Origin of the sequence: Kosakonia sp. CCTCC M2018092 (assembly GCF_003864115.1) — a bacterium.
GTDB lineage: Bacteria > Pseudomonadota > Gammaproteobacteria > Enterobacterales > Enterobacteriaceae > Kosakonia > Kosakonia cowanii.
Map to the genome: position 1 here is coordinate 1,490,612 of NZ_CP034225.1, position 115,343 is coordinate 1,605,954.

The 115,343-nt window shown below is 57.2% G+C and carries 98 protein-coding genes and 1 tRNA gene (2 of these 99 running past the window's edge); 60 read left to right on the forward strand and 39 right to left on the reverse strand.

Annotation, left to right across the window (positions count from 1 at the left end):
• The 4 genes from EH164_RS07055 to yfcG all read right to left on the reverse strand — a co-directional run.
• Positions 1-368: the 5' portion of a GNAT family N-acetyltransferase gene (locus tag EH164_RS07055; RefSeq protein ID WP_124967750.1), read on the reverse strand. The gene continues 130 nt to the left of window position 1, outside the view; the window shows 368 of its 498 coding nt (coding positions 1-368); the start codon lies at positions 366-368; its stop codon lies beyond the left edge, outside the window.
• Between the two features lie 68 nt (positions 369-436).
• Entirely contained in the window at positions 437-1,009 is a 573-nt protein-coding gene (locus tag EH164_RS07060) for a hypothetical protein (protein ID WP_124967751.1), read from the reverse strand.
• Positions 1,010-1,074: 65 nt separating this feature from the next.
• Entirely contained in the window at positions 1,075-1,971 is an 897-nt protein-coding gene (locus EH164_RS07065) for a TIGR01777 family oxidoreductase (protein WP_124967752.1), read from the reverse strand.
• Positions 1,972-2,010: 39 nt separating this feature from the next.
• Positions 2,011-2,640 (reverse strand): GSH-dependent disulfide bond oxidoreductase, encoded by a 630-nt coding sequence (gene yfcG, locus EH164_RS07070; RefSeq protein ID WP_023479771.1) that lies wholly within the window; start codon positions 2,638-2,640, stop codon positions 2,011-2,013.
• A gap of 134 nt (positions 2,641-2,774) precedes the next feature.
• On the opposite strand from yfcG, the gene yfcF reads away from it, so the two are divergent.
• The 3 genes from yfcF to yfcD are packed head-to-tail and all read left to right on the forward strand — an operon-like array spanning position 2,775 to position 4,628.
• Positions 2,775-3,419, forward strand: coding sequence for a glutathione transferase (yfcF, locus tag EH164_RS07075; protein ID WP_124967753.1), 645 nt, complete (start codon positions 2,775-2,777; stop codon positions 3,417-3,419).
• A gap of 54 nt (positions 3,420-3,473) precedes the next feature.
• Positions 3,474-4,025 (forward strand): phosphodiesterase, encoded by a 552-nt coding sequence (gene yfcE / locus EH164_RS07080; protein WP_124967754.1) that lies wholly within the window; start codon positions 3,474-3,476, stop codon positions 4,023-4,025.
• A 54-nt stretch (positions 4,026-4,079) separates the two neighbouring features.
• On the forward strand, positions 4,080-4,628 hold the full coding sequence (gene yfcD, locus EH164_RS07085) for an NUDIX hydrolase YfcD (protein ID WP_023479717.1): 549 nt from the start codon (positions 4,080-4,082) through the stop codon (positions 4,626-4,628).
• A 216-nt stretch (positions 4,629-4,844) separates the two neighbouring features.
• Here the strand turns inward: yfcD and pta are convergent, their stop codons facing one another.
• Together pta and ackA are read right to left on the reverse strand one after the other, a co-directional pair.
• Positions 4,845-6,986 (reverse strand): phosphate acetyltransferase, encoded by a 2,142-nt coding sequence (pta, locus tag EH164_RS07090; RefSeq protein WP_023479804.1) that lies wholly within the window; start codon positions 6,984-6,986, stop codon positions 4,845-4,847.
• 82 nt (positions 6,987-7,068) lie between these two features.
• Complete coding sequence (gene ackA, locus EH164_RS07095) at positions 7,069-8,271, reverse strand: acetate kinase (protein WP_124967755.1); 1,203 nt, start codon at positions 8,269-8,271, stop codon at positions 7,069-7,071.
• 336 nt (positions 8,272-8,607) lie between these two features.
• On the opposite strand from ackA, the gene yfbV reads away from it, so the two are divergent.
• The 4 genes from yfbV (at position 8,608) to EH164_RS07115 (ending at position 12,293) form a co-directional block, all read left to right on the forward strand.
• Positions 8,608-9,063: a terminus macrodomain insulation protein YfbV gene (yfbV, locus tag EH164_RS07100; RefSeq protein WP_124967756.1), complete on the forward strand. Its 456-nt coding sequence runs from the start codon at positions 8,608-8,610 to the stop codon at positions 9,061-9,063.
• Between the two features lie 156 nt (positions 9,064-9,219).
• A complete protein-coding gene (locus EH164_RS07105) occupies positions 9,220-9,714 on the forward strand; it encodes a YfbU family protein (protein ID WP_124967757.1) in 495 nt (164 codons plus the stop codon).
• Entirely contained in the window at positions 9,695-10,384 is a 690-nt protein-coding gene (locus EH164_RS07110; RefSeq protein WP_304999912.1) for a sugar phosphatase, read from the forward strand. Before EH164_RS07105 ends, EH164_RS07110 begins: the two co-directional genes overlap by 20 nt.
• A gap of 76 nt (positions 10,385-10,460) precedes the next feature.
• The gene (locus EH164_RS07115) at positions 10,461-12,293 is read left to right on the forward strand and encodes an SLC13 family permease (protein ID WP_124967759.1); all 1,833 of its coding nucleotides are present in this window, start codon (positions 10,461-10,463) and stop codon (positions 12,291-12,293) included.
• A 19-nt stretch (positions 12,294-12,312) separates the two neighbouring features.
• On the opposite strand, the gene yfbR is transcribed toward EH164_RS07115, so the two are convergent.
• A complete protein-coding gene (yfbR, locus tag EH164_RS07120; protein WP_124967760.1) occupies positions 12,313-12,912 on the reverse strand; it encodes a 5'-deoxynucleotidase in 600 nt (199 codons plus the stop codon).
• Between the two features lie 79 nt (positions 12,913-12,991).
• Positions 12,992-14,206, reverse strand: coding sequence for a pyridoxal phosphate-dependent aminotransferase (locus EH164_RS07125; protein ID WP_124967761.1), 1,215 nt, complete (start codon positions 14,204-14,206; stop codon positions 12,992-12,994).
• Between the two features lie 940 nt (positions 14,207-15,146).
• Here EH164_RS07125 and lrhA point away from each other — a divergent pair.
• The 14 genes from lrhA (at position 15,147) to nuoN (ending at position 31,779) form a co-directional block, all read left to right on the forward strand.
• On the forward strand, positions 15,147-16,082 hold the full coding sequence (gene lrhA, locus EH164_RS07130) for a transcriptional regulator LrhA (protein WP_023479801.1): 936 nt from the start codon (positions 15,147-15,149) through the stop codon (positions 16,080-16,082).
• A gap of 630 nt (positions 16,083-16,712) precedes the next feature.
• Positions 16,713-17,156: an NADH-quinone oxidoreductase subunit NuoA gene (nuoA, locus tag EH164_RS07135; protein ID WP_034812950.1), complete on the forward strand. Its 444-nt coding sequence runs from the start codon at positions 16,713-16,715 to the stop codon at positions 17,154-17,156.
• A 15-nt stretch (positions 17,157-17,171) separates the two neighbouring features.
• Positions 17,172-17,846: an NADH-quinone oxidoreductase subunit NuoB gene (gene nuoB, locus EH164_RS07140; RefSeq protein ID WP_023479723.1), complete on the forward strand. Its 675-nt coding sequence runs from the start codon at positions 17,172-17,174 to the stop codon at positions 17,844-17,846.
• Positions 17,847-17,936: 90 nt separating this feature from the next.
• A complete protein-coding gene (nuoC, locus tag EH164_RS07145) occupies positions 17,937-19,739 on the forward strand; it encodes an NADH-quinone oxidoreductase subunit C/D (RefSeq protein ID WP_094193183.1) in 1,803 nt (600 codons plus the stop codon).
• Positions 19,740-19,741: 2 nt separating this feature from the next.
• On the forward strand, positions 19,742-20,242 hold the full coding sequence (nuoE, locus tag EH164_RS07150; protein ID WP_023479890.1) for an NADH-quinone oxidoreductase subunit NuoE: 501 nt from the start codon (positions 19,742-19,744) through the stop codon (positions 20,240-20,242).
• Positions 20,242-21,579 carry an NADH-quinone oxidoreductase subunit NuoF gene (gene nuoF, locus EH164_RS07155; protein WP_023479635.1) on the forward strand — a complete coding sequence of 446 codons (1,338 nt, stop codon included), beginning with the start codon at positions 20,242-20,244 and terminating at the stop codon, positions 21,577-21,579. The genes nuoE and nuoF overlap by 1 nt, the downstream gene beginning before the upstream one ends.
• Before the next feature lie 89 nt (positions 21,580-21,668).
• The gene (nuoG, locus tag EH164_RS07160) at positions 21,669-24,395 is read left to right on the forward strand and encodes an NADH-quinone oxidoreductase subunit NuoG (RefSeq protein WP_124967762.1); all 2,727 of its coding nucleotides are present in this window, start codon (positions 21,669-21,671) and stop codon (positions 24,393-24,395) included.
• Positions 24,392-25,366, forward strand: coding sequence for an NADH-quinone oxidoreductase subunit NuoH (gene nuoH / locus EH164_RS07165; protein WP_023479664.1), 975 nt, complete (start codon positions 24,392-24,394; stop codon positions 25,364-25,366). Before nuoG ends, nuoH begins: the two co-directional genes overlap by 4 nt.
• A 14-nt stretch (positions 25,367-25,380) precedes the next feature.
• Entirely contained in the window at positions 25,381-25,923 is a 543-nt protein-coding gene (gene nuoI / locus EH164_RS07170) for an NADH-quinone oxidoreductase subunit NuoI (RefSeq protein ID WP_023479728.1), read from the forward strand.
• A gap of 11 nt (positions 25,924-25,934) precedes the next feature.
• The gene (gene nuoJ, locus EH164_RS07175; RefSeq protein WP_023479675.1) at positions 25,935-26,489 is read left to right on the forward strand and encodes an NADH-quinone oxidoreductase subunit J; all 555 of its coding nucleotides are present in this window, start codon (positions 25,935-25,937) and stop codon (positions 26,487-26,489) included.
• Positions 26,486-26,788, forward strand: a complete 303-nt coding sequence (nuoK, locus tag EH164_RS07180) for an NADH-quinone oxidoreductase subunit NuoK (RefSeq protein ID WP_023479838.1) — start codon at positions 26,486-26,488, stop codon at positions 26,786-26,788. Before nuoJ ends, nuoK begins: the two co-directional genes overlap by 4 nt.
• Positions 26,785-28,626, forward strand: coding sequence for an NADH-quinone oxidoreductase subunit L (gene nuoL / locus EH164_RS07185; RefSeq protein ID WP_124967763.1), 1,842 nt, complete (start codon positions 26,785-26,787; stop codon positions 28,624-28,626). Before nuoK ends, nuoL begins: the two co-directional genes overlap by 4 nt.
• Before the next feature lie 162 nt (positions 28,627-28,788).
• Positions 28,789-30,315, forward strand: a complete 1,527-nt coding sequence (gene nuoM / locus EH164_RS07190) for an NADH-quinone oxidoreductase subunit M (protein ID WP_124967764.1) — start codon at positions 28,789-28,791, stop codon at positions 30,313-30,315.
• Positions 30,316-30,321: 6 nt separating this feature from the next.
• On the forward strand, positions 30,322-31,779 hold the full coding sequence (gene nuoN, locus EH164_RS07195) for an NADH-quinone oxidoreductase subunit NuoN (protein WP_023479817.1): 1,458 nt from the start codon (positions 30,322-30,324) through the stop codon (positions 31,777-31,779).
• A 657-nt stretch (positions 31,780-32,436) separates the two neighbouring features.
• Here the strand turns inward: nuoN and EH164_RS07200 are convergent.
• Positions 32,437-33,462: a chemotaxis protein gene (locus tag EH164_RS07200; protein ID WP_023479862.1), complete on the reverse strand. Its 1,026-nt coding sequence runs from the start codon at positions 33,460-33,462 to the stop codon at positions 32,437-32,439.
• Positions 33,463-33,540: 78 nt separating this feature from the next.
• Complete coding sequence (gene rbn, locus EH164_RS07205) at positions 33,541-34,458, reverse strand: ribonuclease BN (protein ID WP_124967765.1); 918 nt, start codon at positions 34,456-34,458, stop codon at positions 33,541-33,543.
• Between the two features lie 62 nt (positions 34,459-34,520).
• On the opposite strand from rbn, the gene EH164_RS07210 reads away from it, so the two are divergent.
• The 11 genes from EH164_RS07210 (at position 34,521) to EH164_RS07260 (ending at position 44,701) form a co-directional block, all read left to right on the forward strand.
• Positions 34,521-34,982, forward strand: a complete 462-nt coding sequence (locus EH164_RS07210; RefSeq protein WP_124967766.1) for a GNAT family N-acetyltransferase — start codon at positions 34,521-34,523, stop codon at positions 34,980-34,982.
• 53 nt (positions 34,983-35,035) lie between these two features.
• On the forward strand, positions 35,036-35,338 hold the full coding sequence (gene elaB / locus EH164_RS07215; RefSeq protein ID WP_023479917.1) for a stress response protein ElaB: 303 nt from the start codon (positions 35,036-35,038) through the stop codon (positions 35,336-35,338).
• A 101-nt stretch (positions 35,339-35,439) separates the two neighbouring features.
• Positions 35,440-36,735, forward strand: coding sequence for an isochorismate synthase MenF (gene menF, locus EH164_RS07220; RefSeq protein ID WP_124967767.1), 1,296 nt, complete (start codon positions 35,440-35,442; stop codon positions 36,733-36,735).
• A 71-nt stretch (positions 36,736-36,806) separates the two neighbouring features.
• On the forward strand, positions 36,807-38,477 hold the full coding sequence (menD, locus tag EH164_RS07225) for a 2-succinyl-5-enolpyruvyl-6-hydroxy-3-cyclohexene-1-carboxylic-acid synthase (protein ID WP_124967768.1): 1,671 nt from the start codon (positions 36,807-36,809) through the stop codon (positions 38,475-38,477).
• On the forward strand, positions 38,474-39,250 hold the full coding sequence (gene menH, locus EH164_RS07230; RefSeq protein ID WP_124967769.1) for a 2-succinyl-6-hydroxy-2,4-cyclohexadiene-1-carboxylate synthase: 777 nt from the start codon (positions 38,474-38,476) through the stop codon (positions 39,248-39,250). Before menD ends, menH begins: the two co-directional genes overlap by 4 nt.
• Positions 39,247-40,104 carry a 1,4-dihydroxy-2-naphthoyl-CoA synthase gene (gene menB, locus EH164_RS07235; protein WP_042714289.1) on the forward strand — a complete coding sequence of 286 codons (858 nt, stop codon included), beginning with the start codon at positions 39,247-39,249 and terminating at the stop codon, positions 40,102-40,104. Before menH ends, menB begins: the two co-directional genes overlap by 4 nt.
• Positions 40,104-41,069 (forward strand): o-succinylbenzoate synthase, encoded by a 966-nt coding sequence (gene menC, locus EH164_RS07240; protein ID WP_124967770.1) that lies wholly within the window; start codon positions 40,104-40,106, stop codon positions 41,067-41,069. Before menB ends, menC begins: the two co-directional genes overlap by 1 nt.
• Positions 41,066-42,430, forward strand: a complete 1,365-nt coding sequence (gene menE / locus EH164_RS07245) for an o-succinylbenzoate--CoA ligase (protein ID WP_124967771.1) — start codon at positions 41,066-41,068, stop codon at positions 42,428-42,430. Before menC ends, menE begins: the two co-directional genes overlap by 4 nt.
• 120 nt (positions 42,431-42,550) lie before the next feature.
• The gene (locus tag EH164_RS07250; RefSeq protein ID WP_206430697.1) at positions 42,551-42,724 is read left to right on the forward strand and encodes a hypothetical protein; all 174 of its coding nucleotides are present in this window, start codon (positions 42,551-42,553) and stop codon (positions 42,722-42,724) included.
• Positions 42,725-42,868: 144 nt separating this feature from the next.
• Positions 42,869-43,411 carry a YfaZ family outer membrane protein gene (locus EH164_RS07255; protein ID WP_124967772.1) on the forward strand — a complete coding sequence of 181 codons (543 nt, stop codon included), beginning with the start codon at positions 42,869-42,871 and terminating at the stop codon, positions 43,409-43,411.
• A 90-nt stretch (positions 43,412-43,501) separates the two neighbouring features.
• Positions 43,502-44,701 carry a nicotinamide mononucleotide deamidase-related protein YfaY gene (locus EH164_RS07260; RefSeq protein WP_124967773.1) on the forward strand — a complete coding sequence of 400 codons (1,200 nt, stop codon included), beginning with the start codon at positions 43,502-43,504 and terminating at the stop codon, positions 44,699-44,701.
• A gap of 20 nt (positions 44,702-44,721) precedes the next feature.
• Here EH164_RS07260 and glpC read toward each other — a convergent pair whose 3' ends face one another.
• The 3 genes from glpC to glpA are packed head-to-tail and all read right to left on the reverse strand — an operon-like array spanning position 44,722 to position 48,780.
• A complete protein-coding gene (gene glpC, locus EH164_RS07265; RefSeq protein ID WP_124967774.1) occupies positions 44,722-45,912 on the reverse strand; it encodes an anaerobic glycerol-3-phosphate dehydrogenase subunit GlpC in 1,191 nt (396 codons plus the stop codon).
• Positions 45,912-47,168 (reverse strand): glycerol-3-phosphate dehydrogenase subunit GlpB, encoded by a 1,257-nt coding sequence (glpB, locus tag EH164_RS07270; protein WP_124971335.1) that lies wholly within the window; start codon positions 47,166-47,168, stop codon positions 45,912-45,914. The genes glpC and glpB overlap by 1 nt, the downstream gene beginning before the upstream one ends.
• Positions 47,158-48,780 carry an anaerobic glycerol-3-phosphate dehydrogenase subunit A gene (gene glpA / locus EH164_RS07275; protein WP_124967775.1) on the reverse strand — a complete coding sequence of 541 codons (1,623 nt, stop codon included), beginning with the start codon at positions 48,778-48,780 and terminating at the stop codon, positions 47,158-47,160. The genes glpB and glpA overlap by 11 nt, the downstream gene beginning before the upstream one ends.
• 277 nt (positions 48,781-49,057) lie before the next feature.
• Between glpA and glpT the strand changes: the two genes are divergently transcribed.
• Both glpT and glpQ read left to right on the forward strand, forming a co-directional pair.
• Complete coding sequence (glpT, locus tag EH164_RS07280; protein ID WP_023479895.1) at positions 49,058-50,410, forward strand: glycerol-3-phosphate transporter; 1,353 nt, start codon at positions 49,058-49,060, stop codon at positions 50,408-50,410.
• 11 nt (positions 50,411-50,421) lie between these two features.
• The gene (glpQ, locus tag EH164_RS07285; RefSeq protein ID WP_124967776.1) at positions 50,422-51,486 is read left to right on the forward strand and encodes a glycerophosphodiester phosphodiesterase; all 1,065 of its coding nucleotides are present in this window, start codon (positions 50,422-50,424) and stop codon (positions 51,484-51,486) included.
• Between the two features lie 238 nt (positions 51,487-51,724).
• Here the strand turns inward: glpQ and yfaE are convergent, their stop codons facing one another.
• From yfaE to ubiG, 4 genes are all read right to left on the reverse strand, one after another.
• Entirely contained in the window at positions 51,725-51,979 is a 255-nt protein-coding gene (gene yfaE, locus EH164_RS07290) for a class I ribonucleotide reductase maintenance protein YfaE (protein WP_124971338.1), read from the reverse strand.
• Complete coding sequence (gene nrdB, locus EH164_RS07295) at positions 51,979-53,109, reverse strand: class Ia ribonucleoside-diphosphate reductase subunit beta (RefSeq protein ID WP_124967777.1); 1,131 nt, start codon at positions 53,107-53,109, stop codon at positions 51,979-51,981. Before nrdB ends, yfaE begins: the two co-directional genes overlap by 1 nt.
• A 51-nt stretch (positions 53,110-53,160) precedes the next feature.
• The gene (nrdA, locus tag EH164_RS07300) at positions 53,161-55,446 is read right to left on the reverse strand and encodes a class 1a ribonucleoside-diphosphate reductase subunit alpha (RefSeq protein WP_023479851.1); all 2,286 of its coding nucleotides are present in this window, start codon (positions 55,444-55,446) and stop codon (positions 53,161-53,163) included.
• Between the two features lie 343 nt (positions 55,447-55,789).
• The gene (gene ubiG, locus EH164_RS07310) at positions 55,790-56,518 is read right to left on the reverse strand and encodes a bifunctional 2-polyprenyl-6-hydroxyphenol methylase/3-demethylubiquinol 3-O-methyltransferase UbiG (protein ID WP_124967778.1); all 729 of its coding nucleotides are present in this window, start codon (positions 56,516-56,518) and stop codon (positions 55,790-55,792) included.
• Positions 56,519-56,676: 158 nt separating this feature from the next.
• Between ubiG and gyrA the strand changes: the two genes are divergently transcribed.
• Both gyrA and rcsC read left to right on the forward strand, forming a co-directional pair.
• Entirely contained in the window at positions 56,677-59,316 is a 2,640-nt protein-coding gene (gene gyrA / locus EH164_RS07315; RefSeq protein WP_124967779.1) for a DNA topoisomerase (ATP-hydrolyzing) subunit A, read from the forward strand.
• A gap of 114 nt (positions 59,317-59,430) precedes the next feature.
• The gene (rcsC, locus tag EH164_RS07320; protein ID WP_124967780.1) at positions 59,431-62,277 is read left to right on the forward strand and encodes a two-component system sensor histidine kinase RcsC; all 2,847 of its coding nucleotides are present in this window, start codon (positions 59,431-59,433) and stop codon (positions 62,275-62,277) included.
• Between the two features lie 43 nt (positions 62,278-62,320).
• Here rcsC and rcsB read toward each other — a convergent pair whose 3' ends face one another.
• Entirely contained in the window at positions 62,321-62,971 is a 651-nt protein-coding gene (gene rcsB / locus EH164_RS07325; RefSeq protein ID WP_007371125.1) for a response regulator transcription factor RcsB, read from the reverse strand.
• Positions 62,972-62,987: 16 nt separating this feature from the next.
• On the reverse strand, positions 62,988-65,654 hold the full coding sequence (gene rcsD / locus EH164_RS07330; protein ID WP_124967781.1) for a phosphotransferase RcsD: 2,667 nt from the start codon (positions 65,652-65,654) through the stop codon (positions 62,988-62,990).
• Between the two features lie 838 nt (positions 65,655-66,492).
• Between rcsD and EH164_RS07335 the strand changes: the two genes are divergently transcribed.
• From EH164_RS07335 to mgtE, 6 genes are all read left to right on the forward strand, one after another.
• Positions 66,493-67,632: a porin OmpC gene (locus EH164_RS07335; protein WP_124967782.1), complete on the forward strand. Its 1,140-nt coding sequence runs from the start codon at positions 66,493-66,495 to the stop codon at positions 67,630-67,632.
• Between the two features lie 107 nt (positions 67,633-67,739).
• Positions 67,740-68,777, forward strand: coding sequence for an FAD:protein FMN transferase ApbE (gene apbE / locus EH164_RS07340; RefSeq protein WP_124967783.1), 1,038 nt, complete (start codon positions 67,740-67,742; stop codon positions 68,775-68,777).
• A gap of 72 nt (positions 68,778-68,849) precedes the next feature.
• Positions 68,850-69,911, forward strand: coding sequence for a bifunctional DNA-binding transcriptional regulator/O6-methylguanine-DNA methyltransferase Ada (gene ada, locus EH164_RS07345; RefSeq protein WP_124967784.1), 1,062 nt, complete (start codon positions 68,850-68,852; stop codon positions 69,909-69,911).
• Entirely contained in the window at positions 69,911-70,567 is a 657-nt protein-coding gene (gene alkB, locus EH164_RS07350) for a DNA oxidative demethylase AlkB (protein WP_124967785.1), read from the forward strand. Before ada ends, alkB begins: the two co-directional genes overlap by 1 nt.
• A 67-nt stretch (positions 70,568-70,634) precedes the next feature.
• Entirely contained in the window at positions 70,635-72,278 is a 1,644-nt protein-coding gene (locus EH164_RS07355; RefSeq protein ID WP_124967786.1) for a multidrug ABC transporter permease/ATP-binding protein, read from the forward strand.
• A 141-nt stretch (positions 72,279-72,419) separates the two neighbouring features.
• On the forward strand, positions 72,420-73,856 hold the full coding sequence (gene mgtE / locus EH164_RS07360) for a magnesium transporter (RefSeq protein WP_094421197.1): 1,437 nt from the start codon (positions 72,420-72,422) through the stop codon (positions 73,854-73,856).
• Here mgtE and EH164_RS07365 read toward each other — a convergent pair.
• Positions 73,819-75,054: a SulP family inorganic anion transporter gene (locus tag EH164_RS07365; protein ID WP_124967787.1), complete on the reverse strand. Its 1,236-nt coding sequence runs from the start codon at positions 75,052-75,054 to the stop codon at positions 73,819-73,821. The genes mgtE and EH164_RS07365 overlap by 38 nt on opposite strands.
• A gap of 276 nt (positions 75,055-75,330) precedes the next feature.
• On the opposite strand from EH164_RS07365, the gene mqo reads away from it, so the two are divergent.
• Entirely contained in the window at positions 75,331-76,986 is a 1,656-nt protein-coding gene (gene mqo / locus EH164_RS07370) for a malate dehydrogenase (quinone) (RefSeq protein WP_124967788.1), read from the forward strand.
• Between the two features lie 39 nt (positions 76,987-77,025).
• On the opposite strand, the gene EH164_RS07375 is transcribed toward mqo, so the two are convergent.
• The 4 genes from EH164_RS07375 to EH164_RS07390 all read right to left on the reverse strand — a co-directional run bounded on the left by EH164_RS07375 (position 77,026) and on the right by EH164_RS07390 (position 80,022).
• Positions 77,026-77,682, reverse strand: coding sequence for an epoxyqueuosine reductase QueH (locus EH164_RS07375; protein ID WP_124967789.1), 657 nt, complete (start codon positions 77,680-77,682; stop codon positions 77,026-77,028).
• Between the two features lie 180 nt (positions 77,683-77,862).
• A tRNA-Pro gene (locus EH164_RS07380) sits at positions 77,863-77,939 on the reverse strand.
• Positions 77,940-78,015: 76 nt separating this feature from the next.
• The gene (gene yejM, locus EH164_RS07385) at positions 78,016-79,776 is read right to left on the reverse strand and encodes an LPS biosynthesis-modulating metalloenzyme YejM (RefSeq protein WP_124967790.1); all 1,761 of its coding nucleotides are present in this window, start codon (positions 79,774-79,776) and stop codon (positions 78,016-78,018) included.
• Positions 79,777-79,794: 18 nt separating this feature from the next.
• Positions 79,795-80,022 (reverse strand): YejL family protein, encoded by a 228-nt coding sequence (locus tag EH164_RS07390; protein WP_124967791.1) that lies wholly within the window; start codon positions 80,020-80,022, stop codon positions 79,795-79,797.
• A 133-nt stretch (positions 80,023-80,155) separates the two neighbouring features.
• Here EH164_RS07390 and yejK point away from each other — a divergent pair, with 133 nt between their 5' ends.
• Entirely contained in the window at positions 80,156-81,163 is a 1,008-nt protein-coding gene (gene yejK / locus EH164_RS07395) for a nucleoid-associated protein YejK (protein ID WP_076770174.1), read from the forward strand.
• Positions 81,164-81,214: 51 nt separating this feature from the next.
• On the opposite strand, the gene rplY is transcribed toward yejK, so the two are convergent.
• The gene (gene rplY / locus EH164_RS07400; RefSeq protein ID WP_023479850.1) at positions 81,215-81,499 is read right to left on the reverse strand and encodes a 50S ribosomal protein L25; all 285 of its coding nucleotides are present in this window, start codon (positions 81,497-81,499) and stop codon (positions 81,215-81,217) included.
• 124 nt (positions 81,500-81,623) lie between these two features.
• Positions 81,624-83,384: a DEAD/DEAH box helicase gene (locus tag EH164_RS07405; RefSeq protein ID WP_124971341.1), complete on the reverse strand. Its 1,761-nt coding sequence runs from the start codon at positions 83,382-83,384 to the stop codon at positions 81,624-81,626.
• A gap of 147 nt (positions 83,385-83,531) precedes the next feature.
• Here EH164_RS07405 and rsuA point away from each other — a divergent pair, with 147 nt between their 5' ends.
• From rsuA to EH164_RS07420, 3 genes are all read left to right on the forward strand, one after another.
• On the forward strand, positions 83,532-84,239 hold the full coding sequence (gene rsuA / locus EH164_RS07410) for a 16S rRNA pseudouridine(516) synthase RsuA (protein WP_124967792.1): 708 nt from the start codon (positions 83,532-83,534) through the stop codon (positions 84,237-84,239).
• An 18-nt stretch (positions 84,240-84,257) separates the two neighbouring features.
• Positions 84,258-85,451, forward strand: a complete 1,194-nt coding sequence (locus tag EH164_RS07415; RefSeq protein ID WP_023479854.1) for a Bcr/CflA family multidrug efflux MFS transporter — start codon at positions 84,258-84,260, stop codon at positions 85,449-85,451.
• A gap of 338 nt (positions 85,452-85,789) precedes the next feature.
• Positions 85,790-86,134: a YejG family protein gene (locus EH164_RS07420; protein ID WP_023479706.1), complete on the forward strand. Its 345-nt coding sequence runs from the start codon at positions 85,790-85,792 to the stop codon at positions 86,132-86,134.
• Between the two features lie 3 nt (positions 86,135-86,137).
• On the opposite strand, the gene yejF is transcribed toward EH164_RS07420, so the two are convergent.
• The 9 genes from yejF to EH164_RS07465 form a co-directional block, all read right to left on the reverse strand.
• Positions 86,138-87,727, reverse strand: coding sequence for a microcin C ABC transporter ATP-binding protein YejF (gene yejF, locus EH164_RS07425; RefSeq protein WP_124967793.1), 1,590 nt, complete (start codon positions 87,725-87,727; stop codon positions 86,138-86,140).
• Positions 87,728-88,753, reverse strand: coding sequence for a microcin C ABC transporter permease (locus tag EH164_RS07430; RefSeq protein WP_124967794.1), 1,026 nt, complete (start codon positions 88,751-88,753; stop codon positions 87,728-87,730).
• A complete protein-coding gene (gene yejB / locus EH164_RS07435; protein WP_124967795.1) occupies positions 88,753-89,853 on the reverse strand; it encodes a microcin C ABC transporter permease YejB in 1,101 nt (366 codons plus the stop codon). The genes EH164_RS07430 and yejB overlap by 1 nt, the downstream gene beginning before the upstream one ends.
• Before the next feature lie 9 nt (positions 89,854-89,862).
• Complete coding sequence (locus tag EH164_RS07440; protein ID WP_124967796.1) at positions 89,863-91,671, reverse strand: extracellular solute-binding protein; 1,809 nt, start codon at positions 91,669-91,671, stop codon at positions 89,863-89,865.
• Positions 91,672-91,763: 92 nt separating this feature from the next.
• The gene (locus EH164_RS07445) at positions 91,764-93,320 is read right to left on the reverse strand and encodes a cyclic di-GMP phosphodiesterase (protein ID WP_124967797.1); all 1,557 of its coding nucleotides are present in this window, start codon (positions 93,318-93,320) and stop codon (positions 91,764-91,766) included.
• 167 nt (positions 93,321-93,487) lie between these two features.
• On the reverse strand, positions 93,488-94,051 hold the full coding sequence (mepS, locus tag EH164_RS07450; protein ID WP_023479708.1) for a bifunctional murein DD-endopeptidase/murein LD-carboxypeptidase: 564 nt from the start codon (positions 94,049-94,051) through the stop codon (positions 93,488-93,490).
• 422 nt (positions 94,052-94,473) lie between these two features.
• Complete coding sequence (locus EH164_RS07455) at positions 94,474-95,175, reverse strand: phosphatase PAP2 family protein (protein WP_023479792.1); 702 nt, start codon at positions 95,173-95,175, stop codon at positions 94,474-94,476.
• 43 nt (positions 95,176-95,218) lie between these two features.
• Positions 95,219-96,196 carry a GTP-binding protein gene (locus EH164_RS07460; RefSeq protein WP_124967798.1) on the reverse strand — a complete coding sequence of 326 codons (978 nt, stop codon included), beginning with the start codon at positions 96,194-96,196 and terminating at the stop codon, positions 95,219-95,221.
• Positions 96,197-96,310: 114 nt separating this feature from the next.
• Complete coding sequence (locus EH164_RS07465) at positions 96,311-97,777, reverse strand: mannitol dehydrogenase family protein (RefSeq protein WP_124967799.1); 1,467 nt, start codon at positions 97,775-97,777, stop codon at positions 96,311-96,313.
• A gap of 205 nt (positions 97,778-97,982) precedes the next feature.
• Between EH164_RS07465 and uxuA the strand changes: the two genes are divergently transcribed.
• The gene (uxuA, locus tag EH164_RS07470) at positions 97,983-99,173 is read left to right on the forward strand and encodes a mannonate dehydratase (RefSeq protein WP_124967800.1); all 1,191 of its coding nucleotides are present in this window, start codon (positions 97,983-97,985) and stop codon (positions 99,171-99,173) included.
• A 68-nt stretch (positions 99,174-99,241) separates the two neighbouring features.
• Here the strand turns inward: uxuA and yeiP are convergent, their stop codons facing one another.
• Complete coding sequence (gene yeiP / locus EH164_RS07475; protein ID WP_023479652.1) at positions 99,242-99,814, reverse strand: elongation factor P-like protein YeiP; 573 nt, start codon at positions 99,812-99,814, stop codon at positions 99,242-99,244.
• A gap of 167 nt (positions 99,815-99,981) precedes the next feature.
• Between yeiP and EH164_RS07480 the strand changes: the two genes are divergently transcribed.
• From EH164_RS07480 to fruA, 4 genes are all read left to right on the forward strand, one after another.
• Entirely contained in the window at positions 99,982-100,236 is a 255-nt protein-coding gene (locus EH164_RS07480; RefSeq protein WP_124971343.1) for a YkgJ family cysteine cluster protein, read from the forward strand.
• 259 nt (positions 100,237-100,495) lie between these two features.
• The gene (fruB, locus tag EH164_RS07485; RefSeq protein WP_124967801.1) at positions 100,496-101,626 is read left to right on the forward strand and encodes a fused PTS fructose transporter subunit IIA/HPr protein; all 1,131 of its coding nucleotides are present in this window, start codon (positions 100,496-100,498) and stop codon (positions 101,624-101,626) included.
• Complete coding sequence (gene fruK, locus EH164_RS07490; RefSeq protein WP_023479738.1) at positions 101,627-102,565, forward strand: 1-phosphofructokinase; 939 nt, start codon at positions 101,627-101,629, stop codon at positions 102,563-102,565.
• A gap of 16 nt (positions 102,566-102,581) precedes the next feature.
• Positions 102,582-104,276 carry a PTS fructose transporter subunit IIBC gene (gene fruA / locus EH164_RS07495; protein WP_124967802.1) on the forward strand — a complete coding sequence of 565 codons (1,695 nt, stop codon included), beginning with the start codon at positions 102,582-102,584 and terminating at the stop codon, positions 104,274-104,276.
• Positions 104,277-104,432: 156 nt separating this feature from the next.
• Here fruA and nfo read toward each other — a convergent pair whose 3' ends face one another.
• On the reverse strand, positions 104,433-105,293 hold the full coding sequence (nfo, locus tag EH164_RS07500; RefSeq protein WP_124967803.1) for a deoxyribonuclease IV: 861 nt from the start codon (positions 105,291-105,293) through the stop codon (positions 104,433-104,435).
• A 72-nt stretch (positions 105,294-105,365) separates the two neighbouring features.
• Positions 105,366-106,415, reverse strand: coding sequence for a YeiH family putative sulfate export transporter (locus tag EH164_RS07505; RefSeq protein ID WP_124967804.1), 1,050 nt, complete (start codon positions 106,413-106,415; stop codon positions 105,366-105,368).
• Between the two features lie 102 nt (positions 106,416-106,517).
• Between EH164_RS07505 and yieE the strand changes: the two genes are divergently transcribed.
• The 7 genes from yieE to cirA all read left to right on the forward strand — a co-directional run bounded on the left by yieE (position 106,518) and on the right by cirA (position 114,246).
• Complete coding sequence (yieE, locus tag EH164_RS07510) at positions 106,518-107,384, forward strand: DNA-binding transcriptional regulator YeiE (RefSeq protein ID WP_124967805.1); 867 nt, start codon at positions 106,518-106,520, stop codon at positions 107,382-107,384.
• A gap of 154 nt (positions 107,385-107,538) precedes the next feature.
• Positions 107,539-108,324 (forward strand): transporter substrate-binding domain-containing protein, encoded by a 786-nt coding sequence (locus EH164_RS07515; RefSeq protein ID WP_124967806.1) that lies wholly within the window; start codon positions 107,539-107,541, stop codon positions 108,322-108,324.
• A 3-nt stretch (positions 108,325-108,327) separates the two neighbouring features.
• On the forward strand, positions 108,328-108,993 hold the full coding sequence (locus EH164_RS07520) for an amino acid ABC transporter permease (RefSeq protein WP_124967807.1): 666 nt from the start codon (positions 108,328-108,330) through the stop codon (positions 108,991-108,993).
• Positions 108,993-109,649 carry an amino acid ABC transporter permease gene (locus EH164_RS07525; RefSeq protein WP_023479714.1) on the forward strand — a complete coding sequence of 219 codons (657 nt, stop codon included), beginning with the start codon at positions 108,993-108,995 and terminating at the stop codon, positions 109,647-109,649. The genes EH164_RS07520 and EH164_RS07525 overlap by 1 nt, the downstream gene beginning before the upstream one ends.
• Positions 109,630-110,367 (forward strand): amino acid ABC transporter ATP-binding protein, encoded by a 738-nt coding sequence (locus EH164_RS07530; RefSeq protein WP_124967808.1) that lies wholly within the window; start codon positions 109,630-109,632, stop codon positions 110,365-110,367. Before EH164_RS07525 ends, EH164_RS07530 begins: the two co-directional genes overlap by 20 nt.
• Before the next feature lie 156 nt (positions 110,368-110,523).
• Entirely contained in the window at positions 110,524-111,993 is a 1,470-nt protein-coding gene (locus tag EH164_RS07535) for an amino acid permease (protein WP_124967809.1), read from the forward strand.
• 270 nt (positions 111,994-112,263) lie between these two features.
• Positions 112,264-114,246, forward strand: a complete 1,983-nt coding sequence (cirA, locus tag EH164_RS07540) for a catecholate siderophore receptor CirA (RefSeq protein WP_124967810.1) — start codon at positions 112,264-112,266, stop codon at positions 114,244-114,246.
• A 35-nt stretch (positions 114,247-114,281) separates the two neighbouring features.
• On the opposite strand, the gene fghA is transcribed toward cirA, so the two are convergent.
• The gene (gene fghA, locus EH164_RS07545; protein ID WP_042717580.1) at positions 114,282-115,118 is read right to left on the reverse strand and encodes an S-formylglutathione hydrolase; all 837 of its coding nucleotides are present in this window, start codon (positions 115,116-115,118) and stop codon (positions 114,282-114,284) included.
• 149 nt (positions 115,119-115,267) lie between these two features.
• Between fghA and EH164_RS07550 the strand changes: the two genes are divergently transcribed.
• A protein-coding gene (locus tag EH164_RS07550) for a YbfB/YjiJ family MFS transporter (protein ID WP_124967811.1) crosses the window boundary here: on the forward strand, positions 115,268-115,343 show its beginning. The gene runs 1,073 nt beyond the window's last position; the window shows 76 of its 1,149 coding nt (coding positions 1-76); it begins with the start codon at positions 115,268-115,270; the stop codon falls past the right edge of the window.

The following is a 115,343-nucleotide window of genomic DNA, read 5'->3' on the forward strand; positions in this document are numbered from 1 at the left end:
AGCACCCAGGCATTAAGGGCGTGAATATCGCGCTGGGTAAAGGCGAAGTTGCACAGGGCGGCAACGACTTCTGACGCCACGCCCTGGCCCTGCGCTTCAGGCAGGATCGAGTAGCCGAGATCCGCTTCCTGAAGAAGATGCGGACTCGGGCGCAGGCCGACATCACCGATTGCACGGCCTTGCTCATCGCGGATCACAAAGGCATTCGGATCGTTAAGCCGGTCTTCAAACAGGGTGCGGATCTGGCTTTCAGAGGCGATCTCCGCCATATAGCGCATCACGCTTTTATCTTGCCGTATCTGCAAAAAGAAGGGCCAGTCAGACGCCTGAAATGGCGTCAGGGTAAAACGGGGGGTCTGCAACGTCATTACGCGTCCTTGTGAGAATCAAACGAAGAAGCTTAGCACTGCAAAGGCGCGCGCGAGCGCCACAAATATTAGGGGGTAGCGGGCTGCCAGGCGTAGGTTTTGCCATTCTCAGCGATAAAGCGGTAGCGGGTAAACCAGGCACCGCGTGCAGCGGTGCGTTTTTCGACCTGCACCGAACTGGCGTCGCGCGGCACGCTCTCTGTGTGAGTGCAGAGGGTCACCAACCGCCCGAGCCACGCATCATCAATGCGCAGACCCGCTTCGCAGTGGCTTTTGCGCCCGAGAGAAGGGCCGGGGTAGGTGAGGCGAAAGGTCACGTCGCTCCGTACCGTTTCGCCTGCCGTCAGACGCACCCAGCCTTCCGGGACATTGAGCAGCGTGACGCCAACGAAGGCCGAAACGCAGAGAAAAATCTGCCACGGCGCTAATGCCTTAAATGCGCTCGCCTCGCCGCGTACTGCCCTGCGCCAGCCACACCAGAGTCCAGTCAGCAGGGCAACCGCCAGCAGAACTGGCGTATCGGGCGCATCGTCACGCATAAAGACCATTACGCCCAGCCGATCGCTCTCCCACATCCAGAGTGCCCAGAGCAGCACCAGCAGACAGAGTGCGGAGAGGCGGATTCTTTGCGACCTGGTCAATGGCAGCCCTTTTGCTTCAAAAGGCGTAGCTTACCACCATCGCCCCTGGCTCAACGCGACAAAATTTATGCGTTCACCACATCCGTCAGCGCCTCTTCGAGATCGTGCCAGCGAAAGGCAAACCCGGCCTCTTCAAGGCGTTTAGGCAGCGCGCGCTGGCCGCCGAGCACCAGCACCGAGGATTCCCCCATCATCAGGCGTACAGCCGTGGCGGGCGCACGCATAAACGCCGGGCGATGCAGGGCATGGCCGAGCGCGTGAGCGAACTGCTCATTACGCACCGGGTAAGGGGCGACCATATTAAACGGCCCGCGCAGATCGTTATCCAGCAGCCAGAGAATGGCGTTGACCATATCGTCGATATGGATCCACGCCATATATTGTCGGCCGGTGCCAATCGGCCCGCCGAGGCCAAGGCGGAACAGCGGCAGCAGTTTGCCGAGAATGCCGCCTTTAGGCGTCAACACCACGCCGGTGCGCAGCAGGCAGACGCGGGTGCGGTCGCTCTGTGCTTCACAGGCGATCTGCTCCCAGCGCGCGCAGAGCTTATGGGTAAACTCGTTATGCGGCGGCTCCTCTTCTGTCACCACCACTTCGCCGAGATCGCCGTAGTAGCCGCAGGCGGAACCGGAGATCAGCACCTGCGGCGGGTTGTCGCTGGCTTTGATCAAGTCCGCCAGTTGCTGCGTGATTTGCCAGCGGCTGTTGCATAAACGCTGTTTTTGCTCCTCCGTCCAGCGCTTATCTGCAATCGGCTCGCCCGCAAGATTGATCACCGCATCGAAGTTGTTGAGATCCGTAAGATCGTTAAGCCCCTTCAGCAGGCTGACGCGGGCATCAAGCTTTTGCTGCGCTTTGGCCGGATTTCGCGTGACCACCGTTACGCTGTTGTGTAACTCCAGCAGACGGGGGATCAGATGGTGGCCAATCAGGCCGGTACCGCCAGTAACGAGTATCTTCATGCTTCCCTCCGAAGCGTGATTATCCTTAAAACGCGCAGCTTATGGCAGCTGCGCTTTCTGCAATGCACTCTCAGTGGCCGGGCGCGTGCGGATGCGCTCAAACCAGTTAAAGACCGCCGGGTAATCCTCAAGCGAAATACGCTGGCGCGCATGGGCGTTGATCCATGGCCAGGCGGCGATATCCGCAATGCTGTAGTGCTGGCCCGCCAGCCACGGCACCTGCTCAAGACGTTTATTCATCACCTGGTAGAGCCGCTGCGTCTCCACCTGGTAGCGCTCAATGGCATAGGGCACCGGTTGCGGCGCGAAGTGGTTGAAGTGGTGATTCTGCCCGAGCATCGGCCCAAGCCCTGCCACCTGCCAGAATAGCCACTGCAAAGTGACATGACGCTCGCGCAACTCACCGCTCAGGAGCTGGCCGGACTTCTCCGCCAGATAGAGCAAGATCTCACCCGACTCGAACAGGCTAAGCGGCGCGCCGCCGTCGGCAGGTTCATGATCGACAATCGCTGGGATCTTATTATTTGGTGAGATATCTAAAAATTCCGGGCGAAACTGCTCGCCTTTACTAATATCTACGCGGATCAGACGATACGGCAGCCCGGCCTCTTCGAGAAACAGCGTGATCTTATGGCCGTTCGGTGTCGGGGCGAAATAGAGGTCTATCATCGAAACTCCTGTGAGCGGAATGGGCGTCGCCTGTTAAGTATAGGTGTTCCCCGTAATGACAGAGTTTTCCGCAAGTGACAGAAGGCAGAAGAGGCTATATTTTGGTCGAAACCTACACGCTAAACGAGGATGTTATGAGCGAACCGGCAATCACGTTGTGGTCTGACAAAGAGTACTTCTCCCCGTATGTGCTGTCGGCGTACGTTGCCCTGCATGAAAAGGCGCTGCCGTTCACGCTGAAAACCGTCGATCTGGCGAGCGGCGCGCAGCATGGTGCGGGCTGGCCCGGCTTTCGTCTGACGCAGCGCGTTCCCTCCTTAGAGATTGATGGCTTTGTGCTGAGCGAGTCCTCGGCGATTGCCGAATATCTCGATGAGCGTTTTGCGCCGCCGGAGTGGGAGCGTCTCTATCCTCACGACCGCGAGAACCGCGCCCGCGCGCGGCAGGTGCAGGCCTGGCTGCGCAGCGACTTGCTGCCGATCCGCGAAGCGCGCTCAACGGATGTTGTCTTTGCCGGGGCGAAAAAAGCGCCGCTCAGCGAAGCAGGCCAGGCGAGTGCCGATAAGCTGTTTACCATCGCGGGTGAATTGCTGGCGCACGGTAAGCCGAACCTGTTTGGCGAGTGGTGTATTGCCGATGTCGATCTCGCCCTGATGCTTAACCGGCTGGTGATGCATGGCGATCCGGTGCCGGAGCGCTTAGCGGAGTACGCCACCTTCCAGTGGCAGCGCTCCTCGGTTCAGCGCTATGTTGCACTTTCCGCTAAGCGAGTGGGCTGATAAGCGGTTCGCGTTCCGGTATCATATGGGCGTTTTTTTCAAAGAGGTGCAGTGATGAAACTGATGTTTGCATCGGATATTCACGGGTCGTTGCCCGCGACGGAACGCATACTGGAACGGTTCGCGCAAAGCGGCGCCCGCTGGCTGGTTCTGCTTGGCGATGTACTCAATCATGGGCCGCGTAACGCGCTGCCGGAGGGGTATAATCCGGCGCAGGTGGCAGAACGGCTCAATACCCAGGCGAGCAAGATTATCGCCGTGCGCGGCAATTGCGACAGCGAAGTGGATCAGATGCTGCTGCGCTTTCCCATTACCGCGCCCTGGCAGCAGGTTTTACTACCTGCGTGCCGCCTGTTTTTGACCCACGGTCATCTCTTCGGCGCGGAGAATATTCCGCCGCTGGAAGCAGGCGATGTGCTGGTGTACGGGCATACCCATATTCCGGTTGCCGAGAAGCGTGATGAGATTGTGCACTTCAACCCCGGTTCGGTCTCTATTCCGAAAGGTGGATTTGCCGCCAGCTACGGCATGCTGGAAGAGAATATGTTACGTGTTATCGCACTTAATGATCAGCGGGTTATTGCGCAGGTTGCGATTAATCCGTAATTTACCCGTCAACCGAAACGCGCCGTAAGAGCGCCATAAAGAGAAGATGTCCCGATGGTGGAACAGAGTCATTTTGCAGGCATGGAATGGGTAGATATTGTCAACGAAGACAATGAGGTGATCGCACAGGCCAGCCGGGAGCAAATGCGCGCGCAGTGCCTGCGTCATCGCGCAACCTATATTGTGGTGCATGATGGGATGGGTAATATTCTGGTGCAGCGTCGTACCGAGCTAAAAGACTTTATGCCCGGTAAGCTGGACGCCACCGCGGGCGGCGTGGTGCAGGCGGGTGAAAACCTGCTGGAGTCCGCGCGCCGTGAAGCGGAAGAGGAGCTGGGCATTGCCGGTGTACCGTTTGCCGAACATGGTCAGTTCTACTTTGAAGATGAGCATTGTCGGGTGTGGGGCGGGCTGTTTAGCTGCGTCTCCCACGGGCCGTTTGCCCTGCAGGAAGAGGAGGTGAGTGAAGTCTTCTGGATGACGCCGGAAGAGATCACCGCCCGCTGCGATGAGTTTACCGACGATTCGCTGAAAGCGCTGGCGCTATGGATGAGCCGTAACGCCAGCAATGATGTGGAAAAGCGCGAGCAGGAGACGGAGTAACTTCTCTTGCTTTGCAGAAAAAAGCGACCTTGAGGGTCGCTTTTTTATTGCCGGTTTGCGGTTGCGGAGGGTGTTTTTTTGCCGGATGGCGCTGCGCTTATCCGGCCTACATTTCTCAGTATAAAAAAAGCGACCCGAAGGTCGCCTTTTTTTGTCTGGTGGCGGAGAAGCTTATCAAACCGTAGGTCGGATAAGGCGCAGCCGCCATCCGACACCTTACTGCTGCTGGGACGCCTGAATCGCGGTCAGTGCGATGGTGTAAACAATATCGTCCACCAGCGCGCCACGAGAGAGGTCGTTCACCGGCTTGCGCATACCCTGCAACATCGGCCCGATGGAGATCAGGTCGGCAGAGCGCTGTACCGCTTTGTAGGTGGTGTTACCGGTGTTCAGATCCGGGAAGATGAACACGGTAGCGCGACCGGCAACCGGCGAGTTCGGCGCTTTGGATTTCGCTACATCCGCCATGACCGCGGCGTCATACTGCAGCGGACCGTCGATAACCAGGTCAGGACGTTTTTCCTGCGCCAGGCGAGTCGCTTCACGCACTTTCTCAACGTCGCTACCCGCGCCGGAGTTGCCGGTGGAGTAGGAGAGCATCGCCACGCGCGGCTCGATGCCGAACGCGGTTGCAGAATCAGCGGACTGAATCGCGATCTCTGCCAGCTGCTCAGCGGTCGGATCCGGGTTGATTGCACAGTCACCGTAAACATAAACCTGTTCCGGCAGCAGCATAAAGAATACGGAGGAGACCAGCGAGCTGCCAGGCGCAGTTTTAATCAGCTGCAGCGGCGGACGAATGGTGTTCGCAGTAGTGTGAACCGCACCGGAAACCAGGCCGTCAACTTCATCCTGCTCCAGCATCAGCGTGCCGAGCACCACGTTATCTTCCAGCTGTTCGCGCGCCACGGCTTCGGTCATGCCTTTGCTCTTACGCAGCTCAACCAGACGAGCAACGTAGCTTTCACGCACCACGTCCGGATCGACGATTTCGATCCCGGCGCCCAGTTCAACACCCTGTGCTGCCGCAACGCGGTTGATCTCATCCGGGTTGCCCAGCAGGATACAGGTCGCGATACCGCGCTCAGCACAGATAGCGGCCGCTTTCACGGTACGCGGCTCGTCGCCTTCCGGCAGTACGACGCGTTTGCCCGCTTTACGCGCCAGCTCGGTCAGCTGGTAACGGAAGGCTGGCGGTGAGAGGCGACGGCTGCGCTCGGAGGTAGCGGTCAGGGAGTCGATCCACTGCGCGTTGATGTAACGGGCAACGTACTCCTGCACGTTTTCAATACGCTCGTTATCGTCAACCGGCACTTCCAGGTTGAAGCTCTGCAGGCTCAGGGAGGTCTGCCAGGTGTTGGTGTTCACCATAAATACCGGCAGGCCGGTGGCAAACGCGCGCTCGCACAGCTTGCGCACGCTCTCTTCCATCTCGTAGCCGCCGGTCAGCAGCACGGCACCAATCTCAACGCCGTTCATCGCTGCCAGGCAGGCCGCAACCAGCACGTCAGGACGATCGGCAGAGGTTACCAGCAGTGAGCCCGGACGGAAGTGTTCCAGCATGTGCGGAATGCTGCGCGCACAGAAGGTGACGGACTTCACGCGGCGGGTTTTGATATCGCCTTCATTGATGATGGTCGCATTCAGGTGGCGCGCCATATCGATCGCACGGGTGGCGATCAGATCGAAGCTCCACGGCACCGCGCCCAGCACGGGCAGAGAGCTGGTCTCTTGCAGCTGCGCCGGATCGATATGCACCACTTTTGCTTTTGAGGAGTCATCAAAGATCTCAGAGAGATCCGGGCGCGTACGGCCCTGCTCATCAACCGGGGCGTTCAGTTTGTTAACGATAACGCCGGTGATGTTGCTGTTTTTCACGCCGCCGAAGCTGTTGCGCGTCAGCTCGATGCGCTCTTTCAACTGCTCCTGCGTGTCAGTGCCCTGGGACATGACGAAGACGATTTCCGCGTTCAGCGTTTTCGCGATTTCGAAGTTCAGGGACTGAGCGAACTGGTGTTTGCGGGTCGGGACCAGGCCTTCAACCAGCACCACTTCAGCGTCTTTGCTGCTTTCGTGGTAGCGGGCGATGATCTCTTCCATCAGCACATCTTTTTGATTGCTGGAGAGCAGCGACTCGACGTGGCTCATTTTCAGCGGTTCAGCCGCCGGCAGCCCGGAGTTAGCGCGCACGATGGTGGTGGTCTGGTCAGGCGCATCGCCGCCCGCACGTGGCTGAGCGATCGGTTTAAAGACGCTCAGACGAACGCCTTTGCGTTCCATAGCACGGATCACGCCAAGGCTGACGCTGGTCAGGCCGACGCTGGTTCCGGTAGGGATCAGCATAATAATACGGGACACGGTTAATCCTCTTTCGTTACCGTCGAAGCGGACGGGTTACAAAACAGCACCGCCAGCGTTGGCTGGCGGTGTGGGTAAGCTATCAGGCAGTCAGGCGGCTTGCGTCTTGCGCAATCACCAGCTCTTCGTTAGTCGGGATAACGATCGCCGGGCGGGTGCCTTCTTTGTTGATAAAACCAGACTTGCCGAAACGGGCAGCCAGGTTGCGTTCGTGGTCAACTTCGAAGCCGAGCACGCCCAGTTTGCCCAGGGAGAGCTCGCGTACCATCGCCGCGTTTTCACCGATACCGCCGGTGAAGATAACCGCGTCCAGACGACCATCCATCAGCGCAGTGTAGGAGCCGATGTATTTCGCCAGGCGATGGCAGTAAACGTCCATCGCACGCTTCGCGTCTTCTTTGGTTTCGTAGTTATCTTCTACATAACGGCAGTCGCTGGTGACTTCGGTCAGGCCCAGCAGGCCGGACTCTTTGGTCAGCATTTTGTTGATTGCTTCAACGCTCATGCCCAGGGTGTCATGCAGATGGAAAATGATCGCCGGGTCGATATCACCAGAACGGGTACCCATTACCAGGCCTTCCAGCGGGGTCAGACCCATGGAAGTATCAACGCACTCGCCGTTACGGATAGCGGAAACAGAGCCGCCGTTGCCGAGGTGGCAGGTGATGATGTTCAGTTCAGAAACCGGTTTGTTCAGCACTTTTGCCGCTTCCTGAGTCACATAGAAGTGGCTGGTGCCGTGCGCGCCATAGCGACGAACGCCGTGATCTTTGTACAGTTTGTACGGCAGGGCGTAGAGGTAGGACTCTTCCGGCATGGTGGTGTGGAACGCGGTGTCAAACACGGCAACGTTCTTCTCTTTCAGGCTCGGGAAGGATTTCAGCGCTTCAGCGATACCGATCAGGTGAGCCGGGTTGTGCAGCGGGGCGAAAGAGGCCGCGTCTTTAATACCCTGGATCACAGACTCATCGATCACTACGGAACGGGTGTATTTTTCACCGCCGTGGACGATACGGTGACCGATTGCGGTCAGCTGAGCAGACAGTTCTGGTTTTTGTGCCAGAATAGTGTTAACGATAAAGTTAAGCGCTTCACTGTGAGCGGCACCTGCACCTAAAGCCGCTTCTTGTTTACCGCCATCCATTTTCCACTTGATGCGTGCTTCAGGAAGGTGGAAACATTCGGCTAAACCAGAGAGGTACTCTTCACCGTTTACAGCATCGATAATTGCGAATTTCAGTGAGGAGCTACCGCAGTTCAGAACCAGTACTAACTTACTCGACATGGAAGTACCTATTTATGATACGTGGCTAAAAAAGGTCAGTGAGTCGCACAGCGTAGCGCAGGTTGACGCTGACATTTATGATTAACATCATGTCGAGAGAACTTTCTGACACGATGAAAGAATAGTTAAAATTTTAAGCTATTTTGCGCAATTTTCAGACAGTGGCATAATGAGCTTATTATTTGACGAACCAAACCTATTCGTCTAAGGCCTGGTAAAGGCCGCCACAGAATACCCGATAGCAGGTGGGATTGACAAAAAATTTTAACGTTGTCATTCACAGTTGTTGTTTTGCATAATTTTTTTAATTTTTATACGTGAAGTTGAGGTGAAGCCATGTCAAATCCTGAGATTCGACCCGTCAGTTTCTTCAGTTTATTTCGCCGGGGTCAGCACTATGCGAAGACCTGGCCTATGGAAAAACGCCTCGCTCCCATGTTTGTAGAGAACCGCACCATTCGCGCGACACGCTATGCGATTCGCTTTATGCCGCCAGTGGCGGTCTTCACCCTTTGCTGGCAGATCGCCCTCGGTGGGCAGCTCGGCCCGGCTGTTGCCACCGCGCTGTTTGCGCTGAGCCTGCCGATGCAGGGACTATGGTGGCTGGGCAAGCGCTCGGTCACGCCGCTGCCGCCCTCGATTCTGAACTGGTTCTATGAAGTGCGCGGTAAGTTGCAGGAGGCGGGCCAGGCGCTGGCACCTGTGGAAGGCAAGCCCGATTATCAGGCGCTGGCGGATACCCTTAAGCGCGCCTTTAAGCAGCTGGATAAAACCTTTCTCGATGAGCTGTAAAAGTTGTGCGTGATTGATAAGAAGAGAGCATCCCCGGATGCTTTCTTTTTTGGTAGATACGCGTAACACCCCCGGCAAATCAAGAAAGCGCCTTTTACTCACAGGTAGACTTAGGCCAACTTATTTTACTGCGCCGAAGTGCCACAGGAGTCGAAGATGGAAATGACCAATGCCCAACGTCTGATCTTATCCAATCAATACAAGATGATGACCATGATGGACCCGGCCAATGCGGAGCGTTATCGCCGTTTGCAAACCATTGTTGAACGGGGATATGGTTTGCAGATGCGCGAGCTGGATCGCGAGTTTGGCGAGCTGAAAGAGGAAACGTGCCGCAACATCATCGATATCATGGAGATGTACCACGCACTCCATGTCTCCTGGACCAATATGAAAGATAACGCCGCCATTGACGAGCGCCGCGTCACTTTCCTCGGCTTCGACGCCGCGACCGAAGCGCGCTACCTCGGCTATGTCCGCTTTATGGTCAATATTGAAGGGCGCTATACTCATTTTGATGCCGGTACCCACGGCTTTAATGCCCAAACGCCGATGTGGGATAAATACCAGCGCATGCTGAGCGTGTGGCACGCCTGCCCGCGCCAGTACCACTTGAGCAGTAACGAAATTAATCAAATTCTCAACGCCTGAGGAGGTGAACGTGCAGTGCAAAGGCTTTCTGTTTGATCTGGATGGAACCCTGGTGAATTCACTCCCCGCCGTTGAGCGAGCCTGGTGCAGCTGGGCCGATCGCTTTGGCATCAGCCATGACGAGGTGCTCAATTTTATTCACGGCAAACAGGCCATCACTTCACTGCGTCACTTTATGGCGGGTGCTTCAGAAGCGGAGATTGCGGCTGAGTTTACCCGCCTTGAGGAGATTGAAGCGTCAGACACGGACGGCATTACGCCGCTGCCCGGCGCGATTGAACTGCTTCAGCATCTTGATGAGTCCGGTATTCCGTGGGCCATTGTCACCTCCGGCTCGGTGCCGGTCGCCCATGCGCGCCATCGCGCAACCGGTCTGCCGATGCCGAAAGTTTTCGTCACCGCTGAACAGGTTAAGCATGGCAAACCTGAACCGGATGCCTACCTGCTCGGTGCCGAGCTGTTAGGGCTGGCACCGGAAACCTGCGTGGTGGTGGAGGATGCGGCTGCGGGCGTGCTCTCCGGCCTCGCCGCCGGGTGTCATGTGATTGCGGTCAATGTGCCGCCGGGTTCACCGGGGCTTGAGAAGGTCGACTTCTCGCTGACCAGCCTCGAGGCGATACGCGTCACAAAACAGCATGACGGCATTGTCAGCGTCGATCTAAAAGCCTGATTCAATGATGTAACCCCACCCCGGTGGGGTTTTTTTATGGCACTCTTTTACCACCCTCAACAAACAAGGACAGGTTGTGAACGGTGAATTGATTTGGGTTCTCTCTCTGCTGGGCATTGCGGTGGTGCTCTTTGCAACGAGCAAAGTGCGCATGGATGCGGTGGCGCTGTTTGTCATTGTCGCTTTTGTGCTGAGCGGCACGCTGACACTCCCCGAAGCGCTCTCCGGTTTTAGCGATCCAAACGTTATTTTGATTGCCGCGCTGTTTATTATCGGCGACGGGCTGGTGCGCACCGGCGTGGCGGCCAATATGGGCGCGTGGCTGGTGACGATGGCGGGCAGCAGCGAAACCAAAATGCTGATCCTGCTGATGATCACCGTCGCCGGGCTGGGCGCCTTTATGAGTTCGACCGGCGTGGTAGCGATTTTTATTCCGGTGGTGCTTAGCGTCTCGCTGCGCATGCAGGTCTCGCCGTCGCGGTTAATGATGCCGCTCAGCTTTGCCGGGCTCATTAGCGGGATGATGACGCTGGTGGCGACGCCGCCCAACCTGGTGGTGAACAGCGAACTGCTGCGCGAAGGGTTGGAAGGGTTTGGCTTTTTCAGCGTTACGCCGCTTGGCCTGGTTATCCTGCTGCTTGGCATCGTCTATATGCTGTTAATGCGCTTTATGCTGAATGCGGAGGGGAGCGAAGCTCAGCGCGAGAGCTGGAAGCGGCGCTCATTTCGCGATCTGATCCGCGAGTATCACCTTGCGGGCCGCGCGCGGCGGTTAGCGATTCGCCCCGGCTCGCCGATGATTGGTCAGCGCCTCGACGATCTGCAACTGCGTGAGCGCTATGGTGCTAACGTTATCGGCGTTGAGCGCTGGCGGCGTTTTCGCCGGGTGATTGTAAACGTCAATGGCGTCTCGGAGTTTCGCGCCCGTGACGTGCTGCTGATTGATATGTCCTCCGCGGATGTCGACCTGCGTCAGTTCTGCGTCGAGCAGCAACTGGAGCCGATGATCCTGCGCGGAGAGTACTTCTCCGACCAGGCGCTGGATGTCGGCATGGCTGAAGTCTCGCTGATCCCTGATTCCGAACTGCTGGGCAAAACGGTGCGCGAAATCGGTTTTCGTACCCGCTACGGTCTGAACGTAGTTGGCCTGAAGCGCAACGGCGTAGCGCTGGAAGGGGCGGTGACTGACGAGCCGCTGCAACTGGGTGATATTTTCCTCGTGGTCGGCAACTGGAAGTTAATCAGCCAGCTTGCCGGACACGCCCGCGACTTTGTGGTGCTGAACCTGCCTGTTGAAGAGAGTGCCGCTTCGCCAGCACATAGCCAGGCACCACATGCGATTTTCTGCCTGGTATTGATGGTCGCGCTGATGCTGACCGACGATATTCCCAATCCGATTGCCGCCATTATCGCCTGCATGCTGATGGGGAAATTCCGCTGCATCGACGCCGAGAGTGCCTATAAAGCGATCCACTGGCCGAGCATCATTCTGATTGTTGGCATGATGCCTTTTGCGCTGGCGCTGCAAAAAACCGGCGGCGTCGATCTGGTGGTCAAAGGATTAATGGAGTTGGGCGGGGGTTATGGCCCGCACCTGATGCTGATCTGTCTGTTTGTGATGTGCGCGGCGATTGGGCTGTTTATCTCCAATACCGCCACGGCTGTCTTAATGGCACCCATTGCGCTGGCGGCGGCGAAATCGATGGGCGTCTCGCCTTATCCCTTTGCCATGATGGTGGCGATGGCCGCCTCTGCCGCCTTTATGACGCCGGTCTCATCGCCAGTGAACACGCTGGTATTAGGGCCGGGCAACTACCGGTTCAGCGACTTTATCAAACTCGGCGTGCCCTTTACGCTGCTGGTGATGATGGTGTGCGTGGTGATGATCCCGATGCTCTTTCCCTTTTAACCGGGCGTGATCGCCCTTGTTATAAGGGCGAATCCTGGCTGATCTCATCCAGCGACAGCTGGAAGCTCGGCACAAACACCTGCATAAAGTAGTCCATCTCCGGGCTGCGACGGGCATCGAGGGTTTTCTCCAGCCGCGATTTGGCGAGCAGAAACTCATTATTGCCGGCGGAAAGCTCCTCGAGGCACTTCAGGTAGGCGCAGAGGGCATCGGCCTGTTTAACAATTAATCGCTCCTCCTCGCTGTAGTGATGCTCATCAATCAGCGGGGCGAAAATATCCTGCAACTCTTCCGGCACCATTTCGACCAGCTTCTGCTGGGCGATCTTCTCAATCGCTTTGTACTCCTGGGCAATCTGCGAATTGAAGTACTTCACAGGGGTCGGGAGATCGCCGGTGATCACTTCCGAGGCATCGTGATAAATCGCCAGCAGCGCAATGCGCTCTGCATTGAGCGCGCCGCCGAATTTGCGGTTTTTGATCGCCGCCAGCGCGTGCGCGACCATCGCCACTTGCAGGCTATGCTCGGAGACATTCTCGGTGCGCACGTTGCGCATCAGCGGCCAGCGGTTGATCAGTTTCAGGCGGGAGAGGTGGGCGAAGAAGTGACTCTGACTCATAGTTAACCTTGTCTTGAATGCGACTGGAGCCATTGTGCGCAGAGAGTGGGGGAAGATGCAAACCCTCCCCCGGGGTCAATTACTGATGATAACCGGAGAGGAAACGCCCGAAGCGGGTAATCGCCATTTCCAGATCGTCCTCGCGCGGCAGGGTAACGATGCGGACGTGATCCGGCCATGGCCAGTTGAAGGCGGAACCCTGTACCAGCAGCACCTTCTCCTGCAGCAGGAAGTCGAGCACCATCTTCTGATCATCAAGAATATTGAAACGTTTCGCGTCAATTTTCGGGAACATATAGAGCGCACCGCTCGGTTTTACGCAGGAGACGCCAGGGATCTCGTTAATCAGCTCCCACGCGCGGTTGCGCTGCTCATAGAGACGCCCGCCAGGCACGATAAATTCGCTGATGCTCTGATAGCCGCCGAGTGCGGTCTGGATCGCATGCTGTGCCGGGACGTTGGCGCACAGGCGCATTGAGGCGAGCATCTCCAGCCCTTCGATATAACCTTTGGCGTGTTTTTTCGGCCCGCTCAGCACCATCCAGCCCTGGCGGAAACCAGCCACGCGGTAGGTTTTCGACAAACCGTTAAAGGTGATGGTGAAGAGATCCGGTGCCAGTGCGGCAATGGAGTGGTGCTGCGCTTCGTCGTAGAGGATCTTGTCGTAGATCTCATCGGCGAAAATAATCAGGTTGTGCTGGCGCGCCAGCTCGACAATCTCCAGCAGCAGCTCTTTCGAGTAGACTGCGCCGGTCGGGTTGTTCGGGTTGATGATGACAATGCCGCGCGTGCGTGGGGTGATTTTGGCGCGGATGTCGTCCAGATCCGGGAACCAGCCGGCGGATTCATCGCAAAGATAGTGCACCGCTTTGCCGCCGGAGAGCGACACCGCCGCGGTCCATAGCGGGTAATCCGGGGCCGGGACCAGCATTTCATCGCCGCTGTTCAGCAGCGCCTGCATCGACTGCACGATCAGTTCAGAGACACCGTTGCCGATATAGATATCTTCGACGGTAACCTCACGCATGCCGCGCGCCTGGTAGTGCTGCATGATCGCTTTCCGGGCCGAGTAGAGCCCTTTCGAATCGCAGTAGCCCTGGGCACTAGGTAGGTTGCGGATCACATCTACCAGAATCTCATCCGGGGCTTCAAAGCCGAACGGGGCAGGGTTACCGATGTTGAGTTTGAGAACTTTGTTGCCTTCTTCTTCCAGACGCTTTGCTTCTTTAAGAACCGGGCCACGGATGTCATAACAGACGTTATCTAACTTGCTGGATTTTTCGATGGAGGACATGAACCTTTGCCTTTTTACTGGAATCGCCACTCCCTGCCGTGGAAGTGAACGCGGAACAATGTACTCCCACGCCCGCTTATTTTGAAGGGTTAACAGGAGAAGATTTTGCCATACCTGGTCGTAGCCTTTAACGATCTTTTAACTATTAAATGTTCGCTTTTACTCTTTTCCATGCTGACTATTCGCAAACTGATAGTAATAAGTATCAGTTAAATATCTGTTAATGATATTTTCCACTGCATAGAACCCTTCCCGCAGTGCGGGATTTAATTTTTTGCGACGTTCGGCAGGACGATAGAGATGAGATCGAGTGTATAAAGAGAAGATATAAAGTAACGATAAACGGCTCGCTGAGTTGCTGTGAAGATAATGTTAATTTCTATTAAAGAGATCCATTTCCAGAACCGTTCGCTATTTAATATTGAGAATAGTAACTATGACCATCACTAATATTTATATGTCTCATTTTTTCGTACTGACATTTTAAGAATTTAAGATAATTCGTATTAACGCTTATAAATAAAAAGGTTTTGGGGTAAACTCAGACAGCCTGAAAGGGCGCTCGGGGGCAAAGCCCTGAGTTCGGTAAGGTTGAATTCTTAATTTTACTTAATTGCTATTACTCTTTTTTTACTTCAGAGCCTCTGTTGGGTTCACTTTTATCTGCGACGCGCGATGTTAAATCGGTATTCGCCGCGAAAGACGCGTTTTAAATGCATCAACACCATTTGGCTGGTTTATATATCTCCGCGTGGGATGTTCGCCAAATAAAGACGTTGAGTTCTGCTTGCACCAGGTAGCGAACAAAAACATCACACACGTTGTCTGGCTTCATCGGCAATGGCAGTGCAGGATGCGCTTTTTAAATGGACTTACTTAATCTTATGAACACAGCATAAACCCGGGGCACGCAGCGCGAGCAACCCGTAAGTGAAAAATGATGATAAATGCAAATCGTCCGATACTGAATCTCGACCTCGATCTGCTGAGAACGTTTGTTGCAGTCGCGGATTTAAACACCTTTGCAGCGGCCGCCGCGGCGGTTTGCCGAACGCAATCCGCTGTAAGCCAGCAAATGCAGCGTCTTGAACAGCTAGTGGGAAAAGAGCTGTTCGCCCGTCATGGCCGCAATAAATTGCTGACCGAGCACGGTATCCAGCTATTAGGCTATGCCAGAAAGATCCTGCGCTTCAATGATGAAGCCTGCACCTCTTTAATGTTCAGCAATCTGCAGGGCGTATTAACCATCGGCGCGTCAGATGAATCCGCCGATACCATACTGCCGTTCCTGCTTAATCGTATTAGCTCGGTCTATCCAAAGCTCGCGCTCGATGTGCGGGTGAAACGCAATCCGATGAGCAGCGATCAGCTGCAGGAAGATGAAGTTGATCTGGTGGTGACCACGCATCGTGTCCAGCCGTTTGATTATTTAACGCTGCGCACCTCACCGACGCTCTGGTATTGCGCGGCGGAGTATGTGCTGCAAAAAGGGGAGGCGGTGCCGCTGGTCCTGCTGGATGAGCCGAGCCCGTTCCGCGATATGGTGCTTAACGCGCTTAATGAAGCCGAGATTCCATGGCGCATGGCCTATGTGGCTTCTACGCTCTCAGCGGTGAAAGCTGCCGTTAAAGCGGGGCTTGGCGTCACGGCGCGACCGGTGGAGATGATGAGTCCCGACCTGCGCGTCTTAAGCAGCGCCGAAGGTTTCCCGATTTTGCCGGAGACGGAATATCTGCTTTCACGCAACCCGAACAGTGGGAATGAGCTCGCGCAGGTGATTTTCGATGCCATGGAGCACTATCGCGATCCCTGGCACTACAAAGGATCTACCCCGGAAGGGGGAGATGAACAGCTGCTGGTTGATGGCGATTTCTAGCTAACATCTCGCCACTAACTGGTAACATTTTGTAAGTGTAAAAATGGCCCGCTGATGAGAGAAATGATCACAGTGGGCCTTTTTTTGCATAAATAATAAGCAACTGAATTATTCCCGCTCTAAATCATTATTTCTTTCAATCTGTTAATCCACCTCACAGCACAATTCCCCTTTATCATCTATAGTCTTTCATGCCCTCTGCTCATGTTAAAAATCAAGCAAGATTGTTGCCGAATCATTGTATGAATTAACAAAAGCGTGTCTCAGATCAAAAAAATACCTCCGCAGAGGGGGAGGAATCCTGGGTAAATCCTGTCAAAATAGGAGGGTAATTTTTGTAATCCTCCACAACGGACTCGATTCAACACCGGATTTTGCCGCAGGAAAAGTTGTTGCTGGTCAATAAAACGGCACTAAATGTTAATGGATTGCTGCCGATGTAAACTAATGTGAGGAAACTTTTGTTAAAGTTGACAAAAGGTTATAGAAAGGAGTAAAAACCCACATCATTTAGCTGTTTTTCAGCTTTTTGCACAGTAAGTATGTGGTTTTTTATTCCTCCCCGTGAATCGATGTGGCGTCATCTGCCAACAAGAGCAGAGGTTTTAACGCTACCTTTTGAGTTAAGCAATGCGTATGTCAACATCCACTGAAATCATCGCTCATCACTGGGCATTCGCTGTCTTTCTTATTGTCGCCATCGGCCTCTGTTGCCTGATGCTGGTCGGCGGTCGGTTTTTGGGCGGACGCGCGCGCGCAAGGCACAAAAACGTACCTTTCGAATCTGGTATCGACTCCGTCGGTTCCGCTCGCTTACGTCTCTCCGCCAAGTTCTATCTGGTTGCCATGTTCTTCGTCATCTTCGATGTCGAAGCGCTCTATCTCTACGCATGGTCTACGTCCATTCGTGAGAGTGGCTGGGTGGGATTTGCCGAAGCCGCAATTTTTATCTTAGTGCTGCTGGCTGGTCTGGTTTATCTGGTGCGTATTGGCGCGCTCGATTGGACGCCGGTGCGTTCGCGCCGTGCGCAGGTTAACCCTGAGACCAACAGCTACACTGACAGTCAACGCTAACCGCGAGGCAATAAGATGGATTATACGCTCACCCGCATAGATCCTAACGGTGAGAACGACCGTTACCCCCTGCAAAAACAGGAGATCGTAACTGACCCCCTGGAACAAGAGATCAACCGTAGCGTCTACATGGGCAAGCTCGAAAATGTCCTGCACGATATGGTGAACTGGGGTCGTAAGAACTCAATTTGGCCGTATAACTTCGGCCTTTCCTGCTGCTACGTTGAGATGGTGACCTCGTTTACCGCCGTGCACGACGTGGCGCGTTTTGGCGCAGAAGTACTGCGTGCCTCGCCGCGCCAGGCTGACCTGATGGTCGTTGCCGGTACACCGTTCACCAAGATGGCGCCGGTTATCCAGCGCCTCTATGACCAGATGCTGGAGCCGAAATGGGTTATCTCCATGGGTGCCTGCGCAAACTCTGGCGGTATGTACGACATCTACTCCGTCGTACAGGGCGTCGACAAATTTATCCCGGTGGATGTTTACATCCCTGGCTGCCCGCCGCGTCCTGAAGCCTATATGCAGGCGCTGATGCTGCTGCAGGAGTCGATTGGCAAGGAGCGTCGTCCGCTCTCCTGGGTGGTTGGCGATCAGGGCGTTTACCGCGCCAACATGCAGTCAGAGCGTGAACGTAAACGCGGTGAACGTATTGCCGTCACCAACCTGCGTTCGCCGGACGAGATTTAATTTGCGCCTGTGGGCAAGGGTAAAAAGCGTCGCATTTCAATAATCCAATAACGCGACGCACTGCCCCACAGTCACCACGGACCCTTTGCAATGGTGAAAAATATGACCGATTTAACTGCGCAAGAAGCCCCATGGCAGACCCGCGATCATCTGGATGATCCGGTCATTGGCGAATTGCGCAACCGTTTTGGGCCGGATGCCTTTTCCGTTCAGGCGACCCGCACCGGGGTACCCGTCGTTTGGGTGAAGCGTGAGCAGTTACTGGAAGTGGTCGATTTCTTAAAGAAATTACCGAAGCCTTACGTCATGCTATTCGATCTTCACGGCATGGACGAGCGTCTACGCACACACCGCGCCGGTCTGCCCGCCGCGGATTTTTCCGTTTTCTACCACTTCATCTCGATCGATCGTAACAGCGACATCATGCTGAAAGTGGCCCTCGCAGAAAACGATTTGCATGTGCCGACTATCACTAAACTCTTCCCGAACGCTAACTGGTATGAGCGTGAAACCTGGGAGATGTTTGGTATCACTTTTGATGGCCACCCGCATCTGACGCGCATCATGATGCCGCAGACCTGGACCGGCCACCCGCTGCGTAAAGACTACCCGGCGCGCGCCACCGAATTCGATCCGTTTGAGCTGACCAAAGCCAAGCAGGATCTGGAGATGGAAGCGCTGACCTTCAAGCCGGAAGATTGGGGCATGAAGCGCGGCACCGACAACGAGGACTTTATGTTCCTCAACCTCGGTCCGAACCACCCCTCTGCGCACGGTGCGTTCCGCATCATTCTGCAGCTTGATGGCGAAGAGATCGTCGACTGCGTGCCGGATATCGGTTATCACCACCGCGGCGCGGAGAAGATGGGCGAACGCCAGTCATGGCACAGCTACATTCCTTATACTGACCGCGTTGAGTACCTCGGCGGCTGCGTCAACGAGATGCCATACGTACTGGCGGTCGAGAAACTGGCAGGCATTACCGTGCCGGAACGCGTGGAAGTGATCCGCGTGATGCTCTCTGAGCTGTTCCGCATCAACAGCCACCTGCTCTATATCTCTACCTTTATTCAGGACGTCGGCGCGATGACGCCGGTCTTCTTCGCCTTTACCGATCGGCAGAAAATCTACGATCTGGTGGAAGCGATCACCGGTTTCCGTATGCACCCGGCCTGGTTCCGCATCGGCGGCGTCGCGCACGATCTGCCGCGCGGTTGGGATCGCCTGCTGCGTGAGTTCCTCGACTGGATGCCGAAACGTCTGGCTTCCTATGAGAAAGCTGCGCTGCGTAACTCCATTCTGAAAGGCCGTGCCCAGGGCGTTGCCGCTTACGGCGCGAAAGAGGCGCTGGAGTGGGGCACCACCGGCGCGGGTCTGCGTGCTACCGGCATCAACTTTGACGTGCGTAAAGCGCGCCCGTACTCCGGCTATCAGAACTTCGACTTCGAAATCCCGGTCGGCGGTGGCGTCAGCGACTGCTACACCCGCGTGATGCTGAAAGTGGAAGAGCTGCGCCAGAGCCTGCGCATTCTTGAGCAGTGCCTCAACAATATGCCGGAAGGGCCGTTCAAAGCGGATCACCCGCTGACCACGCCGCCGCCGAAAGAGCGCACGCTGCAACATATCGAAACCCTGATTACTCACTTCCTGCAGGTATCGTGGGGCCCGGTAATGCCGGCCAACGAATCCTTCCAGATGATTGAAGCAACCAAGGGTATCAACAGTTACTACCTGACCAGCGACGGCAGCACCATGAGCTACCGTACCCGTATCCGTACGCCGAGTTTCCCGCATCTGCAGCAAATTCCGGCGGCAATCCGCGGCAGCCTGGTCTCAGACTTGATTGTCTACTTGGGTAGTATCGATTTTGTTATGTCAGATGTGGACCGCTAATTATGCACGAGAATCAACAACCAGAAACCGGGGCTTTTGAGCTGAGTGCGGCAGAGCGTGAGGCAATTGAGCACGAGAAGCACCACTACGAAGACCCGCGTGCGGCGTCCATTGAAGCGCTGAAGATCGTTCAGAAACAGCGTGGCTGGGTGCCGGACGGCGCAATTTACGCTATCGCCGACGTGCTCGGCATTCCGGCGAGCGATGTCGAAGGCGTGGCAACGTTCTACAGCCAGATCTTCCGCCAGCCGGTCGGCCGCCATGTGATCCGCTACTGCGACAGCGTGGTGTGTCACATCACCGGTTATCAGGGGATCCAGTCGGCGATTGAGAGCCACCTGAAGATCAAGCCGGGCCAGACCACGTTTGATGGCCGCTTTACGCTGCTGCCAACCTGCTGTCTCGGCAACTGCGACAAAGGGCCGACCATGATGATCGATGAGGACACCCACAGTTCTCTGACGCCGGAAACGATCCCTGACTTGCTGGAGCGGTATAAATAATGAAGACCATTATCCGTACTCCCGAAACCCATCCGCTGACCTGGCGTCTGCGCGATGACAAACAGCCGGTCTGGCTTGAAGAGTATCAGAGCAAGAACGGCTATGCCGGTGCGCGCAAAGCCCTCACCGGGCTGGCACCGGACGAGATCGTCAACCAGGTAAAAGACGCCGGCCTGAAAGGGCGCGGCGGCGCGGGCTTCTCCACGGGTCTTAAGTGGAGCCTGATGCCGAAAGACGAATCGATGAACATCCGTTACCTGCTGTGTAACGCCGATGAGATGGAGCCGGGCACCTATAAAGACCGCCTGCTGATGGAGCAACTGCCGCACCTGCTGGTGGAAGGCATGCTGATCTCCGCCTTTGCGCTGAAGGCCTATCGCGGCTACATCTTCCTGCGCGGAGAGTACATCGAAGCGGCGGTGCATCTGCGCCGCGCCATTGCTGAAGCCACCGAAGCGGGCTTCCTTGGCAAAAATATTCTCGGCAGCGGGTTCGATTTCGAACTTATCGTCCATACCGGCGCGGGTCGTTATATCTGCGGCGAAGAGACGGCGCTGATCAACTCGCTGGAAGGGCGTCGCGCGAACCCGCGCTCGAAACCGCCTTTCCCGGCAAGCTCCGGCGTATGGGGCAAACCGACCTGCGTTAACAACGTCGAAACCCTGTGCAACGTTCCGGCAATCCTCGCCAACGGCGTGGAGTGGTATCAGAACCTGTCGACCAGCAAAGATGCCGGTACCAAACTGATGGGCTTCTCCGGGCGCGTGAAAAATCCGGGCGTATGGGAGCTGCCGTTTGGCACTACCGCGCGTGAAATCCTTGAAGAGTACGCGGGCGGCATGCGCGACGGGTTGAAATTTAAAGCCTGGCAGCCGGGCGGCGCGGGAACCGACTTCCTCACCGAAGCGCACCTCGATCTGCCGATGGAGTTTGAAAGCATCGGTAAAGCGGGCAGCCGTTTAGGTACCGCGCTGGCGATGGCCGTTGACCATGAAATTGGCATGGTGCCGCTGGTGCGTAACCTGGAAGAGTTCTTCGCCCGCGAGTCCTGCGGCTGGTGTACGCCGTGCCGCGACGGGCTGCCGTGGAGCGTCAAAATCCTGCGTGCGCTGGAGCGTGGCGAAGGCCAGCCTGGCGATATCGAAACCCTGGAGCAACTCTGCCGCCAGCTGGGGCCGGGTAAAACCTTCTGCGCACACGCGCCGGGTGCGGTTGAACCGTTACAGAGCGCCATTAAGTATTTCCGCGAAGAGTTCGAAGCGGGGATCAAGCAGCAATTCAGCAATACCCATGCGATTGGCGGTATCCAGCCAAACCTGCTGAAAGCGCGCTGGTAATGGTTCCCCCTCATCGTGAGCAGGTGAGGGGACGCGGAACGAATTTTGATTAATTCTCAGCTCCGGCTGAGACAACTGGAAGCATGCTAATGGCTACTATTCACGTAGACGGCAAAGAATACGAGGTAAACGGCGCAGACAACCTGTTAGAGGCTTGTCTCTCGTTGGGCCTTGATATTCCTTATTTTTGCTGGCATCCGGCGCTGGGGAGCGTGGGTGCGTGCCGCCAGTGTGCGGTGAAGCAATATCAAAACGCGGAAGACACGCGTGGCCGCCTGGTTATGTCCTGTATGACACCGGCATCCGACGGCACATTTATCTCTATTGACGATCACGAAGCGAAAGAGTTCCGTGAGAGCGTGGTGGAGTGGTTGATGACCAACCACCCGCACGACTGTCCGGTCTGCGAAGAGGGCGGCAACTGCCACCTGCAGGATATGACCGTTATGACCGGTCACAGCTTCCGTCGCTACCGTTTCACCAAACGTACGCACCGTAACCAGGATCTCGGTCCGTTCATCTCTCATGAGATGAACCGCTGTATCGCCTGCTACCGCTGTGTGCGCTACTACAAAGATTATGCCGACGGTACCGACCTGGGCGTTTATGGCGCACATGACAACGTCTACTTCGGCCGCCCGGAAGAGGGTACGCTGGAGAGCGAGTTCTCCGGTAACCTGGTTGAAATCTGCCCGACCGGCGTTTTCACCGATAAAACCCACTCCGAGCGCTATAACCGTAAATGGGATATGCAGTTCGCGCCGAGCATCTGCCAGCAGTGCTCCATCGGCTGTAACACCAGCCCGGGCGAGCGTTACGGCGAACTGCGCCGTATCGAGAACCGCTACAACGGCACGGTTAACCACTACTTCCTCTGCGACCGCGGTCGTTTCGGCTATGGCTACGTCAACCTGAAAGATCGTCCGCGCCAGCCGGTACAGCGTCGCGGCGACGATCTCATCACCCTCAACGCCGAACAGGCGATGCAGGGCGCGGCGGATATTCTGCGCCAGTCGAAGAAAGTGATCGGTATTGGTTCTCCGCGCGCAAGCGTTGAGAGCAACTTCGCGCTGCGCGAACTGGTCGGTGCGGAGAACTTCTACACCGGTATCGCGAAAGGCGAGCAGGAGCGACTGACGCTGGCGCTGAAAGTGCTGCGCGAAGGTGGCATCCGTACTCCGGCGCTGCGTGAAATCGAATCTTACGACGCGGTGCTGATCCTCGGCGAAGACGTCACCCAGACCGGCGCGCGCGTCGCGCTGGCGGTCCGTCAGGCGGTGAAAGGTAAAGCCCGCGAAATGGCGGCGGCGCAGAAAGTTGCCGACTGGCAGATTGCGGCGATCATGAACATTGGTCAGCGCGCTAAACATCCGCTGTTTGTCACCAACGTCGACAGCACCCGTCTGGACGACATCGCTGCGTGGACCTACCGCGCACCGGTAGAAGATCAGGCGCGTTTAGGTTTCGCCATCGCCCATGCGCTGGATAACTCCGCACCGGCGGTTGATGGCCTGAGTAGCGATCTGCAGGGCAAAGTGGATGTGATCGTCCAGGCACTGGCCGGGGCGAAGAAGCCGCTGATTATCTCCGGTACTAACGCCGGTAGCACCGACGTGATCCACGCGGCGGCGAACGTGGCGAAAGCGCTGAAAGGGCGTGGTGCCGATGTCGGCATCACCATGATTGCCCGCTCCGTTAACAGCATGGGCCTCGGCCTTATCGGCGGCGGCAGCCTCGATGATGCACTCTCCGAACTGGAGAGCGGCAGCGCCGACGCGGTCGTGGTGCTGGAAAACGATCTGCACCGTCACGCTTCTGCTGCGCGCGTAGATGCTGCGCTGGCGAAAGCGCCGCTGGTGCTGGTGGTCGATCACCAGCGCACGGCGATTATGGATAACGCCCATCTGGTGCTCTCTGCCGCAAGCTTCGCGGAAAGCGACGGCACGGTGATCAATAACGAAGGCCGCGCTCAGCGCTTCTTCCAGGTTTATGACCCGAGCTACTACGACAACAAAGCGCTGATGCTGGAAAGCTGGCGCTGGCTGCACTCGCTGCACAGCACCGTGCTGAACCGCGAAGTGGACTGGACGCAGCTCGATCATGTGATCGATGCCGCCGTCGCCGCGCTGCCGCAGCTGGCGGGCATCAAAAATGCCGCACCGGATGCCAGCTTCCGCATTCGCGGGCAGAAACTGGCGCGTGAGCCGCACCGCTACAGCGGTCGCACCGCGATGCGCGCCAATATCAGTGTCCACGAACCGCGTCAGCCGCAGGATAAAGACACCATGTTCGCCTTCTCGATGGAAGGGAACAACCAGCCTTCAGCGCCGCGCTCGCAAATTCCGTTTGCCTGGGCACCGGGCTGGAACTCCCCGCAGGCCTGGAACAAATTCCAGGACGAAGTGGGCGGCCACCTGCGTCACGGCGATCCGGGCGTACGCCTGATTGAAGCGACGGAAACCGGGCTGGATTACTTCACCGTCGTTCCGGGTGCCTTCAGCGCACAGGATGGCGAGTGGCGTATCGCGCCTTACTATCACCTGTTCGGCAGCGATGAGCTGTCGCAGCGTTCGCCGGTGTTCCAGAGCCGTATGCCGCAGCCTTACATCACGCTTAACCCGGCCGATGCCGCGAAGCTTGGCGTAAATGCAGGCGCGCACGTCTCCTTCACCTACGAAGGGCAGACCCTCAGCCTGCCGCTGCAGGTATCGGAAGGTCTGGCGGCGGGGCAGGTCGGTTTGCCGATGGGCATGCCGGGTATTGCACCGGTGCTGGCCGGGGCACGTCTTGAAAATCTGCGGGAGGCGCAAGCATGAGCTGGTTAACACCGGATGTTATCGACATTCTGTTAAGCATTCTGAAAGCGGTGGTCATCCTGCTGGTGGTTGTCACCTGCGGCGCCTTCATGAGCTTTGGCGAACGTCGCCTGCTCGGCCTGTTCCAGAACCGTTATGGGCCGAACCGTGTGGGCTGGGGTGGTTCACTCCAGCTGGTCGCGGACATGATCAAAATGTTCTTTAAAGAGGACTGGATCCCGCGCTTCTCGGATCGCGTGATTTTCACCCTCGCGCCGGTGATCGCCTTCACCTCGCTGCTGTTAGCCTTCGCCATTGTGCCGGTCAGCCCGACCTGGGTGGTGGCCGACCTCAACATCGGGATCCTCTTCTTCCTGATGATGGCGGGTCTGGCAGTTTACGCGGTGCTGTTCGCTGGCTGGTCGAGTAACAACAAATACTCCCTGCTCGGCGCGATGCGTGCCTCTGCGCAAACCCTGAGCTACGAAGTGTTCCTCGGGCTGTCGCTGATGGGCGTGGTGGCGCAAGCCGGTTCATTCAATATGACCGACATCGTCAACAACCAGGCGGGTTTGTGGAACGTCATTCCGCAGTTCTTCGGTTTCGTTACTTTCGCTATCGCGGGCGTCGCGGTGTGTCACCGTCACCCGTTTGACCAGCCGGAAGCGGAGCAGGAGCTGGCGGATGGTTACCATATTGAATACTCCGGCATGAAGTTCGGTCTCTTCTTCGTCGGCGAGTATATCGGTATCGTCACCATCTCTGCGCTGATGGTCACCCTCTTCTTTGGTGGCTGGCAGGGTCCGCTGTTACCGCCGTTTATCTGGTTCGCGCTGAAAACCGCGTTCTTTATGATGATGTTCATTTTGATTCGCGCCGCACTGCCGCGTCCTCGCTACGATCAGGTGATGTCTTTCGGCTGGAAAATCTGCCTGCCGCTGACTCTGCTTAACCTGCTGGGTACCGCAGCAGTCATTCTGTGGCAGCAATAAGGGGTGATGAGACCATGACGTTAAAAGAGTTATTCGTGGGCTTTGGCACCCAGGTTCGCAGTATCTGGATGATTGGCCTGCATGCGTTCGCCAAACGCGAAACGCGTATGTACCCGGAAGAGCCGGTTTACCTGGCCCCGCGCTACCGTGGCCGTATCGTGCTGACGCGCGATCCGGACGGCGCAGAGCGCTGCGTAGCCTGTAACCTGTGTGCGGTTGCCTGTCCTGTCGGCTGTATCTCGCTGCAGAAAGCGGAAACCGTTGATGGCCGCTGGTATCCGGAGTTTTTCCGTATCAACTTCTCGCGCTGCATCTTCTGCGGCATGTGCGAAGAGGCGTGCCCGACTACAGCGATTCAGCTGACGCCGGACTTCGAACTCGGTGAGTTCAAGCGCCAGGATCTGGTGTATGAAAAAGAGGATCTGCTGATCTCCGGTCCGGGCAAATACCCGGAATATAACTTCTACCGGATGGCAGGTATGGCAATCGACGGCAAAGATAAGGGCGAAGCGGAAAACGAAGCCAAGCCTATCGACGTCAAAGGCCTGTTACCGTAAGGAGAGGGGCAATGGAGTTCGCTTTTTATATCTGTGGCCTGATCGCCATCCTGACGACGGTACGCGTGATTACGCATACCAATCCGGTGCATGCGCTGCTGTACTTGATCATCTCTCTGCTGGCGATTGCCGGGGTCTTCTTCTCCCTCGGCGCGTACTTCGCCGGGGCGCTGGAGATCATCGTCTACGCCGGGGCCATCATGGTGCTGTTCGTCTTCGTGGTGATGATGCTCAACATGGGCAATTCGGTGGTCGAGCAGGAGCGTAACTGGCTCACGCCGCAAATCTGGATTGGTCCTGCGGTGCTCTCTGCGGTGCTGCTGGGCGTCATGATCTACGCCATTATGGGCGTTAACGATCAGGGCATCGAGGGCACGGCGATTGGCGCGAAAGCGGTCGGTATTACGCTGTTTGGTCCTTACGTTCTGGCGGTTGAGCTGGCCTCAATGCTGCTGCTGGCAGGTCTGGTTGTCGCGTTCCACCTTGGACGTGAAGAGAGACCTGGCGAATTGCTGAGCAATCGCACGGATGACCGCGCGAAAAGAAAAACGGAGGAGCACGCATGATCCCGTTACAACATGGATTGATCCTCGCGGCGATTTTGTTTGTGCTGGGTCTGACAGGTCTGGTTATTCGCCGCAATCTGCTGTTTATGCTGATTGGGCTTGAGATCATGATCAACGCCGCCGCGCTGGCCTTTGTGGTCGCCGGCAGCTACTGGGGCCAGACCGACGGTCAGGTAATGTATATTCTCGCCATTAGCCTTGCTGCTGCGGAAGCGAGCATTGGCCTGGCGCTGCTGCTGCAACTGCATCGTCGCCGCCAGAGTCTGAATATCGATTCAGTAAGTGAGATGCGTGGATGAACATGCTCGCCTTAACCATTATTTTTCCTTTTATTGGCTTTGTGTTACTGGCTTTCTCCCGTGGCCGCTGGTCGGAGAATCTCTCCGCCGCCGTTGGCATGGGCTCGATTGGTCTCTCGGCGCTGGTCACGGCGCTGGTTGGCGTTGAGTTCTTCAATAACGGTCAGCAGGCCTTTGTTCAGCCGCTGTGGACGTGGATGGCGGTCGGTGATTTCAATATCGGTTTCAACCTTGTGCTGGATGGCCTGTCGCTGACCATGCTCTCGGTAGTCACCGGCGTTGGCTTCCTGATCCATATGTTCGCCTCCTGGTATATGCGCGGGGAAGAGGGCTACTCCCGCTTCTTCGCCTACACCAACCTCTTTATCGCCAGTATGGTGATTCTGGTGCTGGGCGATAACCTGCTGCTGATGTACCTCGGCTGGGAAGGCGTGGGTCTCTGCTCCTATCTGCTGATCGGTTTCTACTACACCGATCCGAAGAATGGTGCAGCGGCGATGAAAGCGTTTGTCGTCACCCGCGTCGGTGACGTCTTCCTCGCTTTCGCTCTGTTCATTCTCTACAACGAGCTGGGCACGCTGAACTTCCGCGAGATGGTCGAGCTGGCTCCGCAGCACTTCGCCAACGGCAACCATATGCTGATGTGGGCAACCCTGATGCTGCTGGGCGGCGCGGTCGGTAAATCGGCACAGCTGCCGTTGCAGACCTGGCTTGCTGACGCAATGGCTGGCCCGACGCCGGTCTCTGCGCTGATCCACGCCGCAACGATGGTTACCGCCGGTGTCTATCTGATTGCCCGTACCCACGGTCTGTTCCTGATGACGCCGGAAGTGCTGCATCTGGTCGGTATCGTTGGTGCGGTCACGCTGTTGATGGCCGGTTTCGCCGCGCTGGTGCAGACCGATATCAAACGCGTACTCGCCTACTCGACGATGAGCCAGATTGGTTACATGTTCCTGGCGCTTGGCGTACAGGCATGGGACGCGGCGATTTTCCACCTGATGACGCACGCCTTCTTTAAAGCGTTGCTGTTCCTCTCCTCCGGTTCGGTGATCCTCGCCTGCCACCACGAGCAGAACATCTTCAAGATGGGCGGCCTGCGTAAGTCAATTCCGCTGGTCTATGCCTGCTTCCTGGTCGGTGGCGCGGCGCTCTCTGCACTGCCGCTGATTACCGCGGGCTTCTTCAGTAAGGATGAGATCCTCGCAGGAGCGGTAGCGAACGGTCACGTTAACCTGATGATTGCGGGTCTGGTCGGGGCGTTTATGACCTCGCTCTACACCTTCCGTCTGATTTTCATTGTCTTCCACGGCAAAGAGCAGATTCACGCCCACGCAGGGAAGGGGATTACCCATCACCTGCCGCTGATTGTGCTGCTGATCCTCTCCACCTTCGTTGGCGCGATGATTGTGCCACCGCTGCGCGGCGTCCTGCCGGAAACGGCTGAGCTGGCGCACAGCAGCGTGGTGATGCTGGAAGTGGCCTCTGGCGCAGTGGCAGTGATCGGCATTCTGCTGGCCGCCTGGCTGTGGCTGGGTAAACGCACGCTGGTGACATCGATTGCCAACAGCGCAGCGGGCCGCTTCTTCGGCACCTGGTGGTTCAATGCCTGGGGCTTCGACTGGCTCTACGATCGCATCTTCGTTAAACCGTATCTGGGCGTTGCCTGGCTGCTGAAGAGCGATCCGCTGAATGCGCTGATGAACATTCCGGCGATCCTCTCCCGCTTTGCCGGAAAAGGGCTGCTGTTCAGCGAGAACGGTTATCTGCGCTGGTATGTTGCTTCCATGAGTATCGGTGCCGTTGTGGTGCTCGGTCTGCTGATGGTGTTGCGCTGAGTTCCTGGGCCGGGGAGCAGAGTTGTTCTCCGGCCTGCGAGCAGAATCTGAATTTTGTGAAAATTCGTTGAAAATCAGGTCCGAAAGGACAGGCAGTAACGGTGAAGTCAGATGACGAGCCAGAAAGCCTGAGCTGGACTTAAACAAGGAATATGAATCGCCATGTTATTACCCTGGCTAATATTGATTCCCTTTATCGGTGGTTTCCTGTGTTGGCAAACCGAGCGCTTCGGCGTGAAGGTGCCGCGCTGGATCGCCCTGATCACCATGGGACTGACGCTGGCGCTCTCTCTGCAACTCTGGTTGCAGGGTGGCTACTCTTTATCGCAGGCTGCCGAATTCCCGACGTGGCAGGAGAGCTTTAAACACGACTGGATCCCGCGCTTCGGCATCACTATCCATCTGGCGATGGACGGTCTGTCACTGCTGATGGTCGTGCTGACCGGTTTTCTTGGCGTGCTGGCGGTTCTCTGCTCCTGGCGTGAAATCGAGAAATATCAGGGCTTCTTCCACCTGAACCTGATGTGGATCCTCGGCGGCGTTATCGGCGTGTTCCTTGCCATCGACATGTTCCTGTTCTTCTTCTTCTGGGAAATGATGCTGGTGCCGATGTACTTCCTGATCGCGCTGTGGGGCCATAAAGCCTCCGACGGGAAGACGCGTATCACTGCGGCGACGAAATTCTTCATCTATACCCAGGCAAGCGGTCTGGTGATGTTGATTGCCATCCTCGGCCTGGTGTTTGTGCACTACAACGCCACCGGCGTGTGGACCTTCAACTATGAAGAGCTGCTGAAAACGCCGATGTCCCACAACGTTGAATACCTGCTGATGCTCGGCTTCTTTATCGCCTTTGCGGTGAAAATGCCGGTGGTGCCGCTGCACGGCTGGCTGCCGGATGCGCACTCGCAGGCACCGACCGCGGGTTCCGTTGACCTCGCGGGGATCCTGCTGAAAACCGCCGCTTACGGTCTGCTGCGCTTCTCGCTGCCGCTCTTCCCGAACGCTTCGGCGGAGTTCGCACCGATTGCCATGTGGCTGGGCGTGATTGGTATCTTCTACGGCGCGTGGATGGCTTTCACGCAGACCGATATCAAACGTCTTATCGCCTACACCTCCGTTTCCCACATGGGCTTCGTACTGATTGCCATCTATACCGGCAGCCAGCTGGCCTACCAGGGCGCAGTGATTCAGATGATTGCCCACGGTCTCTCGGCGGCAGGTCTGTTTATTCTCTGCGGTCAGCTTTACGAACGTCTGCATACCCGCGATATGCGCATGATGGGCGGTTTGTGGAGCAAGATTAAGTGGCTGCCGGCGCTGTCGATGTTCTTCGCTGTGGCGACGCTGGGGATGCCGGGTACCGGTAACTTCGTCGGTGAGTTCATGATCCTGTTCGGTAGCTACCAGGTTGTACCGATGATTACCGTGATCTCTACCTTCGGTCTGGTCTTCGCCTCCGTTTACTCGCTGGCGATGCTGCATCGCGCTTACTTCGGTAAAGCGAAGAGCGAAATCGCGAACCAGACGCTGCCGGGTCTGTCACTGCGCGAGCTGTTTATGATCCTTATCCTGGTCGTGCTTCTGGTACTGCTTGGCTTCTATCCGCAGCCGATTCTGGATACCTCGCACGCTGCGATGGGCAATATCCAGCAGTGGTTTGTTAACTCCATTACTACAAGGCCGTAATTCGCCATGACAATAACTCCACAACACCTGATTGCGCTGCTGCCGCTGCTAATCGTCGGATTGACGGTGGTGGTTGTGATGCTCTCCATTGCGTGGCGACGCAACCATTTCTTCAATGCCACGCTGTCGGTCGTTGGTCTGAACGTTGCACTGCTCTCGCTGTGGTTCGTTGGTCACGCCGGAGCAATGGATGTGACGCCGCTGATGCGCGTCGATGGCTACGCCATGCTCTACACCGGGCTGGTGCTGCTGGCGAGCCTCGCCACCTGCACCTTTGCCTATCCGTGGCTTGAAGGTTATAGCGACAACAAGGAAGAGTTCTACCTGCTGGTGCTGATTGCCGCGCTGGGTGGCATTCTGCTGGCTAACGCCAATCATATGGCGTCGCTGTTCCTCGGGATTGAGCTGATCTCTCTGCCGCTGTTCGGGCTGGTGGGCTACGCCTTCCGCCAGAAACGCTCGCTGGAAGCCAGCATCAAATACACCATTCTGTCGGCGGCTGCCTCCTCATTCCTGCTGTTCGGGATTGCGCTGGTCTACGCTCAGAGCGGCGATCTGTCGTTTGTCGCCATTGGTAAAAACCTCGGTGAAGGCGTGCTGCACGAGCCGCTGCTGCTGGCGGGTCTCGGCCTGATGATTGTCGGCCTCGGCTTTAAACTGTCGCTGGTGCCGTTCCATCTCTGGACGCCGGATGTTTACCAGGGCGCGCCTGCGCCGGTCTCCACCTTCCTGGCGACCGCCAGCAAAATCGCCATTTTCGGCGTGCTGATGCGTCTGTTCCTCTATGCGCCGGTGGGTAACAGCGAAGCCGTTCGCGTGGTGCTGGGCGTTATCGCCTTTGTCTCCATTATCTTCGGTAACCTGATGGCGCTGAGCCAGACCAATATCAAACGTCTGCTCGGCTACTCCTCCATCGCTCACCTCGGGTATCTGATGGTGGCGCTGATTGCCCTGCGCGGCGGCCAGATGTCAATGGAGAGCGTTGGCGTTTACCTGGCTGGCTATCTCTTCAGCAGCCTGGGTGCCTTTGGTGTAGTAAGCCTGATGTCCAGCCCGTATCGCGGCCCGGACGCCGAATCGCTCTACTCCTATCGCGGCCTCTTCTGGCACCGTCCAATTCTTTCGGCGGTAATGACGGTGATGATGCTGTCGCTGGCGGGTATCCCGATGACGCTGGGCTTTATCGGTAAGTTCTACATTCTGGCTGTCGGTGTCCAGGCCAACCTGTGGTGGCTGACCGGCGCGGTGGTAGTCGGTTCAGCAATCGGTCTCTACTACTACCTGCGTGTCGCGGTGAGCCTCTATCTCAACGCGCCGCAGCAACTGAACCGCGATGCGCCGTCCAACTGGGCTTACAGCGCGGGCGGTATTGTAGTACTCATCTCCGCTCTGCTGGTGCTGGTGCTCGGTATCTATCCGCAGCCGCTGATTAGCATCGTCCAGCTGGCGCTGCCGATGATGTAATCGCGCCTCGCGCAAATGAAAAAACCGCCGGGTTTGCAGCCTGGCGGTTTTTTTTTGTGCATAAAAAAACCCCAGCGGGGAAGCTGGGGTTTTAACGGTATAGCGCAAACTGGTGAGGGATGCGCCACGCCGTTGTTTACGTTTCCGGCCCGTCAGGGGGTAAGAGCGTATGCAATACTCAACGCGTTGAAGCTTCCGATATATGCTGTTTTATTTCAAGCGCAAACAGTTGGGTTATCGGATGTTTAAGAAAAACGCCTGAAAACAGGTCGTTTTTCCTGATGTTTTTTAATTACATTTCAGTTGGTTACATGAAGTGTAAAATCAACTTCGTTGGGGTTACTGCATCTTACTTTCGGGCCGGGCAAAGGATTTCCCCCGCTGTACACGTGGTGGTGACAGGGTTCAGGCCTGGAAGGGGCGTAGGCAATACTCAACATCTGCTCGCCCTGATTCGGGGGAGTTTAAGGGCCAGTCCGGGCGGCTCCTTCCTCGGTTGAGGAAAACGGATGATGTATAACCGTGAATTCGCGAAACGCGTAATCACGATCATCATTGCTGTATTACAGCTGATCTTGTCGTTCTTGTAATGACCTGAAACGTACTTAAGGCGCTACCGTTTGACCAACGGTAGCGCCTTTAATCGTTGTGCCGGCGTTACTTCGCCAGCAGCGGGGTCGGAGCCATCTGGCGGTGGCTGATCAGCGGGCCGCGAACGTTGTTCGCTGCGCGATCGAGCACCTCCTGGATCACCGCTGAAAGTTCGTTAATTTCGAACTTCGCGACATAGCCATCGGCCTGCACTTTACGGACGTGATCTTCGTTAGCGCTGCCCGAAAGGGATGAGTGGATCACCACCGGGATATTCTTCAGGCGCGGATCGGTTTTGATCAGGCGTGTCAGGGTGAAGCCGTCCATCTCTGGCATCTCCAGATCGGTCAGCACCATTGAGATCTTATCGCTTACCGGCACGCCCTCTTTTTCTGCCTGCTGCGCAATAAGCTGGATTTTCTCCCACGCATCTTTGCCGGTGATATGCATCATGCTCGGGATCTCCATGGCGTTCAGGCCTTTTTCCAGCATGGCGCGCGCCACTTTGGAGTCTTCAGCCACAATCGCGATAGAACCCGGTTTCAGGTTGAATTTCTTATCCGGCACATGGTCGCCGTGAACGTCATGATCCGCCGGCACGATGTCATAGAGGATCTGTTCAACGTCCAGCACCATCGCCAGGTTGTTGGTGTCCTTATCATCATCGAGGCAGGCAATACTGGTGATATAGCGGCCATTGATCGCTTTCTCCGCCGTGTGCACCTGTTTCCAGTCCAGGCGCGTGATATTCTCGACGGACTCGACGGCAAAAGCCTGCACGCTACGGGCATACTCAGTGATCAGCAGAATGTTTAAGCCGGTCTCCGGTTTGCAACCGGCGACGGCGGAGAGATCAATCACCGGGATCACCTGATCGCGGATATTGACCATCCCCATCAACGGCGGCTTCATTCCCGCAGGGCGAGTAAATGTGGGCATCGGTACGATTTCGCGCAACTTAAACACATTGATGCCAAACAGCTCAGATTTCGTCGCATCTAATGATGTGCCAAGGCGAAACAGCAACAGCTCAAACCGGTTCGACAGAGTAAGATTCGCCCTGTCATCGATGTCTTTCTGGAAATTATCCATCATGCCCTCAAAGAAGAAATGCCTGCGTATAACTTATTATCGGCATGACGGCGAAAAAATAGAGTGCCTAAATTAAAATCAAATGCGAACTACGTCAAAATCTGCTGCTAACGTTGTCTGCGGGAAGATTTCACGACACTCTTTTAGCAGCGCCTGGCTCCCCTCAGCGTCATAACGCGAACTGATATGGGTAATCACCAGGCGTGAAGCGCCAGCCTGCTGAGCCAGTTGAGCCGCCTGGCGCGCTGAACTGTGACCGCGGCTGTTTGCCTTCTCTTCCATGGCGCTCTCAAGCGTCGCTTCATGCACTACCACATCGACATCTTTCGCCAGCTCAAGTGAGTCGGGGCAGGGTGAGGTATCACCGAAGATTGCCAGCCGTTTACCCGGCTCGGCCGGGGCCAGGTAATCTTTACCCTCGATAACTCGCCCGTCATCCAGCGTCACCGTACCGCCCGCCTTCAACGTCTGGAACAGCGGCCCGGCGGGAACGCCTGCGGCGACAAGCGCAGCGGCATTCAGCGCGCCGGGTTTATCATGCTCTTCCACGCGATAGCCGTAACACTCCACCGGATGCGCCAGCGGGAAGGCCGTCACTTTGCGCAGCCCATCATCCACCACCACGCCAGGTTTGACCTCTTCAATAGTTAGCGGATAGTCGGTCCATGAGCCGCTCAGGCGCAGCGCGGTCTCAACAAACTCCTTAATGCCTTGCGGGCCGTAAATGTGCAGCGGCTGCGTATTGCCCGCCATCGACCGGCTGCAGAGCAGGCCCGGCAGACCAAAAATATGATCGCCATGCAGATGGGTAATAAAAATTCTGTCCAGCTTGCCCGGGTTAAACGCGGTGTGCAGCAGTTGATGCTGCGTACCTTCACCACAGTCGAAAAGCCACAGCCCGGCGCTCGTCGGGTGCTGAAGATTGAGCAGAATGGCGGTGACGTTGCGCGCCCGCGTCGGGACGCCTGCTGAAGTACCTAAGAAGATCAGTTCCACATGCTTTGCCTGAAATGAAAAGAATCTAGTATAACCACATGAGTCTATTTGAGGAGATAACGATGATCCGCTGGCAAGACCTGCACCATTCCGAACTGACCGTGCCTGTGCTCTATGCGCTGTTAAAGCTGCGTTGTGAAGTGTTTGTAGTCGAACAGACCTGCCCTTATCTCGATATTGATGGTGACGATCTGGTGGGAGAGAACCGCCATCTGCTCGGCTGGCAGGGCGATGAGCTGGTGGCGTATGCGAGGATTCTGAAAAGTAACGATGATTTCTCGCCGGTTGCCATCGGCAGAGTGATTGTCAGCGCCAGCGTACGCGGGGAAAAACTGGGTTATCAATTGATGTCGCGCGCGGTGGCCTCCTGCCTGCAACACTGGCCGCAGCACGCGCTATACCTGAGTGCGCAGGCGCATCTGCAACCCTTTTATCAGCAGTTCGGTTTCCAGCCGGTCACCGATATCTATGACGAAGATGGCATTCCCCATATCGGCATGGCGCGCGAGGTCGGCCAGGCGTAAACGCCAGTCATTGTCTATAGTTAGCGTACAGGTTCATAACATGGAGAAAAGAGATGACTAATCAATTCGATTCACACATTGACGACGACCTGACCCTGCTGAGCGAAACGCTGGAAGAAGTTCTCCGCTCATCGGGCGATCCCGCTGACCAGAAGTACATTGAGCTGAAAGCACGTGCCGAACAGGCGCTGCATGATGTGAAAAACCGCGTCAGCAGCGCGTCTGATACCTACTACTATCGTGCGAAAAAAGCGGTTTACCGTGCCGATGACTATGTGCACGAAAAACCGTGGCAGGGCGTTGGCGCTGGTGCGGCTGTAGGTCTGGTGCTCGGTCTGCTGTTAGCCCGTCGCTAAACTTTATCTCCCCTCCCTGGAAGGGGGTACTGCTATTCATCGTAGTACCCCGTATACTGTGTGGTTTTTAAAACCGTGCCGTTTTTCCGGGAGGGGTTCGCATGTTTTCTCTGTCCTCTGCGCTTGGCGTTTTACACCAGCGTCTTGCCGACACGTTTCCTGATGCCCCTGGTTTTACCCTCTTTGACGTTCCCTTCCCGCTAAACAACGCTTTCGATCCGCTGACATGGCTTTGTGCCCAGCATGTTTACCCGCAATTCTACTGGCAGCAGCGCAGCGGCGATGACGAAGCGGCCGCTCTGGGCGCATTACGCGCGTTTACCTCTCTCGTTGAGGCGCAGCAGCATTTACAGGCCTGGCCCGATGATGTGCGCATCTGGGGGCTGAATGCCTTTGAGCCGAGTGAAGGTGCGCTCTTTTTGCCCCGTCTCGAATGGCGGCGCGAAGGGGGCAAAGCGATGCTGCGCCTCTATCTCTTTAGCGCCACCTCGCTGCGTGAAGATGCGCAGGTTGCTGCCGATTTTCTCAACGCACTTTCTCCTGCTACTGCGCTGGCGATGAGCTCGCCGCGCTGCGTTGAGCAGCAGCACTTCCCGACGCGAGAAGGGTGGGAGACGCTAATAAGCCAGGCGCTTGATACGCTCCAGCGCGGCGAGCTGGATAAAGTGGTGCTCGCCCGCGCCACCGACTACCGCTTCGATGCGCCAATTAATGCTGGCGCGCTGATGGCCGCCAGCCGCCGTCTCAACCTTCACTGCTTCCACTTTCTCTATCGTTTCAATGACCAGACAGCCTTTCTCGGATCGACCCCCGAGCGGCTATGGCGGCGACGCGGCGTGGCGCTGCGCACCGAAGCGCTGGCCGGGACGGTGGCAAATCATGATGACGATGCACAGGCGCAGCAGCGGGCAGCATGGTTGATGAGTGACGATAAAAACCAGCGTGAAAATATGCTGGTGGTGGAGGATATCTGCCAGCGTTTGCAGCAGCAGACCGGCGCGCTGGATGTGCTGCCGCCGCAGGTGGTGCGGCTGCGTAAAGTGCAGCACTTGCGCCGCTGTATCTGGAGCGATCTGCGGGTGGCGGACGATGCCCTCTGTTTAGACCTGCTCCAGCCGACCGCGGCGGTGGCGGGTTTACCGCGCCCTGAAGCCCGGCGTTTTATCGCCCGGCACGAACCCTTTGCCCGCGAGTGGTACGCCGGGTCGGCAGGTTACCTGTCGCGTAAGCAGAGTGAGTTCTGCGTGGCGCTGCGCTCGGCGAAGGTGAGCGGCGAGACGGTGCGGCTCTATGCCGGGGCGGGCATTGTGCCTGGTTCCGACGCTGAGCAGGAGTGGCAGGAGATCGATAATAAAGCCGCCGGGCTGCGATCGTTGTTGCTACAGACGCACCCATAGACGACCTATATCAAAAACTCATCATTTCAGAAAATTTATACTTAGTCCCAATATTGATACCGGACAAATTCATGTCGATAAGCTCATTCAACCGACGCTGGGCCGCGGTGATTCTGGAAGCCTTAACGCGCCACGGCGTCAGGCATATCTGCATTGCGCCAGGCTCCCGTTCGACGCCGCTGACGCTCGCCGCCGCCGAAAACCGCGCATTTATTCATCACACCCATTTTGATGAACGCGGGCTGGGCCATCTTGCGCTCGGGCTGGCGAAAGCGAGCCATGAACCGGTGGCGGTGATCGTCACCTCCGGTACCGCCGTGGCGAACCTTTACCCGGCGCTGATTGAAGCGGGGCTGACCGGCGAAAAATTGATATTGCTGACGGCGGATCGCCCGCCGGAGCTGATTGATTGCGGTGCCAACCAGGCGATTCGCCAGCCCGGCATCTTTGCTTCCCATCCGACAGAGGCCATCGCCTTACCGCGCCCGTCACAGGATATTCCGGCGCGCTGGCTGGTCTCGACGATTGATAATGTGTTGGGCACATTGCAGGGCGGGGCGGTGCACATTAACTGCCCGTTTGCCGAGCCGCTGTATGGCGAGATGGATGAGACCGGTCTTGGCTGGCAGCAGGTGTTAGGCGACTGGTGGCAGGATGATAAGCCCTGGCTACAGTCCTCCGCGCCGTGCGGCGTTGATACCCAGCGGGACTGGTTCTCCTGGCGGCAGAAACGTGGCGTGGTGATTGCCGGGCGTATGAGTGCTGCTGAAGGACGCAAGCTGGCTGAGTGGGCGAAAACCCTCGGCTGGCCGCTGATTGGCGATGTGTTATCGCAAACCGGGCAGCCGCTACCCTGCGCCGATCTCTGGCTTGCTAATAGCCAGGCCGTCGAGGCGCTCAGCGAGGCGCAGATTGTGCTGCAATTTGGCAGCAGCCTGACCGGAAAACGTCTTTTACAGTGGCAGGCGACCTGCACGCCGCAAGAGTACTGGCTGATTGATAACCTTCCCGGCAGGCTCGATCCGGCGCACCATCGCGGCCGTCGTTTAGTGGCGGATGTGGCTGGCTGGCTGGCGCTGCATCCGGCTGAACCGCGCGCACCGTGGTGCGAAACGCTGACCTCGCTCGCAGCGCTTGCCTGGGAGCGGGTGCGTCTACAGCGCGAGGATTTCGGCGAAGCGCAGCTGGCGCACCGTATTAGCGATTACTTACCAAACCAGGGGCAGCTTTTTCTCGGTAACAGCCTGGTGGTGCGGCTGGTGGATGCGCTGGCGCAGTTGCCGGCAGGTTATCCGGTCTACAGCAACCGCGGCGCGAGCGGCATTGATGGCCTGCTCTCGACCGCGGCCGGGGTGCAGCGGGCTACCGCGCGCCCGACGCTGGCAATCGTCGGCGATCTCTCTGCGCTCTACGATCTCAACGCCCTCGCACTGCTGCGCCAGGCCTCCGCGCCCTTTGTGCTGCTGGTGGTCAATAACAACGGCGGGCAGATCTTCTCCCTGTTACCGACCCCGCCCGCCGAGCGCGAGCGCTTCTATCTGATGCCGCAGAATGTCCATTTCGATCATGCCGCCGCGATGTTCGAGCTTCCTTATCATCGCCCGGAGAGCTGGGCGCAGCTGGAGCAGGCGCTGAGCGAGGCCTGGCAGAAGCCGGGCGCGACGGTGATTGAAGTGGTGGTAAACGAGACCGACGGCGCGCAGACCCTGCAAAACCTTGTCGCGCAGGTCAGCCAGTTATGAGTTTGCACGCAGAGATCCATGCTGGTCGGCAGCCGCTGCCGTGGCTGGTGTTTCTGCACGGTTTTTCCGGTGATGGCCGCGAATGGCAGCCTGTCGGCGCAGCGCTTACGGATTTCCCGCGTCTCTATCTCGATTTGCCGGGCCACGGCGCATCCGCCACAACCTCTGTTGAATCCTTTACCGGGATGGATGCGCTGCTGCGATCGACGCTTAGTCGTTACAACATACTGAACTACTGGCTAGTGGGGTACTCCCTCGGCGGCCGCATTGCGATGTTTCACGCTTGCCAGCAGCCAACGGGGCTACAGGGCATCATTATCGAAGGCGGTCACCCAGGTCTTGCTGATGAACAGGCGCGTGCCGCAAGGCTGGAGGCTGATGAAGCGTGGTGTCAGCGCCTGCGCCACCAGCCGCTCAGCGAGGTGTTTGATGCCTGGTATCGCCAGCCGGTATTTGCCGCGTTGACAGAAAACGAACGTGCGGCACTGGTTGCGCTGCGTAGCCATAACGATGGCAACGCGCTGGCGCAGATGCTGGCGGCAACGTCGCTTGGCCGCCAGCCCGATCTGCGTGCGGCGCTGCGGGACGCCGCTTTTCCCGTCCACTATTTATTTGGCGAACATGACCGTAAGTTTCGGGCGCTGGCGAGCGAGGTCGCACGCCACTGTTACGCCATTCCTGCCGCCGGGCACAACGCGCACCGGGAGAATCCCACGGCCGTTGCTGCCCTGCTGGCGCGAATTCTGCCTCTTGAGATTAAGGACCGACCATGATCTACCCTGATGAAAAAGAACTTTACGCCGCGGTTGAGTGGCACGACTGCTCCGAAGGCTTTAGCGATATCCGTTATCAAAAATCCGCTGACGGCATCGCCAAAATCACTATCAACCGCCCGGAAGTGCGCAACGCGTTTCGTCCTGTGACGGTAAAAGAGATGATTCAGGCGCTGGCCGATGCACGCTATGACGACAATATCGGGGTGATTATCCTGACCGGTGAAGGTGATAAAGCCTTCTGTGCCGGTGGCGATCAGAAGGTGCGCGGCGATTACGGCGGCTACCAGGATGACTCCGGCGTGCATCACCTCAACGTCCTCGATTTTCAGCGCCAGATCCGCACCTGCCCGAAACCGGTGGTGGCGATGGTGGCGGGCTACTCCATCGGCGGCGGTCATGTGCTGCATATGATGTGCGATCTGACCATCGCGGCAGAAAACGCGATCTTCGGCCAGACCGGCCCGAAAGTTGGCTCCTTCGACGGCGGCTGGGGCGCGTCCTATATGGCGCGCATTGTCGGCCAGAAGAAAGCGCGCGAAATCTGGTTCCTCTGCCGCCAGTATGATGCGCAGCAGGCGCTGGATATGGGGTTGGTCAACACCGTGGTGCCGTTAGCAGATCTGGAAAAAGAGACCGTGCGCTGGTGCCGTGAAATGTTGCAGAACAGCCCGATGGCGCTGCGCTGTCTGAAAGCGGCGCTGAACGCCGACTGCGACGGTCAGGCCGGGCTGCAGGAGCTGGCGGGCAACGCCACCATGCTCTTCTATATGACCGAAGAGGGTCAGGAAGGCCGCAACGCCTTCAACCAGAAGCGCCAGCCTGACTTCAGCAAATTTAAACGGAACCCGTAATGCGCCAGGCGCAGATCTACCGCTGGCAGATCCCGCTGGATGCAGGCGTGGTGCTGCGCGAGCGTCGGCTGAAAACCCGTGACGGGCTCTTTATCCAGTTGCAGGAAAACGGCAGCGAAGGGTGGGGCGAGATTACCCCTCTGCCGGGGTTCAGCGTTGAGACGCTCGATGAGGTGCAGCCTGCGGTGATGGCGTGGGTGCAGGCCTGGCGTGACGGCGCCTCACCCGCGCTGCCATCTCAACCCAGCGCGGCATTTGGTCTGAGCTGTGCGCTGGCTGAACTGGCAGGGGAGTTGCCGCAGCCTGCCGATTACCGTGCGGCGATGCTCTGCACCGGCGATCCTGATGAGCTGTTTGCCGCACTTGGCGCACTGCCCGGCGAGAAGCTGGCGAAGGTGAAAGTAGGCCTTTACGAAGCGGTGCGCGACGGCATGGTGGTTAATCTGCTGCTGGAATCGATCCCCGATCTGCGCCTGCGTCTGGATGCCAACCGCGCCTGGACGCCGCTGAAAGCGCGCCAGTTCGCTAAATATGTTGCGCCTGCCAACCGCTCACGCATCGCTTTTCTGGAAGAGCCGTGCCAGAGCCGCGAAGCATCGCTGGCCTTTGCTGAGGAGACCGGCATCGCGATTGCCTGGGATGAGAGCCTGCGTGATGCGGATTTCACCTTTACGCCGCAGCCGGGCGTCAGCGCAGTAGTGATCAAGCCGACCCTCACCGGCAGCCTGCAAAAAGTGGCGCAGCAGGTCGCGGCGGCACATGCGCTCGGCTTGACGGCGGTGATCAGCTCCTCTCTGGAGTCGAGCCTGGGGCTAACGCAACTGGCGCGGATTGCCGCCTGGCTGACGCCCGGTACCGTGCCTGGTCTTGATACGTTGCAGTTGATGACCGCGCAACTGGTTCGCCGCTGGCCCGGCAGTGAACTGCCCTGCATCGCGGCGGCGGATCTGGACGCGTTACTATGATTTTCCCTGACTGGCCGTGGCGATACTGGCGCGAGCAGCGCGGCGACCAGCCTGCGCTGCGCTCAGGCCAGCACACCCTCACCTGGCAGCAGCTTTGTGACGAGGTGGATGCCCTGGCGAGCGGCTTTGCCCGCCAGGGCGTCGGCGTGGGTGATGGCGTAATGCTGCGCGCGCGCAACCAGCCGCAGACGGTGCTCGCCTGGCTGGCTCTGTTGCAGTGTGGCGCGCGGGTGTTACCCATCAATCCGCAGCTTCCTGCCGCCTTACTGGATGCGCTCCTGCCCGCCATGACCCTGCGCTTCGCCCTCGATCTCACCCCCGCGCCGCTGGCGCACGATTTTACTGCGCTGCGCTGTGCGCAAGCGCCGGGTGAGCATGCGGTTGCATGGCAGCCGCAGCGGCTGGCATCAATGACGCTCACTTCCGGCTCAACCGGTTTGCCGAAAGCGGCGGTGCATACCTGCGCCGCCCATCTGGCGAGTGCGCAGGGCGTGCTCGCATTAATCCCCTTTAATAAGGAAGATGACTGGCTGCTCTCTCTGCCGCTGTTTCATGTCTCAGGGCAGGGCATTTTGTGGCGCTGGCTGTTGGCGGGCGCGCGCATGACGGTGCACGACAAGCTACCGCTCGATCAGGCGCTGCGCGGCTGCAGCCATGCCTCGCTGGTGCCGACGCAGCTTTGGCGCTTACTCAATGATAATGCCCCGCTGTCACTAAAAGCGGTGCTGCTCGGCGGCGCGGCCATTCCGGTAGAGCTGACCGAACAGGCGCGCGGGCGCGGCATCCGCTGCTGGTGCGGGTATGGTTTGACGGAGTTTGCCTCAACGGTGTGCGCGAAAGAGGCCGACGGCGCGCCCGATGTCGGTTATGCGTTGCCAGGGCGTGAGGTGAAAATTGTCGGCGACGAGGTGTGGCTGCGTGCCGGGAGCCTCGCCGCAGGCTACTGGCACAACGGCGCGTTACTGCCGCTGCTTAACGATGCAGGCTGGTTTGCCACCCGCGATCGCGGCACGCTGCATAAAGGGCGTCTGACCCTGCATGGTCGGCTGGATAACCTCTTTTTCAGCGGCGGCGAAGGCATTCAGCCTGAAGAGGTGGAGCGCGCCATCGCCCGTCATCCGCAGGTGCAGCAGGTGTTTGTGGTACCGGTTGATGATGTCGAGTTTGGTCAGCGCCCTGTCGCGGTAATTGAGTGTGAAAGCGAAGTCAATGTTGCGGCCTTCAGCCACTGGGCGGCGGATCAGCTGGCGCGTTTTCAACAGCCGGTGCGCTGGCTGCCGTTGCCAGAGGAGCTGAAAAACGGCGGCATCAAAATCTCCCGCCGCGCCCTGCAAACATGGGTTAACCAGCAGCAGCGCTAGCGCCGCAACTCTTTTTGCGAGCTGCCTCGACAGAGCGAAAACCGACGGCTGACACGCGCTCAGAGTGTGCTAATTTGCGACAGAGATGCAAAAGCGGATCAGCAGCAGAAGGAGACGTTAATGAACATTGCACAATATCTTCGCGAAGAGGGGCAGGCTCAGGGGCGAGCCGAAGGCGTTCAGCAGGAGGCGATGCGCATCGCGAAAGTGATGCTGGAAAAGGGGATGGAGCCTGGCGTTGTGGCCTCCCTGACCGGTATTCCGGTTGAGATGGTAGAGAAAGCCCGCCACTGAACTCCCCAGAGCAGGCTTTTATCCCTCAGTCCCGAAAGCGTGTTTGCCTCAGGCTGTGCACGCTATTAGACGTTCTTCTGCCGGGAAAATAAGCGTACAATCAGACGCTTTGGGGCGCTGCCCCGTTTCGTGCGGAACGTGAAAATGAAAAAGTTAGCTCTATTAGGATGTGCTGGCGTGTTGCTGGCCTCCGCCGGTACGCAGGCGATTAGCCTGAATGGACAGATTGGTAAAGATTACAGCAGCCTCGGTTTCGGTCTGGGAACCGAAACCAGTGGTATCGCGGTCAGCGGTAACTGGGCGCATAGCGAAGATGATGGTGATACCGCAAGCCTTGGGCTCGGTTACAACCTGCCGCTCGGGCCGTTCCTGGCAACCGTTGGCGGTAAAGGCATCTACCTGAACCCGGATGAGGGCAGCGAAGGCTACGCCATTGCTGTCGGCGGCGGTTTGCAGTGGGAGATCGCCCGCAGCTTTAACATTTTCGGCGAGTATTACTACTCTCCGGACTCGCTCTCAAGCGGCGTTAAAGAGTACCAGGAAGCCAAAGCCGGTGCGCGTTATACCATTATGCGCCCGTTCACCGTCGAAGCCGGTTATCGCTACATTGAGATGGCAGGCAAAGATGGCCGTCGCGACAACGTTGTTGCCGATGGCCCTTATCTCGGCGCCAGCGCCAGCTTCTGATCCCCCGGCGCGGCAGCCGCCGCGCCCGTTTCCCCCGCTTTAGTCTGCGCATGCGCTATAGTGTTTCAACCCCGATTGCAGGAGCGAACGATGTTAAATGTGGAGATGTTATCGACCGGCGATGAAGTGCTGCATGGCCAGATTGTCGATACCAATGCGGCCTGGCTGGCCGACGTATTTTTTAACCAGGGGTTGCCGTTAACGCGCCGCCATACCGTTGGCGATAACCTCGACGACTTGATTGCGATTTTGCGCGAGCGCAGCGAGCAGGCCGATGTGCTGATCGTCAATGGCGGTCTTGGGCCAACCAGCGACGATTTGAGCGCGCTGGCAGCGGCCACCGCCAAAGGCGAAACGCTGGTGCTGCACGAAGCGTGGCTTAAGCAGATGGAGCGCTTTTTTACCGATCGCGGCCGCGTCATGGCACCCAGCAATCGCAAGCAGGCGGAGATCCCCGCCAGCGCCGAGCTGGTCGATAACCCGGTCGGCACCGCCTGCGGGTTTGCATTGCAGTTTAACCGCTGCCTGATGTTCTTTACCCCCGGCGTCCCCTCAGAATTTAAAGTGATGGTCGAGCAGGAGATCCTGCCGCGTCTGCGCGAGCGTTTCACTCTGCCGCAGCCGCCGGTCTGCCTGCGTCTGACCACCTTTGGTCGCTCCGAAAGCGATCTGGCTGAAAAACTTCAGCACCTTGATTTACCGCCCGGCGTGGTAATGGGCTACCGCTCATCAATGCCGATCATCGAACTCAAATTGACCGGCCCGGCGGAGCAGCGTCCGGCGATGGAAGCGCTGTGGCCGGAAGTGAAAAAAGTGGCGGGGGAAAGCCTGATTTTTGAAGGCACCGAGGGGTTACCGGCTGCGATTGCCGCCGCGCTGCGCGAGCGCCAGCTGAGCCTCACCCTGAGCGAGCAGTTCACCAGCGGGCTTATCGCGTTGCAACTCTCCCGCGCTGGTGCGCCATTGCTCGCCAGCGAAGTGCTGCCGTCGCAGGCGGAAGCGCTGGCACAAACCGCGCGCTGGACAACCGAGTCACGCAACCGGCATCTCGCCGGGCTGGCGTTAACCGTCACCGGGCTGGAAGAGGATCATCTCAACTTTGCGCTGGCGACGCCGGAAGGCACCCGCGCCCTGCGGGTGAAGTTCAACAGCAGCCGCCACAGCCTGGCGGTGCGCCAGGAAGTCTGCGCAATGATGGCGCTCAATATCCTGCGCCGCTGGCTGGCGGGCAAAGATATCGCCAGCGATCACGGCTGGATTGCGGTGGTCGAAACCCTCGCCGTGGAATAACTTGTAAACAATCGCGGGCGTTAGCCTAATGCCCGCGCCAGCAGCGTAATGGGATGTTCGCAGGGTTTGCCGGTGGACATCTCAATCTGCCATTTGCAGGTCTCACAATCCGTCACCACCAGATCCGCGCCGCTGGCGTCAATTTGCGCAAACAGCGGTGCGCCAATGGCCTGCGAGGTGGCGTAGTTCTCCCGCTTAAAACCGTAGGTGCCCGCGATGCCGCAGCAGGCCGAGTCCAGCACCGTCAGTTCCAGCCCCGGAATGCGCCGCAGCAGATCCAGCGTGTAGTGCGTCCAGCCCATCTTCTCCATATGACACGGCGTGTGATAAACCACTTTCAGCGGCATCTCCCTCAGCCGCAGCGTATGCCCCTCATCGAGCTGTCGCCAGATCCAGCGGGTGGCTAAATCGATGTGCGAGCGCAGGTGGCTGTTATCGACCTCCAGCAGGTGCGGATACTCGTCGCGCAGGGTGAAGGCGCAGGTGGAGGAGGTGGCGAGCACCTGCATTCCATCCATGCCAATCGCCTGCTCTAATGCGCTGAGATTGAACTGCGCCTGCTTTTTCGCCTTAGCGAAGTAGCCGTTGGCAATTAGCGGGACGCCGCAACACTTCTCACGCTGCAGTAACTGCACGCCAATGCCCATCTGATTCAGCACGCGGATCAGGTCTTTCCCCAGCTGTGGATGGTTGTAATTGACATAGCAACCGTGGAAAAACGCCACCTGCTCGCCATAGGCGCGCTGCTGCGCCGCCACGCTGCGATACCAGTGGCGAAACGTGCCGCCGCGAGCGTATTTCGGCAGCGTGCGGTGGTGATCGATTTTTAACGTTTTATCCAGCAACTGGCGCACCGGTTTCAGTGATGTCGCGGCGTTGACCAGCGGCGCGAGAGGTGTCGACAGGGTACCCATCAAATCCGTATGGCTAAGAATGGCGTTACGCACTGAGAGCGGTTTTGCCCCATGCTGCGCGCGGGCGCGCTGGATCAGATCGCCAATTTTTACCCCGGACGGGCAGGCGGTTTCGCAGCGCTTACAGTTGGTGCAATATTTCAGCGCTTCGTCATACAGCGCGGCATCTTTCAGCCGCAGCCGCTCGCCATCCGGCCCGGCCTGTTTCGGCCCGGGGTAGGCGGGGTTAACCCGGCTTACCGGGCAGGCGGTGGTGCAGGCGGTACATTTGATACAGCTTTCGAAAGAATTGTGCATTAGGGTTCTCCTCCCTGATCGAGGATCTGTTGCGCAGCATGCAGCGCCGTCACGGCGCAAACACCGCCGCCGCAGCCCTGGGCGATGGCGTCATAGCCGCCAAGTAGCGAGCCGATCGCATAGAGATTTTCAAGCGCTTGCCCGTCGCGCAGACCGCGCAGTTGCGCATCGGTGCGCACGCCGAACTGGTGCCACGGCTGCGGGGCAAAGAGATCGTCGCCATACCACTCCCGGCGTGAGGCGCTTTGCAGGATATCGAGATTGAATACCGCTTCGCGCACGCGATCGCGCCCGGCGACCAGCCCGTTACTGAAAAAGCTGCCGCTGGCCAGTACGATATGGCGGGCGCGCAGCGGCAGATCGTCATGCTTGCGCGTCCAGAGCTGCGTTACCTGGCCGTGATGAATATCGGCGCGCAGCACCTCATCGCCCGGCATCCAGCTGCCGCCGCTGCGCGTAAACCGCTGCTGCAAGGCGTGCTGTAAGCGCATGCCCATGACTGAAGGCGGCAGCGTGGCGATCAGCCGCAGCGGGCAGGCCAGATCTTCGCTTAACTGCGTAAACACTTTACTCTCCGTCAGACCAAAACAGGCGGGGAGCCACAGCATCTCGTACCGCGTACTCAGCGGGCGCAGGGCGGCACAGAGATCGGCGTAGTGTTCAGGGCGATCGAGCTGGCGTGCGATGGTCACGGCGCGAAATTCGCTCGGGTTATCGCGAAGCGTGTCGAGAAGCGGTAGCGCAATCTCTTCCGCTCCGGCAGCAATACCGCGCTGGCGCAGCGCTTCTACTGCCAGTTCGGGCTGAAAGTCGAGAAAGCCGCTGATGCCAACGACGCCGACGCGCAGCCCCTGCTGCGGTTTCAACGCAATCTCTTGCGGGCTGAGCCACGCCCGGCGATAAGTGCCCAGCGGCGTGACGCGCAGGTGCGGCGTATCGACATCGCCCTGCATCTGTAGCCCGCAGTCGGCGAGCAGGGTTTGGGTTTGCCGCGCATAGTGGCGCACGCGCTCGACGCCGAGCCGCGCATAGGGGTGCTCGGGGTGATGGTGTTGCAGGTGCGCAATGGCCTCCGTCAGCGTGCCGACCGGTTTGCCGTCCGGCAGACGGGAGAGCAGATCGAGAGAGCCGGAAGAGAAGCTCAGCGCGCTCTGCCCGCGGCTGACAATCGCGCAGCGCTGGCCGCTCTCGCTCAGACGAATGCCGCACAGCAATCCCGCCAGCCCGCCGCCGATAATCACCGTATCAAATCTCATCATCCTGCTCCTTCTCCAGCCCGCACAGCCCCTGGTAAACCCAGCGGGTAAACTCGCTTTCACGCAGCGCATCGCCCCAGGCGATAGGTTTAATTCCCTTCCAGCGCTCGTTCAGAAACTCCGCCAGCTGCCTGCGCGCTTCGTTGTCGCGCGTGACATGCAGCCGGTTAAGCTGCCCGGCGGCGCGGCAGGCGCAGAGCTCGCCCTGGCAGGTGCCCATGCCGACGCGGGTGCGGCGGCGCAGATCGAGCAGCGAGGTGACATTGAGGTTTTCCACCGCATACTGCACTTCCCCGGCGGTGACGGCTTCGCACTCACACACCAGGCTGCGGTTGTGTCGGTCGCTGGCGAGCCACGCCGGGGCGCGATCGCCGTGGCGGTAGACCGCTGAACCGCGCAGCGGCGTTGGCAGGGAGATGATCTTCTTCAGTGCCTCGTCTGGTGAACCCAGCGATCCCGGCAGCGCTTTCGTCGCCGTGGTGCAGGCTACGTTATGGTTGAGCTTGCGGCAGACGGCATCCGTTGCCCATTCGGCCATCAGACGGTAGGTCATCAGTTTGCCGCCGGTAATAGTGATAAACCCCTCCAGCCCGTCGCGCGCAGCGTGGTCGAGCAGCACAATGCCGCGGCTGACGTTGCGCCCGCTGGGATCCTCATCGCTCGCCACCAGCGGACGCACGCCAGCATAGGCGCGCAGGATGCGCGTTTGCCCCATTACCGGTGCCAGTTTCTCCCCTTCGCGCAGCAGAATATCGACCTCATCCGCCGTGACGCGCACGTTATCGATATCGGCATAATCAATCTGCGTGGAGGTGGTACCAATCAGTGAAATAGTGTCGCCGGGCACAAGAATATCGGCATCAGCGGGCTTGCGGCAGCGGTTGATAACATGCTGATTAATGCGGTGATCGAGGATCAGCAGCGCGCCTTTTGCCGGGAACATGCGAATGCGCAAATCGGCATACTCCGCGATGTGCTGGCCCCAAATCCCGGCGGCATTGACCACCACCGGGGCACGCAGATCGCGGATTTCACCGCTGGCGAGATGGCGCAGGCGCACGCCATACACCGTGTCGCCCGTGCGCAGCAGGCCGCAAACTTCATGGCCGGTGAGGATTTTCGCGCCGTGCTCGCGGGCATCAAGCATATTGCTGGCGGTGAGGCGGAAGGGGTCGACAGTGCCGTCCGGCACGCGCACCGCGCCGATAAGCTGCGGGTTAACGCTCGGCTCCATGCGCCTGGCTTCCTGTGGGCTAATGGCCTGCGCGGCAATCCCGGCGCGGGTGCAGGCCTCAATGAAGTGTGCCTGGTAGCTCAGATCGTCTTCCGGCAGGGTGATAAATAGCCCGTCGGTCGCTTCAATACAGTGGCGGGCAATACGTTTGAGGATCTGGTTTTCGGCGATGCATTCACGCGCTGATTCGTTGTCGGTTACCGCATAACGCGCGCCGCTGTGCAGCAAACCGTGGTTGCGGCCGGTGGCACCGGTGGCAATGTCGTGGCGTTCGAGCAGAACAGCGCGCAGGCCACGCAGGGCGCAATCACGGGCGATACCGGCACCCGTTGCGCCGCCGCCAATAATGATCACATCGTAGTCGTTTGAGTAGGGCACGGTCGTCTCCTGGCTGGTCGACGTTCTTTACCGACCATTTAGCCATACCCTTACTGTGGTTTGTTTGATATCGCGCATATACGAACAAGAAACGAAAGTGAAATGCACTTTTCCGCACGAAGTTAGAGCTTTGTCATATTTCTGTAACATTATATGTGGCATTTCATTCTTTCTCGTCAAAACTTTCTCTACAATCCGCCGCGAACAACTCAAGCGATTTTCGTTTTCACTCATGACGCCTGATGTCATGACTTTTACCGTGCCACGGAGGCAGTTTATGTTGAGCATTTTCAAACCCGCCCCCCACCAGTCTCGCGTGCCCGACGCGCAGGTTGATCCTCTGTACCGCCGCTTACGCTGGCAAATCTTTCTGGGCATCTTCTTTGGCTACGCCGCCTACTACCTGGTGCGTAAGAACTTTGCGCTGGCGATGCCCTATCTGGTGGAGCAGGGCTTCTCGCGCGGCGATCTGGGCTTTGCGCTGTCGGGGATCTCAATTGCCTACGGCTTCTCAAAATTCATTATGGGCTCGGTGTCGGATCGCTCGAATCCGCGCGTTTTCCTGCCCGCTGGTCTGATCCTCGCAGCGGCAGTAATGCTGTTTATGGGCTTTGTGCCGTGGGCTACCTCCAGCATTGCGGTGATGTTTGTGCTGCTGTTCCTCTGCGGCTGGTTCCAGGGGATGGGCTGGCCGCCGTGCGGACGCACGATGGTGCACTGGTGGTCGCAGAAGGAGCGCGGCAGCATTGTGTCGGTGTGGAACTGCGCCCATAACGTCGGCGGCGGTCTGCCTCCGCTGCTCTTCCTGCTGGGGATGGCGTGGTTTAACGACTGGCACGCGGCGCTCTATATGCCTGCATTTGGTGCGATTCTGGTGGCGATTATCGCTTTTGCACTGATGCGCGATACGCCGCAATCCTGCGGTCTGCCGCCGATTGAAGAGTACAAAAACGACTACCCGGATGATTACAGCGACAAGCATGAAGAGGAGCTGACGGCGAAGCAGATCTTTATGCAGTACGTGCTGCCGAACAAGCTGCTGTGGTATATCGCCATCGCTAACGTCTTTGTCTATCTGCTGCGCTACGGCATCCTCGACTGGTCGCCGACCTACCTGAAAGAGGTGAAGCACTTCGCGCTGGATAAATCCTCCTGGGCCTACTTCCTCTATGAGTACGCAGGCATTCCCGGCACGCTAATCTGCGGCTGGATGTCGGACAAAGTCTTTAAAGGCAACCGCGGCGCGACCGGCGTCTTCTTTATGACGCTGGTGACCATCGCCACCATCGTTTACTGGCTCAACCCGGCGGGCAACCCGGGCGTCGATATGGCCTGCATGATCGTCATTGGCTTCCTGATTTATGGCCCGGTAATGCTGATTGGTCTGCACGCGCTGGAGCTGGCACCGAAGAAAGCGGCCGGTACCGCAGCGGGCTTTACCGGTCTGTTTGGCTACCTCGGTGGCTCGGTGGCGGCGAGCGCCATTGTTGGCTACACCGTCGATTTCTTCGGCTGGGACGGCGGTTTCATGGTGATGATCGGGGGCAGCGTACTGGCGGTACTGCTGCTGATCGTGGTGATGATTGGCGAAAAACGCCATCACGCTGACGTGCTTGCGCGTCGTCAATAACAGGAGATGTTATGAAATTGACCTTTAGCCGCATTACGGCAGGCCTGCTGCTGGCGGGCCTGATGGCAGGCCAGGCGCTGGCCGCCGAGAAGCTGGTGATCGCCCATCGCGGCGCCAGCGGGTATCTGCCGGAGCATACGCTGCCTGCCAAAGCGATGGCCTATGCCCAGGGTGCCGATTATCTGGAGCAGGATCTGGTGATGACCAAAGACGATCGTCTGGTGGTGCTGCATGACCACTATCTCGATCGCGTCACCGATGTTGCCGAGCGCTTTCCCGACCGCGCCCGCAAAGATGGCCGTTATTACGCCATCGATTTCACCCTGGATGAGATCCGCTCGCTGAAATTCAGCGAAGGGTTTGAGTTAAAGAACGGCAAGAAAGAGCAGGTTTTCCCGCGCCGTTTCCCAATGGGCAAATCCGATTTCCGCATTCATACCTTTGAAGAGGAGATTGAGTTTGTGCAGGGGCTGAACCACTCGACCGGCAAAGATATCGGGATTTATCCGGAGATCAAAGCCCCGTGGTTCCACCATCAGGAAGGGAAGGATATCGCGAAGGCGACCCTCGAGGTGCTGAAGAAGTACGGTTACAGCAGCAAGAAAGATAAGGTCTATCTGCAATGTTTCGACGCTGATGAGCTGAAGCGCATCAAAAATGAGCTTGAGCCGAAGATGGGGATGGATCTCAATCTGGTGCAGCTGATTGCCTATACCAAATGGAATGAGACCCAGCAGAAGCAGCCGGACGGCAAGTGGGTTAATTACGATTATGACTGGATGCTGAAACCCGGCGCGATGAAGCAGATTGCGCAGTACGCGGATGGTATCGGCCCCGATTACCATATGCTGGTGGCGGATGGCTCGAAGCCGGGTCATGTGCAGTTAACCGCAATGGTGAAAGAGGCGCATGCCAGCCATTTGCAGGTGCACCCGTTTACGGTGCGCGCCGATCAGCTTCCGCCGTATGCCAGCGATGTGAATCAGCTTTATGAGGTGTTGTACCACCAGGCCGGGGTCGACGGGTTGTTTACCGATTTCCCCGATAAAGCGGTGCAGTTTTTAAAGCGTAAATAAAAGCGGGGTCTGGTAAGTGAAGTTGCCTGATGGCGCTTCGCTTATCAGGCCTACGGGTGGATGAGCGTGCAGTCAAGGTGGGCATATTGCCTGATGGCGCTTCGCTTATCAGGCCTACGGGGGATGAGCGTGCAGTCAGGTGGGCATATTGCCTGATGGCGCTTTCGCTTATCAGGCCTACAAAAGATGAGTGTGCAGAAAATGTAGGCCGGGTAAACGCAGTGCCACCCGGCATTGTTTACATCTCGATCTCGATATCGCCTTTCGCCCGGCAGCAGCAGGGCAAAATTTCCCCTTCGTTGATAAAGGCCAGCGGCTCGCTAATCCAGTCCACCTGGCCTGCTACCAGCCGACAGCGGCAGGAGCCGCAGTAGCCTTCACGGCACTGGTATTCAACTTCCACATGCTGGGACTCCAGCGCCACCAGCAGGGAGGGGTGCTCTTCCTGGCAATGCACATGCGTGCCGGAAAGGCGGAGCGTAACCCGGCTCATCACAGCTGGAAGTTGCTCAGATCGTCGGTATCGACCTGCGAGTCGATCTGCCCGACAAGGTAGGAGCTCACTTCCACTTCCTGCGGCGCAACCTGCACGTTATCGGACACCAGCCAGGTGTTGATCCACGGAATCGGGTTGGAGCGGGTCTGGAATGGCAGCTCAAGGCCCACCGCCTGCATACGGATGTTGGTGATGTACTCAACATACTGGCAGAGGATATCTTTGTTCAGGCCAATCATTGAGCCGCCAGAGAAGAGATACTCCGCCCACTCTTTCTCCTGCTGCGCCGCCTGCACAAACAGGTCGTAGCACTCTTTTTTGCACTCTTCGGCAATCTCCGCCATCTCCGGATCGTCAACCCCGGAACGCAGCAGGTTCAGCATATGCTGGGTGCCGGTCAGGTGCAGGGCTTCATCACGGGCGATCAGGCGGATGATTTTGGCGTTGCCTTCCATCAGTTCGCGTTCGGCGAAAGCGAAGGAGCAGGCGAAGCTGACATAGAAGCGGATCGCTTCCAGCGCGTTCACGCTCATCAGGCAGAGATAGAGCTTCTTCTTCAGTTCGCGCAGGCTGATGGTGACGGTTTTACCGTTCACGCTATGGGTGCCTTCGCCCAGCAGATGCCAGTAGTTGGTCATCTCAATCAGCTCGTCATAGAAGGAGGAGATCCCTTCCGCGCGCTTGAGGATCTGCTCATTGGTGACGATATCGTCAAACACCACCGCCGGATCGTTAACGATATTGCGGATGATATGGGTGTAGGAGCGCGAGTGAATGGTTTCTGAAAACGCCCAGGTTTCCACCCAGGTTTCCAGTTCCGGAATGGAGATCAGCGGCAGCAGCGCGACGTTCGGGCTACGGCCCTGAATCGAGTCCAGCAGCGTCTGATACTTCAGGTTGCTGATAAAGATATGCTTTTCATGTTCCGGCAGTGCCTGGAAGTCGATGCGATCGCGGGAAACATCAACTTCTTCCGGACGCCAGAAGAAGGAGAGTTGCTTTTCGATCAGCTTTTCGAAGATGTCATATTTTTGCTGGTCGTAGCGCGCCACGTTCACCGGCTGGCCAAAGAACATCGGCTCGAGCAGCTGATCGTTTTTCTTCTGAGAAAAGGTGGTGTATGCCATGAATGTGAGTCCTGTCTTGCGAAAAAAAGGGCGGGTTTCCCCGCCCCTTAGTTAGATCTTACATGCGCCGCTTTCGCAGCCATCGTCCTGGATAGAAGGGACCAGGTCATCCTGCGCATCTTCCGCGCCGTCGCGGGTGTTTTGATAGTAGAGCGTCTTCACACCAAATTTGTAGGCGGTCAGCAGGTCTTTCAGCAGCTGCTGCATCGGCACCTTGCCCGACGGGAAGCGGGTCGGATCGTAGTTGGTGTTCGCTGAAATCGACTGGTCGATAAACTTCTGCATAATGCCGACCAGTTGGAGGTAGCCGTCATTGTTCGGCATTTCCCACAGCAGCTCGTAGGCATCTTTCAGCTCTTCATAATCCGGCACCACCTGGCGCAGGATGCCATCTTTCGACGCTTTGATGCTCACGTGGCCGCGCGGCGGCTCAATGCCGTTGGTGGCGTTGGAGATCTGCGACGAGGTTTCAGACGGCATCAGGGCAGAGAGCGTCGAGTTACGCAGGCCGTGAGTGGTGATATCGTCACGCAGCGCTTCCCAGTTGTAGTGCAGCGGCTCGCTGGTAATGCCATCGAGATCCTTTTTATAGGTATCGATCGGCAGAATGCCTTTAGCGTAGGTGGTTTCGTTGAACCACGGGCAGGCACCTTGCTCTTTCGCCAGCTCGTTGGAGGCTTTCAGCAGCCAGTACTGAATTGCTTCGAAGGTCTGGTGCGTCAGGTTGTTGGCGCTGCCGTCGGAGTAGCGTTTGCCGTTTTTCGCCAGCCAGTAGGCGAAGTTGATCACGCCAATACCGAGGGTACGACGACCCATTGCGCCACGTTTTGCGGCCGGGATCGGATAGTCCTGGTAATCAAGCAGGGCGTCGAGGGCACGCACGGCCAGTGTTGCCAGCTCTTCCAGTTCGTCGAGGCTCTTAATCGCACCGAGGTTAAAGGCAGAGAGCGTGCAGAGCGCGATCTCGCCGTTTTCATCGTTAACATCTTCCAGCGGCTTGGTCGGCAGGGCGATCTCAAGGCACAGGTTGGACTGACGCACCGGCGCAACAGCCGGATCAAACGGGCTGTGGGTGTTGCAGTGGTCGACGTTCTGGATGTAGATACGGCCGGTCGAGGCGCGTTCCTGCATCATCAGCGAGAAGAGATCGACCGCTTTAATACGCTGTTTGCGGATGGAGTCATCTTTCTCGTACTGCGTATACAGACGCTCGAACTCATCCTGATCGGCGAAGAAGGCGTCATACAGACCCGGCACGTCGGATGGGCTGAACAGGGTGATATCTTCACCTTTCAGCAGACGGGTATACATCAGTTTGTTGATCTGTACGCCGTAGTCCATATGACGCACGCGGTTGCCTTCGACGCCGCGGTTGTTTTTCAGCACCAGCAGGCTTTCCACTTCCAGATGCCACATCGGGTAGAAGAGGGTCGCCGCGCCGCCGCGAACGCCGCCCTGCGAGCAGGATTTCACCGCGGTCTGGAAGTGTTTGTAGAACGGCACACAACCGGTGTGGAATGCTTCACCGCCGCGGATCGGGCTGCCCAGCGCACGGATGCGACCGGCGTTAATGCCGATACCGGCGCGCTGGGAAACGTACTTCACAATCGCGCTGGAGGTGGCGTTGATGGAGTCCAGGCTGTCGCCGCACTCGATCAGTACGCAGGAGCTGAACTGACGCGTCGGCGTACGCACGCCGGACATGATCGGCGTCGGCAGCGAAATTTTGAAGGTCGAGACTGCATCGTAGAAACGCTTCACATAGTCGAGACGGGTTTCGCGCGGGTAGTTGGAGAAGAGGCAGGCAGCAACCAGAATATAGAGGAACTGCGCGCTCTCATAGATCGCACCAGTCACACGGTTCTGCACCAGGTACTTCCCTTCCAGCTGCTTAACGGCCGCGTAGGAGAAGTTCATATCACGCCAGTGATCAATAAAGCCGTCCATCTGCTGGAACTCTTCTTCGCTGTAGTCTTCCAGCAGATGATGATCGTATTTACCCAGCGCAACCATCTTCTTCACGTGGTCGAACAGCGCAGGTGGTTCAAACTGGCCGTAGGCTTTTTTACGCAGGTGGAAAATCGCCAGGCGCGCGGCAAGGTATTGATAGTCCGGCGCATCGCGGGAGATGAGATCCGCAGCGGCTTTAATAATGGTCTCGTGGATATCGGAGGTTTTGATACCGTCGTAAAACTGAATATGTGAACGCAGCTCCACCTGAGAGATGGAAACGTTGCTCAACCCTTCTGCGGCCCAATCCAGTACTCGATGAATTTTGTCGAGATTGATGCGCTCAGTGCCACCATCACGCTTTGTCACCAGCAGACTCTGATTCATTTGCTTACCTGTCCGTGAAATAAAAGTATCCCCCGTATTATCCACAAATCAGCACTGTGACTAACTCTGTGGATAAATACTATATATAGGGGGTTTGCGATAAGAGAAACGCTATATGGTGAGTATTCTAGTAAGGATTCTTTTGAGTACAAGAGTTGATTTTGACGTTAACTTGAGGTTGCGAAAGCGTAATAAACGCTAAGTCCTCGTCGCATAAGGCTTGCAGAGGTTGTCAATAATCTGAAAAAAAAAATGAAATTTTGATCGAATGCTGATTTCTTCATCGGCGGGGAAGATTGCGCGTTTTGCGGCTGCGCAATCTTCATAACATTAACGCATGACGTTAGCGATTTTTCGCCGTTGTATGCAACATATAGTTAACATCAACGCCCGGTCCGAGGGTGAACTTATTCAGCAGCGGGTTAAAGTGTAACCCGGTGATGTGATGCTCCTGTAACACCGTATCGTCGATCCAGGTTAACAGCTCGGCAGGTTTGATAAACTTCTTCGCGTCGTGCGTGCCTTTCGGCACCATGCGCAGCACATACTCTGCGCCAACCACCGCCATCAGCCACGCTTTCCCGTTACGGTTGATGGTTGAGAAGAAGACGTGACCGCCGGGTTTCACAAGCTTAGCGCAGGCTCTGACCACCGATTGCGGATCCGGCACGTGCTCCAGCATCTCCATACAGGTGACGACGTCATAGCTCTGGGCCTGTTTTTCGGCATGCTCTTCGACCGTCTCTTGTACGTAGTCGACCTGCACGCCTGACTCCAGCGCGTGCAGACGCGCAACTTGCAACGGCTCCGCGCCCATATCCAGCCCGGTCACCTGCGCACCCTCTTTGGCCATGCTCTCGGCGAGAATGCCGCCGCCGCAGCCGACATCCAGCACGCGTTTGCCAAACAGGCCGCCGGCGTGTTCGGCGATATAGCCCAGGCGCAGCGGGTTAATACGGTGTAAAGGTTTAAATTCGCCTTCTGTGTCCCACCAGCGTGAAGCGACGGCTTCAAACTTGGCGATTTCTGCATGATCAACGTTCTGAGTAACCGACGGTTTTTCGGCATTCATGGGCGCATTTACTCCTCTCTCAATAAGACCTGTGAGTATATCAGGCCAACGGCATGAATAAACCTTTGCCGGGGTGTTATAGGTTTACCTGTATCAAACCGGTTGTGTTATAATTTGCGACCTTTGAATCCGGGATACAGTAGAGGGATAGCGGTTAGATGAGCGACCTTGCGAGAGAAATTACACCGGTTAACATCGAGGAAGAGCTGAAGAGCTCCTATCTGGACTATGCGATGTCGGTCATTGTTGGCCGTGCGCTTCCGGATGTCCGAGATGGCCTGAAACCGGTTCACCGTCGCGTACTTTACGCCATGAACGTATTGGGCAATGACTGGAATAAAGCCTACAAAAAATCTGCCCGTGTCGTTGGTGACGTAATCGGTAAGTACCATCCCCATGGTGATTCCGCGGTGTATGACACCATTGTTCGTATGGCACAGCCGTTTTCGCTGCGTTATATGCTGGTCGACGGCCAGGGGAACTTCGGTTCCATCGATGGCGACTCCGCCGCGGCAATGCGTTATACGGAAATCCGCCTGGCGAAAATCGCCCATGAGCTGATGGCCGATCTGGAAAAAGAGACCGTCGATTACGTTGATAACTACGACGGCACTGAGCGAATCCCAGATGTGATGCCAACCAAGATCCCGAACCTGCTGGTTAACGGCGCTTCCGGGATCGCTGTCGGTATGGCGACCAACATTCCGCCGCACAACCTGACGGAAGTGATCAACGGCTGCCTGGCCTATATCGATAATGAAGAGATCAGCGTTGAAGAGCTGATGACCCATATTCCGGGGCCGGACTTCCCGACCGCCGCGATCATCAATGGTCGCCGTGGCATTGAAGAAGCCTACCGCACCGGTCGCGGCAAAATCTATATTCGCGCCCGCGCGGAAGTAGAAACCGACGCTAAAAACGGCCGCGAAACGATTATCGTGCATGAAATTCCGTACCAGGTGAACAAAGCGCGCCTGATCGAGAAGATTGCCGAGCTGGTAAAAGAGAAACGCGTTGAAGGTATCAGCGCGCTGCGCGACGAGTCTGACAAAGACGGTATGCGCATCGTGATTGAAGTGAAGCGCGACGCCGTTGGCGAAGTGGTGCTTAACAACCTCTACTCCCAGACGCAGCTGCAGGTCTCCTTCGGTATCAACATGGTTGCGCTGCACCATGGTCAGCCGAAGATCATGCCGCTGAAAGATATTCTGGCCGCGTTTGTGCGCCACCGCCGTGAAGTGGTGACGCGCCGTACTATTTTCGAACTGCGTAAAGCCCGTGACCGCGCGCACATCCTTGAAGCGCTTGCTGTTGCACTGGCGAATATCGACCCGATCATCGAACTGATCCGTCGTGCGCCGACCCCGGCCGAAGCGAAAGCGGGCCTGATTGCGCAGCCGTGGGATCTGGGCAACGTTTCTGCAATGCTCGAGCGTGCCGGTGATGACGCCGCGCGTCCTGAGTGGCTGGAGCCGGAGTTCGGCATTCGTGACGGTAAATACTACCTGACCGAACAGCAGGCACAGGCGATTCTGGATCTGCGTCTGCAGAAACTGACCGGCCTTGAGCATGAAAAACTGCTCGAAGAGTACAAAGAGCTGCTGGAGCAGATCGCTGAATTACTGCACATCCTCGGCAGCGCTGAGCGCCTGATGGAAGTGATTCGCGAGGAGCTTGAGCTGGTTCGCGAGCAGTTTGGCGACGAGCGCCGCACCGAAATTACCGCTAACACCGCAGATATCAACATCGAAGACCTGATCAACCAGGAAGATGTTGTGGTGACGCTGTCGCATCAGGGCTACGTGAAATATCAGCCGCTGACCGATTACGAAGCGCAGCGTCGCGGCGGGAAAGGGAAATCTGCCGCGCGCATTAAAGAAGAGGACTTTATCGACCGTCTGCTGGTGGCTAACACCCACGACACGATCCTCTGCTTCTCCAGCCGTGGCCGTCTCTACTGGATGAAGGTCTACCAGCTGCCGGAAGCGAGCCGTGGCGCGCGCGGTCGTCCGATCGTCAACCTGCTGCCGCTGGAGCCGAATGAGCGTATTACCGCCATTCTGCCGGTACGTGAATATGAAGAGGGCGTGAACGTCTTTATGGCGACCGCCAGCGGTACCGTGAAGAAAACCGCGCTTACCGAGTTCAGCCGTCCGCGCTCTGCGGGGATTATCGCCGTCAACCTGAACGAAGGCGATGAGCTGATTGGCGTAAATCTGACCGACGGCAGCGACGACGTGATGCTCTTCTCCGCCGCCGGGAAAGTGGTGCGCTTTAAAGAGAGTGCCGTGCGTGCGATGGGTCGTACTGCAACCGGCGTGCGCGGTATTCGCCTGGCGGAAAATGACAGCGTAGTTTCGCTGATCGTGCCGCGCGGCGAGGGCGCAATCCTGACGGTGACGCAGAACGGTTACGGTAAACGTACCGCAGGAGCGGAGTACCCGACCAAATCTCGTGGTACGCAGGGCGTTATCTCCATCAAGGTGACCGAGCGTAACGGTTCGGTAGTCGGCGCAGTGCAGGTCGATGATTGCGATCAGATCATGATGATCACCGATGCCGGTACGCTGGTGCGTACGCGCGTGTCGGAGATCAGCGTGGTGGGTCGTAACACCCAGGGCGTGATCCTGATCCGCACCGCAGAAGATGAAAACGTTGTTGGTCTGCAGCGTGTCGCTGAGCCGGTGGATGATGAAGAGCTTGACTCCATTGACGGCAGCGTTGCGGAAGGCGATGAGGACATCGCGCCGGAAGTCGATAGTGACGACGACGCGGCGGACGACGAAGACGCCGAGTAACGCGTTACAAAGGGCCGGGTTTCCGGCCCTTTTTCATTGCCTTGCGGCATCTGCGATTTATCGCTACTTTAAGCACACTCTTTTTTAACTTCCTTGTGGCGGAGTTTCCCCAGGTTGAAATACCTCGTCTCTTTTCGCAGTACCCTGAAAGTTTCCCGCTATCTGTTCAGGGCGCTGGCGCTATTACTCTGGCTGTTAATTGCCTTTTTCTCCGTCTTTTACATCGTTAATGCGCTGCATGATAAAGAGTCGGAGATCCGCCAGGAGTTCAACCTCAGTTCCGATCAGGCGCAGCGCTATATTCAGCGCACCTCTGATGTGATGAAGGAGCTGAAGTACATTGCTGAAAATCGCCTGACGGCGGACAACGGCATCCTGACGTCGCGCTCCCGCGGCGATAAAACCGACGTGCCGGCCTTTTTGCCGCTCTTTCCCGATTCCGATTGCTCGGCGATGGGCAGCGCCTGGCGCGGCTCGCTGGAGTCGCTGGCGTGGTTTATGCGCTACTGGCGCGATAATTTCTCCGCCGCGTACGATCTGAACCGCGTCTTTCTGATTGGCAGCGACAACCTCTGTATGGCCGATTTCGGCCTGCGCGATATGCCGGTCGAGCGGGATGACACGCTAAAAAGTCTGCATGAGCGGATCGTCAAATACCGTAATGCGCCGCAGGATGAGCGCAGTAATAACGTCTACTGGATGAGCCAGGGGCCGCGCCCGGGCATCGGCTATTTCTACGCGCTGACGCCGGTCTACCTCGGCAACCGCCTACAGGCACTGCTCGGCACCGAGCAGTCGATCCGTATGGAGAATTTCTTCACGCCGGGTACGCTGCCGATGGGCGTCACCATCCTTGATGAGAATGGGCATACCTTGCTCTCGCTGACCGGGCAGGAGAACGGCATTACCGCCGATCCGCGCTGGCTGCAGGAGCGCTCCTGGTTTGGTTACACCTCCGGTTTCCGCGAGCTGATCCTCAAGAAGACGCTGCCGCCATCCTCCCTGAGCGTGGTCTACTCCGTGCCAGTGGACGTGGTGCTGGAGCGCATCCGCATGCTGATCCTCAACGCCGTGCTGCTTAATGTGCTGGTCGGCGTGGCGCTATTTACCCTTGCGCGCCTCTATGAGCGGCGCATCTTTATCCCGGCGGAGAACGATGCGCAGCGGCTTGAAGAGCATGAGCAGTTCAACCGTAAGATTGTTGCCTCCGCGCCGGTGGGGATCTGTATCCTGCGAACCCAGGATGGCACCAACATACTGAGTAACGAGCTGGCGCATAACTACCTCAATATGCTGACCCATGAGGATCGGCAACGGCTGACGCAAATTATCTGCGGGCAGCAGGTTAACTTTGTTGATGTGTTAACCAGCAATAACACCAACCTGCAAATTAGCTTTGTGCATTCGCGCTATCGCAATGAGAACGTGGCGATCTGCGTGCTGGTGGATGTCTCCGCCCGCGTCAAAATGGAGGAGTCGCTACAGGAGATGGCGCAGGCGGCGGAGCAGGCGAGCCAGTCGAAGTCGATGTTCCTCGCAACGGTCAGCCATGAATTGCGTACGCCGCTCTACGGCATTATCGGTAACCTCGATCTGTTGCAGACCAAAGAGCTGCCGAAAGGTGTCGACCGACTGGTTACCGCGATGAACAACTCCTCGAGCCTGCTGCTGAAAATCATCAGCGACATTCTCGACTTCTCGAAAATTGAGTCTGAACAGCTGAAAATCGAGCCGCGTGAATTCTCGCCGCGTGAAGTGATGAGCCATATCACCGCCAACTATCTGCCGCTGGTAGTGCGCAAGCAGCTTGGGCTCTACTGCTTTATCGAGCCGGATGTGCCGCTGGCGATTAATGGCGATCCGATGCGCCTGCAACAGGTGATTTCCAACCTGTTAAGTAATGCGATTAAGTTCACCGATATGGGCTGCATCGTGCTGCATGTGCAGTGTGACATGGAGTATCTCAGCATTCGTGTGCGTGACACCGGGGTCGGTATTCCGGGCAAAGAGGTGGTGCGCTTGTTCGATCCCTTCTTCCAGGTCGGCACCGGCGTGCAGCGTAACTTCCAGGGCACCGGGCTGGGGCTGGCGATCTGTGAAAAGCTGGTCAATATGATGGATGGCGATATCGCCGTCGATACCGAACCGGGTATGGGCAGCCAGTTTACCATTCGCATTCCGCTCTACAGCGCGGTGCCAACGGTGCCGGCCGAGGTGGATGGGCTGGCGGAGACCTGCTGCTGGCTGGCAGTGCGCAATGCCTGGCTGTCTGCGTACCTGCATAACCTGCTGGAGTGGAACGGCATTCAGGTTAAGCAGTATGACGGCCATGAACTGGGCAACCAGGATACGCTGATCACTGATGATGATCTGCCGCAACCCTGGACCGGGCGCGCGGCGATCATCTTCTCCCGCCGCCATATTGGTATTCCGCTTGAGCGCGCGCCGGGCGAGTGGCTGCACAGTGTCGCCTCGCCGCACGATCTGCTGGCGCTGCTGGGCCGCATCTATCGCGTGCCGGTGGCCGAGGCGCAGGCGGCAAGTGCCTTAGCAGTTGATTCCGGCGAGATGGAGAATAACGAGGATATGATGATCCTTGTGGTGGACGATCATCCTATCAACCGCCGTCTGCTGGCCGATCAGCTGGGATCGCTTGGCTATCAGTGTAAAACCGCCAATGACGGTGTCGATGCGCTCAATGTGTTGAGTAAGAACCCGATCGATATTGTGCTCAGTGATGTGAACATGCCGAATATGGATGGTTACCGCCTGACGCAGCGCATTCGCCAGCTTGGGCTGACGCTGCCGGTGATCGGCGTGACGGCGAACGCCCTGGCCGAAGAGAAGCAGCGCTGTCTGGAGTCGGGTATGGATAGCTGTCTGTCGAAACCGGTAACGCTGGATGTGCTGAAGCAGACGCTGGCTGCGTACGCCGCGCGGGTGAGAAAAAGCAGGAAGTAAAGTGCAGAAAAACGAACCCCGGCGAGTGCCGGGGTTACGGGGATTACTCTTTTTCCGTCTGGGTGAGCGTCACGGAAGAGAGGTAGTTCAGCAGGGCGATATCGTTATCGACACCCAGTTTCATCATTGCTGATTTCTTCTGGCTGCTGATGGTCTTAATGCTGCGGTTCAGCTTCTTGGCAATCTCCGTCACCAGGAAACCTTCTGCGAACAGGCGCAGCACTTCACTCTCTTTCGGCGACAGGCGTTTATCGCCATAACCACCGGCGCTGATTTTCTCCAGCAGACGGGAGACACTCTCCGGGGTGAACTTCTTACCCTTTTGCAGTGCCGCCAGCGCTTTCGGCAGATCGGTCGGCGCGCCCTGTTTCAGTACGATACCTTCGATATCGAGATCCAGAACGGCGCTGAGAATTGCCGGGTTATTATTCATGGTAAGCACGATAATCGACAGCGCCGGGAAGTGGCGCTTGATGTATTTGATCAGCGTAATGCCATCGCCGTATTTGTCGCCCGGCATTGACAGATCGGTGATCAATACATTGGCCTCAAGTTTCGGCAGGTTGTTGATAAGCGCTGTAGAGTCTTCAAATTCACCGACTACATTTACCCATTCGATCTGTTCAAGTGACTTGCGAATACCGAACAGTACAATCGGATGGTCATCGGCAATAATTACGTTCATATTGTTCATGTATTAGGCTACCTTGCTACAGCAAGCTTTTGACGTAAGCGTCAATGTCGCTGATGTAATTTTCTATGCCTGGAGCATCACTCTCGCGAATTAATTGCTCCAGCGTTTCACACAACTGCTTACCAGGTACCAGATTAAGCATGGCAAACACGCCCTTAAGGCGGTGGGCCGTCTGTGCCAGCGCAGCGAAATCGCGCGAAGCCGATTCAGTATACAACCTCTTAACATCATCGGGAACTGTGTCGACAAACAGCGCGTAATAGCCGCTGGCATGGAGTTCAGCATTCTCATCGCCGCCTAAAGGCGACTCCGTGACTTCCTCCTGCGCCAGCTGCTCCTCAATGAGCTGCAATATTGCTCCCTGCATTGCATTACTCATATTAAAATTGACGCGCAACTGGCCAGGACCAATTTTCCGCACGCCGACCTCATCATCGCTTAAAAGCAATCCTGAAGCTGTAAGATTTGACGGATTATCTGTTAAAAAGAGATCGTATTCTTGATTAGATAATCGCTCATCGGGCGAAATGCAGCTTGCCCCCCAATTCTCCAGCTGACGCACCACAATATTACGAATTTCATTCGACGTAATATCAATCATCGCCACCACATCATCGAGCAATTTCTCTTCGCTCTCGCCCTGCTGTGCGCGAACGGCCATTTTCACATGCAGAGAGTAGCGGGTGCCGAGATCTTCACGCGCCTTAATATTGAGATGTCCGCCCAGTTTACGGGCCAACTGATCGCAAAGCCAGAAGGTGAGGGCATTTGCCTTGCCAAACTGATCGCCCTGCGTTTCGTTAAGGAACGGGAAGTGCAGATTATCAATTTCGCTGGCGTTAACGCCGACGCCGGTATCCAGAATGCGGAAGGTCAGCCGGTCGTCTGCGGATTCGTCCATGCTCACTTCGAGGGTGATTTTGCCCATCTGCGTGGTGGTCACCGCATACTGAATCAGCAGCAGCATGATGCGACGTAGCGCATCGCGATCGCCGTGACGCTCCTCATTGGCAGACAGATGGTTGTTGATCAGCAGCTGCAGCCCTTTACGCTTGATCACCGGCAGCACTTCCGGCACCACTTCATCAATCAGATCCTGAATGGAGAAGAGGGAGGAGGTGCCTTTCCAGGTGTCATTCTCCAGCATATTTGCCAGCTGAAGTTCATCCACCAGCTGCACCAGTCGGTCAGCGTGATCGGCAAGGCGATTAGACTCGTTGCTCTCAATCGCCGCTGCGTCACTGGCCAGCGCTTTCACCGGCTGTTTGAGCGCTTCGGCGAGATTATTCATAAATGCCGCGCGACCCTGCTGGTTCTTCTCATACAGCCGTTGCGCCTGCTTGAGCTTCTTGTTGACCAGTACTTCGCGATCCTGGTCGCGAATAATAAAGATCTGCGTACGCGACGCCACCTGGCTGCGGAACTGGCGGATCTCATAGAGCTCGTTATTGATGGTCGCCTGGATCACGCCCTGGTGCTGATCCGCCATCGCGGTAATGTTCTGCAAATTGAGGTGCGGCAGCAGGTGGTCGGCAATTTTATTACTCAGCACCGTGCGGTTAGCTTCCTGATCGTGAACCAGCAGACCCAGCGGCAGCAGGGAGACAATCTCTTCATTAAAGGCGCGCAGCACGCGCAGCTCATTATTTGCGCCTGGCGTTGCGAGCGTATCGCTCTTGCGCCCCGGCATCTGGCGAAAGGTGGTGTAACCAAACAGCGCCAGCGCCAGCAGACCAATATTCAGCAGCAGCGGCAGCAGAACGTTTTGCAGGGTATCAAGCAGCAGGGTGCCGAACGGCACTTGCCACACCAGGCGTAAACCGGTGCCGTTCAGCGCAGAGGAGATCTCAATGCGCGAACTGTTGAAGTTTACTGAGACGCTATCGGTGGTCTCTTTATCCTGCGCGCGTGCGCTGCCCGGCGTGGTATCGGGATCGAGGCGGAAACTGTCCAGCGTCATACCGGGCGGAATCAAATCGTTGATCGGCAGATCGAAGGCAACAACGGTCGCCAGATGGCCCGGCTGGTTAAAGGTGGTGCGCAGCGTAAAGTAGTGACCATTCTGCCAGGCAAGACGGCGCAGCGAAGAGAAGCTTTCACGCTCATCAAGGGCGTTCGCCTGCTGGAGCATCTCCGCGCGGCGGGTATCGACGATATTACTGATCATCGAATCTTTAAAGCCGGAGGTGAGATCTTTAAGCGGCAGCGTCGAGACCAGGATCATGCTGTTATCCTGGCCGTTGAGGTAGTACATCGACCACGGCACGGTTTCCGCGCCCCACAGCGTATCAAGATAGGTCGAAATACGCTGGGTCATCTCCAGCGTCGAACTGTCATGGGAGCCGAAAATCAGCGCTTCCGTCTTGCGGCGCGGTTTTTCGAGGTAGTAAACGTCCTGCTTTAAACGCGTCTCCTGCAAGCCTTCGCCGGAGGAGGCGGGGGCAGCAGCGATGTTGTCGTAAATCTGCCAGGTCGCATAGCGCCAGATATCGATGCGCTTATGAATAGCATGGGTGGTATCAACAATTTGATAACTCTTGTCCTTCAGCCACGCGTTGACCGCGCTCTGGATCATCACGCCCATGGTGACCAGCAGGACAATAATCAATAAAAGGAAGTAACGGGTAATGTTGCCCGGTATGAGGGAAAATTTGCCAGGAATCATTGTGTCCGATTGACTCATTCGTGTGTGTAACCCGTTATGACAACACGGCTGATAACTTTCAGCCTGCGCTGAGACAATGTTGCTGCCATGCCGTTAGCGTCGCGTTTGGTGGGCCGCGGGCGTAAAGGTAGTGTGCTGCAGAGTAATGTTCAGCAGGCAGTATATCGGTAAATGGGTGAATTTCCAGACTCTCTTTTCAGGAAATGCCTGGGGGGTGCATGAATATGCATTCTGTACCCATAGCGCAGCAAAGGCGTAAAAAAACGCCGCTCTGTAGTCCTATTTACCGTTTCGCTGGCAAAATATCGCACGAAATAACAAGATATTAACTTTATAAATATGTTTGAGGATCAACTCTGGTACGATTATTGATTAATTAATAGTCATTACAAATGGCGACTATATAAATCTTAAGTATCAACTGATGTAAAGAAAGGTAAAAAAAAACCGAATGCAGGGCATCCGGTTTGAAGAGGGGTAAACAGACATTCAGATTCGAATGACGGTAATAAATAAAGTTAATGATGATAGCGTCGATTATTTTAGACACCAATTCTGCTTTCGGTTTGGCATTCAGTGCTCTCATTTTAAATTTTAGTAAGTTGCTGTTTTTATAAGTAAAGAACTGTATTTCTGCCACTGTTTTTCTTATTTATTGGCTTTTAGTGCTTTCAAAAAGTTCCCGCAAAATTACAAATGGAAACATTTAGCCTTAGATATGAAACATCTTCAAAGTTTTCGTATCATATTCCTGTTGGATTATTTTTGATTTTTGCGCACAATGAATCGCCAGCTGATTTGAGGGTTAATCAGCATGCAGTGGCAATAAAAATGCATATAACAGAGGGTTAATAAAATGAAAGTTAAAGTTCTGTCCCTCCTGGTACCGGCTCTGCTGGTAGCGGGCGCAGCTAATGCGGCTGAAGTTTATAATAAAGACGGCAACAAATTAGATCTCTACGGCAAAGTAGACGGCCTGCACTATTTTTCTGACGACAACGGTTCTGATGGCGATAAGACCTATGTGCGTTTTGGCTTCAAGGGCGAAACTCAGGTTAACGATCAGGTAACCGGCTACGGTCAGTGGGAATACAACATCCAGGCGAACAAAGAAGAGGGTGCAAGCGATCAGGCATGGACCCGTCTGGCCTTCGCAGGTATCCGCGTAGCTGACACCGGTTCTTTCGACTACGGTCGTAACTACGGCATCATCTATGACGTGACCTCCTGGACCGACGTTCTGCCGGAATTCGGCGGCGACACCTATGGCGCGGATAACTTCATGCAGTCCCGTGCTAACGGCGTAGCAACCTACCGTAACACCGACTTCTTCGGTCTGGTTGATGGCCTGAACTTTGCTCTGCAGTACCAGGGTAAAAATGGCAGCGTCAGCGGTGAAAACACCAGTGGTCGCAGCCTGCTGAACCAGAATGGCGACGGCTACGGCGCATCTCTGACCTACGATCTGGGCGAAGGCTTCAGCGTTGGCGGCGCGATGTCCTCCTCTAAACGTACTGCCGATCAGAACAGCATTAACGCGAACCTGTACGGTGACGGCGACCGCGCTGAAGTTTACAGCGGCGGCCTGAAATACGATGCCAACAACGTTTACCTGGCAGCGCAGTACTCTCAGACTTACAACGCGACCCGTTTCGGTACCTCTAACGGCAGTACCCCAAGCTCTGCTTTCGGTTTTGCTAACAAAGCGCAGAACTTCGAAGTGGTTGCACAGTACCAGTTCGACTTCGGTCTGCGTCCGTCCATCGCTTACCTGCAGTCCAAAGGTAAGGACATCACCAACAACACCGGTACTGCTAACTTCGGCGACCAGGATCTGGTGAAATATGTTGATGTTGGCGCGACTTACTACTTCAACAAAAACATGTCCACCTATGTTGATTACAAAATCAACCTGCTGGACGACAACACCTTTACCCGCGCGGCCGGTATTGCTACCGACGATATTGTTGGCCTGGGCCTGGTTTACCAGTTCTAAGTCCGCAACAACGCGTATTGAAGGGGGCCGCAAGGCCCCTTTTTTATTGCCTGTTTCGGGCAAATCCCTTTTTCGTGTACGCTTGCGCCAGCAAGGAGATAACAACTATGGCGATCGCTTCTCTTCGTGCCGCGCTGATGGCGGCACTTTTTCTGTTAGCTGGCTGCGACACGGCAAGCCAGGCCACACCGACGGTGCTCGAAGGTAAAACAATGGGCACCTCCTGGCGCGTCAGCGTGGTGGATATCACCCCGCAGCAGGCGGCAGCGCTGCAAAAGAAAATCCAGGCGCAGCTTGATGGCGACGACTGGCTAATGTCTACCTGGAAAAAAGATTCGGCGCTGATGCGCTTTAACCGCAGCAGCAGCACCGCACCGTGGCCCGTCAGCGAAGCGATGGCGGATATTGTCACCACCTCGCTGCGCGTGGGTAAAAAAACCGATGGCGTGATGGATATTACCGTTGGGCCGCTGGTGAATTTATGGGGCTTTGGCCCGGATCAGCAGCCGATCAAGACGCCAACGCAGGCGCAGATCGACGCGGCGAAAGCGCGTACCGGGCTGCAACATCTCACGGTAATCAATCGCGCCGGTGAACAGTTCCTGCAAAAAGATCTGCCCGATCTCTATGTCGATCTTTCGACGGTTGGCGAAGGTTACGCCGCCGATCATTTGTCGCATTTAATGGAGCGCGAGGGGATTTCCCGCTATCTGGTCTCCGTCGGCGGGGCGCTGGTCAGCCGCGGGATGAATGGTAAAGGGCTGCCGTGGCGTGTGGCGGTACAGAAGCCAACGGATCGCGAAAACGCCGTCGAGGCGGTGGTCGATATTAATGGCCACGGTATCAGCACCTCCGGCAGCTATCGCAACTACTATGAGCTGGACGGTAAACGCATCTCCCACGTTATCGATCCGCGCAGCGGGCGGCCAATCGATCACAAACTGGTGTCGGTGACGGTGATCTCGCCGACCGCGCTGGAGGCCGATGCCTGGGACACCGGCCTGATGGTGCTCGGCACCGAGCGGGCAAAAGAGGTAGTGACGCGCGAAGGGCTGGCGGTGATGATGATCATGAAGGGGGGCGATGGCTTCACGACCTGGATGTCGCCGCAGTTCTCCGCCTTCCTGGTGAAGGATAAAAATTAAAGCGCAAGATTGCGGGTGTTTGCGCGCGCGCTAACCGCCACAGTAAGGCTAAGCTTAGATAAGGAGCCTGCGATGAACAATGCGACATTAACCGATGATCAATGCTGGCAGGCGGTGCTGGCGCGCGACCCGAACGCTGACGGTCAGTTTGTCTTTGCCGTGCTGACTACGGCGATTTTTTGCCGCCCCTCCTGCACGGCGCGGCGCGCCCTGCGCCAGAATGTCCGCTTCTATCAAGATGTTGCCAGCGCGCTGGAAGCGGGTTTTCGTCCCTGCAAACGCTGCCAGCCGGATAAAACGCATCCGCAGCAGCAGCGGCTGGAGAAGATAGCCGCCGCGTGCCGTTTGCTGGAGCAGGATCAACCCATAACGCTGGCAGAGCTTGCCGCGGTGGTTGCCATCAGCCCCTACCATTTTCACCGCCTGTTCAAAGCGGTGACCGGCGTGACGCCAAAAGCGTGGCAGCAGGCATTTCGCGCCCGGCGCTTACGCGAAACGCTGGCGAAGAGTGAGACCATTACCGATGCGGTGCTGGCCGCCGGATTCCCGGACAGCAGCAGCTACTATCGAAACGCAGATGCGGCGCTTGGGATGACTGCCCGCGCCTTTCGCCGCGGCGGCTCGTCCTGCCCGGTCTGGTTTACCCTGACAAATTGTACGCTCGGCCGCTGCCTGGTGGCTGAGAGTGAACGCGGGATCTGCGCCGTGTTGCTGGCCGAAAGTGATGAGGCTTTACTGGCGCAGCTTAGTAACCTCTTTCCGCATGCTCGCCAGGCAGAAGATGACCCGCAGTTTACCGCGCGTGTCCAGCAGGTGATTGCACATGTAGAGAGACCCGATTCGTCCTTTACCCTGCCGCTTGATTTACGCGGCACCGCGTTTCAGTTGCAGGTGTGGCAAGCGCTGCGTCAGATCCCGGCAGGGGAGAGGGTCAGCTACCAGGCACTGGCGCAGAGTATTGGCAAGCCCGGCGCGGTCAGAGCCGTCGCCAGCGCCTGTGGGGCGAATAAGCTGGCGGTTATTGTTCCCTGCCACCGCGTGGTGCGCCAGAGCGGGGCGCTCTCCGGCTACCGCTGGGGTGCCGAGCGCAAAGCGCAGCTGCTGGCGCGCGAAGCTAATCAACAGGAGACCTGATGCTCGATCTGTTTGCCGATGAACAACCGTGGCAGGAGCCGCTGGCACCGGGTGCCGTGATACTGCGCCGTTTCGCCCTTGCGCACAGCGAGGCGCTGATGCGCGGTATCGCCGATGTGGTCAGCGTTTCGCCGCTGCGCCATATGGTTACCCCCGGCGGTTACACCATGTCCGTTGCGATGACCAACTGTGGGCAGCTTGGCTGGACAACAGACAAGCGCGGCTATCTCTACGATGCCGCCGATCCACAGACGCAGCGCCCGTGGCCTGCCATGCCGCAGGCCTTTGTGACGCTCTGCAACGCGGCAAGCGCCGCCGCTGGCTACCCCGATTTCCGCCCGGATGCTTGCCTTATCAACCGCTACGCACCGGGAGCCAAACTCTCGCTGCATCAGGATAAGGACGAGCCTGATCTGCGTGCGCCGATTGTCTCCGTTTCGCTTGGCCTGCCGGCGGTTTTCCAGTTCGGCGGGCTGAAGCGCAGCGATCCGCTCCAGCGTCTGCTGCTGGAGCACGGTGACGTGGTGGTGTGGGGCGGGGAGTCGCGTCTCTTTTATCACGGCATTGCGCCGCTGAAACCGGGCTACCATCCGCTGACCGGCGAGTGCCGCTATAACCTCACTTTTCGTCAGGCAGGCAATAGCGAACAAAAATAAGAATTATTCTTGATGAAAACAGGTAGCCGTTTAAACTGCTGGCTGTTTTTATTGACCGGATACGCTTATGGAACTTCTCCTTCTTGTCTGGCGGCAGTATCGCTGGCCGTTTGTGGCGGTACTGGCGCTGTCGCTTGCCAGCGCGGCAATGGGCATCGGGCTGATTGCTTTTATTAACCAGCGCCTGATTGAATCTGTCGATCTCTCTGTTGCCGTGCTGCCGGAGTTCCTCGGCCTGCTGCTGCTGTTAATGGCCGTCACCCTCGGCTCGCAGCTGGCGTTGACGACACTGGGCCACCACTTTGTCTATCGCCTGCGCAGCGAATTTATCAAGCGTCTTCTGGATACGCCGATCGAGCGCATCGAACAGCTGGGCAGCGCCTCGCTGCTGGCCGGGCTGACCAGCGATGTACGTAATATCACTATCGCCTTTGTGCGCCTGCCGGAGCTGGTGCAGGGGATTATCCTCACCGTTGGCTCCTGCCTCTATCTCGCCATGCTCTCCGGTAAAATGTTGCTGATCACCGTTATCTGGATGGCGCTGACCATCTGGGGCGGGTTTATGCTGGTGTCGCGCGTCTATAAACATATGGCGACCCTGCGCGAGACGGAAGATAAGCTCTATACCGATTTTCAGACGGTGCTTGAAGGGCGCAAAGAGCTTACGCTTAACCGCGAGCGCGCCGAGCACGTGTTTGAAAAGATGTACCTGCCGGATGCGCGCGAATACCGCCACCATATTATCCGCGCCGACACCTTCCACCTGAGCGCGGTGAACTGGTCGAACATTATGATGCTGGGCGCGATTGGTCTGGTGTTCTGGATGGCGAACGGGCTGGGCTGGGCGAATACCAATGTCGCGGCGACCTACTCATTGACGCTGCTCTTTCTGCGCACGCCGCTGCTCTCCGCCGTCGGCGCGCTGCCAACGCTGCTCACCGCCCAGGTGGCGTTTCGCAAACTCAAGCAGTTCGCGCTGGCACCTTACCGGCCGGAGTTTCCGCACCCGCAGGCTTTCCCCGGCTGGCAAACCCTTGAGCTGCGCGATGTCACCTTTAAATATCAGGATAACGACTTTGCCATTGGGCCAATCAATATGACCCTCAAGCGCGGCGAACTGGTGTTTCTGATTGGCGGTAACGGCAGCGGGAAATCGACGCTGGCGATGCTGCTGACCGGCCTCTATCAGCCGCTCTCAGGCGAGATCCTGCTGGATGGCAAACCGATGGCGCAGGATAAACCGGAAGATTACCGCAAACTCTTCTCGGCGGTGTTTACCGATGTCTGGCTGTTTGACGAACTGCTTGGCCCCGAAGGGCAGCAGGCCGATCCGGAACTGGTGGCGAAGTGGCTGGAGCAGTTAAAGATGTCGCACAAGCTGGAACTGGAAAACGGCAAAATCCTTAATCTGAAGCTGTCGAAAGGGCAGAAGAAGCGCGTCGCGCTGCTGCTGGCGCTGGCGGAAGAGCGCGATATTCTGCTGCTGGATGAGTGGGCGGCAGATCAGGATCCGCACTTCAGGCGTGACTTCTACCAGGTGCTGTTGCCGCTGATGCAGCAGATGGGCAAAACCATTTTTGCCATCAGCCATGACGATCACTACTTCATACACGCCGATCGCCTGCTGGAGATGCGCAGCGGTCACTTAAGCGAGCTGGAGGGTGAAGAGCGTCAGCTCGCCTCCCGCGACGCCGTTTCCCGCACCGCGTAATCACCACGCTCCCTGCTGAAGCGGGGAGCGTTGCCGTTTTTTTATCCAAACAACCCCACCGTTGAGCCTTTTTTTAGCACCTGGCGCTATGCTTAAGGCTATTCCGCCCGGATGAGAGGGCGCTTTCGATTCAGGATTGTCATGCCGGTTATTAAAAAGAACAGTGTCAAACTGCGCGAAGAAGAGCGCGCGCGCCTTATCTGGTTGCTCACCACCCATAAAGCCCTGACCGCCACGCTGTTGGGCGAAATCACGCTGGTGGAGCAGGTGAACAGTGAAGTGCTCGATCAGCACCTGCTTGAAGTTCGCGCCCTCGCTGCCCATCTGCCGCCGCCGGATCTGGCCGATACCCTCGAAGCGCTGCCGGTGGTTGAACGCCATGCGCTGTGGCGGGTGATTGAAGATGACAAGCGCGGCAAAGTGCTGCTCGAAGCCTCGGAAAATGTCTGGGACGATCTGATTGATGAGATGAGCGACCGCGCGCTGCTGGATGCGCTGGAAACCCTCAATATTGATGAGCAGATCTACCTGGTGCAGCATCTGCCGCGCAACCTGACCGGGCGCATGATGGCAACGCTACCGCCGAAAGAGCGCGCTCGGGTGCGCCAGGTGATGCGCTATGGCAAAAACTGCGTCGGCGCGATCATGGAGTTTGAGGTGATCACCATCCGCGCGGAGGTGACGCTGGCCGCCGTTCAGCGCTACTTACGCCGTCTGGGAAAGATGCCGGAGAACACCGACAAGCTGTTTGTGGTCGATCGCGACAACCGGCTGGTTGGCGAGCTGACGCTGCAAACTCTGCTGCTGAACGCCACCGATCGGGAAGTGGGCGAGGTAATGGAGAGCGATCCCGTCACCTTCCTGCCGGAAGAGGAGGCGGAGCGTGTTGCGCGTACCTTTGAGCGTGACAACCTGCTTAGCGCCGCAGTGGTGGATGAGAACGGCATTCTGATGGGGCGGCTGACCGTCGATGAGATCCTCGACGTGGTCTACGAAGAGACCGATAACGATATGCGCCAGATGGGCGGCCTGAGTACCGAAGAGGATGTCTTCGCCCCCGTCACCAAAGCGGTAAAGTCACGCTGGGCGTGGCTGGCGCTTAACCTCTGTACTGCGTTTATCGCCTCGCGGGTAATTGACGGTTTTGAACACACCATCTCGCAGCTGGTGGCGCTGGCCTCATTGATGCCGATTGTCGCCGGTATTGGCGGTAACACCGGTAACCAGACCATCACCATGATTGTGCGCGCGCTGGCGCTGCAAAACATTCAGCCGGGCAACTTCTCGTTTCTTATTCTGCGCGAAATGGGCGTGGCGTTAATTAACGGCGTGGTGTGGGGCGGACTGATGGGCTGCATCACCTGGTGGCTGTATGGCGACCCGGCGCTGGGCGGCGTGATGATGCTGGCGATGGTGCTTAACCTGCTGATGGCGGCATTAATGGGTGTGCTGATCCCGATGCTGATGATCCGGCTGGGGCGCGACCCGGCGGTCGGCTCCAGCGTGATGATCACCGCCATTACCGACACCGGCGGCTTCTTTATTTTTCTTGGTCTGGCGACGCTGTTCTTGCTGTAAACAGCGACTTTTCCCGCCACTTCGCAGGCGTTATTGCCAGCGTCACCACCCCGGCAACCACGCCAATCGCCAGGTTGCCGGTGCTGACGGTGGCAATCACCGTGACCACCATCACTACGCTCTCGACGAAAGGTGCCTGCTTCAGGGTGCCTGGCTTGAGGCTTCCCCAGTTAAATGTCTTGAAGGCGACAATCGCCATAATCCCGGCCAGCACCACCATCGGGATTTTCGCCATCACCTCGCTTAACGCCGTGACCAGCAGCAGCAATACCAGCGCGGCGGCAACGGTTGAGAGACGCGTACGCCCTTTGCCCATCTCAACGTTGACGATGGTTTGACCAATCATCGCGCAGCCGGCAATACCGCCATAGAAACCGGCAAGGATATTGGCGATGCCAAGCCCGGCGCTTTCACGCCCTTTATTCGACGGCGTATGGGTTAAATCGTCGACCAGTTTGGCGGTCAGCAGCGACTCCATCAGCCCGACAAAAGCAATGCTCAGCGCGCAGGGCCAGATTATGCTCAGCGTATGCAAATCAAACGGCACCAGCCATTCGGTCAGCCCCGGCAGACCGCCCTGCATCGGGCCTTCATCACCCACGGTGGGTAACACCTGACCACTAAAGATGGTATAGGCGGTCAGCACGACAATCGCCACCAGCGGCGCGGGCACGCTTTTCAGCCAGCGCGGCAGCCACAGCACAATCAGCAGCGTCAGGACGAAGAGCGCCAGAATAATTGGGTTTTTGCTCCAGAAGTGGGGCACCTGGGCGAAGAAGATCAGGATGCCGAGGGCGTTAACAAACCCGGTCATCACCGCATGGGGAATAAAGCGCATCAGCCGCGCCATGCCGGTCAGGCCAAAGATAATCTGGATCACGCCCGCCAGTAATACCGCAGGCAAAATGTATTCCACACCGTTCTGGTTGACCATTGGACCGATAACCAGTGCGACTGACCCGGCAGCCGCCGTTACCATTGCCGGACGACCGCCGAGAATGGACATCGCGAAGCAGAGCACCACCGAGGCAATCAGGCTCACTTTCGGGTCAACACCGGCAATCACCGAAAAGGAGATCACTTCCGGGATCAGCGCCAGCGCAGTGATCACACCGGCTAAAATTTCACGTGTAAACAGCTTTGGCGAGCGCAGTACGGCGCTTACCTGAGAAGAGGAGGGGGTAGCGTTGTCGGTCATAAAATTCCGCAAGTGGAGAGTGCCATAGAAGCAGAGGCAAACGGCATCCATGCGTTTGGCAAAGCGCAGGATAATAGCAGATTCAGGCGCTACACGGGCAACAATTAGTGTTAAAACTAATGCATAAAAGCAACTTATTAGTAACATTTATATAATTATTATTTAATGTTTAAACATTATTTAAATCTCGACTTTTAAGTGCTACGTTAGACGAGCTAACGATTTAACCCTCTATAAATGCGAATAAAGCAGCACTAAAAGTAAGGCAATATCATCATGAAAAGAATGACTGCCAGGCTGTTTTCGATGGCTGTCGGGCTGAATGCTGTCTCAAAAGCAGCAGACGCGTCCGCATCGAAAGAGCAGGAAACAGATGTGCTTTTAATCGGTGGTGGGATCATGAGTGCCACGTTGGGAACCTGGCTTTCGGATCTTGAACCGGACTGGTCAATTACGATGGTGGAGCGTCTCGACGCCCTGGCGCAAGAGAGTTCAAACGGCTGGAATAACGCCGGTACCGGGCATGCAGCCCTGATGGAACTCAACTATACCCCACGCAGCGCGGACGGCTCTGTCAGCATCAAAAAAGCGATTGAGATCAACGAAGCGTTTCGCATCTCTCGCCAGTTCTGGGCGCACCAGGTGAAAAGTGGTGTGCTGCGCGACCCGCGCTCATTTATCAATACCGTGCCGCATATGAGCCTCGTCTGGGGCGACGACAACGTCAACTTCCTGCGCGCGCGCTACAAAGCCCTACAGCAGTGCTCCCTGTTTCGCGGCATGCGCTACTCCGAAGATCCTGAGCAGATCAAACAGTGGGCACCGCTGGTGATGGAAGGGCGCGATGCGACGCAAAAAATTGCCGCGACCCGCACGGAGATCGGCACCGATGTTAACTTTGGCGAGCTGACGCGCCAGATGATCGGCTCGCTGCAGAAGAAGGCGAACTTCGCTCTGCAACTGGCGACCGAGGTGCGCGGCTTAAAGCGCAATGCCGACCAGAGCTGGAGCGTGACGCTGCATAACCTGAACAGCGGCGCTGAGCAGGTGATCAAAGCAAAATTTATCTTTATCGGTGCCGGTGGTGCCGCGCTGAAGCTGTTACAGCAATCCGGCATTCCGGAAGCGGCCGATTATGCCGGTTTCCCGGTGGGCGGCCAGTTCCTGGTGGCGGAAGATCCGGCGGTGGTGAATCACCATCTGGCGAAAGTCTACGGTCAGGCGACCGTTGGCGCGCCGCCAATGTCGGTGCCGCATATCGATACGCGCATTATTGATGGCAAACGCGTGCTGCTTTTTGGGCCGTTCGCCACCTTCTCCACGCGTTTTTTGAAAAACGGATCGCTGTGGGATCTGCTGCGCTCAACCAACTCGTCCAATATTTTGCCGATGCTGACGGTCGGGATGACCAACTTCAGCCTGGTGAAATACCTGGTAAACCAGGTGCTGCAAAACGAGGATGACCGTTTTGATGCGCTGCGTGAATACTATCCGCTGGCGCAAAAAGAGGACTGGCGTTTGTGGCAGGCAGGGCAGCGGGTGCAGATTATCAAACGCGAAGCCGGAAAAGGCGGCGTGCTGCGTCTGGGCACCGAAGTGGTGAGCGACAAAGAGGGCACCATTGCCGCGCTGCTGGGCGCGTCGCCGGGTGCCTCAACCGCAGCGCCGATCATGCTTGAGCTGATGGAGAAGGTGTTTACCGAGCGCTTCGCTTCAGAAGCCTGGCAAACCAAGCTGCGGGAGATTATTCCCTCGTTCGGTACCGAGCTGAATGGCAATATCGAAGCCGCCGACGCCGAGCTGCGCTACACCAGCGAAATTCTCGGTCTGAAGTGCGACGAATCGATGGTGGCGGATATTACCCCGCCGGTGCAGAAGCCGATGGCGCAGCCGCATCACGACGATGAACAGGTTGCGGATATCGCGCTGTAAGTCAGACAATCCCGGCTATATGGCCGGGATTTTTCATCTCTATTCCTGCTCGTCACCATAATAGAGCTTGCCAATCTTAATCAGCGGTCGGCCCTGGGATTTACGGTGCAGGTTGCTGTCGCGCAGGGAGTAGACGCAGCCGCAGTACTCCTGCTGGTAGAAGCGCTCCCGTTTGCTGATCTCAATCATCCTTGCCGAGCCGCCCTGTTTGCGCCAGTTGTAATCCCAGTAAACCATTTCCGGGTAGTGCGCTGCCGCGCGCTGGCCGCAGTCATTGATTTGCTGCATATTTTTCCAGCGAGAGATGCCCAGCGAACTGCTGATGGCTTTGAAGCCGTGCTCGTGGGCATAAAGCGCCGTGCGCTCAAAGCGCATATCAAAACACATTGTGCAGCGCACGCCGCGCTCAGGCTCCCACTCCATCCCTTTCGCCCGTTCGAACCAGTTGTCGGTATCGTAATCTGCATCGACAAAGGGCACGCCATGCTTCTCAGCAAAGCGGATATTCTCCTCTTTGCGCAGTTCATACTCTTTTTGCGGATGGATGTTCGGGTTATAGAAGAAGATGGTGTAGTCGATACCGGAAGCCTGGATCGCTTCCATCACTTCACCCGAGCAGGGCGCGCAGCAGGAGTGGAGCAGCAGTTTATCGGCCCCGTTGGGCAGCTGGAGTTGTGGACGATTTAAGTCGGACATAGGTTTCACTCATCATAACAGGCATGAATTTGTCTCTATGTTAACATCCTGATTACGATTTGCTTACCCGTTTGCCAGCCGAAAAGGGTTTTTAACGGGCAAAAAAAAACAGCAAGTTAAAGTAACTTGCTGTTTTTCTTCGTCTTGCCGAAAAGGAACAGGCAACACGGCGGGGAATTTTGGTCGGCACGAGAGGATTTGAACCTCCGACCCCTGACACCCCATGACAGTGCGCTACCAGGCTGCGCTACGTGCCGACATGTGGCGCTAATACTACCCGTTTCTTGCCTGATTGCAAGTACAGGGCAGGCTGAGTGATTCATAAATAATCAATCAGTTAGCGATAAACCGTTTTTCATCGGTCAGCACCTGCAGCAGTAAGCTGAGCTGCGGTTTCTGATCGCGGATCTTCTCGCCCTGCGCATCCCAGGACTTGTAGTTACCGTTCTGATCGAGCACCAGCGTCATCTGCGGCGTGGTGATCGCCAGCGTATTGCTGTTAGCGGCGGTCACCCAGTTATGGCGGCGCGTGGCGGTAAAGAGATCCTGGCCCTGCGAATACTCATTAGCCGGGGTGCTGACATGCAACAGACGCTGCATCAGAGTGGTCATCACATCCTGATGATCCGTCAGCCGGGTAATACGCTGCGCGGGCGTGCCCGGCCAGTGCACGACCAGTGGAACATGCAGGCGGCTGCGCGACCAGTCGAAAGTCGTGTCCTGCTGATCGGCCGGGATGCCGCGACCGGCGGTGATCACTATCACCGTGTTGTCCATTTTGCCGGAGGCGCGCAGCGCATCCAGCACGCGGGCAATCTGCGCATCGACATCGGCGGCAGCGCGGGGATACTTACGTGCAAAGCCCGGAGTATCGGTATCAAGTGCGGCGGTACCGTTTAAAGAGACCCACGAGAACCAGCGCGTATCTTCCTGCGCGTCATGGGAGAGCCAGTTGATCCACTGATCGGCCGTCTGCGCATCGCTCTGGCTTTTTGCTGGCGGCAGCGAGAAATCAGACAGCAGCGCCTGGCGATAGAGTGGGCTGCTGAAGCCGTCGGACGAGAAGAGCCCCAGCTGGTAGCCCTGCTGATTCAGCGCGGTGATCAGCGCCGCCGGGATACGTGCTGACATCACGCCATCCATATAGCTCGGCGAAATACCGTAGAAGAGGCCGAAATAGCCGTTATCAGCGTTATTCCCGGCGCTCATATGCTGGGTAAAGTTAACGTTCTGCCCGGCAAAACTCGCCAGCTGCGGCATCTGTTTTTCGTAACGGGCGTAGTTCAGCCCGTCGACGGTAATCAGCAGCACATTCTGCCCGGAGCCCATATCGAGATAGCGCAGATCGCTTAACGGATACTGCACCGATACCGCTTCCGGATTGCCTTGCTCCACCAGGCGACGCTGGTAATCCTGCGCATCCAGCAGACCGTGTTTTTCAAGGAAACGGCGCGCGGTCATTGGGTATGAGAGCGGCAGGTTGGCGCGCTGCATGGTGATCGGGCGATAGAAATTAGCGTCTGCCCAGATATACATCACATGGGTGGCAATAAAGGAGACGAAAAAGAGGGCGGCCACCGGCTTAGCGAAGTGGCGGCGGCGCGTGAGGCTGCGCAGCTTCTGCCAGCTCCACGTCGCAAACAGCATCTCAATCAGCAAAATGACCGGCACGCTGATAAACATCAGCTGCCAGTCGCGGGCCATCTCGTTCTGATCGGGGTTGATGACCAGTTCCCAGACCACCGGATTCAGGTGCAGGTGAAAACGGGTAAAGACTTCGCTGTCGATAAGCAGCAGCGTCATGCCTGCGGTGGCGAGGATCGCCGAGAGCACGCGCATCAGCCGCTGCGACATCACAATAAAGGTCAGCGGGAAGAGGATCAGCAGATAGGTGGCAAACACCACAAAACTGAAGTGGCCCACCAGGCTCAGCCAGGAGTAAATACGCCCGGAGAGCGTGGTCGGCCAGTCGGCAACAAACAGGTAACGGCTACCGAGCACGATGGACAACAAAATGTTGAACAGCGCGAACCAGTGCCCCCAGCTCACCATCTGGGAGACTTTTTCACGGTAGCGTTGACGATTAGTCACCATAAACTGTTGTGATTTCCCTTAGTGCGCTTTGTCGTCGCCAATGGACGATTGCAGTGCCTTTGCGAACAATGTCGCGATGGCCTGACGCTGCGCGGGGGCGACGCTGCTGTTAATCAGGTTGGTCACCATATTGCCCAGCACCATCAAAGAGAGGTCGGCCGGTGCTTTGTGTTTTTCCAGTACGTTGGCCAGCTCACTGAGCAGTTGTTCAACGTGTTCATCACTGTAGCGGGAGATTTGTGGCATAAATCGAAATCAGTCTGTTCATGAAAGGGCAACATCTTACCGTAGGAAGAGCTTTTTTTCTGCTTTTTTATCAGCAGTTGCACCGCGGCGTTGGTGGTGGTTGAATACCGCCGGTCAAAAAGGAGAGTTTATCATGAGTCTGGACATCAACCAGATTGCCCTGCACCAGCTTATCAAGCGCGATGAGCAAACCCTTGAACTGGTGCTGCGCGATTCTTTGCTCGAACCCACCCCGCCCGTCGAAGAGATGGTGGCGGAACTGCACCGGGTCTATAGCGCAAAAAATAAAGCCTATGGCCTGTTTAATGAAGAGAGCGAGCTGGCACAGGCGCTGCGTCTGCAACGTCAGGGCGAAGAGGAGTTTCTCGCCTTCAGCCGCGCGGCGACCGGGCGCTTACGTGATGAACTGGCGAAATACCCCTTTGCCGACGGCGGTATTGTGCTGTTTTGCCACTACCGCTATCTGGCGGTGGAGTATCTGTTGGTGGCGGTGCTGAACAACTTAAGCAGCATGCGCGTCAATGAAAACCTCGATATCAGCTCGACCCACTATCTCGATATCAATCACGCCGATATCGTTGCGCGCGTCGACTTAACCGAGTGGGAAACTAACCCGGAGTCAACGCGTTACCTCACCTTCCTGAAAGGCCGGGTAGGGCGCAAGGTCGCGGATTTCTTTATGGATTTCCTCGGCGCCAGCGAAGGGCTGAACGCGAAAGCGCAGAACCGTGGGCTGCTGCAAGCGGTCGATGATTTTACCGCCCAGGCAGAGCTGGATAAATCCGAGCGCCAGACCGTGCGTCAGCAAGTCTACACCTACTGTAACGAGCAGTTGCAGGCGGGCGAGGAGATTGAGCTGGCGTCGCTCTCAAAAGAGCTGGCGGGCGTAAGCGAAGTGAGCTTTGAAGAGTTCACCGCAGGCCAGGGCTACGAGCTGGAAGAGAGCTTCCCGGCGGATCGCAGCACCCTGCGGCAGTTAACCAAATATGCCGGCAGCGGCGGCGGGCTGACCATCAATTTTGATGCGCTGCTGCTTGGCGAGCGTATCTTCTGGGATCCGGCTACCGACACGCTGACCATTAAAGGCACGCCGCCGAATCTGCGCGATCAGCTGCAGCGTCGGCTGAGCGGCGGAAAATAGGCCATAAAAAAACCCCGCCGGAGCGGGGTTTTTTCTTCAACTTGTCAGCGATTACGCGCGAACGAAGTCGATATGAGTCAGTTTCGGCTTGAACGGGTGACGCTGAACAGCCTGAATCTTAACTTTAACTTCTTTGCCATCGAGAGCCAGGGTCAGAACGTCGCTGTAGAAACCAGGCTTAGTCTGCATGTTCCACACTTTGTCGTGATCCAGTTCGATAGCAACCGGCGCTTCAGTTCCACCGTAGACGATAGCCGGGAACTTGTTCGCGGTGCGCAGGCGGCGGCTCGCACCCTTACCCTGCTCTTTACGTACTTCTGCGTTAATAGTAAACATTTGAATCTCTCTTAAATAAATCCTGTTACAGGCGACCCAGCAACAGGCAGATGATCGGCTTTGCGGATGCAAAAGCGGGCGGTATTCTATCCCCTAATGATTGATACATCAATTAAAAGTGCGCTTAGCCGCGCAATTCATTCGCCCGACGAAAGCGACCTTCGTAATCAAACACTTTTTCCCGCACCTGCCAGTACTGGCCTTTCATACGTGCGACGACAAAATCGGGGTGACGCAGCAGCGCCTGCTGGGCGACGATATCTGCCGCCACAATCCAGCGTAACGGCACGCCGGGCGTACGCGTATGCGGTCGCATAAAAAGTTGCTCAAAAGCGGTGCGCTGCGCCGGAGTTTGCAGACGAAAGCGCTCGCTGACATCCGCGCCATCTTCATCGTAATAGGTGATTTTCAGCCATTCGCCTTTCTCATCCGCGCCGTGCTGCAATGTCATGCCGCTGCAACGCAGCACCAGCGCATCTTTCAGCTTCAGCGCCGCTTTCAGCATATCGTCCGGGTCAACGAGGATGGCATCACAACTGCGGCAGCGGCGAGCGGCAATATCATTCTCTGCGTTGCAGTGCGGGCAGTTTTTAAAGCGAAAACGGTAATCGCACTGCTCGCGATGGCCCTCATCATCTTCAAACCAGCCCTGGCAGCGGCGGCCAAAGTGCTCAATCAGCGTGCCGTCAGCGGTGGTTTTTCCCCAGAAAGTATTAGCAAAGCCGCAGCCCGGGCAGAAAACCTGCACCGGCACGTTATCGCTTTTGCCTTTCGGCGCGCCAATCTCCGGGGCGTAGAGGTCGTGCGGGTTACCGGCGTAATCGAGGATCAGGCAGTCGGTTTTCCCCGGTGCCAGCCGCAGGCCGCGACCGACGATCTGCTGATAGAGGCTGACGGATTCCGTCGGGCGCAAAATGGCAATCAGATCGACATGCGGCGCATCAAAGCCGGTGGTCAACACCGCGACGTTGACCAGAAAGCGGAACTGCTGCTGTTTGAAAGCCTCAATTAAGGCATCACGCTGCGGGCCGGGCGTTTCGCCGGTGATTAGCGCCGCGTCGTCCGCAGGCAGCAGGCCGGTGATCTCGCGGGCGTGCTCCAACGTGGCGGCAAAAATCATCGCCCCTTTGCGCGTCTGCGCAAACTCAACAATCTGGCTGACAATGTGCGGCGTAATACGCTTCTGCTTCTTCAGCTCGCGGTTCAGCTCCGCTTCGCTGAACAGGCCGTTACTCTGCGTCTGTAAGCGGCTGAAATCGTACTGCACCACCGGCATATCCAGCCGCTCCGGCGGCGTCAGATAACCGTGTTTAATCATATAGCGCAGCGGCAGTTCATAAATACAGTCGCGGAACAGCGCTTTTTCATCCCCGCGTACCATGCCGTGATAGTGAAAGCGGTAAATCCACCCTTTGCCGAGGCGAAAGGGGGTTGCCGTCAGGCCGAGCAGGCGAATGCGCGGATTTACCTCCTGCAGATGGGAAAGAATTTGCTGATACTGGCTGTCGTCATCATCGCTGATGCGGTGGCACTCATCCACCACCAGCAGGGAGAACTCACCCTGGAACTGATCAAGGTTGCGCGCTACCGATTGCACGCTGCCAAACACCACTTTGCCGTGGCTCTGCTTGCGCTTCAGCCCGGCGGCGAAAATATCTGCTTCCAGCCCAAGGGCGATATATTTGGCGTGGTTCTGCGCAACCAGCTCTTTCACATGGGCCAGCACCAGCACGCGGCCGCGCGCCAGCCGTGCCAGCTCGGCAATCACCAGGCTTTTTCCGGCGCCGGTCGGCAGCACAATCACTGCGGGTTCAGCGTGTTGGCGAAAATGGGCGAGGGTGGCATCCACCGCTTCGCGTTGATAGGGGCGTAGCGTAAAAGTCATTGTCTCAACGGCGTTACAGATTGACGGCAGACAGTATGCCACGAAACTTTGCTTTAAGCGGTTTATGATGCTCGTTATACTTCAGGCTGTTCATCTCTTTTGTGGGCGCATTGCCCCCATTCAGCACCATACAGGCCAGAAAATTTCATGCGACTTGATAAGTTTATCGCTCAGCAGCTTGGCGTAAGCCGCGCCATTTCCGGGCGCGAAATCCGCGGCAGCCGTGTTACGGTCAATGGCGAGATCGTCCGCGATGCCGCCTTTAAACTGCAACCGGAACACGAGGTTGAGTACAACGGCAATACCCTCGTTCAGCAGACCGGCCCGCGCTACTTTATGCTGCATAAACCGGAAGGGTACGTCTGTTCTACCGAAGATCCCGATCACCCGACGGTGCTCTACTTCCTCGACGAGCCGGTCGCGCACAAGCTTCACGCCGCCGGGCGTCTCGATATCGACACCACCGGTCTGGTGCTGATGACCGATGATGGTCAGTGGTCGCACCGCATTACCTCGCCGCGCCATCACTGCGAAAAGACCTACCTGGTGACGCTGGAGTCGCCGGTTGCAGAAGACACCGCCGAGCAATTTGCCCACGGTGTTCAGCTGCATAATGAAAAAGATCTCACCAAACCCGCCGTGCTGGAGGTGATTACGCCGACGCAGGTGCGTCTGACTATTAGCGAAGGGCGCTATCATCAGGTGAAGCGCATGTTTGCCGCCGTGGGCAACCACGTTGTTGGCCTGCATCGCGAACGCATTGGCGGCATCCGTCTGGATGACGACCTGGCGCCGGGGGAGTACCGCGCGCTTACCGAGGATGAAATTGCCAGCGTTGGCATGCTCAGCCGCTAACTTCAGGAGATTGCTGCCGTGACCAGCAGGCCACACTCATCATTGAGTATTGTCTTTATCCTTGGCCTGTTGGCCATGCTGATGCCGCTATCGATTGATATGTATCTGCCCGCCTTGCCGGTGATTGCCGGGCAGTTCGGCGTACCGGCTGGCAGCGCGCAGATGACCCTGAGCAGCTACATTCTCGGCTTTGCCATCGGTCAGCTCTTCTATGGCCCGATGGCAGACAGCATCGGGCGCAAGCCGGTGATCCTCGGCGGCACGCTGGTGTTCGCCGTCGCGGCGGTGGCCTGCGCGCTGGCGCAGAGTATCGAGCAGCTTATCTTTATGCGCTTTTTGCACGGCCTCGCCGCCGCGGCGGCCAGCGTGGTGATCAACGCCCTGATGCGCGATATCTACCCGCGCGAAGAGTTCTCACGCATGATGTCCTTTGTCATGCTGGTGACCACCATTGCGCCGCTGCTGGCACCGATGATCGGCGGCGCGGTGCTGGTGTGGTTCAACTGGCACGCCATCTTCTGGATCCTCGCGCTGGCGGCGCTGCTGGCTTCCGGCATGATCGCCTTTTTCATCCGTGAAACGCTGCCGGTTGAGAAGCGGCATAAGTTCCACTTCCGCACCACCCTTGGTAACTTTGCTTCGCTGTTTCGCCATAAACGTGTGCTCAGTTATATGCTCGCCAGCGGCTTCAGCTTTGCCGGGATGTTCTCCTTCCTCAGCGCCGGGCCGTTTGTCTATATCGAAATCAACCACGTCTCGCCGCAGGATTTTGGCTACTACTTTGCGCTCAATATCGTCTTCCTGTTCATTCTGACCATTATCAACGGCCGCTTTGTGCGCCGGGTTGGCGCGCTGAATATGTTCCGCAGCGGGCTATGGATCCAGTTTGTGATGGCGTTATGGATGGTAGTGACCGCGCTGCTGGATGTTGGTTTCTGGACGCTGGTAATCGGCGTGGCAGCGTTTGTTGGTTGCGTAACGCTGGTGGCATCGAACGCGATGGCGGTGATCCTCGACGAATTCCCGCACATGGCTGGCACCGCCTCATCGTTGGCGGGGACCTTCCGTTTTGGTATCGGGGCGATTGTCGGCGCGCTGCTGTCACTGGCAACCTTCAACACCGCCTGGCCGATGATCTGGTCCATGACCTTCTGCGCCACCTGTTCAGTTCTCTTCTATCTCTATGCCAGCAGGACGAAAAAAGCGGCATAACCTCCCTTCAACAGGGAGCGTAAAGCGCTCCCTGCGTTGATGCATATCAAGCAAAAGCCGTTCTCTTTTTGGGCTTTTTGTTTCTTTTATGTAAAATCCTCTCGTGTAAAAAGTCACATCTTTGTAGTGAAAAAGGTTGAGTTAGATCTCATAAACGGGTACATATAGCCGAAAAGTTGGCCTGCCGACGCGTTCATAACATGCTGATAAAAGCGCGGCAAACCCACACACTACGCGGGGTGCAACCTTTTCTCTGCCGCTGGCAGGATGAAATGTGAATAGTGTGTTAATCTAGATGTGAAATATTTGTGAAGCGAAAGTGCTTCTGGGGAAAGAAAGTGAATACATTACAGCTCTCAATCATCCACCGTTTACCCCAGTGCTATCGCTGGCGTGAGGGTTTTGCAGGTGCCAAAGTTGAACCGATTCCGCAAAATGGACACGCGGCGGACGACGCGCTGGTGGCGTTAAAACTGCTCAGCCCGGATGGCGACAACGCCTGGCCGGTAATGCATAAACTTAGCCAGGCACTCAGCGATATCGAAGTCGACTGCTCGGTGGTCGAGTGCGAAGGCGAGCCGTGCCTCTTCGTCCACAGCCAGGATGAGTTTGCCGCCACCTGCCGCCTGAAAAACTTCGGCGTTGCCATCGCGGAACCTTTCTCCAACTACAATCCATTCTGAACCTCAGCTCAGCGCCAGCAGCTGGCGTGTATACGCCTGCTGAGGTTCGTCAAATACCCGCCGACACTCGCCCTGTTCCACCACTTCGCCCTGTTTGAGCACAATCACCTGGTGGCAGAGGGTGCGCACCAGATGCAGATCGTGACTGATAAAGATATAGGCCAGCCGGTGCGTCTGCTGAAGCGACTTCAGGAGCGCCAGGATCTGCGCCTGCACGGTGCGATCCAGCGATGAGGTTGGTTCATCCAGAATAATCAGCTCCGGTTTCATAATCAGCGCCCGGGCAATAGCGATACGCTGGCGCTGGCCGCCGGAAAACTCTGCCGGGTAACGCTGGCGCGTCTGCGCATCCAGTCCCACCTCCTGCATCACCTCGATCACCCGCTGCTCGCGGGCTTCGCGCGACAGCTCAGGCTGATGCACGCGTAACCCCTCTTCGATAATCTGCTGCACATTGAGGCGCGGGTTCAGCGCCGAATTGGGATCCTGAAACACCACCTGAATGCGGTGGCGCACCGGCAGCATCTGCTTGCGGCTCCACAAATGCAGCGGTTTGCCGTCGAACAGAATCGTTCCCTCGGCGTTGACCAGCCGCAGCAGCGCAAGGCCGGTGGTGCTTTTCCCGGAGCCGGATTCGCCCACCAGCCCCAGCGTTTCACCGGCGCGCAGGGTAAAGGAGATCCCTTTCACCACCGCGTTTTGCGCGACCACGCGGCGGAAAATGCCTTTACGCACCGGGAAGCTGACGCCGAGTTTCTCTACCTGCAACAGCGGCTGCTCAACGGGCGGCAGCGGCACCGGCTCACCGTGCGGCTCGCTGTTGATCAGCTTTTGCGTATAGGGATGATTCGGCACGTTGAAGAGAGTTGCCGTGCGGTTCTGCTCCACGCAGCGGCCGTTTTGCATCACCGCCACGTTATCCGCCAGCTTGCGCACAATATTCAGGTTATGGGTGATAAACAGCAGCCCCATATTAAGCTCGTCGCGCAGCTCCCGCAGCAGGGTGAGGATCTGCGCCTGCACGGAGACATCCAGCGCGGTGGTCGGTTCATCAGCAATCAGCAGTTCAGGGCGCGTCAACAGCGCCATGGCGATCATCACGCGCTGGCGCTCGCCGCCGGAGAGCTGATGCGGGAAGTCGCCGAGGCGGCTGCGGGCGTTGCGGATGCCGACGCGATCGAGGCAGTCGAGCATCTCGGCCCGCGCCGCTTCCCGGCGCATTCCCCGGTGCAGGGAGAGCACTTCATAAAGCTGTTTTTCCAGCGTATGCAGCGGGTTGAGCGAGACCATCGGCTCCTGAAAAATCATGGCGATCTTGTTGCCGCGCACGCCGCGCAGGGTGCGCTCGCTCGCATGCAGCAGCGATTCGCCATGAAACAGAATATCGCCCGCGGGGTAGACCACCGGCGGTGAGGGGAGCAGGCGCAGAATCGACAACGCGCTAACGCTCTTGCCGGAGCCGGACTCGCCCACCAGCGCCAGCGTTTCGCCCGCTTCAATACGCAGGGAGAGATCCTCCACCACCGTGCGGGTCGTCGCCTGCTGGCGAAAGGCGATGGTTAACGCGTCAATAGTCAGTAATGGGGAAGCCATTTACACCGCCTTATTAGGATCAAACGCGTCGCGCACCGCTTCGCCGATAAAGATCAGCACCGACAGCAGCAGCGCCGTTGAGACAAACGCCGCGATGCCGAGCCACGGAGCCTGCAAATTATTTTTGCCCTGCAGCAGCAGTTCGCCGAGAGACGGGGAGCCGAGCGGCAGCCCGAAACCGAGAAAATCGAGCGAGGTGAGGGTGCTGACCGAGCCGCTGAGAATAAAGGGGAAGAAGGTTAGCGTCGCCACCATCGCATTTGGCAGCATGTGGCGCAGCATAATCGCGCCATCGCTGACGCCCATCGCCTGCGCGGCGCGGATATAGTCAAAATTGCGCGTACGCAGAAACTCGGCGCGCACCACGCTCACCAGCGTCATCCAGCCGAACAGCACGGTAATGCCGAGCAGCCACCAGAAGCCGGGCTGGATCACGCTTGAGAGTAGAATTATCAGGAACAGCGTCGGCAGCCCGGACCACACCTCAATAAAGCGCTGGCCGAAGAGATCGATTTTGCCGCCGTAATAACCTTGTATCGCACCGACCACAATGCCGATGACGCTGGAGCAGAGTGTCAGCAGCAGGCCGAACAGCAGCGAGATGCGCGTACCGTAGAGAATGCGCGCCAGCACATCGCCGCCGTTGGCATCGGTGCCGAGCCAGTTTTGTGCCGACGGTGGAGAGGGGAAGGGCTGCGTGGTGGCGTAATTAATGCTGCGCGCGCCGAAACGCACCGGCGCCCACAGCGCCCAGCCGTGCTCGTTAAGCTGCTTTTGCAGCCACGGATCCTGGTAATCCGCGGGCGTGGCAAACGGGCCGCCAAAGTCGCTTTCGCTGTACTCTTTCACCAGCGGCACAAACCACTCGCCCTGATAGCGAACCAGCAGCGGCTTATCATTAGCGATCAGCTCTGAGCAGAGGCTCAGGACAAAAATCACGACGAAGATCCATAACGACCAGTATCCACGGCGGTTATGGCGAAAACGCGCCCAGCGCGCCTGGTTAACATAACTGAGTCTGAACATCAGCGCCCCTCGAAATCGATACGCGGATCGACCAGCGTATAAGTGATATCGCTGACAATATTCAGCAGCAGGCCGATAAGGGAGAAGATATAGAGCGTGCCGAACATCACCGGGTAATCCCGCGAGACGGTCGCTTCATAGCCCAGCAGGCCGAGACCGTTGAGGGAGAAGATCACCTCGATCATCAGCGAACCGGTAAAGAACATGCTGACAAAAGTCGCCGGGAATCCGGCAATTACCAGCAGCATGGCGTTGCGAAAGACATGTTTACGCATGATATTGCGCTCGCTCACCCCTTTGGCGCGCGCCGTCACCACATACTGCTTGCGGATCTCATCGAGAAAGGAGTTCTTGGTGAGCATCGTCAGCGCGGCAAAGCCGCCAATCACCGTCGCCAGCACCGGCAGGGTAATGTGCCAGAGATAGTCGGCAGCCTGTTTGTACCAGGGGAGCGTGGCGAAATCCGTCGACACCAGCCCGCGCAGTGGGAAGAAGTCATAATAGCTGCCGCCGGCGAAGAAGATAATCAGCAAAATGGCGAACAGAAACGGCGGAATAGCGTAGCCGACAATAATCAGCGCGCTGCTCCAGATATCAAACCGGCTGCCGCTGTAGACCGCTTTACGGATCCCAAGCGGAATCGACACCAGGTAGATAATCAGCGTACCCCACAGGCCAAGAGTGATAGAGACCGGCAGGCTCTCTTTAATCAGTTGCAGCACCGAGGCGCTGCGAAACAGGCTATCGCCGAAATCAAAGCGTGCATAATCCCACAGCATTTTGAAGTAGCGCTCGGAGAGCGGTTTATCGAAGCCGTAGCGCTTCTTTATCTCTTCAATCACCTGCGGGTCGAGGCCACGCCCGCCGCGATAGTGGCTATCGTTGGTCAGCACATCGCCGACCCCGGTGCGCGCATGGCCTGCGCCCATCCCCCCTCCGCCAGTGCCGGGCAGCCGCCCCTGATCGCCATACTCAATGGCGGCAATCGCCTGGTCGACCGGGCCGCCGGGCGCAATCTGCACAATAAAAAAGTTGATGGTAATAATCGCCCACAGGGTGGGGATCAGCAGCAATAAGCGGCGAATGAGATAGGCACCCATCCCGTCTCCTTAACGTCTGGCGGCGGGCAGTTTCGCCGCCTTGTTTACGTCATACCACCAGGTATCAAACCCAATTGAGTAGACGGGGCGAATGCCGGGCATTGAGAACTTGTCCCAGTACGCAAGGCGATCGGCCGCCATATACCACATCGGCAGCATGTAATAGTTCCACGTCAGCACGCGATCCAGCGCGCGCCCGAGCGGCAACAGCTTCTCTTTATTCCCCTGCCAGCGGGCAATCTGTGCGAGCAGGGTGTCGATAGCCGGGTTTTTTACCCCCGGCGCATTGTAGGAGGAGTCAATATAGGCGGAACCCCAGGAGATTTGCAGGTCGCCGCTCGGCCACGGCTGCGCGCGCCAAAGACGCGGCATCATGTCGTAGTCGCGGCTGCGCATGCGGTTGGTCGCCTGCGAGTTATCCACCTGGCGTAACTCCATGGTGATGCCGAGACGGGCGAGATTGTGCTGGAAGGGCAGCACCCACTGCACATTCCCACCTGAGGGGAGCAGCAGTTCAAAAACAAACGGCTTGCCGGTTTTGGCATTCACCCGCTGCTGGTTTTTCAGCACCCAGCCCGCATCGTTAAGCAGCTTATCGGCTTTCAGCAGGTTCTGGCGATCGTAGCCGTCGCCGCTCGAGGTGGGCGGGGAGTAGATCTGCGTAAACACTTCAGGCGGGATCTGATCTTTTAACGGTGCCAGCAGGGTTAGCTCATCGGCATCCGGGTAGTTGCGCGCGGCATATTCGGTGTTGATAAAGTAGCTGTTCGCCCGGCTGTAGGCACCGTAAAACAGCGCTTTGTTCATCCACTCGAAGTCAAAGGCCAGTGACACAGCTTCACGAACCCGCCGGTCGGCGAACACCGGGCGCTGGGTATTAAACGCCAGCCAGCGCGCATCCTGCGCCGAGTGGTTGGTCTGTTCATCTTTAACGATATAGCCGCGCGCGAAATTGGTGCCGATATAGCGCGTGGCCCAGTTTTTCGGGCTATCTTCGCTGCGCAAATCGTAAGAGCCAGCTTTAAACGCTTCAAAGGCGACATTGTCGTCGAGGTAGTAGTCATAGCGGATATTATTGAAGTTCCAGCGGCCGCGGTTGACCGGCAGATCGGCAGCCCAGTAATCGCGCACGCGGGTATAAGCAATATACTGCCCCATGCGCCAGCTGCTGATGCGGTAAGGCCCGCTGCTCAGCGGCGGGCGGGAAAGCGGCTCGCTGAGGCTATGATCTTTCCAGAACTTCTCCGGCATTACCGGCAGCGTCAGCAGGCTGAGCATATCCTCTTTGCCCGGCTTCGCCAGCTCAATGCGCACCGTCAACGGTGAAATGGCTTTTACCGTCGTGCCTTTATAGACAATGCGAAACTGCGGCACGCCCTGGGTCATAAACTTCTGGAAGGTGAAGGCGACATCGCTGGCGCGGATCGGCGAGCCATCATGGAAGCGGGCGCGCGGGTTGAGGGAAATCTCCATCCACGAGAAGTCATCGGCATAGCGGGTGGTTTCGGCAATCAGCGGATAGTAGCTGCCTGGCTCATCGTCGGAGGTGGTGAACAGGCCGTCGTACAGCGCATCGGTGCGCACCGCCGGGTTACCGCGCAGGGCGAAACGGTTGAAGTTATCAAAGGTGCCGATATTGGCGAGCGTCACGTTACCGCCTTTCGGCGCGGCGGGGTTCACATAATCAAAATGGGAAAAGTTAACGGCGTATTTCGGTTCGCCGATAATCGCAAAGCTGTCACTCTCTTTAATGGTCTGCGCCTGGCAGGCGAGGGCGATAAACGCCAGTAACAGAGCAACAATGCGCGCATACTTCATTTGCTGGATCCCTTTTACCGCAATGCGACGGAGGCGTGAATTTTTCTGCTTGAATAATAGGGGAGGGATCGGCGGTTGTGAACTTTTTCCGCCTACAGCCGGGCAGTAAATGTCGGCGGTCGCCAGTCGATAAACTGCTGGAGCGTCATCGGGCGGCTGAAAAAGTAGCCCTGCAAATAGTGCACGCCGCGATCGCGCAGCCAGCGCACCTGCTCCGGCGTCTCCACCCCTTCCGCCACGGTACGCATATTGAGCCGTTTCGCCAGCGTCAGCACGGCGTCAAGCACCGGTGAAGTGACGGTTTCCGTGCCGATGGCGTTAACAAACCCGCGATCGATCTTCAGGAAGTCGAGGGTGAAACGCTCAAGGTAGATCAGCGCGCTATGACCGGTACCGAAATCATCAATGGCGATCTCAAACCCTTCATCATGCAGCCACTGGAAGATCTCATTAACCTCGTCATGCTTGAGCATATCGCGCTCGGTGATCTCCAGCACCAGGCTGAAGTGGTGTGGGGGCAGGGCATGTGCAAACTGCCGCATATCCTGTTTAAAGCTCGGCGCATGCAGATGACCGGGCGCAATATTGATGCCCATTTTCGCCCCTTCAGGCAGCAGCGTTTTTAAAACCGGCGCATCGCGCGCGACAAGCTTAAACAGGTGCAGGGTCAGCGGCACAATTAACTGCTGCGCTTCGGCAAAATGAATAAAGGCATCGGGCGGGATTTCGCCGGCGGTCGGGTGCTTCCAGCGCATTAGGACTTCAAAACCAGTCACTTTTAACTCCGCGCCGCTGACCACCGGCTGGTAGACCACATAAAACTGGTCGCGCTTAATCGCTGTGAGGATCTCCCGGCCGGGGCGCAGATGGATCGCGAGCATTGCAGCGCTCAGCAGACCGGCAAGCATACCGACTGTGGCACCCAGCAGCAGCGCGAACTGGAGATCTTCCATTTGCCATTTATCGGCGTAGAGATAGAGCCTGACCGGCGAACCTTCGACCTGCGCGCTCAGGTAGGGCGTCTGATGCAAATGACTCAACAGCAATGGTCTGCCTGAGAAGGTGGTCAGTGCGCGATCGCCGATGCCGAGCGCAAGGCCGTTAAGATCGGGGATTTGCGCGGTGTAAAGCATATAGGGGGCGAGATTGATATTGAGCGTGGCAAGTACGCCGCGGTTATCCAGCAGCGGGCTGCGAAACCAGAGCGCAATTACCGGCTGCGTCGGCATCATCGGCGTACCGGGCAAAATCACCATATCGGTGGGTTTATTAATATCGATACCCGGAATCAGCCGTTTCATCGGCTCATCCATATCACCAGTGGCGGACGAACAGTAGGCGCGCTGATCTTTTACTAACAGAAAGGCGCGCACATTCTGGCTGAAGGCAGCTTTGGAGGTGAGCTCGCTGGCAGCCTCTTCACAGCTGTCGAGCGTAAGCGGGTGCAGTGTTTCTGCCGCGGCGCGAATAGTGCTGAAGTAACTGGCGTAGGAGGCCTGAATGCTGCTCAGCAGCGTATCGTAGCGGGCTTCGCGCTTTTGCTGCTCCAGCCAGAACTGAATACCGCCGACCAGCATGGCAACGAGCACGCCGGTCAGCAGGCTAATAAGCACAACGCGTCGATTAACGGTAACGTTACGGGTAAGCATGATGCTGAGCCTATGTTAGCGGTTCATCATATTTCGCATATAAAGCGGGATATAAACGAAATAAAACCCGGAAAGCTTCGTATAGCATATTGCAGACATAAAAAAACACTGCCGAAGCAGTGTTTTTTATAACTTTACGCCAGCCAAGGGTAACTGGCATAAAGCGATTAGCTGCGTGTCAGGATGCGTCGCGCTTCGTTATAGCGCTTCTTCCAGTATGGCTCATCAAGGTTAGAAATCATCACACCACTGCTGGTGGAGGCATGAACAAACTGGTTATTACCAATGTAGATGCCGACATGACGTCCGGTAGAGCCTGCACGGAAGAGAACCAGATCGCCGGTGCGCAGACTGGTGCGCGAAATAGACTTACCGGTCTCCTGCTGTTCCCATGTGGAACGCGGCAGCTCTAAACCAAACTGTTCGCGGAAGGTGCGCTGCACAAAGCCAGAACAGTCGATGCCTTTCTTGGTGTCGCCGCCGAGACGGTAGCGAACGCCTTTCCAACTTGCATACTGATCCATAAGCCGGTTTTTAACATCCAGATTACGTACCAGGTTTTCAAATTCATCCTGAGAGGCTTGCAGTGAAGAGCTATCTTCGGGCACAGCATGCGTCTCAGGATGCATATTCTTGGCGGTATTTGTTGAACAAGCTGAAAGCAGAACCGCTACTGCGATCGCGGGTATCGCCCGCACGATATATCTCAAGATCGGCTGAGACTTGACCATGTTGCTTATTTTCCCTTGAAGTCCTTAACGATAATATCGTTATGAAAAATGCCAAACGCAGCGAGATTAATTATCTGAATGTTTCAAGACAAATACTCGAGCCAGAATTTGTGGCGAAACGCACAAATTACCGCGCAGAGAGTAAAAGAGCACTCTTTGCGACAAGACGGACCGAGGTTACCTGAACATCTAATGCAAGGCGAGTGCTTTTCATCACTTTTTTATAAGAAATTGTGATACAGAAAGTGAATTCATGCGTTTGGTCAATAAATGGACAAATAAAGAGAAATAGCGGGCAAAATGCTCTTTTTAAAGGCGATTGGGTTGGCTAAAAAATGACATACTCAGGCAACCGCCGGGAATTTACATTAAGGACGCTAATGATCGCCTCTTCCCGGCGGCGCTAAATGTTATTTAAGTGTTTAAATTTTGTTTTTCCCAGGCAAATAACGATCGAATAACGCCACAATCTTATCGCTCAGTGGCGTCATCAGGCACCAGGGCAGGCCAATCAACACCGCAGAGAGTGAACCGACGGCAATATCCGTAAACCAGTGCGCGCCGATCATTACGCGCGGGAACGCAAATATGACAAATATAAGAATTCCGATGGCGAACGCCTTTTTACCGAAATAACGCAGCATTACCGCGGCAAAAATCAGCAGCATCATACCGTGGTCGCCAGGGAAGCTATCTTTCGAGGCATCTTTTGTCGGGAAGTTGATTAGATCACTCACCCGATAGGTGTCGGTAAAGGAGATCGACGGACTGGCGCGCTTCACCGGCATAAGATGCTGCGCGAGCTGGTTGATCACAAGCGCCAGCAGCAGCATGGTCAGGCCAATCATCACCACGCGCCGACGCCCGGCCGGATCTGCCGGCAGCCAGAAAGAGAGCATCAGACAGCCCATCGCCACCAGCGAGCAGGCATCAAACGCGCGGTTGTTGGTCAGGGCGACAAACCATAAGTAGGCGCGATTCTCCGCCAGCCCATGGTTGAAAAAGTGGAAAATCGCTGAATCGAGCGGGAACCAGAAACCATGATTCACCGGCAGATACCAGGAGAAAAACAGCGCCAGGCCAGCAGCATTCAGCAGCACGATGAGAGGCAGTCGGGTTTTCATTTTGCAGGCTCTTTTATTTTTCAGGGACGCCACGGTAGTCCGGCTAACTTAAACGAAGCTTCAACAGCGCCGATTGAAGCGTGTTCCAGTCAGCCTCGCTGTCGGTGATTAACTCTATCCGGCTATCGGGCGGCGCAGCGTTTTGCGTCTCAATATGCAAATCCTGACCCTGGCGGTTAACGCGCAGCAACCCTTCAGGAATACGCATCACTCCTTTTACCCGCGATACTGGCGCAAGCCGTGCCCACTCCAGCAGACCAATGGTGTCGAAAACCGTATCGGCATCGAAAATCCAGCCACAGGCGTGGTGTCCCTGGCCGCTATTGAGGTTGCGACGCCAGCGCTGGTGCGCCGGTAAACTCAGTGCCGCCAGCCCCTTTTTCTCTCCGTGCGCATGATCGTGCGCGGCGCTCTCTGGCAGGGCGCGCAGATTACGGCGCGGTTGATCGAGCAGGCTGCCGTCAATCGCACCCTGCGTGGCGTTCACCCGCAGGCGATCGCCGCCAAACTCAGCCCACCATGCGTCAAATGCCTTCTGGCTCTCGGCGCTGGCGCGATCCTCTTTATTCGCAACGATAATATCCGCTGCCGCTAACTGGTCGCGGAAGTTCTCATTGTTCAGCGCTTTCTCATCCAGCAGCTGGCGCGGGTCGAGCAGGCAGAGCGTGGCGCGCAGATCGATCCACGGCTCATAGACCGGGGCGGTAAGCATATCGAGGATCTGCTTCGGGTGGCCCAGCCCGGTCGGCTCAATCAGCAGGCGATCGGGTTTGCCCTGGCGCAGCAGGGTATTGAGACCGACCTGCATCGGCAGGCCGTTGACGCAGCACATGCAGCCGCCGGGGATCTCTTTGAGCAGCGCGCCGCTGTCGCTGAGCAGGGCGCCATCAATGCCGACTTCGCCAAACTCATTCACCAGCACCGCCCACTTCTCCTGCGGATCTTTATGGGCCAGCAAATGCAGAATGGAGGTGGTTTTGCCGCTTCCGAGAAAGCCGGTAATCAGATTGGTCTTCGTCACAGGAACTCCGCGTCATCAAAAAGCACAAGCGGACAATCCTGGCGAAAAAAAGGGGAAAAGAGAAGAGCGCGGACGGCGCATCGCACTATCCGTCCGCGTTGAGGGCAAAAAATGTTAAGGATTGACCGCCTGCTGCACCGCGCCGTGTGCGCCGAGGGTATCAATAGCGCGCCATGCCTGGCTGACGGCATCAACAAACACCGGGTTATGCGGCAGATCGTTACCGAAGATCTCTTTTAGCGTCAGCAGCGCAGTGACGCGCTCGTCGCTGCTGCTGGTCTCAACGATGGCGCGGATTTTATCCGCCAGCGGATCGCGAATATCAATGGTCTCGCCCGCATCATCGACGCCGCTGACATAGCGCATCCAGCCCGCAACGCCGAGCGCCAGCAGCGGCCAGTCGCTCTGGCGCTGAAGATGAATACGGATCCCGTCCAGCAGGCGCTGCGGCAACTTCTGGCTGCCATCCATCGCAATCTGCCAGGTGCGGTGTTTCAGCGCCGGGTTAGCGAAGCGCTCAAGCAGGCTGTCGGCATAGGCATTAAGATCAACACCTTTGATACGCAGCGTTGGTGCCTGCTCATTGAGCATCAGTTGGCGCGCCGCCTCACGGAAGGCCGCGTCCTGCATACACTCATTAATATGGGCAAACCCGGCGAGATACCCTAAATAGGCGAGGAAGGAGTGGCTGCCGTTAAGCATGCGCAGCTTCATCTGTTCCCACGGCTGCACATCTTCCACCAGCTGCACGCCCGCCGTTTCCCACGCCGGACGCCCGGCGACAAAGTTATCTTCTATTACCCACTGAATAAATGGCTCGCAACTGATGGCGCACGGGTCGAAAACGCCGATTACGTCGGCAATCTCCGCCAGCGACTCGTCGGTCGCCGCCGGGACAATGCGATCGACCATGGTGGCCGGGAAGCTGACGTGCTCCGCTATCCACTGCGCCAGCTCCGGCGAGCGGGTTTGCGCCATGCCGAGCACGGCGTTTTTCACCACGTGGCCGTTGTCAGGAATGTTGTCGCAGGAGAGCACGGTAAAGGGCGGCAGGCCGCGTTCACGGCGGCGATGCAGGGCTTCAACTAAGATGCCCGGCGCAGAGTGCGGCTCGTGCGGGTATTTAAGATCGTGTTCAATACGCGGCTGGGTGAGATCAAGTTCACCGCTGGCCGGGTCGATGCAGTAACCCTTTTCGGTGATGGTTAGAGAGACAATCGCCACCTGCGGCTCGCAGAACTTCTCAATAATCGCCGCCAGCGTGTCGAGTTTGGCATTCAGGCATTCGTTAACCGCGCCAATAATAATCGGCTTATTTCCGTCCGCGCCTTTCTCCAGCACCGTATAAAGGTGATCTTGCTCGCGCAGCTGCGACATTAATACATCGCCGCTGAACAGGCTGATTTCGCAAATGCCCCAGTCGCCGCCTTGCGCATTCAGCACCCGGTCGGTTAATAACGCCTGATGGGCGCGGTGAAAGGCACCAAAACCGAAGTGGACGATGCGCGAACGGAGCTGGCTGCGATCGTACTGAGGCTGTTGCACCGAAGCGGGCAGCGTGGTGGAGGCAATTGTTTTCATCTCTATACACCTGATTAACCAATAATTAACAAGAGCAGTGTAAAGTTATATGACAGCAAAAAGAATTGGTATGCCTTAAATATCCGGGGAATGTGAGCTGGATCAATCATTGCTGTGGCGGGATTTGACCGTTTTCCATAAGCATGTATGGTAGTCGTCATGTTTCACGCTGTATTGGTATAACAACTTTTTTGAGGGGAAGACGATGGAACAAACCTGGCGTTGGTATGGACCGAACGATCCGGTTTCTCTTGATGATGTTCGTCAGGCAGGCGCGACCGGCGTGGTCACCGCTCTGCACCACATTCCGAACGGCCAGGTGTGGCCGGTGGAAGAGATCAAAGCCCGCCAGGCGCTGCTGGCTGAAAAGGGGCTTTACTGGTCCGTTGTCGAAAGTATCCCGGTACATGAAGAGATCAAAACCCACTCCGGCGACTGCGACAAATGGATTGCCAACTATCAGCAGAGCATTCGCAATCTCGCCACCTGCGGGATTGATACCGTCTGCTACAACTTTATGCCGATCCTCGACTGGACGCGCACCGACCTGGAATACCAGTTGCCGGATGGCTCACGCGCGCTGCGCTTCGACCAGATCGCTTTTGCCGCGTTTGAGCTGCATATCCTCAAGCGCGAAGGGGCGCAGGCGGATTACAGCGATGAGGAGCAGCGCCAGGCGCAGGCCTATTTCAATGCGATGAGCGATGCGGAAGTGGAAAAGCTGACGCGCAACATCATCGCCGGTCTGCCGGGGGCGGAAGAGGGTTATACGCTGGATCAGTTCCGCGCGCGTCTGGCGGAGTATGACGGCATCGACAAAGCGCAGCTGCGCGAAAATATGGCCTGTTTCCTGCGCGCCATTGTGCCGGTGGCGCAGGAAGTGGGCGTGCGGCTGGCGGTTCACCCGGACGATCCGCCGCGTCCGATCCTCGGCCTGCCGCGCATTGTCTCCACCATCGAAGATATGCAGTGGCTGAAAGAGGCGGTGGACAGCATCAACAACGGCTTCACCATGTGCACCGGTTCTTACGGCGTGCGGGCAGACAACGATCTGGTGCGGATGATCGAAACCTTCGGCGATCGCATTCACTTCACCCATCTGCGCGCCACCTGCCGCGAAGAGAACCCGAAAACCTTCCACGAAGCGGCACACCTGCAGGGCGATGTCGATATGGTTTCGGTGGTAGCGGCAATTCTTAGTGAAGAGCAGCGCCGCAAGAAAGCGGGCGATCTGCGCCCGATCCCGTTCCGCCCGGATCACGGTCACCAGATGCTTGACGATCTGCGTAAGAAAACCAACCCCGGTTACTCGGCGATTGGCCGCCTGAAGGGGATGGCGGAAGTGCGCGGCGTTGAGCTGGCGCTGAAGAAGACGCTGTTCCGCGATCTGCTGTAATAGCCGCCGGTAAACGCTCGGCTCGCTTTCCCGGGCGAAAAAAAGCCTCCGGATGGAGGCTTTTTTATTTAATCAGCGCGGCCCATATAGCGGCGCTCTTCAATATGAATGCGGATCTTCTCGCCGGTGGTCAGGTACTCCGGCACCTGCACAACCAGGCCAGTGTTCAGCGTGGCAGGCTTGGTACGGGAGCTGGCAGACGCGCCTTTGATGCCCGGTGCGGTCTCAACAATTTCCAGATCCACGGTCTGCGGCAGTTCGAGCGCCAGCAGTTGGCCATCCCACAGCAGCACCTGCATATCCGGCATGCCACCTTCCGGAATAAAGAGCAGCTCATCTTCAATCTGATCTTTGGTAAAGGTATAAGGCGTGTAGTCTTCTTTATCCATAAAGACATATTCGTTGCCGTCTACATAGGAGAAGTCAACGAAACGGCGGTTCAGGGAGACGGTATCAACAATGTCGTCGCCTTTAAAACGCTCTTCAACTTTCAGGCCGGTACGGACATCAGCAAAGCGCATTTTATACAGCGTTGCTGCGCCGCGGGCGCTCGGTGACTGAATATCAATGTCTTTTACAATCAGCAGTTTGCCGTTGTAGTTCAGCACCATACCTTTTTTGATTTCGTTCGCTCTTGGCATTGCCAGGTTCCTGTAAAAAAGAAATTCACCAAAATATCGCGACAAACTACTCGCGAGGGCCTTTTCAGGCAAGGGGAATTGCTGAGTTTTGCGTTGCATGGGCAAAAGATGATAGCGTGCCCCGCAGCGCGCTATTTCAGCGCGTCGACGCCAATAAGAGAGCCGATATGCACTGCCGCCCGGACTGCGGAGCCTGCTGTACCGCCCCGTCCATTACCAGCCCGATCCCCGGCATGCCCAACGGTAAACCGGCCAACACGCCCTGCGTGCAGCTTGATGAACATCAGCGCTGCAAACTCTTTGGCTCACCGTTGCGACCAACAGTGTGTGCCGGGCTGCAACCGAGCCTGGAGATGTGCGGTTCAACGCGCGAACAGGCGATGCTCTACCTCCTCGATCTCGAACAGCAAACCGCGCCGTAATTCCTTTCAAAGCTGAACAGGCTGAAGGCGATAAGCTGACGGCCAATTTCGCGTCAGCAAATTTCCCTTAACGGACTGTAAAATGTGCAGTGCCTCAAAATTCTTAAATGCCAAATGAGAGATTTCTTGATCGTTGAGCAAAAAAGGTCAAGACTCCTTGAAACGTTTCAGCGTCATCGCATTGTCTCTGAACCACGGCGGTGACGTAACCTTTCTTATGTAAGCTGAAACGATTCAATTTCAGCGGGAGACGAGTCACATGTTCCAGTTATCCGTTCAGGACATCCATCCAGGCCAGCAGGCCGGTAACAAAGAAGAGGCCATTCGCCAGATCGCGGCGGCACTGGCTGAAGCCGGCAACGTGGCTGAAGGCTACGTCGATGGCATGCTCGCACGCGAGCAGCAAACCTCCACCTTCCTTGGCAACGGCATCGCCATTCCGCACGGCACCACCGACACGCGCGACCAGGTGCTGAAAACCGGCGTCAAAGTATTCCAGTTCCCGCAGGGCATTCTGTGGAGCGAAGGGCAGGTGGCTTACGTTGCTATCGGTATCGCCGCCAGCTCTGATGAACATCTCGGCCTGCTGCGTCAGCTGACGCACGTGCTGAGCGATGATGCTGTCGCCGCGCAGCTGCAATCCGCGACCACCGCTGAAGAGCTGCGTGCGTTGCTGATGGGCGAAAAGCAGAGCAGCGCGCTGAAGCTGGATAACGAAACCCTGTCGCTGGACGTTAACGCCAGCTCGCTGATGACGCTGCAGGCGCTGAACGCCGCGCGTCTGAAAGAGGCGGGCGCGGTAGACAGCGTCTACGTCACCCGTGCTATTAACGAACAGCCGCTGAACCTCGGCCAGGGCATCTGGCTGAACGACAGCGCCGAGGGCAACCTGCTGAGCGCAGTAGCCGTCAGCCGTGCCGCCACACCGTTTGAAGTGGAAGGCGAAAACGCCGCCGTGCTGGTGAGCGTCGCGATGGCCGATGAGCAACCCGTTGCCGTGCTGAAACGCCTGAGCGATCTGCTGCTGGCGAATAAAGCTGACCGTCTGCTGAATGCTGATGCCGCCACGCTGCTGGCGCTGCTGACCAGCGACGACGCGGTCGCAGACGATCTGCTCAGCGAAGAGTTTGTCATTCGTAACGAGCACGGCCTGCATGCCCGTCCGGGCACCATGCTGGTCAACACCATTAAACAGTTCAATAGCGAAATCACCGTCACCAACCTCGATGGGTCAGGCAAACCGGCAAATGGCCGCAGCCTGATGAAAGTGGTTGCGCTGGGCGTGAAGAAAGGACACCGCCTGCGCTTTACCGCACAGGGCGAAGATGCTGAACAGGCGCTGAAAGCGATTGGAGACGCCATCGCAGCAGGTCTGGGAGAGGGAGCGTAAATGAGCAGAAGAGTCGCAACAATTACTTTAAACCCGGCCTACGATCTGGTGGGTTTCACCCCGGAAGTTGAGCGTGGCGAAGTCAACCTGGTGCGCACCACCGGGCTGCACGCCGCCGGTAAAGGGATCAACGTCGCCAAGGTGCTGAAAGATCTGGGCATCGACGTCACCGTGGGCGGTTTCCTCGGTAAAGATAACCAGGACGGTTTTCAGCAACTGTTCAGCGAGCTGGGCATTGCCAACCGTTTCCAGGTGGTGCAGGGGCGTACGCGCATCAACGTTAAGCTGACCGAGAAAGATGGCGAAGTGACCGACTTTAACTTCTCCGGTTTCGAAGTCACCCCGGCCGACTGGGAGCGTTTCGTCGCCGACTCGCTCACCTGGCTTGGTCAGTTTGATATGGTCTGCGTCAGCGGCAGCCTGCCGTCCGGCGTCAGCCCGGAAGCCTTTACCGACTGGATGACGCGCCTGCGCAGCCAGTGCCCGTGCATCATTTTCGACAGCAGCCGTGACGCGCTGGTTGCCGGGCTGAAAGCCGCACCGTGGTTAGTGAAACCTAACCGCCGCGAGCTGGAGATCTGGGCCGGTCGTAAACTGCCGGAATTGCAGGACGTTATTGAAGCCGCTCACGCGCTTCGCGAGCAGGGGATCGCCCACGTGGTGATTTCGCTGGGCGCAGAAGGGGCACTGTGGGTCAACGCTTCGGGTGAATGGATCGCCAAACCGCCGTCAATGGAAGTGGTAAGCACCGTTGGCGCAGGGGATTCGATGGTTGGCGGCCTGATTTACGGCCTGCTGATGCGTGAGTCCAGTGAGCACACTTTACGCCTGGCCACCGCTGTCGCTGCACTGGCGGTCAGTCAGAGTAACGTAGGGATTACCGATCGTACCCAGTTAGCCGCGATGATGGCGCGCGTTGACTTAAAACCCTTTAACTAACAGCAGGAGAGGCATAATGAAAACGCTGCTGATCATCGACGCTGAACTCGGACAGGCCCGTGCCTATATGGCAAAGACCCTGCTGGGTGCGGCGGCGCAAAAAGCGAATCTGCAATTTGTTGATAACCCAGGCGACGCGGAACTGGCAATCGTGCTGGGTAGCCAGCTGCCGAACGACGCGGCGCTGAGCGGGAAAAAAGTCTGGCTGGGCGATATCAATCGCGCGGTCGCGCACCCGGAGCTGTTCCTGAGCGAAGCGAAGAACCACGCCACGCCTTACAGCGCACCGGCTGCCGCACCTGCGGCGGCAGCTCAGGCCGCTGGGCCGAAACGTATTGTTGCCGTAACCGCCTGTCCGACCGGCGTTGCGCACACCTTTATGGCGGCAGAAGCCATTGAAACCGAAGCGAAAAAACGTGGCTGGTGGGTGAAGGTTGAAACGCGCGGTTCCGTGGGCGCAGGCAATGCCATCACCCCGGAAGAGGTGGCGCAGGCGGATCTGGTTATCGTCGCAGCGGATATCGAAGTTGACCTGGCGAAGTTTGCCGGCAAACCGATGTACCGCACCTCGACGGGCCTGGCACTGAAGAAAACGGCGCAGGAGCTGGATAAAGCGGTAGCGGAAGCGAAGCCGTACCAGCCATCCAGCAAAGGGCAGTCTGAATCTTCAGAAGGTAAAAAAGAGAGCGCGGGCGCCTATCGTCACCTGCTGACCGGCGTCTCTTATATGCTGCCGATGGTGGTGGCGGGCGGTCTGCTGATCGCACTCTCCTTCGCCTTTGGTATTACCGCGTTTAAAGAAGAGGGCACGCTGGCGGCGGCGCTGATGAAGATCGGCGGCGGTACGGCGTTTGCGCTGATGGTACCGGTACTGGCGGGCTTTATCGCCTTCTCGATTGCCGACCGTCCGGGTCTGACGCCGGGTCTGATCGGCGGTATGCTGGCGGTGAGCACCGGGTCTGGCTTTATCGGCGGTATCATTGCCGGTTTCCTTGCCGGTTACATCGCGAAAGCGATCAGCAAAGGCTTTAAGCTGCCGCCAAGTATGGAAGCGCTGAAACCGATTCTGATTATTCCGCTCTTCTCCAGCCTGATTGTTGGCCTGGCAATGATCTACCTTATCGGTACGCCGGTGGCGAAAATCCTCGCGAGTCTCACCTCCTGGCTGCAAACCATGGGCACGGCGAACGCCGTTCTGCTGGGCGCGATCCTCGGTGGCATGATGTGTACCGATATGGGCGGTCCGGTGAACAAAGCGGCCTACGCCTTTGGTGTCGGGCTGTTGAGTACGCAAACCTACGCACCGATGGCGGCGATTATGGCGGCCGGTATGGTGCCACCGCTGGCGATGGGCCTGGCGACGCTGGTTGCACGCAACAAGTTCGACAAAGGTCAGCGTGAAGGTGGTAAAGCGGCGCTGGTGCTGGGTCTGTGCTTTATCTCTGAAGGTGCGATTCCGTTCGCAGCGCGCGATCCGATGCGTGTTATCCCGTGCTGTATCGCCGGTGGCGCGCTGACCGGTGCCATCTCAATGGCGATTGGCGCCAAACTGATGGCTCCGCACGGTGGCCTGTTCGTACTGCTGATCCCGGGTGCTATCACCCCGGTGCTCGGTTACCTGCTGGCGATCGTTGCCGGTACGCTGCTGTCGGGCCTGCTTTATGCCCTGCTGAAACGTCCGGAAACGGAGATGGCCGCGAAAGTTGCCTGAGCCGTAAAAACAGAAAAAGGCCGCTAAGCGGCCTTTTTTTATGCCCACAAAAGGGCAGATTTGCTTTTGTAGGCCTGATAAGCAAAGCGCCATCAGGCATTACGGCATTGCCGGATGGCGGCGAATGCCTTATCCGGCCTGAAGGCTCGCAGGGAATTACCCGGCGGTGGTTTCTGCGTACTGCTGCGCTTTAAGCCACGCGATCTCTTCCACCCAGATATCCGGGTTAACGGTCTCGAGGATCAGCGGAATGCCGTCGAAGCGCGTATCGCGCATAATCCAGCGAAACGCATCGTGACCAATATTGCCTTCGCCGAGGCTGTGATGGCGGTCAACCCGGCTGGCGAAGCCGCTTTTCGCATCATTCAGGTGCATCCCGCGCAGGTATTTGAAGCCCACCACGCGGTCGAACTCGGCAAAGGTGGCGGCGGTTGCCTCTTCGCTGCGCAGATCGTAACCGGCGGCGAATGCGTGACAGGTATCAATGCAGACGCCAACGCGGGTTTTATCTTCAACCCCCTCGATGATTGCCGCCAAATGCTCAAACCGGAAGCCGAGGTTGCTGCCCTGACCGGCAGTGTTTTCAATCACCGCGGTAACGCCTTCGGTCTGCGCCAGTGCAATGTTGATGGATTCGGCAATGCGCGCGAGGCATTTCTCTTCCGGGATCTGGTGCAGGTGGCTGCCGGGGTGGAAATTGAGCAGCGTCAGCCCAAGCTGCTGACAGCGGGAAAGCTCATCAATAAACGCCTCGCGGGATTTCTCCAGCGCCTCATCAACCGGATGACCGAGGTTAATCAGATAGCTGTCGTGGGGCAGGATTTGCGCGGGCGAATAGTTGTGCGCTTCGCACGCGGCTTTGAACGCATCTATCGTTTCCGTGGTTAACGGCGCGGCGCGCCATTGCCGCTGATTTTTGGTAAACAGCGCGAACGCCGTTGCGTCCAGCTCGGCGGCGCGGATGGCCGCATTTGCGACGCCGCCTGAGGCGCTAACATGCGCACCAATGAATTTCATAAACACTCCTGTAAAGACCCGCCGGGGGAAAACCGACATCATAGCGGGTCAGCAGGGTTGAGATGTAGTGCTTTATGCCATTACCGTGTGAACCAGCAGATTGATCGCACCGCCGCCGACAATCAGCCAGATAAAGAGCAGCAGACCCATCACCAGCGGTTTCGCCCCGGCATTTTTCAGCGCGCTGATATGGGTGGTCACGCCAAGTGCGGCCATCGCCATTGCCAGCAGCAGCGTATCCAGTGTGTTGAGCATATTCACCGCTGCGGGCGGTAACAGGTGAAAGGAGTTAAATACCGCCACCGCCACAAAGCCTATGGCAAACCACGGGATCGTCACCTTGCTTTTCTCATTACCCTCTTGCGGGCTGAGCTGTTTCACCCGCGCGGCCAGCAGCAGTAAAAAGGGGGCCAGCATCATCACGCGCAGCATTTTGGCAATCACCGCCGCATTCTCTGCCTCCGGGCTGACGGCGTGACCGGCGGCGACCACTTGCGCCACTTCATGCACCGTCGATCCAATCCAGATGCCATAGGTTTGCGGGTTAAACCACGGCGCAAGCAGCGGCCACAGCGCCGGGTAGATAAAGATCGCCAGCGTGCCGAAAATCACGACTGTGGCGATGGCGACGGTCACTTTGCTCGCCTCCGCTTTTACTACCGGCTCCGTTGCCAGCACCGCCGCCGCGCCGCAGATACTGCTGCCCGCGCCAATCAGCCAGCTGGTTTTCTTATCCAGCCCGAAAACTTTTTGCCCGAGAAAACAGGCCAGCATAAAGGTGCTGGAGAGGGTCAGCACATCAATCAGCACGCCGCTGACGCCGACGTCCGCAATCTGCGAAAAGGTCAGACGAAAGCCATAAAGAATAATCCCGAGCCGGAGCAGATGCTGTTTCGCAAACAGCACACCGCCGTCGCAGTGGCGATGCAGCGCCGGGTAGAGCGTGTTGCCCAGCACCATGCCGAGCAGGATCGCCAGCGTTAACGCGCTCAGGCCGAAGCCAGCAACGGCGGGCAGGGAGCCCAGCCACAGCGCCGCCGCGGTAATCGCGCCGCTCAGTAGCAGGCCGGGCATCACGCGCCAGACGCGGGAGTGATGAGAGTGTAATGTGATGTCGGTCATAGCCTTCTCCTCTTGTTGCTGAAAAGGGTACGGCGCGCTGGCTTAAAGGTAAAATTGATTATATATTTATAATCAATCTTTATAAGTGGTAAGGGATCTCCTGTGCACATAACCCTGCGCCAGCTCGAAGTGTTTGCTGAAGTGCTGAAAAGCGGCTCCACCACCCAGGCCTCCCAGCGTCTGGCGCTGTCGCAATCTGCGGTGAGCGCTGCGCTGACGGATCTGGAGGGCCAGCTTGGCGTGCAGTTGTTCGATCGCGTGGGCAAACGGCTGGTGGTGAATGAACACGGGCGACTGCTCTATCCGCGGGCGCTGGCGGCGCTGGAGCAGGCAAGCGAAATTGAACAGCTGTTTCGTGAAGCTAACGGTGCCATCCGCGTCTTCGCCAGTAGCACCATCGGTAACTACATCCTGCCAGAGGTGATCGCCCACTACCGGCGTGATTTTCCCGAGCTGCCGCTGGAACTGAGCGTCGGCAATAGCCAGGATGTGATCACCGCCGTGGCCGATTTTCGTGTTGATATCGGGCTTATCGAAGGGCCGTGCCATGCGGCGGAGATCATCGCTGAGCCCTGGCTGGAAGATGAACTGGTGGTGTTTGCGCCGCCTTCCTCGCCGCTGTTGCAAAGTGAGGTAACGCTGGAAGCCCTTGCCGCGGCACCGTGGATCCTGCGCGAGCGCGGCTCCGGTACCCGCGAAATCGTCGACTATTTACTGCTCTCACACCTGCCGCAGTTTCAGCTAGGCATGGAGCTTGGCAATTCAGAAGCGATCAAGCATGCGGTACGCCACGGGCTTGGCATCAGCTGTCTGTCGCGCCGCGTGATTGCCGAACAGCTGGAAACCGGCACGCTGATGGAAGTCCCGCTGCCGTTACCTCGCCTGGTACGCACCCTGTGGCGCATTCATCACCGCCAGAAACATCTCTCCAGCGCGTTGACCCGCTTTATCCGCTACTGCGATATCTGATTGCACCATCAGCAGGCACCTGCACCGTTTTAGGGGTGCAGGCCTCCTCTCGTTTACCCGCACTCCCGCTGAATCAGGCACTGGCTTCGTTGGCACATTAGTTGCAAAAAGTGATTCAAAGAATCTTTTGTTTCATGGGCGATGAGGTGTTGAGATGAAAAAGTGGATGATGGCGACAGCCAGTGCAGCAGTAATGATGATCTGTTCCGCCCAGGCGCTGGCGGATCAGTTGCAGGATATTCAACAGCGCGGCGTGCTGCGCGTGGCCGTCCCGCAGGATTTCCCGCCGTTTGGCTCGGTAGGCACCGATTTGCAGCCGCAGGGCTACGATATCGACATGGCCAACTACCTGGCAAAAGGGATGAAGGTGAAGCTGCAACTGGTGCCGGTCACCAGCGCAAACCGTGTGCCCTATCTGCAAACCAATAAAGTTGACCTGGTGATCTCAAGCCTCGGTAAAAATGCCGAGCGTGAGCGGGTGATCGATTTCAGCCGCGCCTATGCGCCATTCTTCCTCGGCGTCTTTGGCCCGAAAGACGCAACCCTTACCGATGCGAAAGCCCTGAGCGGCAAAACCATCGGCGTCACGCGCGGCGCGGTGGAAGATATGGTGCTGAGCGATATCGCGCCAAAAGATGCGCAGGTGAAGCGTTATGAAGATAACAACACCACGCTCTCCGCCTATCTCTCCGGCCAGGTGGCCTTCCTCGCCACGGGCAATGTGGTCGTCGCGGCGATTGCCCGCCAGAACCCGCAAAAGGCGCCGGTGAGCAAATTTATGCTTAAGGACTCTCCCTGCTTTATCGGGCTGATGAAAAACCAGCCGGCGCTGAAGGCGGAGGTCGACAAGCTGGTCGATCAGGCGCAGAAAGAGGGCACGCTCAACAGCTTCTCGCAGAAGTGGATGCAGGCCCCGCTGCCCGCGAACTTTGGCGCATAAGCGATGACGGTGACGCTTGATTTTGCCGCGCTCTGGCCCTTCTGGCCGGAACTGCTGGCCGGATTGTGGACAACCATCACCCTGACGCTGCTGGCAACGGTGGGCGGCGTCGCGCTTGGCATCCTCGGCGCGGCGCTGCGCAGCGGCAAACCGGGCGTGTTGCGCACGCTGTGGGGGATCTATGTCGAGGTGATCCGCAACACGCCGTTTGTCGTGCAACTCTTCTTTATTGTTTTTGGTTTGCCAGGGCTGGGGCTAAAGCTCACCGCCGGGCAGGCGGCGCTGCTCGCCATGCTGATTAACCTTGGCGCCTACAGCACGGAGATTATTCGTGCGGGCATTCAGGTGACGCCAAAAGGGCAGTGGGAAGCGGCGCGCGTACTCGGCCTGACAAAAGTCCAGACCTTCCTGCGCGTGGTGCTGCCGCCCGCGCTGGCGCGGATCTACCCGGCGCTGGTCAGCCAGTGCGTGATGGTGATGCTCGGCTCGTCGGTGGTGTCGCAGGTCTCTTATGAGGAACTGACGTTTATGGCGAACCTCATTCAGTCGCGCACCTTCTTAAGTTTTGAAGTCTATTTCGTCACCACGCTGATTTACCTCGCGCTCTCGCTGCTGATGCGCCAGGCGCTGCTGGCGATTGGGCGTAAATGGTTAGGGAGCAGAGCATGATGAGTACCTTTACCGACTGGGATATTGTGCGCAATCTGCTGCTGGCCGCCCGCTGGACGGTGCTGCTCTCGCTGATCGCCTTTTTCTGCGGCACGCTGGTCACCCTGCCGCTGCTGATGGTGCGCCTTGGCCGCTGGCGCTGGCCGCAGCGTTTTGTCAGCGCCTATGCCGCGCTGTTTCAGGGTACGCCGCTACTGATGCAGCTGTTCCTCGCCTTTTTTGGCCTTGGGCTGTTCGGTATTGATGTCAGTGCCTGGACCGCCGCCACGCTTGCTTTAACGCTGTTTACCAGCGCCTTTCTGCTCGATATCTGGTACGGGTCGATTCGCGCCCTGCCAAAAGGGCAGTGGGAAGCCAGCCGCTGTCTCGGGCTGAGCTTTGGTCAGACGCTGTTTCGCGTTATCGCCCCGCAGGCGATCCGCATTGCCATTGCGCCAACGGTGGGCTTTTCCGTGCAGGTGGTGAAGGGCACGGCGCTGGCATCCATCATCGGTTTTGTCGAGCTAACCAAGGCAGGCACCATGCTGAACAACGTCACCTTTGCGCCGTTTAAAGTCTTTGGCCTCGTCGCCGCAGGCTACTTCCTGCTGTGTTATCCGCTGTCGCGCTACAGCCGTTATCTGGAGAAAAAGTTCCATGCCGCTCATCACCATTAATGATGTTCAGAAATATTATGGCGACAACCATGTGCTGAAGGGCGTAAGCCTGGATATTGAGATGGGCGAAGTGGTGTCGATTATCGGGCGCAGCGGCTCGGGCAAAAGCACCCTGTTGCGCTGCATGAACGGGCTGGAGGGCTACCAGGATGGCAGCATCAAACTTGGCGGCATGACGGTGACCGACCGTGAATCGCAGGCGCGGGAGATCAGCCGATCCGTCGGGATGGTGTTTCAGAGCTTCAACCTCTTTCCCCACATGACGGCGCTGGAAAATGTGATGCTGGCGCCGCGTCGGGTGCTGAAAATGCCGGCTGAAGCCTGCCGCGAGCTGGCGGTGGAGATGCTGGAGAAAGTCGGGCTTGGCGATCGCATCGATTATGCGCCGTCGAGCCTCTCCGGCGGTCAGCAGCAGCGCGTTGCCATTGCCCGCGCGCTGGCGATGAAGCCGAAAGTTTTACTCTGCGATGAGATCACCTCCGCGCTCGATCCCGAGCTGGTCGGCGAAGTGCTGCGCGTGCTGGAGAAGCTTGCCGCAGAAGGGATGACGCTGATTCTGGTCACCCATGAGATGAATTTCGCCCGTGAAGTGGGCGATCGGGTGGTGTTTATGCATCAGGGCAAAGTGTGGGAGCAGGGGGCGAGTAAAACCTTCTTCAGCCAGCCGCGCACGCCTGAGTTACAGCAGTTTATCGCTTCGGTACGCGGTCTCGCCTGACCGCGCGTTTTCGCCTCGCAACATCCTCCATTCACTGCTTTACTTATAATTCGCGGCCAATTATGAAGGTCTCTAATAAGAGACCTTTTCCACCGGAAGGGCCGCGTTTCGTCTGCTACAATCGCGCCTCATTTTTTGGATGGATAGCTTTTTCTTATGGTTTCCGAAACAAAAACCACAGAAGCGACCACGCTTCGTCGTGCACTGAAAGCGCGTCATCTGACGATGATCGCAATTGGCGGCTCCATCGGGACCGGTCTGTTTGTCGCCTCCGGGGCGACCATCTCCTCAGCGGGGCCGGGCGGCGCGCTGCTCTCCTATATGCTGATTGGCCTGATGGTCTATTTCCTGATGACCAGCCTTGGCGAACTTGCTGCCTTTATGCCGGTTTCCGGCTCTTTTTCGACCTACGGGCAGAAATATGTCGAAGAGGGCTTCGGCTTCGCCCTCGGCTGGAACTACTGGTACAACTGGGCGGTGACCATCGCCGTTGACCTTGTCGCTTCCCAACTGGTGATGACCTGGTGGTTCCCGGATACGCCGGGCTGGATCTGGAGCGCGCTCTTCCTGGTCGTTATCTTCCTGCTTAACTACATCTCGGTGAAAGGCTTTGGCGAGGCGGAATACTGGTTTTCGCTGATCAAAGTGACCACCGTGATTATCTTTATCATTGTCGGCGTGATGATGATTGTCGGCATTTTCCAGGGTGAAAAACCGGCGGGCTGGAGCAACTGGAGCATCGGCGACGCGCCGTTTGCCGGCGGTTTCTCGGCGATGATTGGCGTGGCGATGATTGTTGGCTTCTCCTTCCAGGGCACCGAGCTTATCGGTATTGCGGCTGGTGAATCCGAAGATCCGGAGAAGAACATTCCGCGCGCGGTGCGTCAGGTCTTCTGGCGAATCCTGCTCTTCTACGTCTTCGCAATTTTGATTATCAGCCTGATCATTCCCTATACCGATCCAAGCCTGCTGCGTAACGACGTGAAAGATATCAGCGTCAGCCCGTTCACGCTGGTGTTCCAACATGCTGGCCTGCTTTCGGCGGCGGCGGTGATGAATGCGGTGATCCTGACGGCGGTACTTTCGGCGGGTAACTCGGGCATGTATGCGTCGACCCGTATGCTCTACACGCTGGCCTGCGACGGCAAAGCGCCGCGCATCTTCGCCAAATTGTCGAAAGGCGGCGTGCCGCGCAACGCGCTCTATGCCACCACGGTGATTGCCGGTCTCTGCTTCCTGACCTCGATGTTTGGCAACCAGACCGTTTACCTGTGGCTGCTTAACACCTCCGGCATGACGGGCTTTATCGCCTGGCTGGGGATTGCCATCAGCCACTACCGTTTCCGCCGCGGTTATGTTGCGCAGGGCCACTCGCTGGATAACCTGCCGTACCGCTCCGGCTTCTTCCCGATTGGGCCGATCTTTGCCTTTGTGCTCTGCCTGATCATCACGCTTGGGCAGAACTATCAGGCCTTCCTCGAAGACTCCATTGACTGGGGCGCGGTGACGGCGACCTATATCGGCATTCCGCTCTTCCTGGTGATCTGGCTGGGCTACAAGTTCAGCAAAGGGACGCGCTTTGTGCGCTACAGCGAGATGGAGTTCCCGGAACGCTTTACCAAATAATTACCTGCTTGACGCCCTCTGCTCGGAGGGCGTTTTTTTATCACTTTCTCCTCCCATTTACCCGCCCTCCTTTACATAACTTTAAGTTTGCGAAATTGATAATCATTCTCGTTTGCACTAAGGTAAGCGTCTGAAAAAAAAGGGAACCCGGCGGGATTCATGCGCCTGATGTTTCCACAATCTATAACGCCCTCGTCAATGTAACGGGGCGCGGTTTTGCAATACGTGAGCAACTTTTTCAATCTTTTTCAGACCTCATGGAGTTACGGAATGTTTACCTTGAATCCCATTATGCGGGGAGGCCTCTGTGCGTCCGCGTTAACGCTGGCGCTGCCGGTGATGGCCGCCGCAGGGGAGGGTGAAACGCTGGTGGTGACCGCTTCGGCCAGCGAGCAGAACCTGAAAGATGCGCCTGCCAGCATCAGTGTCATCACGCAGCAGGATTTACAGCGCAGGCCGGTGCAAAACCTGAAAGATGTGCTGAAAGAGGTACCCGGCGTACAGCTCACTAATGAAGGGGATAACCGCAAAGGTGTCAGCCTGCGCGGGCTGAACAGCAGCTACACCCTGATTCTGATTGATGGCAAGCGCGTCAACTCGCGCAATGCCGTCTTCCGCCACAACGATTTTGACCTCAACTGGATCCCGGTAGAAGCGATTGAGCGCATTGAAGTGGTGCGCGGCCCGATGTCGTCGCTGTATGGCTCCGACGCCCTCGGCGGCGTGGTGAATATCATTACCAAAAAAATCGGCCAGCGCTGGAGCGGCTCAATTACAGCAGACACCACCATCCAGGCGCACCGCGATCGCGGCGATACGCAAAATGGCCAGTTCTACACCAGCGGGCCACTGATTGACGGCGTGCTCGGGCTGAAGGCCTTTGGCGGTGTGGCGAAGCGCGAAAAAGATCGGCAGCAGGCTTCGCAAACCGCCGCCAGCGGTGAGTCACCGCGCATCGAGGGCTTTACCAGCCGCGATGGCAATGTTGAACTGGCATGGACGCCAACCAAAGATCACGACTTTACCGCTGGTTACGGTTATGACCGCCAGGACCGCAACTCTGATTCACTGAATAAAAACCGCCTCGATCGCCAGAACTACTCGCTGGCGCACAACGGGCGCTGGGGCACGGCTAATAGCGAGCTGCGTTTCTACGGCGAGAAGATCGATAACAAAAACCCCGGTAACGCCAGCGCTATCCGTTCGGAAAGCAACACCGTGGATGGCAAAGTGGTGCTGCCGCTCGGTGAGATCAATCAATTAGTGACGCTGGGCGGTGAATGGCGTCATGACAAACTCAGCGATCCCATTAACCTGACCGGCGGTAACAGCAGTAAAACCTCCTCCAGCCAGTACGCGCTGTTTATTGAAGATGAGTGGCGGATTATTGAACCGCTGGCGCTGACCACCGGCCTGCGCATGGATGACCATGAAACCTATGGCGATCACTGGAGCCCACGTGCCTACCTGGTGTGGAGCGCTACCGATACCATCACGGTGAAAGGGGGCTGGGCAACGGCCTTTAAAGCGCCGTCGCTGTTGCAGCTAAGCCCCGACTGGGCGAGCAACTCCTGTCGCGGCAGTTGCCGGATTGTCGGCAGCCCGGAGCTAAAACCGGAAACCAGCGAAAGCTTCGAACTGGGGCTCTACTACAGTGGCGAAGAGGGCTGGCTCGAGGGCGTGCAGGGCAGCGTTACCGCCTTCCAGAACAATATTGAGGATATGATCAATATCAGCCGAACTCCCAGCCTGACCGAAGCGCCGGGCTATCCGAACTTTGTCGGCTTTGAGCGTAACGCTCGTGGGGCGCGGGTACCGGTGTTCCGCTACTACAACGTCGATAAAGCGCGGATTCAGGGCGTAGAGACGGAGGTGAAAATCCCGTTCGATGAAGCGTGGAAACTAACGCTTAATTACACCTATAACGACGGGCGCAACCTGAGCGGCGGCGGCAATAAACCGTTGCAGGATCTGCCGTTCCACACCGCTAACGGTACGCTGGACTGGCAGGCTAACGACGCGTGGTCGTTCTATGTCTCGGCGAACTATAGCGGCGAGAAACGCTCGGTCTCCCAGGGCGCAACGCCGGGCGGATATGTTATCTGGAATGCGGGCGGCGCGTGGCAGGCGACGAAAAACGTCAAACTGCGCGCGGGCGTGCTTAACCTCGGCGATAAAGATCTCAGCCGGGATGACTACAGCTTTAACGAAGATGGACGTCGCTACTTTGCGGCGATTGATTACCGCTTCTGATGAGAGATCCCGGCGCGAAAACGCCGGGGTGACGCTTAGCGGAAGAGGTGCTGCGCATGGAAGCGCAGATGATCTTCAATAAACGAGGCGATAAAGAAGTAGCTGTGATCGTACCCCGGCTGAATACGCAGGGTCAGCGGCCAGCTTTTCTGCCGCGCCACTTCTGCCAGCCGCGCTGGCTGTAACTGATCGGCGAGGAACTGATCGCTGTCCCCCTGATCGATAAGGGTCGGAATGGCGTCACCTTCGCCGCTTTCCAGCATCAGCGCACAGCTGTCCCACTCGCGCCACTGGCTGGCATCCTCACCTAAATAGGCAGTAAAGGCTTTCTGCCCCCACGGCACCTGTAACGGGTTCACAATCGGCGCAAAGGCAGAGACACTGGTGTAACGGCCCGGGTTTTTCAGCGCCATAATCAGCGCGCCGTGGCCGCCCATGGAGTGACCGCTGATCGCCGCCTGGGTGCTGACGTTAAACTCGCTCTGGATAAGGGCCGGGAGTTCGTCGCGCAGATAATCAAACATCCGGTAGTGCGTGGCCCACGGTTGCTGCGTGGCGTTGAGATAGAAGCCTGCCCCTTTACCCAGATCGTAGCTGTCGGCGTCAGCCACCTCATCGCCGCGCGGGCTGGTATCCGGCATCACCAGCACAATGCCCAGTTCAGAGGCGACGCGCTGCGCACCGGCTTTGGTGGTGAAATTCTCATCATTGCAGGTCAGGCCGGAGAGCCAGTAAAGCACCGGCGGGCGCGCATCGCTACGCTGCGGCGGTAAAAAGATGCTGAACGTCATGGCGCAGTTCAGGACGCTGGAGTCGTGACGCCAGCGCTGTTGCCAGCCTTCAAAACAGCGGTGCTCTTCGAGCAATTCCATGCGGGGCTCCTCAGGTTTCACAGAGATAAACAGAGTGATAACCCTGCATAATACAGATAATTCACGCCGCTGTGAGTAACTTTCACTTCCGCACTTGCGCAACATAATGCATCATAAACATAACTTTACATTAACATTCGGGGGCTGGGATGGCGCTACGCGTCGCGCTGTGCGGTTTTATCGTGCTGGTGGTGGTGATGGGGATTGGCCGTTTTGCCTTTACGC

Excerpts from the sequence above, each read along its gene's own strand:
- mepS (WP_023479708.1), bottom strand. The coding sequence starts at position 94,051 with ATGGTCAAGTCTCAGCCGATCTTGAGATATATCGTGCGGGCGATACCC.
- EH164_RS07455 (WP_023479792.1), bottom strand. The coding sequence starts at position 95,175 with ATGAAAACCCGACTGCCTCTCATCGTGCTGCTGAATGCTGCTGGCCTG.
- yejM (WP_124967790.1), bottom strand. The coding sequence starts at position 79,776 with ATGGTGACTAATCGTCAACGCTACCGTGAAAAAGTCTCCCAGATGGTG.
- ada (WP_124967784.1), top strand. The coding sequence starts at position 68,850 with ATGAACAATGCGACATTAACCGATGATCAATGCTGGCAGGCGGTGCTG.
- nuoB (WP_023479723.1), top strand. The coding sequence starts at position 17,172 with ATGGATTATACGCTCACCCGCATAGATCCTAACGGTGAGAACGACCGT.
- yfcG (WP_023479771.1), bottom strand. The coding sequence starts at position 2,640 with ATGATAGACCTCTATTTCGCCCCGACACCGAACGGCCATAAGATCACG.
- fruA (WP_124967802.1), top strand. The coding sequence starts at position 102,582 with ATGAAAACGCTGCTGATCATCGACGCTGAACTCGGACAGGCCCGTGCC.
- yfaE (WP_124971338.1), bottom strand. The coding sequence starts at position 51,979 with ATGAGCCGGGTTACGCTCCGCCTTTCCGGCACGCATGTGCATTGCCAG.
- yfbV (WP_124967756.1), top strand. The coding sequence starts at position 8,608 with ATGTCAAATCCTGAGATTCGACCCGTCAGTTTCTTCAGTTTATTTCGC.
- uxuA (WP_124967800.1), top strand. The coding sequence starts at position 97,983 with ATGGAACAAACCTGGCGTTGGTATGGACCGAACGATCCGGTTTCTCTT.
- EH164_RS07530 (WP_124967808.1), top strand. The coding sequence starts at position 109,630 with ATGCCGCTCATCACCATTAATGATGTTCAGAAATATTATGGCGACAAC.
- menE (WP_124967771.1), top strand. The coding sequence starts at position 41,066 with ATGATTTTCCCTGACTGGCCGTGGCGATACTGGCGCGAGCAGCGCGGC.
- menC (WP_124967770.1), top strand. The coding sequence starts at position 40,104 with ATGCGCCAGGCGCAGATCTACCGCTGGCAGATCCCGCTGGATGCAGGC.
- nuoH (WP_023479664.1), top strand. The coding sequence starts at position 24,392 with ATGAGCTGGTTAACACCGGATGTTATCGACATTCTGTTAAGCATTCTG.
- fruK (WP_023479738.1), top strand. The coding sequence starts at position 101,627 with ATGAGCAGAAGAGTCGCAACAATTACTTTAAACCCGGCCTACGATCTG.
- lrhA (WP_023479801.1), top strand. The coding sequence starts at position 15,147 with ATGATAAATGCAAATCGTCCGATACTGAATCTCGACCTCGATCTGCTG.
- EH164_RS07520 (WP_124967807.1), top strand. The coding sequence starts at position 108,328 with ATGACGGTGACGCTTGATTTTGCCGCGCTCTGGCCCTTCTGGCCGGAA.
- EH164_RS07355 (WP_124967786.1), top strand. The coding sequence starts at position 70,635 with ATGGAACTTCTCCTTCTTGTCTGGCGGCAGTATCGCTGGCCGTTTGTG.
- elaB (WP_023479917.1), top strand. The coding sequence starts at position 35,036 with ATGACTAATCAATTCGATTCACACATTGACGACGACCTGACCCTGCTG.
- yfcF (WP_124967753.1), top strand. The coding sequence starts at position 2,775 with ATGAGCGAACCGGCAATCACGTTGTGGTCTGACAAAGAGTACTTCTCC.
- EH164_RS07065 (WP_124967752.1), bottom strand. The coding sequence starts at position 1,971 with ATGAAGATACTCGTTACTGGCGGTACCGGCCTGATTGGCCACCATCTG.
- EH164_RS07440 (WP_124967796.1), bottom strand. The coding sequence starts at position 91,671 with ATGAAGTATGCGCGCATTGTTGCTCTGTTACTGGCGTTTATCGCCCTC.
- glpC (WP_124967774.1), bottom strand. The coding sequence starts at position 45,912 with ATGCACAATTCTTTCGAAAGCTGTATCAAATGTACCGCCTGCACCACC.
- nuoN (WP_023479817.1), top strand. The coding sequence starts at position 30,322 with ATGACAATAACTCCACAACACCTGATTGCGCTGCTGCCGCTGCTAATC.
- glpB (WP_124971335.1), bottom strand. The coding sequence starts at position 47,168 with ATGAGATTTGATACGGTGATTATCGGCGGCGGGCTGGCGGGATTGCTG.
- nrdB (WP_124967777.1), bottom strand. The coding sequence starts at position 53,109 with ATGGCATACACCACCTTTTCTCAGAAGAAAAACGATCAGCTGCTCGAG.
- EH164_RS07430 (WP_124967794.1), bottom strand. The coding sequence starts at position 88,753 with ATGTTCAGACTCAGTTATGTTAACCAGGCGCGCTGGGCGCGTTTTCGC.
- nuoA (WP_034812950.1), top strand. The coding sequence starts at position 16,713 with ATGCGTATGTCAACATCCACTGAAATCATCGCTCATCACTGGGCATTC.
- menH (WP_124967769.1), top strand. The coding sequence starts at position 38,474 with ATGAGTTTGCACGCAGAGATCCATGCTGGTCGGCAGCCGCTGCCGTGG.
- nuoK (WP_023479838.1), top strand. The coding sequence starts at position 26,486 with ATGATCCCGTTACAACATGGATTGATCCTCGCGGCGATTTTGTTTGTG.
- EH164_RS07405 (WP_124971341.1), bottom strand. The coding sequence starts at position 83,384 with ATGACTTTTACGCTACGCCCCTATCAACGCGAAGCGGTGGATGCCACC.
- yfcD (WP_023479717.1), top strand. The coding sequence starts at position 4,080 with ATGGTGGAACAGAGTCATTTTGCAGGCATGGAATGGGTAGATATTGTC.
- nuoG (WP_124967762.1), top strand. The coding sequence starts at position 21,669 with ATGGCTACTATTCACGTAGACGGCAAAGAATACGAGGTAAACGGCGCA.
- EH164_RS07525 (WP_023479714.1), top strand. The coding sequence starts at position 108,993 with ATGAGTACCTTTACCGACTGGGATATTGTGCGCAATCTGCTGCTGGCC.
- EH164_RS07465 (WP_124967799.1), bottom strand. The coding sequence starts at position 97,777 with ATGAAAACAATTGCCTCCACCACGCTGCCCGCTTCGGTGCAACAGCCT.
- EH164_RS07200 (WP_023479862.1), bottom strand. The coding sequence starts at position 33,462 with ATGGATAATTTCCAGAAAGACATCGATGACAGGGCGAATCTTACTCTG.
- EH164_RS07390 (WP_124967791.1), bottom strand. The coding sequence starts at position 80,022 with ATGCCACAAATCTCCCGCTACAGTGATGAACACGTTGAACAACTGCTC.
- EH164_RS07335 (WP_124967782.1), top strand. The coding sequence starts at position 66,493 with ATGAAAGTTAAAGTTCTGTCCCTCCTGGTACCGGCTCTGCTGGTAGCG.
- EH164_RS07125 (WP_124967761.1), bottom strand. The coding sequence starts at position 14,206 with ATGTCCTCCATCGAAAAATCCAGCAAGTTAGATAACGTCTGTTATGAC.
- yfcE (WP_124967754.1), top strand. The coding sequence starts at position 3,474 with ATGAAACTGATGTTTGCATCGGATATTCACGGGTCGTTGCCCGCGACG.
- apbE (WP_124967783.1), top strand. The coding sequence starts at position 67,740 with ATGGCGATCGCTTCTCTTCGTGCCGCGCTGATGGCGGCACTTTTTCTG.
- yejK (WP_076770174.1), top strand. The coding sequence starts at position 80,156 with ATGAGTCTGGACATCAACCAGATTGCCCTGCACCAGCTTATCAAGCGC.
- menD (WP_124967768.1), top strand. The coding sequence starts at position 36,807 with ATGTCGATAAGCTCATTCAACCGACGCTGGGCCGCGGTGATTCTGGAA.
- gyrA (WP_124967779.1), top strand. The coding sequence starts at position 56,677 with ATGAGCGACCTTGCGAGAGAAATTACACCGGTTAACATCGAGGAAGAG.
- EH164_RS07505 (WP_124967804.1), bottom strand. The coding sequence starts at position 106,415 with ATGACCGACATCACATTACACTCTCATCACTCCCGCGTCTGGCGCGTG.
- EH164_RS07260 (WP_124967773.1), top strand. The coding sequence starts at position 43,502 with ATGTTAAATGTGGAGATGTTATCGACCGGCGATGAAGTGCTGCATGGC.
- glpT (WP_023479895.1), top strand. The coding sequence starts at position 49,058 with ATGTTGAGCATTTTCAAACCCGCCCCCCACCAGTCTCGCGTGCCCGAC.
- EH164_RS07535 (WP_124967809.1), top strand. The coding sequence starts at position 110,524 with ATGGTTTCCGAAACAAAAACCACAGAAGCGACCACGCTTCGTCGTGCA.
- EH164_RS07365 (WP_124967787.1), bottom strand. The coding sequence starts at position 75,054 with ATGACCGACAACGCTACCCCCTCCTCTTCTCAGGTAAGCGCCGTACTG.
- nfo (WP_124967803.1), bottom strand. The coding sequence starts at position 105,293 with ATGAAATTCATTGGTGCGCATGTTAGCGCCTCAGGCGGCGTCGCAAAT.
- mgtE (WP_094421197.1), top strand. The coding sequence starts at position 72,420 with ATGCCGGTTATTAAAAAGAACAGTGTCAAACTGCGCGAAGAAGAGCGC.
- yfbR (WP_124967760.1), bottom strand. The coding sequence starts at position 12,912 with ATGAGTCAGAGTCACTTCTTCGCCCACCTCTCCCGCCTGAAACTGATC.
- yejF (WP_124967793.1), bottom strand. The coding sequence starts at position 87,727 with ATGGCTTCCCCATTACTGACTATTGACGCGTTAACCATCGCCTTTCGC.
- rcsD (WP_124967781.1), bottom strand. The coding sequence starts at position 65,654 with ATGAGTCAATCGGACACAATGATTCCTGGCAAATTTTCCCTCATACCG.
- rsuA (WP_124967792.1), top strand. The coding sequence starts at position 83,532 with ATGCGACTTGATAAGTTTATCGCTCAGCAGCTTGGCGTAAGCCGCGCC.
- rcsB (WP_007371125.1), bottom strand. The coding sequence starts at position 62,971 with ATGAACAATATGAACGTAATTATTGCCGATGACCATCCGATTGTACTG.
- EH164_RS07105 (WP_124967757.1), top strand. The coding sequence starts at position 9,220 with ATGGAAATGACCAATGCCCAACGTCTGATCTTATCCAATCAATACAAG.
- alkB (WP_124967785.1), top strand. The coding sequence starts at position 69,911 with ATGCTCGATCTGTTTGCCGATGAACAACCGTGGCAGGAGCCGCTGGCA.
- ubiG (WP_124967778.1), bottom strand. The coding sequence starts at position 56,518 with ATGAATGCCGAAAAACCGTCGGTTACTCAGAACGTTGATCATGCAGAA.
- nuoE (WP_023479890.1), top strand. The coding sequence starts at position 19,742 with ATGCACGAGAATCAACAACCAGAAACCGGGGCTTTTGAGCTGAGTGCG.
- nuoF (WP_023479635.1), top strand. The coding sequence starts at position 20,242 with ATGAAGACCATTATCCGTACTCCCGAAACCCATCCGCTGACCTGGCGT.
- EH164_RS07210 (WP_124967766.1), top strand. The coding sequence starts at position 34,521 with ATGATCCGCTGGCAAGACCTGCACCATTCCGAACTGACCGTGCCTGTG.
- ackA (WP_124967755.1), bottom strand. The coding sequence starts at position 8,271 with ATGTCGAGTAAGTTAGTACTGGTTCTGAACTGCGGTAGCTCCTCACTG.
- menF (WP_124967767.1), top strand. The coding sequence starts at position 35,440 with ATGTTTTCTCTGTCCTCTGCGCTTGGCGTTTTACACCAGCGTCTTGCC.
- EH164_RS07515 (WP_124967806.1), top strand. The coding sequence starts at position 107,539 with ATGAAAAAGTGGATGATGGCGACAGCCAGTGCAGCAGTAATGATGATC.
- menB (WP_042714289.1), top strand. The coding sequence starts at position 39,247 with ATGATCTACCCTGATGAAAAAGAACTTTACGCCGCGGTTGAGTGGCAC.
- EH164_RS07255 (WP_124967772.1), top strand. The coding sequence starts at position 42,869 with ATGAAAAAGTTAGCTCTATTAGGATGTGCTGGCGTGTTGCTGGCCTCC.
- EH164_RS07250 (WP_206430697.1), top strand. The coding sequence starts at position 42,551 with ATGAACATTGCACAATATCTTCGCGAAGAGGGGCAGGCTCAGGGGCGA.
- rplY (WP_023479850.1), bottom strand. The coding sequence starts at position 81,499 with ATGTTTACTATTAACGCAGAAGTACGTAAAGAGCAGGGTAAGGGTGCG.
- yejB (WP_124967795.1), bottom strand. The coding sequence starts at position 89,853 with ATGGGTGCCTATCTCATTCGCCGCTTATTGCTGCTGATCCCCACCCTG.
- nuoL (WP_124967763.1), top strand. The coding sequence starts at position 26,785 with ATGAACATGCTCGCCTTAACCATTATTTTTCCTTTTATTGGCTTTGTG.
- yeiP (WP_023479652.1), bottom strand. The coding sequence starts at position 99,814 with ATGCCAAGAGCGAACGAAATCAAAAAAGGTATGGTGCTGAACTACAAC.
- glpQ (WP_124967776.1), top strand. The coding sequence starts at position 50,422 with ATGAAATTGACCTTTAGCCGCATTACGGCAGGCCTGCTGCTGGCGGGC.
- cirA (WP_124967810.1), top strand. The coding sequence starts at position 112,264 with ATGTTTACCTTGAATCCCATTATGCGGGGAGGCCTCTGTGCGTCCGCG.
- nuoJ (WP_023479675.1), top strand. The coding sequence starts at position 25,935 with ATGGAGTTCGCTTTTTATATCTGTGGCCTGATCGCCATCCTGACGACG.
- nrdA (WP_023479851.1), bottom strand. The coding sequence starts at position 55,446 with ATGAATCAGAGTCTGCTGGTGACAAAGCGTGATGGTGGCACTGAGCGC.
- nuoM (WP_124967764.1), top strand. The coding sequence starts at position 28,789 with ATGTTATTACCCTGGCTAATATTGATTCCCTTTATCGGTGGTTTCCTG.
- EH164_RS07375 (WP_124967789.1), bottom strand. The coding sequence starts at position 77,682 with ATGTCCGACTTAAATCGTCCACAACTCCAGCTGCCCAACGGGGCCGAT.
- fghA (WP_042717580.1), bottom strand. The coding sequence starts at position 115,118 with ATGGAATTGCTCGAAGAGCACCGCTGTTTTGAAGGCTGGCAACAGCGC.
- mqo (WP_124967788.1), top strand. The coding sequence starts at position 75,331 with ATGAAAAGAATGACTGCCAGGCTGTTTTCGATGGCTGTCGGGCTGAAT.
- fruB (WP_124967801.1), top strand. The coding sequence starts at position 100,496 with ATGTTCCAGTTATCCGTTCAGGACATCCATCCAGGCCAGCAGGCCGGT.
- EH164_RS07445 (WP_124967797.1), bottom strand. The coding sequence starts at position 93,320 with ATGCTTACCCGTAACGTTACCGTTAATCGACGCGTTGTGCTTATTAGC.
- nuoC (WP_094193183.1), top strand. The coding sequence starts at position 17,937 with ATGGTGAAAAATATGACCGATTTAACTGCGCAAGAAGCCCCATGGCAG.
- EH164_RS07480 (WP_124971343.1), top strand. The coding sequence starts at position 99,982 with ATGCACTGCCGCCCGGACTGCGGAGCCTGCTGTACCGCCCCGTCCATT.
- nuoI (WP_023479728.1), top strand. The coding sequence starts at position 25,381 with ATGACGTTAAAAGAGTTATTCGTGGGCTTTGGCACCCAGGTTCGCAGT.